At 42.4% G+C, this 115,343-nt stretch carries 73 protein-coding genes and 3 pseudogenes (2 of these 76 only partly in view); 19 read left to right on the top strand and 57 right to left on the bottom strand.

Annotated features, from left to right (window positions below; all coding sequences use genetic code 11):
* From L1271_RS04525 to L1271_RS04495, 7 genes and pseudogenes are all read right to left on the bottom strand, one after another.
* A protein-coding gene (locus L1271_RS04525; protein ID WP_235366922.1) for a non-ribosomal peptide synthetase crosses the window boundary here: on the bottom strand, positions 1-5,204 show its 5' portion. 1,423 nt of this gene lie to the left of the window's left edge; 5,204 of the gene's 6,627 nt are visible here — the first part of the coding sequence; it begins with the start codon at positions 5,202-5,204; its stop codon lies off the left edge, out of view.
* Positions 5,205-15,176 carry a non-ribosomal peptide synthetase gene (locus L1271_RS04520; RefSeq protein ID WP_235366920.1) on the bottom strand — a complete coding sequence of 3,324 codons (9,972 nt, stop codon included), beginning with the start codon at positions 15,174-15,176 and terminating at the stop codon, positions 5,205-5,207.
* 2 nt (positions 15,177-15,178) lie between these two features.
* Positions 15,179-24,841 carry a non-ribosomal peptide synthetase gene (locus L1271_RS04515; protein ID WP_235366916.1) on the bottom strand — a complete coding sequence of 3,221 codons (9,663 nt, stop codon included), beginning with the start codon at positions 24,839-24,841 and terminating at the stop codon, positions 15,179-15,181.
* A gap of 153 nt (positions 24,842-24,994) precedes the next feature.
* Complete coding sequence (locus L1271_RS04510) at positions 24,995-25,846, bottom strand: cupin-like domain-containing protein (protein WP_235366914.1); 852 nt, start codon at positions 25,844-25,846, stop codon at positions 24,995-24,997.
* Positions 25,847-25,885: 39 nt separating this feature from the next.
* Complete coding sequence (gene ectB / locus L1271_RS04505) at positions 25,886-27,172, bottom strand: diaminobutyrate--2-oxoglutarate transaminase (protein WP_235366912.1); 1,287 nt, start codon at positions 27,170-27,172, stop codon at positions 25,886-25,888.
* Between the two features lie 455 nt (positions 27,173-27,627).
* Positions 27,628-28,498: pseudogene (locus L1271_RS04500) on the bottom strand (IS3 family transposase); the annotation flags it as partial.
* Between the two features lie 52 nt (positions 28,499-28,550).
* Positions 28,551-29,650: pseudogene (locus tag L1271_RS04495) on the bottom strand (ISAs1 family transposase).
* Positions 29,651-30,450: 800 nt separating this feature from the next.
* Here L1271_RS04495 and L1271_RS04490 point away from each other — a divergent pair.
* On the top strand, positions 30,451-30,945 hold the full coding sequence (locus L1271_RS04490) for a GNAT family N-acetyltransferase (protein ID WP_235366910.1): 495 nt from the start codon (positions 30,451-30,453) through the stop codon (positions 30,943-30,945).
* Positions 30,946-31,121: 176 nt separating this feature from the next.
* Here L1271_RS04490 and L1271_RS04485 read toward each other — a convergent pair whose 3' ends face one another.
* From L1271_RS04485 to L1271_RS04470, 4 genes are all read right to left on the bottom strand, one after another.
* Positions 31,122-31,682, bottom strand: coding sequence for a hypothetical protein (locus tag L1271_RS04485; RefSeq protein ID WP_235366909.1), 561 nt, complete (start codon positions 31,680-31,682; stop codon positions 31,122-31,124).
* 184 nt (positions 31,683-31,866) lie between these two features.
* Positions 31,867-32,046, bottom strand: a complete 180-nt coding sequence (locus L1271_RS04480; protein WP_235366907.1) for an ATP-binding protein — start codon at positions 32,044-32,046, stop codon at positions 31,867-31,869.
* Positions 32,047-32,418, bottom strand: coding sequence for a hypothetical protein (locus tag L1271_RS04475; RefSeq protein WP_235366905.1), 372 nt, complete (start codon positions 32,416-32,418; stop codon positions 32,047-32,049).
* 276 nt (positions 32,419-32,694) lie between these two features.
* Positions 32,695-32,859 carry a hypothetical protein gene (locus L1271_RS04470; protein ID WP_235366903.1) on the bottom strand — a complete coding sequence of 55 codons (165 nt, stop codon included), beginning with the start codon at positions 32,857-32,859 and terminating at the stop codon, positions 32,695-32,697.
* 99 nt (positions 32,860-32,958) lie between these two features.
* Here L1271_RS04470 and L1271_RS04465 point away from each other — a divergent pair.
* A protein-coding gene (locus L1271_RS04465) for an IS3 family transposase (RefSeq protein ID WP_235366898.1) occupies positions 32,959-34,136 on the top strand; the annotation gives its coding sequence in 2 pieces (ribosomal slippage) (positions 32,959-33,217 and positions 33,217-34,136; 1,179 coding nt in all).
* Positions 34,137-34,298: 162 nt separating this feature from the next.
* On the opposite strand, the gene L1271_RS04460 is transcribed toward L1271_RS04465, so the two are convergent.
* On the bottom strand, positions 34,299-34,481 hold the full coding sequence (locus L1271_RS04460) for an AlpA family transcriptional regulator (protein ID WP_235366896.1): 183 nt from the start codon (positions 34,479-34,481) through the stop codon (positions 34,299-34,301).
* Between the two features lie 145 nt (positions 34,482-34,626).
* On the opposite strand from L1271_RS04460, the gene radC reads away from it, so the two are divergent.
* A complete protein-coding gene (gene radC, locus L1271_RS04455; protein ID WP_235366895.1) occupies positions 34,627-35,112 on the top strand; it encodes a RadC family protein in 486 nt (161 codons plus the stop codon).
* A gap of 246 nt (positions 35,113-35,358) precedes the next feature.
* On the opposite strand, the gene L1271_RS04450 is transcribed toward radC, so the two are convergent.
* Positions 35,359-36,057 carry a YagK/YfjJ domain-containing protein gene (locus L1271_RS04450; protein WP_235366894.1) on the bottom strand — a complete coding sequence of 233 codons (699 nt, stop codon included), beginning with the start codon at positions 36,055-36,057 and terminating at the stop codon, positions 35,359-35,361.
* Between the two features lie 544 nt (positions 36,058-36,601).
* Between L1271_RS04450 and L1271_RS04445 the strand changes: the two genes are divergently transcribed.
* Both L1271_RS04445 and L1271_RS04440 read left to right on the top strand, forming a co-directional pair.
* On the top strand, positions 36,602-37,483 hold the full coding sequence (locus tag L1271_RS04445) for a hypothetical protein (RefSeq protein ID WP_235366892.1): 882 nt from the start codon (positions 36,602-36,604) through the stop codon (positions 37,481-37,483).
* Between the two features lie 285 nt (positions 37,484-37,768).
* Positions 37,769-38,983, top strand: coding sequence for a tyrosine-type recombinase/integrase (locus L1271_RS04440; protein ID WP_442960397.1), 1,215 nt, complete (start codon positions 37,769-37,771; stop codon positions 38,981-38,983).
* Between the two features lie 175 nt (positions 38,984-39,158).
* Here the strand turns inward: L1271_RS04440 and L1271_RS04435 are convergent, their stop codons facing one another.
* Positions 39,159-40,823, bottom strand: coding sequence for a patatin-like phospholipase family protein (locus L1271_RS04435; RefSeq protein WP_235366890.1), 1,665 nt, complete (start codon positions 40,821-40,823; stop codon positions 39,159-39,161).
* 95 nt (positions 40,824-40,918) lie between these two features.
* Positions 40,919-41,140, bottom strand: a complete 222-nt coding sequence (locus L1271_RS04430) for a helix-turn-helix transcriptional regulator (RefSeq protein WP_235366888.1) — start codon at positions 41,138-41,140, stop codon at positions 40,919-40,921.
* A gap of 906 nt (positions 41,141-42,046) precedes the next feature.
* Here L1271_RS04430 and L1271_RS04425 point away from each other — a divergent pair.
* Positions 42,047-42,658: a DUF6933 domain-containing protein gene (locus L1271_RS04425; RefSeq protein WP_206471436.1), complete on the top strand. Its 612-nt coding sequence runs from the start codon at positions 42,047-42,049 to the stop codon at positions 42,656-42,658.
* A gap of 18 nt (positions 42,659-42,676) precedes the next feature.
* Here the strand turns inward: L1271_RS04425 and L1271_RS04420 are convergent.
* Positions 42,677-43,135: pseudogene (locus L1271_RS04420) on the bottom strand (DUF3427 domain-containing protein); the annotation flags it as partial.
* 250 nt (positions 43,136-43,385) lie between these two features.
* On the opposite strand from L1271_RS04420, the gene L1271_RS04415 reads away from it, so the two are divergent.
* A complete protein-coding gene (locus L1271_RS04415; protein WP_235366884.1) occupies positions 43,386-44,699 on the top strand; it encodes an ATP-binding protein in 1,314 nt (437 codons plus the stop codon).
* 471 nt (positions 44,700-45,170) lie between these two features.
* Here the strand turns inward: L1271_RS04415 and L1271_RS04410 are convergent, their stop codons facing one another.
* From L1271_RS04410 to L1271_RS04400, 3 genes are all read right to left on the bottom strand, one after another.
* Positions 45,171-47,054 carry a hypothetical protein gene (locus L1271_RS04410; RefSeq protein WP_235366883.1) on the bottom strand — a complete coding sequence of 628 codons (1,884 nt, stop codon included), beginning with the start codon at positions 47,052-47,054 and terminating at the stop codon, positions 45,171-45,173.
* Positions 47,055-47,191: 137 nt separating this feature from the next.
* On the bottom strand, positions 47,192-49,624 hold the full coding sequence (locus tag L1271_RS04405; RefSeq protein ID WP_235366881.1) for a YbcC family protein: 2,433 nt from the start codon (positions 49,622-49,624) through the stop codon (positions 47,192-47,194).
* Positions 49,624-51,192 carry an NADH-quinone oxidoreductase subunit L gene (locus L1271_RS04400; protein ID WP_235366880.1) on the bottom strand — a complete coding sequence of 523 codons (1,569 nt, stop codon included), beginning with the start codon at positions 51,190-51,192 and terminating at the stop codon, positions 49,624-49,626. Before L1271_RS04400 ends, L1271_RS04405 begins: the two co-directional genes overlap by 1 nt.
* Before the next feature lie 120 nt (positions 51,193-51,312).
* Between L1271_RS04400 and L1271_RS04395 the strand changes: the two genes are divergently transcribed.
* Positions 51,313-52,206 carry a LysR family transcriptional regulator gene (locus L1271_RS04395; RefSeq protein WP_010368484.1) on the top strand — a complete coding sequence of 298 codons (894 nt, stop codon included), beginning with the start codon at positions 51,313-51,315 and terminating at the stop codon, positions 52,204-52,206.
* A gap of 164 nt (positions 52,207-52,370) precedes the next feature.
* The gene (locus L1271_RS04390; RefSeq protein WP_174170369.1) at positions 52,371-53,990 is read left to right on the top strand and encodes a DUF342 domain-containing protein; all 1,620 of its coding nucleotides are present in this window, start codon (positions 52,371-52,373) and stop codon (positions 53,988-53,990) included.
* A 13-nt stretch (positions 53,991-54,003) separates the two neighbouring features.
* Here the strand turns inward: L1271_RS04390 and mutM are convergent, their stop codons facing one another.
* Entirely contained in the window at positions 54,004-54,813 is an 810-nt protein-coding gene (gene mutM / locus L1271_RS04385; RefSeq protein WP_174170370.1) for a bifunctional DNA-formamidopyrimidine glycosylase/DNA-(apurinic or apyrimidinic site) lyase, read from the bottom strand.
* A 24-nt stretch (positions 54,814-54,837) separates the two neighbouring features.
* Positions 54,838-55,323: a hypothetical protein gene (locus L1271_RS04380; RefSeq protein ID WP_235366879.1), complete on the bottom strand. Its 486-nt coding sequence runs from the start codon at positions 55,321-55,323 to the stop codon at positions 54,838-54,840.
* A gap of 207 nt (positions 55,324-55,530) precedes the next feature.
* Between L1271_RS04380 and L1271_RS04375 the strand changes: the two genes are divergently transcribed.
* The 3 genes from L1271_RS04375 (at position 55,531) to L1271_RS04365 (ending at position 57,935) form a co-directional block, all read left to right on the top strand.
* A complete protein-coding gene (locus L1271_RS04375) occupies positions 55,531-56,454 on the top strand; it encodes a manganese-dependent inorganic pyrophosphatase (RefSeq protein ID WP_235366876.1) in 924 nt (307 codons plus the stop codon).
* Between the two features lie 35 nt (positions 56,455-56,489).
* Positions 56,490-57,170, top strand: a complete 681-nt coding sequence (locus L1271_RS04370; protein ID WP_235366874.1) for a helix-turn-helix transcriptional regulator — start codon at positions 56,490-56,492, stop codon at positions 57,168-57,170.
* A 63-nt stretch (positions 57,171-57,233) separates the two neighbouring features.
* Entirely contained in the window at positions 57,234-57,935 is a 702-nt protein-coding gene (locus tag L1271_RS04365; protein ID WP_235366873.1) for a transglutaminase-like domain-containing protein, read from the top strand.
* A 57-nt stretch (positions 57,936-57,992) separates the two neighbouring features.
* Here L1271_RS04365 and L1271_RS04360 read toward each other — a convergent pair whose 3' ends face one another.
* Both L1271_RS04360 and panP read right to left on the bottom strand, forming a co-directional pair.
* Positions 57,993-59,036, bottom strand: coding sequence for a sensor domain-containing diguanylate cyclase (locus tag L1271_RS04360; protein ID WP_102056123.1), 1,044 nt, complete (start codon positions 59,034-59,036; stop codon positions 57,993-57,995).
* 210 nt (positions 59,037-59,246) lie between these two features.
* A complete protein-coding gene (gene panP / locus L1271_RS04355; protein WP_102056122.1) occupies positions 59,247-60,875 on the bottom strand; it encodes a pyridoxal-dependent aspartate 1-decarboxylase PanP in 1,629 nt (542 codons plus the stop codon).
* Between the two features lie 459 nt (positions 60,876-61,334).
* Here panP and L1271_RS04350 point away from each other — a divergent pair, with 459 nt between their 5' ends.
* The gene (locus tag L1271_RS04350; RefSeq protein WP_010605729.1) at positions 61,335-63,257 is read left to right on the top strand and encodes an EAL domain-containing protein; all 1,923 of its coding nucleotides are present in this window, start codon (positions 61,335-61,337) and stop codon (positions 63,255-63,257) included.
* A gap of 42 nt (positions 63,258-63,299) precedes the next feature.
* On the opposite strand, the gene trmB is transcribed toward L1271_RS04350, so the two are convergent.
* The 9 genes from trmB to L1271_RS04305 all read right to left on the bottom strand — a co-directional run bounded on the left by trmB (position 63,300) and on the right by L1271_RS04305 (position 71,241).
* Complete coding sequence (gene trmB / locus L1271_RS04345) at positions 63,300-63,965, bottom strand: tRNA (guanine(46)-N(7))-methyltransferase TrmB (protein ID WP_235366872.1); 666 nt, start codon at positions 63,963-63,965, stop codon at positions 63,300-63,302.
* Positions 63,966-64,059: 94 nt separating this feature from the next.
* On the bottom strand, positions 64,060-64,827 hold the full coding sequence (locus L1271_RS04340) for an ABC transporter permease (protein ID WP_010605731.1): 768 nt from the start codon (positions 64,825-64,827) through the stop codon (positions 64,060-64,062).
* 2 nt (positions 64,828-64,829) lie between these two features.
* Positions 64,830-65,750: an ABC transporter ATP-binding protein gene (locus L1271_RS04335; RefSeq protein WP_235366871.1), complete on the bottom strand. Its 921-nt coding sequence runs from the start codon at positions 65,748-65,750 to the stop codon at positions 64,830-64,832.
* A gap of 6 nt (positions 65,751-65,756) precedes the next feature.
* Positions 65,757-66,380: a flavin prenyltransferase UbiX gene (locus tag L1271_RS04330; protein ID WP_235366869.1), complete on the bottom strand. Its 624-nt coding sequence runs from the start codon at positions 66,378-66,380 to the stop codon at positions 65,757-65,759.
* Positions 66,381-66,385: 5 nt separating this feature from the next.
* A complete protein-coding gene (gene mpl / locus L1271_RS04325) occupies positions 66,386-67,729 on the bottom strand; it encodes a UDP-N-acetylmuramate:L-alanyl-gamma-D-glutamyl-meso-diaminopimelate ligase (protein ID WP_235366867.1) in 1,344 nt (447 codons plus the stop codon).
* Between the two features lie 234 nt (positions 67,730-67,963).
* Positions 67,964-68,749: a CsgG/HfaB family protein gene (locus L1271_RS04320; protein WP_174170378.1), complete on the bottom strand. Its 786-nt coding sequence runs from the start codon at positions 68,747-68,749 to the stop codon at positions 67,964-67,966.
* A complete protein-coding gene (locus L1271_RS04315) occupies positions 68,750-69,199 on the bottom strand; it encodes a curli assembly protein CsgF (RefSeq protein ID WP_010605736.1) in 450 nt (149 codons plus the stop codon).
* A gap of 1 nt (position 69,200) precedes the next feature.
* The gene (locus tag L1271_RS04310) at positions 69,201-69,590 is read right to left on the bottom strand and encodes a CsgE family curli-type amyloid fiber assembly protein (protein WP_029215819.1); all 390 of its coding nucleotides are present in this window, start codon (positions 69,588-69,590) and stop codon (positions 69,201-69,203) included.
* A 127-nt stretch (positions 69,591-69,717) separates the two neighbouring features.
* Positions 69,718-71,241 carry a curlin gene (locus L1271_RS04305; RefSeq protein ID WP_235366864.1) on the bottom strand — a complete coding sequence of 508 codons (1,524 nt, stop codon included), beginning with the start codon at positions 71,239-71,241 and terminating at the stop codon, positions 69,718-69,720.
* A gap of 627 nt (positions 71,242-71,868) precedes the next feature.
* Here L1271_RS04305 and L1271_RS04300 point away from each other — a divergent pair.
* Both L1271_RS04300 and galU read left to right on the top strand, forming a co-directional pair.
* Positions 71,869-74,367 (top strand): S8 family serine peptidase, encoded by a 2,499-nt coding sequence (locus tag L1271_RS04300; protein ID WP_302480154.1) that lies wholly within the window; start codon positions 71,869-71,871, stop codon positions 74,365-74,367.
* A gap of 602 nt (positions 74,368-74,969) precedes the next feature.
* Positions 74,970-75,866, top strand: coding sequence for a UTP--glucose-1-phosphate uridylyltransferase GalU (gene galU / locus L1271_RS04295; protein ID WP_102056114.1), 897 nt, complete (start codon positions 74,970-74,972; stop codon positions 75,864-75,866).
* 619 nt (positions 75,867-76,485) lie between these two features.
* Here the strand turns inward: galU and L1271_RS04290 are convergent.
* Together L1271_RS04290 and L1271_RS04285 are read right to left on the bottom strand one after the other, a co-directional pair.
* A complete protein-coding gene (locus L1271_RS04290; protein ID WP_010605741.1) occupies positions 76,486-76,932 on the bottom strand; it encodes an REP-associated tyrosine transposase in 447 nt (148 codons plus the stop codon).
* 634 nt (positions 76,933-77,566) lie between these two features.
* Positions 77,567-77,959 carry a VOC family protein gene (locus L1271_RS04285; RefSeq protein ID WP_235366862.1) on the bottom strand — a complete coding sequence of 131 codons (393 nt, stop codon included), beginning with the start codon at positions 77,957-77,959 and terminating at the stop codon, positions 77,567-77,569.
* Between the two features lie 21 nt (positions 77,960-77,980).
* On the opposite strand from L1271_RS04285, the gene L1271_RS04280 reads away from it, so the two are divergent.
* Entirely contained in the window at positions 77,981-78,271 is a 291-nt protein-coding gene (locus L1271_RS04280; RefSeq protein ID WP_102056111.1) for a ribbon-helix-helix domain-containing protein, read from the top strand.
* A gap of 10 nt (positions 78,272-78,281) precedes the next feature.
* Here the strand turns inward: L1271_RS04280 and L1271_RS04275 are convergent, their stop codons facing one another.
* The 22 genes from L1271_RS04275 to wecA form a co-directional block, all read right to left on the bottom strand.
* Positions 78,282-78,959 (bottom strand): hypothetical protein, encoded by a 678-nt coding sequence (locus tag L1271_RS04275; RefSeq protein ID WP_174170382.1) that lies wholly within the window; start codon positions 78,957-78,959, stop codon positions 78,282-78,284.
* Between the two features lie 734 nt (positions 78,960-79,693).
* Positions 79,694-81,307 (bottom strand): hypothetical protein, encoded by a 1,614-nt coding sequence (locus tag L1271_RS04270; RefSeq protein WP_235366854.1) that lies wholly within the window; start codon positions 81,305-81,307, stop codon positions 79,694-79,696.
* 322 nt (positions 81,308-81,629) lie between these two features.
* Positions 81,630-83,240, bottom strand: coding sequence for a hypothetical protein (locus tag L1271_RS04265; RefSeq protein WP_235366853.1), 1,611 nt, complete (start codon positions 83,238-83,240; stop codon positions 81,630-81,632).
* Positions 83,241-84,410: 1,170 nt separating this feature from the next.
* Positions 84,411-86,531, bottom strand: a complete 2,121-nt coding sequence (locus L1271_RS04260; RefSeq protein WP_235366849.1) for a YjbH domain-containing protein — start codon at positions 86,529-86,531, stop codon at positions 84,411-84,413.
* 369 nt (positions 86,532-86,900) lie between these two features.
* A complete protein-coding gene (locus L1271_RS04255) occupies positions 86,901-88,862 on the bottom strand; it encodes a polysaccharide biosynthesis protein (RefSeq protein ID WP_235366848.1) in 1,962 nt (653 codons plus the stop codon).
* A gap of 130 nt (positions 88,863-88,992) precedes the next feature.
* A complete protein-coding gene (locus L1271_RS04250) occupies positions 88,993-90,168 on the bottom strand; it encodes a DegT/DnrJ/EryC1/StrS family aminotransferase (protein WP_010605749.1) in 1,176 nt (391 codons plus the stop codon).
* A gap of 1 nt (position 90,169) precedes the next feature.
* Positions 90,170-90,793 carry an acetyltransferase gene (locus tag L1271_RS04245; RefSeq protein WP_235366847.1) on the bottom strand — a complete coding sequence of 208 codons (624 nt, stop codon included), beginning with the start codon at positions 90,791-90,793 and terminating at the stop codon, positions 90,170-90,172.
* On the bottom strand, positions 90,783-91,382 hold the full coding sequence (locus L1271_RS04240; RefSeq protein WP_010605751.1) for a sugar transferase: 600 nt from the start codon (positions 91,380-91,382) through the stop codon (positions 90,783-90,785). The genes L1271_RS04245 and L1271_RS04240 overlap by 11 nt, the downstream gene beginning before the upstream one ends.
* On the bottom strand, positions 91,382-92,491 hold the full coding sequence (locus L1271_RS04235; protein ID WP_235366842.1) for a glycosyltransferase family 4 protein: 1,110 nt from the start codon (positions 92,489-92,491) through the stop codon (positions 91,382-91,384). Before L1271_RS04235 ends, L1271_RS04240 begins: the two co-directional genes overlap by 1 nt.
* Before the next feature lie 91 nt (positions 92,492-92,582).
* Positions 92,583-93,929 carry a hypothetical protein gene (locus L1271_RS04230; RefSeq protein WP_235366840.1) on the bottom strand — a complete coding sequence of 449 codons (1,347 nt, stop codon included), beginning with the start codon at positions 93,927-93,929 and terminating at the stop codon, positions 92,583-92,585.
* A gap of 54 nt (positions 93,930-93,983) precedes the next feature.
* A complete protein-coding gene (locus L1271_RS04225; protein WP_235366839.1) occupies positions 93,984-95,153 on the bottom strand; it encodes a glycosyltransferase in 1,170 nt (389 codons plus the stop codon).
* A gap of 42 nt (positions 95,154-95,195) precedes the next feature.
* The gene (locus L1271_RS04220; RefSeq protein WP_235366838.1) at positions 95,196-96,296 is read right to left on the bottom strand and encodes a glycosyltransferase; all 1,101 of its coding nucleotides are present in this window, start codon (positions 96,294-96,296) and stop codon (positions 95,196-95,198) included.
* 100 nt (positions 96,297-96,396) lie between these two features.
* Complete coding sequence (locus L1271_RS04215; protein ID WP_235366835.1) at positions 96,397-97,800, bottom strand: lipopolysaccharide biosynthesis protein; 1,404 nt, start codon at positions 97,798-97,800, stop codon at positions 96,397-96,399.
* Positions 97,797-98,333: an acyltransferase gene (locus tag L1271_RS04210; protein WP_235366834.1), complete on the bottom strand. Its 537-nt coding sequence runs from the start codon at positions 98,331-98,333 to the stop codon at positions 97,797-97,799. The genes L1271_RS04215 and L1271_RS04210 overlap by 4 nt, the downstream gene beginning before the upstream one ends.
* Before the next feature lie 67 nt (positions 98,334-98,400).
* A complete protein-coding gene (locus L1271_RS04205; RefSeq protein ID WP_235366830.1) occupies positions 98,401-99,336 on the bottom strand; it encodes a hypothetical protein in 936 nt (311 codons plus the stop codon).
* A 79-nt stretch (positions 99,337-99,415) separates the two neighbouring features.
* A complete protein-coding gene (locus L1271_RS04200; RefSeq protein WP_235366828.1) occupies positions 99,416-100,438 on the bottom strand; it encodes an NAD-dependent epimerase/dehydratase family protein in 1,023 nt (340 codons plus the stop codon).
* A gap of 80 nt (positions 100,439-100,518) precedes the next feature.
* Positions 100,519-101,793: a Vi polysaccharide biosynthesis UDP-N-acetylglucosamine C-6 dehydrogenase TviB gene (gene tviB, locus L1271_RS04195; RefSeq protein WP_235366823.1), complete on the bottom strand. Its 1,275-nt coding sequence runs from the start codon at positions 101,791-101,793 to the stop codon at positions 100,519-100,521.
* A 466-nt stretch (positions 101,794-102,259) separates the two neighbouring features.
* Positions 102,260-104,494, bottom strand: coding sequence for a polysaccharide biosynthesis tyrosine autokinase (locus L1271_RS04190; RefSeq protein WP_235366821.1), 2,235 nt, complete (start codon positions 104,492-104,494; stop codon positions 102,260-102,262).
* Positions 104,495-104,508: 14 nt separating this feature from the next.
* Complete coding sequence (locus L1271_RS04185; protein WP_010605767.1) at positions 104,509-104,943, bottom strand: low molecular weight protein-tyrosine-phosphatase; 435 nt, start codon at positions 104,941-104,943, stop codon at positions 104,509-104,511.
* A 12-nt stretch (positions 104,944-104,955) separates the two neighbouring features.
* Positions 104,956-106,071: a polysaccharide export protein gene (locus L1271_RS04180; protein ID WP_010605768.1), complete on the bottom strand. Its 1,116-nt coding sequence runs from the start codon at positions 106,069-106,071 to the stop codon at positions 104,956-104,958.
* A 954-nt stretch (positions 106,072-107,025) separates the two neighbouring features.
* Entirely contained in the window at positions 107,026-107,505 is a 480-nt protein-coding gene (gene rfaH, locus L1271_RS04175; RefSeq protein WP_010605769.1) for a transcription/translation regulatory transformer protein RfaH, read from the bottom strand.
* Positions 107,506-108,343: 838 nt separating this feature from the next.
* On the bottom strand, positions 108,344-109,381 hold the full coding sequence (gene wecA, locus L1271_RS04170; RefSeq protein WP_039841210.1) for a UDP-N-acetylglucosamine--undecaprenyl-phosphate N-acetylglucosaminephosphotransferase: 1,038 nt from the start codon (positions 109,379-109,381) through the stop codon (positions 108,344-108,346).
* A gap of 470 nt (positions 109,382-109,851) precedes the next feature.
* Here wecA and L1271_RS04165 point away from each other — a divergent pair, with 470 nt between their 5' ends.
* The 3 genes from L1271_RS04165 to L1271_RS04155 all read left to right on the top strand — a co-directional run bounded on the left by L1271_RS04165 (position 109,852) and on the right by L1271_RS04155 (position 112,895).
* The gene (locus L1271_RS04165; RefSeq protein WP_010605771.1) at positions 109,852-110,760 is read left to right on the top strand and encodes a Wzz/FepE/Etk N-terminal domain-containing protein; all 909 of its coding nucleotides are present in this window, start codon (positions 109,852-109,854) and stop codon (positions 110,758-110,760) included.
* Positions 110,761-110,924: 164 nt separating this feature from the next.
* Positions 110,925-111,638 carry a WecB/TagA/CpsF family glycosyltransferase gene (locus L1271_RS04160; RefSeq protein ID WP_010605772.1) on the top strand — a complete coding sequence of 238 codons (714 nt, stop codon included), beginning with the start codon at positions 110,925-110,927 and terminating at the stop codon, positions 111,636-111,638.
* Positions 111,639-111,641: 3 nt separating this feature from the next.
* Positions 111,642-112,895 (top strand): O-antigen ligase family protein, encoded by a 1,254-nt coding sequence (locus L1271_RS04155; protein ID WP_102056093.1) that lies wholly within the window; start codon positions 111,642-111,644, stop codon positions 112,893-112,895.
* A gap of 603 nt (positions 112,896-113,498) precedes the next feature.
* Here the strand turns inward: L1271_RS04155 and L1271_RS24820 are convergent.
* On the bottom strand, positions 113,499-115,343 hold the 3' portion of the coding sequence (locus tag L1271_RS24820) for a secretin N-terminal domain-containing protein (RefSeq protein ID WP_010605775.1). It continues 153 nt past the right edge of the window; 1,845 of the gene's 1,998 nt are visible here — the last part of the coding sequence; its start codon lies off the right edge, out of view — the gene reads right to left on this strand; it ends in the stop codon at positions 113,499-113,501.

The following is a 115,343-nucleotide window of genomic DNA, read 5'->3' as shown; positions in this document are numbered from 1 at the left end:
GCTGGCAGTTCAAGGCTGCCTGTTGTGCTCAGGGTGTTTATCAACAGCCATTGTTCGTTGGCGAGTTCTTCTTGTTGAGTCAATACATAACGAGCTTGACTGTCCTGAACCATATAGTCGATACGATCCTGTGGCAGGGCCAGGTCCAATGGAAGAAAAGCTGCACCAGCTTTTGCAACCGCTAACATGCTGATCATGAATTGAATCCCGCTCGGCAATGACAGTCCAATCACATCTCCGGGCTTTACACCTTTATTGACCAGAGCTTGTGCCATGATGTCAGAATGTGTATGAAGTTCGGAATAGCTTATTGAAGCTTCGCCACAGACAATTGCAGTGGACAGGGCGTATTCTTCTCCCCTGACTACCGCTTCATGCCAGCTTTGAGTCTGGTTGATAACTGAAGGATGTGTGCTCAGTAAAGAAGCCACTTGATCGGAGTTAAACAATGTCAGTTCATTGACGGGAACATCTGGCTTGTTGACCAGAGACTGAATGAGGTTTTGCCAGAGAGAAACCCAGTATTCAATGGTGTTGCTGGTGAATAAGGCTTTGTCGTAAGTCCATGTGAATTGAAGTGAATCGTCATTACCTAAGAAAGCGTCCAGTGTTAAATCAAACTGGGCAAACGCAGTGTTCGATTCCAGAGAGCTTAACTCAACGCCATCCAGATCCAGATCAACATCTTCATTGGTATCCATAGAAAACATGATCTGGAATAAAGGGTTATAGGCAGGATTACGAGGGACCTTAAGCGCCTCTATAACTTGCTGAACGGGCGTTTGTTGATGAGACTGTGCATCAACATTCAACGCCATTACCTGTTGGATAAAATCTCGTGCAGATAGATTACTGTCTACTCGTGTTCGTAATGCCAAAGTGTTAACGAAGTAACCGATGAGTGGCTGCAATGCTTTATTACTTCGATTAGCGGTTGGTACGCCAATCACTATGTCCTGAGACTCTCCAATACGCGCCAGTAAAATGCTTAAGCTGGCATGTAGTAATGCAAACAAAGTCACATCCAGTTCCTGTGCTAACGTTTGCAGTCGCTGTGTGATCGTCTTATCCAGCGTAAAATTATGCTGTACGCCCTGATAATCGCGCTGTAATGGCCGAGCATGATCCAGTGGCAGTGAGTGTAGTGTCGGTGTTCCCTGTAGCTGTTGCAGCCAGAATGCCAGACTATTCTCCTCTGTCGTCAGATTTTGTCTGGCTCGTTGAGCGATGGCATAGTCTGCGTACTGGATAGCGAGAGCAGGTAAAGTTGTTTTCTCACCCGCTAGCGCTGCCTGATACAGGGTTTTAAACTCCTGAATCAGAACGGCCATGGACCAACCATCGGAAGCAATATGATGCATATTGAATAACAGTACACCTTGTTCTTTTGCCAGTGCTATGTACATAACTCGTAACATGACATCGCGACTCAGATCGAAGGGTTGTTCAATATCCTGCTGCATCCAACGTTCGACCGCCTGATGTTGCTGGGAAGAATCGAGAGTCGTCAGGTCGACGGACTTCAGATTAAAGTCAAAGTCACTAATGATCTTTTGATAGCCTTGCTCGCCTTCCTGATAATAAACCGTGCGTAATACTTCGTGGCGTTCAATGATCTGGCGCAATACGCTTTCTGCTAAGGTTAAATTAAAATTGCCTTTTAACGATAAAGCCATTGGCATGTTGTATTGCGGACTTCCCTTCTCCATCTGATCGATTAGCCACAATTGTTGTTGTGAAAAAGATAATGGAATATGTTGTGGGCGCTCGACTGCTACCAGCTTGTCATGATCCGATGTGAGGTCGGCATCATCGATGAGTGTTGCAAAAGCACTTAGAGATGGGTATTCGAAAATTGTTTTGAGTGGCAGATCCACATCGAAAGCATCCTGAACATCAGCCAGCATGCGCACGCACAAGAGAGAGTGGCCACCCAGTGCAAAAAAATGACTGTGACGTCCAATCTGTTTTGAATCAATGTTTAACAGTTCTGCCCAGAGCGTTGCGAGCTTTTGCTCTGTTGCGTTGGCTGGTGCGACATATTCGCTCTGGAAGTCCTGTGCGCCTGGTTTAGGCAGCGCACGACGATCAACTTTTCCTGTCACTGTGAGTGGAAACGCGTCTACGGCTATAAACGCAGCAGGAATCATGTAGTGTGGCAGGGACTCAGCCAGTTCATGGCGTAAAGCATCAGGGTTAAAAGACTCCGATGTCTCCAGATAAGCGACCAGTTGCTTTTCTCCTGATACTGTCTCATGAACATTGACGACCACACCTTTGATGGATTCCAGGTGTCGCAGTCCAGCTTCAACTTCCGCCAGCTCAATACGAAAACCACGAATTTTAATTTGTTCATCCTGACGGCCAACAAATTCCAGCTGTCCGTCAGCAAGCAGACGACCTTGATCGCCGGTGCGATAAATTCGTAATGACTTGCCATTACACTCTATTGAAGTGAATTTGCTTGCGGTTAATTCTGGTTTCTGACAATAACCCCGAGCCAAGCCAGGTCCGGCAATAGTGATTTCTCCCACCACGCCCACAGGGACTGGTTGTCCCCATTCGTCAAGCAGTAGCACATGGGTATGTTGCAATGGTATGCCTATGGGAATAATTCTATCGGCAGCCAGATCCTGAGCTGTTGCATCATAAAAACAGGCATCAATAATTGACTCTGTCTGTCCATAAATATTGTAGCAACGAGCTTCGGGGTGTAACGTTTTTTGCAAGCGCTTGAGATCTCGTCCATGCCAGGCTTCAGAGCCAATCAGTAACCAGCGCAAGCTAGTTAATGCACTTTCATTTTTGCTCGCTTCGTCCAGAAGATTGCGCAGTACCGCTGGAACAAAGTCACCAAAATTTACCTGGTGCTGGTTAATTAAAGCCAGTGTGTCAGTGGCTGACAGTAAGGTATCTTTAGGACAGATAACCAGCTTGCCTCCGACACTTAAACTTTTAACCATATCGCCAAGAAAAATATCAACACCTATGCCTGCCATCTGCAAAATACAGAGACGGTCATCAGTAATTCCAAAGGCCTTTTGCCAGCCTTCCCATCGGGCGATCATTCCCCGATGCTCGACCATAACACCTTTCGGTTGTCCGGTCGTACCAGAGGTATAAACAATGTAAGCCAGTTGATCAGAGGACACTTTTACTGGCGACATCGTTTTGTTCGTTGACTGGGCAGCTGCGTCCATAATGTCAATCGTCGTTATACCAAAATCAGGTGTCTGCTTATCATCGCTCAATAAAAGGACTGCACCACTGTCTTCGACCACATACTGGTTGCGACTGGTCGGCAAGGTTTTATCCAGTGGTACATAAGCCGCGCCCGCTTTAAAGACGGCCAGAATAGCAACGACAGCATGAATGGAACGATCCATCCACAGAGCGACACGCTGCTCAGGCTGTATGCCTTTCTCTTGCAGGGTAATTGCTAATGAGTTTGCACGTTGGTCGAGTTGTTGGTAGCTAACTTCTACTTCGCCGTCCACAAGCGCCGTTCGATCCGGTGTTTTTTGTGCTTGCTGCTCAATCAGGTGATGAATGCATCCATCAGTTGTCCATGATAAGTCACACTTATCCAGTGTCGATGTTAAAAACGTATGCTCGCTATCCGGTAACCATGACAGTTCACCAATAGAGACTGACAAATCCTCTGCCGTCGCCAGAGACTCAGCCAGACAGGAAAATCGTGCCGCCAGATTTTTAATGTTCTCAGCATCAAACAAAGTGGCATCATATTCAAAATGCAGTGCCAGATGGTCCTTACTTTCACGTACATCCAGAGTGAGCTCCAGTTGTGCAGAGCTGGTATCAGGTTCAATGGGGGTAAACTCAATATTTTCCAGTTGCAGACTTTCGGAGTCCAGAGTGTGTAGCGCCAGCATAATCTGGATAACCGGTGTGTAAAGCTGGCTACGTTCTGGTTGCAATACTTCGACAACGCGATCAAAGGGAACGTCCTGATGTTTTTGTGCATTCAGGTTAACGTTTCTAACCTGTCTCAGAAACTCTGTAATTGAGGTATTCAGATCGCAGTTAAGACGTAACGCCAGTGTATTAACAAAGAAACCGATGATGGATTCCAGTTGTTCCTGAGTACGACCTGCTACCGGGGTTCCAATGACGATGTCCTGCTGCTGACTCTGACGTGCAACCAACAATGAAAACAGACTGTGAAGCACCATGAACAAAGTTGTGTCGGTTCTTTGGGCTATAGACTTCAATCCTGTTAACACAGACGTTGGCAGATTGAGTTCATAACTACCAGCGGTCTTATCACTGTTTTTCTTGCGCGGATTATCCAAAGGTAGATGATGAACTTCAGGGCAATGGGCCAGCTGTTGCTGCCAGTATTCCAGTTGCTGTTGCAGACGTTGTTGCTGTTTGTCGGTTTGTAACCAGCTTGCGTAGTCCATATATTGAAGGGTTAGCGGAGATACTAACGCTGAAGAGTGTTGAACTTCAGCTTTGTATAAAGTAGCAAACTCATCCACTAGCAGATTAATAGACCAGGCATCCGCAGCAATGTGATGCAGCACAAACACCATGACACCTTCATTGTTGCCAAGGTGAATAAAGTGAGCCCTTAACATGGTATCTGAAGCCAGATCAAAAGGAGCATCAACAATGGCTTGCATCTGTTGAGGCAATGCTTTTTCCTGTTGTTCCTTCTCTAGAGCACTGTGATCGGACACTTGCAATGTCAAGCTTGCAGATTCCTGTAACTTTTGAACGACACTGCCATCGCGTTCAAGAAAACAGGTTCGCAAGGCATGATGACGTTGAAGGATCTGATTCAGGGCTTTCTCGGCAGCGTGAAGGTCAAAGTCCCCTTTCACTTTCATGCAATAAGGCAGGTGATATCCCAGACTACCAGCTTCCATTTTGTCGAGGAACCAGAGCCGTTGCTGGGCGGGGGTCAGAGGCGCTTCAGTCGCATTCAGCGCAGGGATATGCTTATCCTGTTGCTCAATACCAAAGTGTTCCTGTTGCAGAAAATCTATCAGCGCTTCTTTATGCTGCTTAATAAATTCAATCTGTTGAGCTGTTAGTGCGCCCTTTTCCCCGCGAGTTTTTAATTTTCCGTTATCGACATAAACGGCCACGTTTTGAGCTAGTAGTTGCTCAAGAAATGTTTTTAGCTCTGTCATAGAATTCATTGTATTGATATCGTTGTTGATTTTGGTTGTCATCATTTACCACTCCAGCTCTTCAAGACTTTCGTCATCTTGCGCTGCGTGCAGTGCCTGGGTCTGTATTATGAGTTGCTGTTGATCGAGCCAGGCCGCAAGATCAATAAGCCTTGGTAACTCGAAAATCTTGCTGACTGGAATATCCAGTGAGAGCTGCTGGCTTAACTGAGTTTTCACTCGCGTCGCTAACAAAGAATGTCCACCCAGTTCGAAGAAACTGTCATGTCGGCTAATATCACTAACGCTTAATATCCCTTTCCAACAATCTGCCAGAGAAGATTCCATTATTGTTTGAGGGGCTTCAAAGTGAGATTGAACAACGGGATCAGGTAAGGCTGAGCGATCAACCTTGCCATTGACATTAATCGGGAAGCGCTCGAGTATCATGTAACTCTGAGGCACCATGTAATCAGGTAACCACTGTTTGAGGTGTGCCTGAGCCTGGTCTTTATCTAATCCTGACTCAGCTTCAATGTAGGCGACCAGTCTCTGTTGACCTGACTCATCCTGAGGAACTAACACCACTGCACCGCTCACACCTTCGAGTTGCAACAGGCAGGCTTCGATTTCACTCAGCTCGATACGGAATCCTCGGACTTTAACCAGATCATCTTCACGACCTATGTACTCAATGGTGTCGTCCGCAGTTAGTCGTACTTGATCACCCGTGCGATAGTAGCGCTGAGTTGCGTTGTCACTCGTTAAGTGAATAAATTTATTTTGCGTTAACTGTGGCTGATTCAGATAACCTCGGGATACACAGTGAGCACCAAGGTACAGTTCACCGGTAATTCCAGCGGGAACCACTTGTTGATGTTGATCCAGAATACGGCATTCAACGTTGGCCAGTGGATGACCAATGGGAGGAAGCTCCTGCCATTGAGCAACATCTACGGGCATTGTATAAGCCGTGACTACATGAGTTTCTGCCGGGCCATAGTGATTGGTCAGTCGGCAATCAGAATGACGCTCGAAGAATCGACGAATAGCAGGACTGATCTTAAGTCGCTCCGCAGTAGAAAGAATATGACGTAAACAGGGTAAATGAATGTTTTCTGCATTACTGTAATCCGCCATCGCCTGCAGAGCGGCATAAGGCAAGTTCAATGCAGTGAGTTTCTGTTGTGCAACCCATGGCGTTAATAAGCTGATATCCTTGCGCATCTCGATGGAGATCATGTGAATCGATCCGCCACTTTGCAAAGCAAAGAAAATATCTTCGAAACTCATATCAAAACCAATGGACGAAAATTGCAATCGTTTGTCAGGTCCAGCGATGAGTGGCTGATCAAGTACCGCTGCTTGCAACAGATTCAATAGAGGTCCCTGTTGCATAGCTATGGCTTTGGGTTTTCCGGTTGAGCCAGAAGTGTAAAGAACATAGCCCAGGTGCTCTGCGGAAACGGGAATACATAAATCCGCGACAGGCTGTTGTAGCAAAGCGGTTCGCATTTCATCGTTGAGGATTAAAGCCGAGTCGGAATGACTTTTCAGCTTTGGCGATTGTTGTTCGCTGCAAATAATAAAGGCTGCACCGAGATCTTCAATGATCATCTGAAGACGTTGGGTAGGAAGCGCTGTATCCAGAGGGACATAACCTGCACCTGCTTTCAGAATTGCCATAAGAGCAACAATCAATTCACAACCGGGTTCAATAAACAGGCCCACAGCATCATCGGTTTTCACGCCCTGCTCGCGCAGGTAATGAGCCAGCTGATTCGCTCGTTGATTCAGTTGTGTGTAGGACAATTCCTTGTCGCTATCAACAACGGCTATGTGATCCGGTGTCAGTTGTACCTGACGCTCGAAGATCTGTGCCAGATTTTCACTGGATATCGGGGTTGTCACGCCAGACAGTCGCTGTTGTAATGCAGCGCGTTCTTCTGTTGATGTAATAACAACAGTATTAGCGGTCACGTTGTTCTCAGCAGCCAGACCTTGAGTAATCTGAGTCAGACTGTTGATAATATGTTGCAGAACGACTTCGATGTCAGCTTGCTGGTGAATTTGTGCTGTCAGATTAAATACGTCGCCCAGATCATCTATCGATAATGTAAAGGGATAGTTCGTTCGATCATAAATTCCGAGCAGCTCAATGTCCGTTGCTTGCCAACGCTGTGCACTGTGGCTTCCGGCCTGCTCGTCTTCGGAGTGACGGTAATTTATCAGAGCATTAAACAGCGGAGAACCTGCGGGGAGTTCACTGCAACGCTCTGCCACTGATGTTGGAATATGTTCATACGCCATCAGCTCCACCAGTTCCTGTTGAACACGAAGGACCAGTTGCTCCAGTGATTGTTCCTGTAACTGCTCCTGTAAATTCAGGCGTAGGGGTAATGTATTGATAAACAACCCTACCATGCGATCCATCCCTTCTATCGCCTGCATTCGTCCAGATACAACGGTTCCTGTTACCACATCCTGACGTCCACTCCAAAGGGCAAGGTTAAAAGCCCAGGCAAGATGGAAAATGGCCGCTGGACTTACATCGAGTCGACGAGCCTGCATTCGAATGGCTTCGGATAACTCGCTGTCCAGTAGTTGTTGACGTTCTTTTTGCAGACTTGAGTCGGCCTGATTGTCAGCAATGCCATAAGGTGCTGTGACTTCGCTCACGCCTGCCAGTTTTTCTGCAAAAAACTCTTCTGCCGCCTGTGTGTTCTGTTGATGCTGAGTGGCTGTAATAAATGCACCATATTGAGCAGGCTCTGGTAAGGTTGCACCTGAACCATTCAGCAGCTCAATCAGATCATCCTGCAAAATTTCCAGTGACACATGATCCGAAATCAGATGATGTTCCTGAACAATCAGGTAGCATTCTTCTGAAGCAGGCTTGCGCAGTATGGTTAATTTAAGTAAAGGAGCCTGTTGAATGTTAAGCCACTGTTTATCCGCAGACATCCAGTTGGCTAACTGGGCATCGTCACTTTGATCGGATTGCAACCAGTGTTCATTTACTTCCAGTGTTGCCTCTCGACAAACTACCTGAACAGGCTGTGAAAGATTGTTCCATAAAATGGCCGTGCGTAATGCATCGTGTCTTACTACCAGTTGTTTAAACGCCGTGACAAATGTGTCCAGCTTTGCCGGGTGCTTAAATCGGTAAGCCATAGGCGTAACGTAAGTATCAGACCCGTCACTCAGCATATGGTGAAACAGAATTCCTTCCTGTAAGGGTGCTAGTGGGAAGATGTCCTGAATGTTTTCAACTCCACCTGGCACCTGTTCAACGATGACATCAATATCGTCCTGAGTCAGGGACGTCAGTTTAATATCCTCAGGCTTCAGTGATGTTAAACCATAAGGCAATGGTTGATAGATAGAAGCACTTGATTCCTTGGCTTCTGTTTTTATGAGATTTGTTGCCATCGCACTCAACTGAGGCGCGTCAAACACTTTTCGAACGGCCAGCGACCAACCCGCGCTTTGCAGTCGAGCAATCATTTTCATAATGAGCAAAGAGTGGCCACCCAACTGAAAAAAGTGAGCGTGGCGAGACACTTTTTCCTGTTGGAAGATTTCACTCCAGATGTTCGCAAGTAAGATTTCTTGCTGGCTTTCTGGAGCGACATACTCTTCGTCGTGAAGCAGATGTGCATCTGGCAGCGCTTTCGCGTCAATTTTTCCATTTGGAGTTAAAGGGAATGCCTCCAGGAACAAAAATGCATCCGGTATCATGTAACCTGGCAACTGAGTTTCCAGCTCTGTTCGAATCTCCGCGTCTGTTACAGCCTCAGTTTTTTCCGCTGTTGTAGAAGCGTGTAACTGCAAGTAGCCCGCTAAACGCTGATCACCATTTGCGCTTTTAAAGACTTTTACTTTCGCCAGGCGCACCATGGACAAACGATTCAAGCCGGCTTCTACTTCGCTCAGTTCGATACGATAACCTCTTACTTTTACCTGATCGTCGTTACGACCAAGGTAAACAACACTGCCATCATCATTAAAGGCAACCAGATCACCAGTAGCATAGAGTCGTTCGCCGGACACCAGAGGATGAGCAATAAATCGCTCTGCAGTAAGGTCTGGGCGATTCAGGTAACCACGGGCAACCCCTGCTCCACCCACATATAGCTCTCCTACGGCGCCTAAAGGTACTGGCTGATGCTGATTATCCAGTACATAGACCTGATAGTTGGCAATGGGTTTGCCAATGCTGCGATTGTCGTTAAGCATGTCTTCGTCGATACAGACGTTTACCGTGCACTCTGTTGGCCCATAAGCATTCACCAGCCGTGGACGATGTCCGTCACGCTGGAACCATTGAGTCACTTTTTCCGGGCTGAGTGCTTCCCCTCCTACACTGATTTGTCGAATGCAGGAAGGAATGACCTGCTCCGTCTCATCGACCATCTGATGCCAGAAAGCCGTGGGTAAGTTCAGTGCAGTGAGTTGATGTTGTGAACAAAACCTGAAGAAATCATTAACGCTGGCGATGCAATCATCATTACGTAAAACCAGAGTGGCGCCATTACACAAAGCGCCAAATACTTCTTCGACAGACATATCAAAAGACAGCGCTGCAAATTGGAGAACTCTGTCTTCAGTGGAGTACTGATAAGATTTTTCCAGCGCCGCAGAAAGATTAACCAGATTGCGGTGTTCTATCATGACTCCTTTGGGTTTTCCGGTAGAACCAGAAGTAAAAATTACGTAAGCAAGGTGAGTGGCATTCAGGCCTATCTGCTCTGGAGCAAGGTTTTCCGTTGGTTGTGAAGCCAGTAAATCGCGCAATTTATCGAGCAGTAACAGAGATGACTGTGGCAGCGTTGCCGAATCGGAATGCCCGATAATATATTCTGGACTGGCAACCGATAAAATATCTTGCAGGCGTGCAGCTGGTTGTGAAGGATCCAGAGGCAGGTATCCTGCGCCTGCTTTAATAATTCCCCAGAGTGCAATCAATGCATCGATGGAACGAGGTAAATGTAACCCCACCAGCGAATCTGGTTTAACTCCAGCAGCGACAAGATAGTGAGCGAGCTGATTCGCTTTAGTGTTGAGTTCTCGATATGTTAGAGACACATTGCCGTCGATCAATGCCAGAGACTCGGGTTGTTGTAAGGCAAAGTGTTCCAGACGCTGTTGAATACACAAAGTAGAATCTACTGAGAGTTCGGTTTTGTTGAAAGTATTAAACAGAAGCTCCTGCTCATGATGAGGCAGTATATTCAGCTCATGTACAGGACTTTCAGCTTTCTGATTGATTACCTTCGAGCACAGATTTTCCAGTGCGGTAACCACATACTCCATGATACGTTGTGCCGATACTTTGCGATGAATATGAGTGGTTAACTCGAAATGTTCAGCCGACTCATCAATGGACATGGCGAAGGGAAAGCTTGAACGCTCCTGAACTTCAATGGGTCTGAGCGATAAGTGTTTTTCCCATTGATGAAGGCTACTGGTATCTCCCTCCAAACTATGACGGTAATTGAGCATGGCGCTGAATAATGGAGTGCCATTATCCAGTGCACTACTGGCTTGCACATCAGACAGCGATATCAGTTCATGTTGCATTAATTCAATAAGCTGACTGTGAGTATGTTGTGCCGCTTGCTCAAGATTCATTGATGAGTAGTTCAGGCGTAAAGGCAATGTATTGATAAACATACCAAACATGCTCTCGATACCCTCTAGTGCTGCCTGACGACCAGACATAACAGTTCCTATCACAACATCAGAACTACCGCTGCTGCGACCGATGATTAATGCCCAGACCATATGGAACAAAGTGGCGTTGGATACCTTCAGAATGTGTGCTGCTCGTCGAATGTTCGACGCGGCAACACCATCGATGACACTATGTGCGTCAATATGATCAGCGGCATCCGATAAAGTGTCAGCTAAACCAAACGGTGCGGTTACCTCTTCCACATCTTTCAACTGAGTATTAAAGTAATCTTGGTGATGTTGAGAGGCACTTTCGTTCAGTGCATGCGCGACAAAATTACGGAAAGGCGCTGACGCTTCCCGTTCAATCCTTGTCCCTTCTTTGTGCTGCATAAGCAGCGCCATCATATCTTCTTCCAGTTGTTGCAACGACAGGTTATCGTGAATCAGGTGATGAATATGAAGCTTAACAACCGCTTCCGAACGACACTCGAAGATTTGCAGCTGTACAAGAGGCGCGACCTGCAGGTTCATATGGTACAGACCTGTGTCTTTCTGTTGTTCAATCCACTGGTTAAGGTCGGTAGACTCTGGAAGCTGTTGGTACTCGATGGGAAGTTGTGCATCACGCCAGACAACTTGAACCGGTTGAGGCAAGTGTTGCCAATGAATAGAAGTACGTAGCACATCATGACGTAACAGCGCGGACTCTAGCAGATCGCTTAAGAGCGTTAAGGATGACTTATCCGCTAAACGATAGAGCAAGGTTGTAATATAAGGGTCCGCTTCTTCATCCAGTTGATGATGGAATAAAATACCTTCCTGCATCGGTGTTAATGGATAGATATCCTGAATATTACTGACACCACCAGGTATGCTGGCAATTAATAGATCAATATGCTCCTGTGACAAAGCAACCATCGGCAAATCTTCTGGTGTGATGACAGTGCATTCCGGTGTAATACGATTAGCCGGAACATCGATGGTTGCGGGGATAGACTGAGTTTTTATTGTCGCTGCCAGTTCACAAAGCACTGGCGTTGAGAATACCTGTGCTACGTCGGTCGTTAACCCGGCAGCATTTAATTTAAGGATACACTGGGTAATTAGCAGCGAGTGTCCGCCTAGATTAAAGAAGTTGTCATGTCGACTTATCGTTTCGGTTGACAGGAGCTCTACCCATATTTTTGCCAGTAGTTCTTCGACTTCACCTTCAGGGGCAGCATAAACAGAGCGTTCAACGGAGGTATCATCAGGTTCAGGTAGTGCTTTGCGATCGACTTTGCCATTAGCGGTAAGTGGGATCGCATCCAGCTTCATGTAGGCTGCAGGGATCATATATTCTGGCAAGCTTTGCGCGAGCGTTTGCTTGATCGCACTCGGCTCAATTACCTGATCTGAAGTAAAGTAGGCAACTAACCTTTGATCATTCGGGCTGTTTTGTTGCAGAGTCTTTTCATCCAATTTCTTTTCATACAAGACAACAACAGCATCTTTAAGATTTGCGATGTCATTAATGGCTGCTTCTATCTCACCCAGTTCAATTCTTAAGCCGCGCAGTTTTACCTGATGATCACTGCGCCCCATGTATTCCAGTACACCCTGATCAAGGCAGCGTACAATATCGCCAGTGCGATAGAGTGTTTGTTGCGGCTTGAATGGGTGTGGAATAAATTTTTCAGCGGTGAGTTCCGCACGATTGAGATAGCCATAGGCGACCCCCATACCGCCCAGTAACAGTTCACCACTAACGCCAACAGGGACCGGGTTTAGCTGTTCATCCACAATCATCAGTTCAGTATTCTGAATAGCTCGTCCAATGGGAACCAGAGCGTCTTTTGAGTCACGCTCACAGGCCCAGTAAGTCACGTCAATAGCAGCTTCGGTTGGGCCATACAAATTATGTAGTTCAGTATTTTCTGTTTGTGCAAAAAATGCCTGCTGAATATCTGCAGATAAGGCTTCACCACTACAGAACACCTGGCGCAATGAGTTACACTCGCCAATGTTTGCTGACGACAGAAACAACGACAACATGGAGGGCACAAAATGTAAGCTGCTGATCTGATGTTGTTGAATAAGCTGCTGCAGATAAAGTGGGTCTTTGTGCCCTTCTGGTCTGGCAACCACCAAGGTCGCGCCCGTCATGAGTGGCCAGAAAAATTCCCAGACCGAAACATCAAAGGTATAAGGCGTTTTTTGCAATACGACGTCTTTTTGACTCAGCGAGTATTCCCGTTGCATCCAGTCAATTCGATTATGCAATCCGGCATGATGACACAGAACGCCTTTGGGCTTACCCGTAGAGCCTGATGTGTAAATGACATACGCCAGTTGTTCTGGCGCATAGGCAACTTCATTGTCTGCGAGGTTGTGAGTCGCTTTATCCGCAAATGGGCGTTCAGTCTGCAAATCAACACAAGTCACGTTAAGCGTTGAATAGTTTTGTACAAATGCTGATTGAGTAAGAATGGCTTTGGACTCTGCATCTTGCAGAATATCGAGCTGACGTTGTAATGGTTGAGCAGGATCAATGGGCAGGTAAGCCGCACCCGCTTTAACCACGGCGTAAATAGCAACCACCATGTCCAGTGAACGCTCAAGGGCCAGAGCAACTGTAGATCCAGGAGTGACACCTTCGCCGATAAGCCAGCGTGCAAGCTGATTGGCTTGCTCATTCAGTGCCTGATAAGTTAATGAACTTTGTTCAAATACCACCGCCACAGCATCGGGTTGTTGCGCGGCTGTGCGTTCAAAAACCTGATGCACACAGAGTTCACTGTCAAACGCCTGATTGCGTCCGTTCAACCATTGTTGAAGTAAAGCATGTTCGCTGGCAGGCAACAATGGAATCGATGCAATAGGTTGCTCCACTTTCCCATTTAACTCTTGCAGTAGCATTGACCATCGTTGAGCCAGTCGCTCAATGGTTTCTGCTTTAAACAAAGCCGTGTTGTATTCGAATTCGCAATGCAGACCTTTTGAGCTTAGACACATATTAAGCATCAGCTCAAACTGCGCATGCTTATGAGCTGACTGACGCAGCGTCATTGCAACACCGGGCAAGGTAAGTGCGGATTCTTCACCTTTTTCCAGTGTTATTAAAAGCTGGAAAATCGGCGAGTAGCCAGCGCTGCGTTGAGGGTTGAGCTTCTCTACAACACATTCAAAAGGTACATCTGCATGTGCCAGTGCCTGTTGATGAAGTTTTTTATTACGCTCCAGCAACTCTGAAAAAGATTCTTGTGTATTAATCTTTGAACGCAAGACCAGCGTATTCACAAAACAGCCTAAAGTATCATTCAGTTCGCTGTGTGAGCGATTCGCAACGGGCGTGCCCATTACGATATCTTTGTTATCTCCGTGGCGGGCCAACAGGACGGCATATAATGTTTGCAAGACGACAAACAAGGAACATTGATACTGCTGAGCGAGTTGCTGCAGTGGCAAGATTATGTCATTACCCAGCTGGATCGCATGTCGAGCACCTTCATGTCCTGACTGAGCCGGACGAGGATAATCCAGAGGCAGGCCATGAACCGCTGGAATGCCTTCCAGTTGCTGTTGCCAGTAGTCCAGTTGTTGCTCCAGAGCCCCCTCAGCAAACCAGTTGCGTTGCCATTGAGCGTAATCCAGATATTGAATGGAGGGTTCAGGTAATGTGGAGGACTTGCCTTGCAATCGCGTTTTATACTCATCACAGAACCATTGAATAAACAGATTAATGGACCAGCCGTCGCTGGCAATGTGATGCATATTGAACAACAGAACTCCCTGCTGCTCTGATAACTTAAGATAACTGACACGTAATGGAATTTGCTGGCTCAAGTTAAAAGGGCTGACGGCGTCTTCCTGAATTAATCGGTTGGCAATGTTGTCTTTTTCCGACTGGGACAAATGCGTGAGGTCGTGTTCCTGTATCGTCGCTTTAAATTCAGTCAGAACCCGCTGAGCTCCCTGGCCATCACCTTCATGGTAAGTGGTTCGTAAGATTTCATGTTGCTGCACCAGATGATTCAGTACCTGCTGAGCGAGTTGTCTGTCCAGTGAACCCACCACATCCATCGCTAATGGCATATTGTAATGAGCACTGCCACCGGACATCTGATCAATAAACCAGAAGCGTTGCTGAGAAAATGACAGGACATAGTCTTCCTGACTTCGTTCAAGCTTGCGTATTGCAGGACGTTTGGCGGGGCTGATCGTCTCACTAAGGTGCTCGATCAATGCTTGCTTGTTTGCACTGATTTTTTGTTTTAACGCATCAGGAAATGAATCGCCGGTGAGTCGATAGCCGAGCTTCCCATCTTTACAGAATAACAGGACGCCGGATTTCAGAGCTTCTTTAATTAACTCATTCATGGTTACAGCCACCCTTCTTCTGAAGTTTCGTCCATAGCCGCTGCAATTTGCTGTTGCAATCGATGAGTCTCAATAACTTGTGCCAACTCGATGAGCGTGGCGTTTTCAAAAATGGTAATCATGTCCAGTTCAATAGCAAAATGTTCTTTAATAAGAGCTAACAGGCGAATAATTAATAAGGAATGTCCGCCCAGTGAAAAGAAATCGTCTTCTCTTTGAATGTGCGCAATACCCAGTAACGGCTGCCACAAAGCAGCAAGTTCTACTTCGATATCTCCCTGAGGAGCGCAAGTCCCTGACGTAGTCACAACATCCTGTGGCGCGGGTAAAGCCTTTGTATCTACTTTTCTATTGGCCGTTAAAGGGATTTCGGTGAGTTGGCAATATTGCGTGGGCACCATATAGTCCGGTAAAGTTTTCTTGAGTGCCCGTCGTATGGCGTCAACCTCAATGGGATGAGACATCGTGTAGTAAGCTACCAGCGACTGATTTCCGCTGGCATCTGGTCGCGTAATGACGACAGCTTCTTCTATAGCTTCCAGTTGAATCAATTGCGCTTCAATCTCGCCCAGCTCCACGCGATAACCGCGTACTTTCACCTGATTGTCTTTGCGTCCAATGTAGCTAAGCGTGCCATCTTCAAGATAGCGAGCTAAGTCACCTGTGCGATACAAACGACCTGCACCTAATGGGTTTTCAACAAAACGATCCTGTATGAGTTCTTCAAGGTTCAGGTAACCTCTTGCAACACCGCGACCTCCGACGACAATCTCTCCAACACTGCCAAAAGGCGTCAGCGTTAACTGATCAGTCATCAGATAAATCTGGGTATTCGCAACCGGTTCTCCAATACTGTGAAGCGCATGGCGATCGTATTCGGCAATACAGGCATTCACAGTGGCTTCAGTCGGCCCGTAGGCATTGACCAGTTTTACCTGATGTTGATAACGCGCTTGCCACTGTTCAATGCGAGCCTGATTTAACGCCTCTCCTCCGACACTGACCATCTTGATGGATTCGGGTAATTGTTCCGGTGAGTCGTCTACCAATTGATGCCAGAAAGCGGTAGGCAGATTGAGACGAGATACGGCATGTTGCGCGCAGAAACTCCAGAAGCGTTCGCTACTGCTGAGGCAATCATCGTTACGTAACACCAGAGTCGCGCCATTACATAAAGCCCCGAAGATTTCTTCTACGGACATGTCAAAACTGGCAGCGGCAAACTGCAACATTCGTTCTTCAGGTTGCAAGCCATAAACACTTCTTAAGCCATGACACAAGTTCACCAGGCTTCCTTGCTCAATCATGACGCCTTTAGGAGTGCCAGTTGAACCGGATGTGTAAATAACATAGGCCAGTTGATTCTCTCTGGTGTCCACTTCTTGAGTTAAATTGTCGGTCGCCAAAGCATCCAGCTGTGAGAATATGGCGTCGATACATGCCAAGTTGCTGTTGCCCGGTAAGCGTTCACTGAGAGTGGTTTGTGTCAAAGTAAGAACGGGCTGACTGTCCTGCAAAAAAAACTCTAGTCGTTCCGCGGGAGCATCAACGGCCAGAGGTACATAGCCAGCGCCTGCTTTATGCACAGCGAGTATAGCCAGAATCAGATCCAGACTACGAGGCAGGTATAAAGCGACGCGTTGATCAGGTGCAACACCTTGAGCAATCAGGAAACGAGCTAGCTGGTTTGCACGTGCATTAAGTTGCGCAAAGCTCATCTGCTGGTCGCCGTCAATTAAGGCAATAGCTTCCGGTTGTTGTGCGACATGACTCTCAAACAGACTGGAGCTGGTTGTTTGATCTTCTAAATCAAAGGACGTATTAACCGCTGTATCAAGAACCGATTGAGCAAGGGGCGCATCGTCAGGCAACAGGCGTTGACGCTCCTGTTCTGGCAAGAGTTCCAGAGCATGCAAAGGCGCATCCGGTGTTTTCACTATGGACTCAAGTAAAACGAGCAGGCGCTGAGCCAGACGTTCTATCGTCTGCTCCTTAAACAGTGCAGTTAAATATTCAAAGCTGAAGCTTATGGCTTCCTGCTTATCATCGGCGTTTAAGATGAGTTCATATTGCGAGTGAATATGCTCCCGTGCAATGGGCTGGATAGAGAAGTCAGGTAGAGTCAGTTGCCAGTCATCACTGGTATCCATAGCAAACATTATCTGGAATAAAGGCGTATAGCTTAATGAACGTTGAGGGTTTAAGGTTTCCACCAGTAGTTCAAACGGAATGTCTGCGTGAGACTGTGCGTCCAGATTAACCTGACGAACTTGCGCCAGATATTCGACGAAGGTGGCTTCAGGGTAACACTCGGTTCGTAATACCTGAGTATTCACAAAAAAGCCAATGAGTTCTTCCAGTTCTACATGAGGTCGATTCGCTACCGGCGTTCCAATAACAACGTCATTTTGTGAACTGACTCTGGCAATCAAAAGTGCAAATGCCGCGTGCAGAATCATAAACAGAGTTGTCTGTTGCTGCCGGGCAAGTTCTCGTAAGGCTGTGCTGGTTTCTGTTGATAAATGGAAGTTTATCGCAGCACCCGCACTGGTTGTGTAAGTGGGTCGTTCATAGTCCAGTGGCAGGTCATGAACCGGAGGTAAATTAGCCAGTTGTTGCTGCCAGTAGGCTTGCTGTTGTTCCAGTGTGCCTCCTGTTAACCAGTCACGTTGCCAGTGCGCATAATCGGAATATTGAGCGACCTCTTTGACTTTCAGGGAATTTTTCTTTGCTATGCTTGTGTAGGCTTCAACAAAACTCTGCGCCAGAATATTTTCAGACCAACCATCAAAAGCGATATGGTGAGTGGTGAGCAGTAATACTCCCTCCTCATCCTGTTGCTGAATAAAACGAGCTCTTAACAAGAAATCAGAACTTAAGTCAAATGCCTGATTGGCTTCCTGCTCCATGAGCTGGTTGATCAAATTAGCCTGCTCTGCACAAGATAGTTGGCGAAAGTCAAAGTTTTCAATTGAAAACGACTCTAAAGGCTGAACCTGTTGGCGCGGTGTGCCATTCTGATTGCTGTAGATTGTTCGCAACACGGTATGTTGCTGGAGTACAAAAGCGAAGGCTTTATTTGCCCATTCCAGATTAAAGCGCCCCTGTAGCCGCAAAGCGATTGGCATATTGTATTCGACACTTCCATTGCCTAGTTGATCAAGAGTCCACAAACGTTCCTGAGCAAAAGAAAGTGGCAACCACTCGCCTGGTTGCTTAGGCAAACATTGAATGCTGGCAACTGGTGCGTGACTTTGAAGAGCATCAATGACGGCCGCGAGTTTTTGAATGGTATTGTGCTCGAAGATGCTACGTACAGGTAAATCAACACACAACTGTTGTCGGATTGCAGCGACTAATCGCACTGCCGTTAAGGAATGTCCTCCCAGATCAAAGAAACTGCTGCGACAGCTTATCTGTGCCTGTCCCAGAATATTGCTCCAGATATACTGTAACTTTTCTTCTGTGTGAGTCTCTGGCATCACCAGGTTTTCAAGCTGTTGAGCGAAATCTGGCTCAGGCAGGTTGTGCCGATCAATTTTGTCGGCAGCGTTTAAAGGCATGCGTTCGAGTATCTGGAATGACGATGGAATCATATAGTCGGGTAATAACTCAACTAATGCCTGTTTGATACTACTGATTGCTGATGCACTGTCCTCTTGAGGGTCAGAAACAACCAGATATGCGACCAGAACATTTTCACCTTGCAGATTTTTGTGAATCAACACAGCGGCTTCAGCAATGGCGTCAAGTTTGACAAGAGCCGATTCCACTTCGCCCAGTTCAACGCGAAAACCTCTTACCTTAACCTGATTATCAATCCGTCCTACCAGTTCAAGATTTCCTTCTTCAGTCCAGTAACCCAGATCTCCGGTACGGTAGAGTCGGTCTCCGTGGCCGCCTAAATTCTGGAAAGAGTTCTTTTTAAAACTGTGTTCGGTTTTTTCTGGCTTGTTCCAGTAGCCTTTTCCTACACCCACTCCAGATACACACAGCTCACCAACAACATTAACGGGCAGTAGTTGTAAATTTGCATCCAGCACGTACATTGTCAGATTCGGAATAGGCTTACCCAAGGGTACGTTTTTCACAGATTCCGACAGCGGTTTATCCATTACAAAATAAGTAATGTCATCGGATGCTTCACTGGGACCGTAACCATTCATGACCGGAATATCGGGATAGAATTTCAACCATCGATTAACCAGAGGGACTGGGCAAGGTTCTGCGATGATCATCAACCACTTCAACTCCGTTAATGGTACGGCACAGTCCCGTTGAATTAATGCTTCCATTAACAATTTAAGTACTGAAGGTGCTGTCTGAATCAGGTGAATCTGCTCCTGGTGCAGCAGATCAATATAGCGAGCAAGGTCCATTGCATCTTGTAGCACAACGGTTTTTCCACCGCACATGAGAGGTGCCAGGAATTGCCATACAGAGACGTCAGACGATGATGCAGCACTTTGCAGGAAGTTACGGGCTTGCAGACCATCTTTTGTCTGAAAACCCAGCACATCAAACTCTGCATCAATATGATTTAAGGCACCCGCATGATGAACCAGAGCCCCTTTCGGTTGTCCCGTCGAACCTGAGGTGTAGATCATATAGGAGAGATCATCTGGCTGTGAATGAACGACGGGATTACTAACAGGATAGGTGTCCAACAAATGCCAATGTGCATCGAGCAGGAAGCATTGTTGTGTATCGAGCTGAAGTCCAGAGAAACCTTGCTGGCTTAACACGACCTGCACATCTGAGTCTGACAACATGTACTTCAGTCGTTCAGAAGGATTGTTAGGATCAAGGGGCACATAAGCCGCACCCGCTTTCATAATTCCTAATATCGCGGTGACAAATTCAATGGAACGTTCCGCATAAATTGCGACGATGTGATTACGCTGAACACCTTGCTCGATAAGATAATGAGCAAGCTTATTGGCATTAGTATTCAGCTCGCTGTAAGTCACTCGTTGCTCATTACACACAGCGGCAATGGCAGTTGGATGTAAGCTAACCTGTTGCTCAAAACGTTGATGTACCGTTTGAGCACCTTCGTAGTGAACAGAAGTTCCATTGAACTCTTTAACAATACGTTCCTGTTCAGCCAGAGGCGTAATAGATAAGGAGAGTACTGTCTGCGTTTTGTCGGTACATAAGCCTTGAACAATGGCCGCTAGTGCCGTTTTCATGTAACCGAGAACGGCATTCGCGCCAATACGTTTTTCTACATGCACTTCAAGACGAAAATCGTTTTCCAGTTGATCGACACCCATTTCCAGTGGATAGTTGGTGTACTCGATGGCCTCCAGAAGCTTAAAGCCAGTCTGATTATTAACCGCAACTTGTTCATGCTGGTGTCGATAGTTTATTAAGCTGGTAAACAGTGGCGTGCCGGCGGGTAAACTGGCGTGTTGCAGAATATCGGCCAGTGGCAAATGTTCATACTCAGCCAGTTCAATGATATGCTTTTGCATGGCATGCACTGCATCAGACAGACTGGTCTCTGCCAAAGAAGCTCGCAATGGCAACAAGTTGATCAGCAAGCCAAATATTTTTTCAACGCCCACAAGCGACTGTTGCCTGCCTGACATCATGGTTCCAAATACTACATCATCTTTACCGCTGCATTTAGCCACTACAAGCGCCCAGGCGAGATGAAAAATAGCGGCTGGACTGATTCGTTGGTGACCAGCAATGGACAGAATATCTTCACTGAGTGACTGACCCAGAAAGGCGTCTTTAATGTCTATTTGAGAAGCATCATTGTAGACATCCATTAAACCAAAGGGAGCGGTTGATTCAGTCACATCTGACAGGCGTTGACGAAAATATTCGTGGCCTTGTTGAGCTGTGTTTTTGCTCAAAGTATGGGCGACAAACTCACGATATTGAACAGGAGCGGGTAACTCCTTATTAGCATCGTTCATCAGAGTTTTGATTTCGTCAATCTGATGCAACACAGTGATATGATCTGTCAGAAGATGGTGCTGTTTTAATAACAGGTAACAAACATCCTTTTCACTGCTTTTGGCTGCGGTTAATTCCATCATGGGCGCAGACTGCAAACTCAACGCCTGATTGTCCGGTGATGCGAGTGCTTTTAGTGCCGTTAGCGGGTTTTCATTGCCCACTGGAGACAGCCAGTTTACTTCTACTGTTGCGTGACCTTGTACCAATTGTACTGGAGCGGATAAAGACTGCCAGTGTATTGAAGTACGAAAAACATCGTGACGTTGCACCACTCGATTGAGGGCTGTGACGAATGCATCCAGTTGGTCAGAATGGTTAAACTCCATCAAAATAGGAATAACATAAGTGTCTCGATCTTCATTCATCTGGTGATGAAAGAAAATACCTTCCTGCAATGGAGATAACGGATAAATATCCTGAAGGTTTTCTGCACCTCCTTTTACTTTTGAACACAGCAAATCTATATCTTGCTGCGTCAGGTCAAGTAAAGGAAATGCTTGTGGAGTTAATCTTTGAGAAAGAGGTAAATCAGATGTCTTGGTGACTTGCGTATTTGACACCTTTGTCATCTCTGCGGCTAAAGCACTGAGTGATGGAGTTTGATAAATTGCCCGCAAAGGAAGCTCATACCCTGCTTGTAATACCTGTGAGCGCATTGACATGATCAACAGAGAGTGACCACCCAGCTCGAAGAAGTTATCAAAGCGACCCGCTTTCTCGATATTCAGTAGCTCTTGCCATAAATGAGCCAGCAATTCCTCGGCTTCACCTTCTGGTGCCGCATATTCCTGACAGCCAAAGTCCTGTGCACTGGGTTCTGGTAACTGCTTGTGATCGACTTTGCCGTTAGCCGTTAGAGGGAGCTTACTTAAGGTTACGAAGGCTGCAGGAATCATATAGTCCGCCAGCGTAGCGCGCAGAAATTCGCGTAAAGCAGAAACATCAATGTCTTTATCGGTTACGACATAGGCGATTAACCGCTGATGATCTGTGGTGTGTTCTTCAGTAATGAGTATGGCATCATTGATGTCATCGAACTGTTTTAGCTGGTACAGGATTTCATTGGGCTCAATACGAAAGCCATTCAGTTTTATTTGTTGATCTTTGCGACCTACAAATTCCAGTAACCCCTCTTCTGTTACACGGGCTAGGTCCCCTGTACGATAGCAGCGACCTTGTACCAGAGGATGCCCGACAAAGGCATGGCGAGTTTCTTCATCTCGACCAAGATATCCTCGACCAACACTGTTACCAGCAATAAAAATCTCGCCGATCAAAGTGTCGGGCACCGGACGCATACATTCATCGACTAGCAGGAATTGTGCCCCTGGGTTCGGTAAACCGATGGGCATGATGGGACGTATATCTTCTTCGCTACGAATAAAGTAATGTGAAGCCGTCACCGTCGTTTCAGTTGGACCATAAGTATTTACGAGTGGAATCGACGGACCTGATGCGAACCACGATTCAACGCAATGTGTTTTTAAGGCTTCTCCTCCCAGAATAACCAGTCTTAAATCATCATAAGATGTCTTCGTTTTATGCTGGGCCAGCTGGTGCCAGAATGCGGTGGGCAAGCTCACGATAGAGATGTGCTGAATTTGGCAGTAGTTTTGAAAAGCATCGAGATCCAGATGGAGATCTGCTGTTCTTAATATTAAGGTAGCGCCATTGCATAATGTGCCAAAACATTCCTCAACAGAGATGTCAAAGCTCAAAGCGGAGAACTGCAAAAAACGGTCGCTGGCGGTTATCTGATAAGTTTGTGTGCAGTGGCTAACAAAGTCGCTTAACTGGCCATGCTCGATCATGACACCTTTGGGCGTTCCTGTTGAGCCAGAGGTATACATCAGATAGGCAAGCTGCGTTTCTGTTATGTCGACTTCTGCCAGATTTTCAGAGGAGAAATGCGAAACATGGGAAGCGTATTCAGCGTCATCAACCAGTACCAGAGTTGCTACTTTATGGAACTCTCGCTCACTTTGTTGTTGATTGGTAATAAGACAAAGCGCTTGCGAATCTTCCAGCATGTGATTCAGTCGCTGATCAGGGTAGTCCGTGTCCAGAGAAACATAAGCAGCACCGGATTTGAGTACGGCCAGTTTTGCGATGAGGTATCCAATTGAACGCGGTAAGGCAATCGCTATGACGGAATCAGCTTCGGTTGTACAGGATGCCTTCAGGTATCGAGCGAGCTGGTTTGCCTGTTGATTCAGTTCAGCATAAGAGAGCTGTTGTTTGCCATCGGTCACAGCAATATTATCAGGCGATTCTAAAGCGATTTTTTCAATCTGATCAACAACCGTTGTGAATTTTCTCGGTGTCACCGCTTGCATTGACATGGTTGCAGGCAAGGCGTCTATCAATGACAACTGGTTAAGCGCTGTATCCGGTTGTTGGAGCATTTGCTCAACCAGAAAGACCGTCGCTTCGAGTAATGCTTGAGCTTGCTGCGCTGAAAAATAGTCATGGCGATAATCCAGTTGCAGTTGTGTACTTTGCTTTTCACCGTACTCACACAAAGTGATGGTGAGCGGCATTTCTTCTCGGCCATGACTTAAGTAATGAGACTCAACGTCCAGCCCGGTTGCACTAAAATCAAAGTCGATCAGTTGGTAGTTAAACACAACATCGAATAAGCGCTCTCGGTTATGCGCTCGTAGCGAAAGAGCCTGATATAGGGCACTGAGTGGGTAGTGACGATGACGAAATCCGCTTTTAATGGAGCGAGCCGTATCTGCAACGGCTTGAGAAACGGTTGTTGCTGGCTGCGCCTGAACCAGAACCGGCTGCATGGACATAAAGGAGCCAACCATGCCACGCTGTTCTGCGTTGGTCCGATTATGCAGTGGCGTGCCCATAATAAATGCACCAGAGCGGAATGTATGCTGAATCAGGTGGCTGATAGCCGTCATAAACAAAGGCAGCACGGGCAGTGCCGCGTCGCTGGCTAAACTCATCCAGTGTTTGTAACGTTCAACACTGATGTGATGAATCAACTTTGAGCTCGCATGTTGCTCTGTCGCTTGACTAATTGGTTGTAAGGGCACATCTGGTAATGGATTCAGCTGTTGCTCCCAGAAAGCTTGAGCTTTCTGTTGACGGCGCTGGTGCTTTTCTTCGTCGATCTTGTCAGCAGTCAGTGGCAAAGTGATCGTCAATTCTGTGTCAGCGTCTTCGGAGAGCTGTTGGTAGTGACTGAAAATACTTCGAATCCAGTTGGCATACCCTGCCCCATCAATAACGATGTGATGGGATATAAAATACAACCAGAAGCGTTGTTCAGATAACTTGATAAGTGCAACGCGATAAAGGCAGTCGGACTGTAGGTTAAAAGGCTGTATAAAAACGGATTTGATCAGTTGACTAGCTGCTGCTTCAGGATTTTCCTGATGCGAATAATCCGTCACTGACAGATGGAAACTCTGTTCTCTGACAACATATCCAGGTTGGCTATTATCAGCGTGGTTTTTCTCCGAATAATTGTCTATCTGACTACGTAATACAGCATGTTGATAAACACTCCGCTGAATGGCCTTTTCCAGCCGCTTTAAATCGACAGATTGTTTGATATCGACATAACCACCGATGTTAAAAGAAGCAGTATCTTCCTTGTTATTATGATCAAGATAAATCTCTTGTTGGGGAGTATTTAACTCAAAAAACTGTTCTGTTTTGCTGTCTGCTGACATAGGTTTTTCCTGACAAATCCAACTCCATATGAGTTAAATTCGTTAATTTAAGCTCAGCAATCCCTGCTCTCACCTCTTTGAAAGCAAGTCTGGCTGCATTTAGATTTATTCGTTTATACGGAAAGTTAAGCGCGTCTCTGGCTCACACCCTTCTTATGAAATGTAATTAAGATAAGAACGATAGCGTTTGAAAAATGCATCGTGACGCATAAAGCCTGCCAGCCCTAACAGAGAAACCGCATTGTAGTAGAGGTTTTCGCGGGGCATTTTTTCAATGACTCTTGTCAGTGCTGAAAACGCAGTCGCTTTGGTATGGTAGTCGATGTTAAATGAAATGCTGTCGGTCAAAGTGCGTACATGATGCAACATACCTGCGGGCATTATTAAGACATCTCCCCCATCAATCTCGACACGTCGGTGTTCGATAATATCTGAGTCCAGTGCTTGTTCAGGATTGTGATCAAACCAACGCCAACCTCGACGATGGCAGTCACTTCTCTGGTGCCATGGAACCAAAGTAAATCGTTTTTTTCCTGCTACCTGAAAGAACAGATTATTGGTGCGCAGCGTATCAAAATGTAATGGAGTGACAGCGCCGGAAGGCGACATAAAGAACTGTACAAACTTCCACCATTGCTCCCGATAAAAAGACGGTAAAATAGTGGAAGGAAAGGTGCCTATATCCTGTAGTAAGTCCTGTGTCTGTAGAAAAATAGGAATATCATGACAATAAGGAATCTCATGACCTGACTTGCCAGCCTGAAACGCCTTAAGTATATCGACGTACCGCTGCATGGTTGTGTGTTGTGTGCGTATGTTTTGCGCGCCAAAGTACTTAATCGTCACTTCCAGTTGAGGAAACTGATTTTTAAAATACGTTGGCGACCATAAGTTAACAGCTGGCCACTGTTTAATGAGTCCACGCAAAACGACCGCTTTGCCTTCCTTCAGTTGTTGTTGGCACTGTGCGATGTCGAGATGGTTATATTCTGCAACTCCAAACATAAGACTTTACTACTTAATATTTTATCGTTAATAGAGCGTTTAAACGGCTTGTTCATCCGCATGAACTTGCGGCTGCATATTATTTTCAAGATGTTTAAATGCTCGCTTAAGAATTGTCAGCCCTTTTTGTAGCTGTTCTACGGGAATGGTGAGGGCTGGCATTAATTTGACAATCTCATTTTCTGGACCGCATCGTTCCAGTATCAATCCCTGTTCAAAACAATTTTCTACTATAAACTGTGACATGGAGGCATCGTTCATTTCCATACCTTGCATCAATCCCAGTCCTTTCACTTGAATCACTTTTCCGGCGTACTCTTCTGTAAGCCGATGCAAAGTTTCACTGATAATATTGGCTTTTTCGGCGATTTCGAGACCAAACTCAGGCGTTGACCAATAGTGCTCGATCATGGCCTTAGCGGCTACAAATGCCAGATTATTACCGCGGAAAGTTCCGTTGTCTTCTGCAGGTTTCCATATGTCTACTTTGGGCTCAATGAGTAATAAAGCCATGGGTAAGCCAATGCCACCTATTGATTTAGAAAGACAAACCATGTCGGGCTTGATGTCTGCTCTTTCAAAACTGAAAAACTCTCCTGTACGACCACAGCCTGCTTGAATGTCATCAACAATCAACAAGATATTTAACTCACGTGTTAATTCGCGCAGTGCTTTTAACCATTCAATGGATGCAACGTTTAATCCGCCCTCTCCTTGAACGGTTTCTAAAATAATTGCAGCGGGCATATCGACACCGGAACTCGGGTCCGTTAGCAGTTTTCGGAAGTAGCCAATTGAATCGAATGTATCACCAGCATACCCTTCAAACGGAAGACGGGTTACTTGCGAGTAGACGCCGCTTTGTCGATGGTGATCATTTCCCGTCAGATTCAATGACATACCTGTCATACCGTGGAATGCATTGGTAAAGCAGATGATGTTTTCGCGCTGTGTATATTTGCGCGCAAGTTTAATGGCTGATTCTACGACGCTGGTGCCTGTCGGGCTGGTGAATTGCAGACGATAATTGAGAGTTCTGGGTTGCAGAATATGTTTTACAAAGCTGTCAATGAATTCCATTTTCGCTTGTGAATAAAGGTCCAGCCCCATCAGAATACCGTCGGACTCAAGGTAATTAACGACTTCATTTTTAATGGCTGCGTTATTATGTCCGTAGTTTAATGCGCCAGCTCCGGAAAGAAAGTCAATGTAGGATCTACCTTCGTTATCAACAAGAGTAGAGCCTTTTGCCTGCTTAAAAACGACAGAAAACTGTCGACAATATGAACGAGCACTTGACTCGTACTGTTCAAAAATAAAGTTCACAATTCTGCCCCTCACCGTTCTCAAGTACGGTGAATAAAGTAATAAAATTAGAAGACGAATTATTAATAATCTATGTGTAGCTACACAAAAACTGCTTCACAGATTAGAGCAATAATTCTATACAAAATAACGGTCAGGAGATTTAGGAATATTGGAAATATTTTCATAACAGACGAAGTCAATTTCGCATATAAACAACCTAGAATCCCTTATCTAGGTACGAATTATAAACACCTCTTACAAAAAATCAAACCTTTATTAAAAAAATTTATAGCGTTATGACTTTAGTGAGATTTCCAATAAACTGGAGACAATCGGGAGCTCAAAGTAATAATCCTTCATAGAAGGTGGCTTTGAATTTCATGCCCCTCGAGGGGGCTACTCTTCACTCCCCCTATATCTAACAGCATTTGACGTTCTTCGTCTTCTTTAGCTTTTTGTTCTGCGCAACTAAATCAGGACTCTTTTCTTAAGGAACTTTGCTCATATTCAATTGGCGACAGAACACCATTTGCCGTATGAAGTCGTTCTAAGTTGTAATAGCGCATATACGCTGTCACATCATCTCTCATATATTCATGAGTTGGCTGAGGTACTTTCAGCAACCAATCGTGTTTTAAGCTACCGAAGAAGCGTTCAACAACCCCATATCCCAGCACGCTCCGACATCGCCCATACTCGCTCTAATTCCGTAGCTGACGAGCAGTTTACGGTAATGCTTACTGGTATATTGTGAGCCTCTATCTGAGAGAAACACCAAGCCTTTAAGTAGCTGACGTAAGTTATAAGCTTTCATCATCGCTTTGCTGACCAAGTCAGTCATCATTCGCTTATCGATATGCCAGCCAACGATGCGGCGTGAATATAAGTCCATAACAATGGCTAGGTACATCCAGCCTTCACCAGTTCTTAAATACGTCACATCACCAGCCCAAACCTGATTTGGTGCAACAGGATTAAAGCTCTGATTCAGCAGGTTATCAGCAACAGCATCACTGTGCTTACGTTTGGTTGTGACTTTGTAAGCAACTCGCTGAGTTACAACGAAACCAAGCTTAGCCATTAACTTCTTAACGCCATATTCGCTGACTTTAAAGCCCTCCTTGCATAACCGCTTTTTCAGCTCTCGATAACCTAAGCTATTTCGGCTTTGCTCGAAGATATCTTTGGCTCTTCGATACATATGCAAATGCTCCGCTGTAATGATTTTTGCGGGTCGCTCAGCCAAGCATAATAGGCTGAGCGACTGACATTCATTACTTTATAAAGCTTACTCACAGGAAATACCGAAAATAGCTTCTTACCGGTTTTAAACGTTACTTGGTTTATTTTATCAGTGATACCTAAAGGCAGGGTGGGATTCCACTTTGCTCACAGCTTAACCAAAAAGTAACTCGATCCTAAAATCACCGTTCCAAGCTGCTCCTCTTCGTTTCGCTGCTAAACTGTCTTTCTTACCTTGATGTTGCCTGATTATGTTTAAGCATACCCTGTTGAACAAAGCGATGTGTGCCGCCCCGTCGGGGTCTGCTACCTTTAATTTATCTTCTTTGAAAACAACATCTAAGACCCAGTGAAGTCGATTCTCTATGTGCCAATGCTCGCGTATTACTTTTGCCACTAACTCTGGCTCTACCGCCAATGAACTGACATAGAAGTGGGAGGTCTAACTGGTTTTGTCACCTAATTTACAACCTCTTGCAACCTCAATCACCGTTTTGACATGAGGCCATTTCTCTTTGAGTTTCTGTGGTAATTTAATCGGTAGCTGCATAACTAGACGACTTTCACCTCGGCCATGAGCATTACCATTGCTTTGTGCTTCTTCGTGTTGGCCCATGCTGTTATAGTGAGTTTTAAAGTGCTCAGCGATAGCGTCGTGTAAATTACGCTGATTGGCTTTGACTTGGATAATAAAGTCGCCCTTATTCTTTACAATTGACTCCAACGTTTTCGTTTGGCAATGCAGAGCATCAAGCGTCACAATGCAACCTTCACACGCTAATATGTCGATGATATCACGGGCAATTTTACCTTCTTTTCCTTTATTTTTCGCAGCTTGTTGATATAAGGCTAGTCCATTATCAACATCCAAATGCACTAACCACATTTAGCGCATTGTACACATTTTCTTTCCAACAACCTCGAAGCACTTTACCATCAATCGCGATGTGTGGCTTTTGAGCTTCTTCACGACGAGAATTAATCCAATCTAGCAGAGCCTTAAGCAAAAGCATCGGTATTTAAAGCTTTGATTATGTTCGCAATGCAGTGACGTTTGTGTATGCCATGTTCAAAAGGACGATGCTGCCTTAGCCAATCCAATTGCAACTCACCGAACTCTTGAATTGACTTCCATCCGTCGGCGCCACTAAGCACGGCACTCAAAGTTAAAAACAAGACGTCGACAAGATTGTGTTTGATGTTTACATCAGTTCTAGGATCTTCAATCCACTCTAAATGTGTGATAATGCTCATTGTAACGACTTAAAAAGTTGCGATGCGCAATCAGATCATAAAACACCAATACTCGTCAATTTAAAGTTCGATCCCGCCCTGACCTAAAGGCGCCGCTGCTTTTGGTACACTGTAACCTTGCTCGGTTGCCAACGCCACAGCATCTTACTTAAATTCAGCTGTGTAATTTCTGTTTGTTCGTTTTGTCATTTAACACCTCAATAATTGGATTATATTCCATTATTAAAGTGTCCTTTATAATTAAAGCAGTTCAAGCCTGCCGAGGGTATTCGCAACTTACATGCAAAAGTTACTGGGAGCATCTACTTAAACTGAGTCACTATTTCAATAAACCACTCGATTCAATTACCGATGCCGAGCTGAATGTCTTCTTTAACAATCGACTTTAGTACTATAACGCCTTGTTATTAGCTCAACCCTTACAGATTCTATAAATGTAGAATATCCCATAGCTCACCACCACATATAACTGTACACATACACAGCCACATGTAGTATTTCAGTTTTTATCAATTAAATGGCACGTTATGTAAAATTTTTCTTGGCTCGATTATCTAAATTCAAATTGTAATTCACTGATATTATTAACTTAAAACTGTGAAGTAAAAATATATAACGCGCCAATAGAGACTCGATTAAGTCATGGCTCGTTTTTGCTAAAGTACTTTTACATTGCCAGCATCAAAAACTTATGATAACGTACTGAAATTATTAAATAAAAATTTATTAGTCCAGAACTTTATGGATGTGGATAACTTCCTTAAATCGAAATGCGCACAAATAAGCTGTTAGAGATAAAAATGAACATAGCACTCCGAAAATTAACTAAAAAAGATTTGCCTGCATTTTCAATGCTTTGGCAATTTTATCAATACCATCAAAGTAATTTTGATAACGAAGATATCGATAGTTCAGGCAGATTTGATATTGATGAAGAATACCTCAGAGGTGTCGCTGCGGGTGACGAAGACTGCGACGCTTACTTAATTGTTGTTGAGAACAATCTCGCCGGTTTCGTGACTGTGGAGCCCACAGAAATATTAGAGCGTGAAATTCCTGAGCTGTCAGATATTTTTATCCTACCTAAGTACCGTTCAAAAGGGATCGCTGTGCATGCTGTTCGCCAGTTAATGTTAAATAGCTCATCAAATTGGCATGTAGCCGTTTATAAAAAAGACCGCGAAGCATTAAAGTTTTGGGACAGACTTTTTGCGAAATTACCGATTGAGAATGTATTGAAAGTTGAACCACCTGAGACCGAAGGCTTTCATGAATTTGTGATTACAAATAAATAAAATATGCAGGACATGATGAGTATCAGACTAGAAGCAGTAACAAGTTTTGGTGTCATTAAAAATCAAGAAGCATTTCGATTTCAAGAAAGCAAATAGTAATCTTGAAATCAAAAATGAGAGATGGTATCCACTCTGAATAATAATAGAATCAAATAATTACCACGTCTCTGTAGCAGTTATGCTAACTCACAAAGCGGATCAGTACACATGTTCCCTCTCCTCCTGAGTAGAGCTAATGTTTCCTCATGTCCACTCGCTTGCCGGAACAAATCGGGATCTCTAATCCTGTCGGGTAGATTGACAGCGAGAACCAACTCCCGTAATTGAAACTCAAACTCCAGGTGCTGCGGGCGGGTAATATCGGCAATCAATTCCTTAGATATAACGGGTTTCGGCTTTCTGCTAGAAGCACTTTTTGAATGATTTCTACTTGGCAACACAATATCGGCACGCCGCTGTTTGACCTCTTCCGTATTTGAGAACAGACTGCACGCTCTGGCATAGGCCGCCTCCATAACAACGGAGTTAACTCTTTCATCGTCAGAATTCGCCGATATAACAAGGCGCTGTACTTCCCGGTAGATGCGATGAGCCATATCGAGATTGCCAAGAGACAGCTCGTACATTGTGTCGTTCAACTCGGTGGTGAGTTCGTTGTATACGCTCGTCCATTGTATTCCCCAAAGTTCACCGAGAAAGGCATTCCACTCGGCGCTATGCCTTTGTAATGGCTCCATAGTGAAATAGCCTGCACTTTCGGCCCGGCGAGCTGCTTTTAAACTATTCGCAATGTTTCGTCAAAGGGCGGATTGGCGCAAAAAAGCAGCGGCACTCTCAACTTGTTAACTAAGCTGTGAAGAAAGTTCAGCAGATTGTTCTCCCCACCGGTCCGCTTGAATACTAGGCGCTGCATTTCATCGATTACAGGATTCCCAAAAAGCTCGACTTAATCCGCTGTTCAATCTGCCGCATCAAACCGCCGATGGTGTTCGCCGCAGGCTCTTTTTTCTTGTTCATAGCCAAATCTAGGCTCACCAGTATTTCTTCACATAAATCCCGCACGCTGGAATTGTTCGGGCAGTCGACCTTGATCCAGACCACTTACTCGGTAAATTCCATTGGGCGATTCTGGTATGCCTTATGTTCGATAACCGCTGGGAGATAGTTGAGGATCTGCTCCAGCATGCTGGTTTTGCCTACCCCGCTGTCGCCAATCAGGGTGATGGTTTCAGCCTTTGGCTCGAAGTAGCCGGTCTTAGGTTCGATATCGGGTCTGGCGTCGACCGGATAGTATAGGTACTGAGCTGTGGTAGGGCTAAGCGGGTTTTTACTTGCATAACCATTCTTTATAGCCGTTTCAATGGCTCGAAAACACTCATAATAAATAAAGAACGGTTGACGCAGTTGTTTCAGGCGACTTGTGTATTCTTCTCTTACCAGAGGGTTAGTATGCTGCCTGATATGCTCATCCAAATTCGGGTAGTTGGAAAATTTTCTAGCAGCTCAGCCGCTCCTTTCTTCTGCGGCAAAGCTTCTATCAGGGGGTCCCTTTGTGCTCAGGTAGAATGGCCTCATGGTATTCGGCTTCTTCTCTACGCATTTATTTACCCTCCGATTTTCTGTTGCGCCTCGGTAACATGCTTACTACGTTTACCCCTGGTTTGACGGCCGTCGTGTCTGCCTTAGTTTCTTCAGTGTACGTATGGGTTGTTCTCTTTAACTCCTCGCGACGGTTATCTCTAGTCCGCTTTATTTTTTCTCTATATGGCATGAATTATTTTTTGCCCTTTCCTTAGCCTTGCTTTTTGTTTCGCTATGGCGTTTTTTCATTTCTATCGAATCGACGGTTACCGGCGCTTTTTCCTTGTGTATATCAAGCCAATCTAGAATAAACTCAACTTCAATCACCGGCATATCTTTCAATATTCCGTTGCGACTGTAGTGGCATAGTTAATTTGGCCACCCATTAAGAAAGAAATGTTATGCTATTTGCATACAAATTTGGGTGAAAAAATGACGAAATTAAAACGCGCAACGTATTCTGCTGCAATCAAATTAGAAACAGCTCAGCTTGTAGTTGATCAAGGCTACACGCAAGAAGATGCAGCCAAAGCTATGGGGGTTGGTAAATCAACTGTAAGTAAATGGGTAACTCAATTAAAGCAAGAACGGAATGGCCAGTCCCCATTAGCTTCACCAATGACACCCGAACAAATTGAAATCCGCGAACTTAAAAAGCAAATCCAACGTATTGAATTAGAAAAGGATATATTAAAAAAGGCTACCGCTCTCTTGATGTCCGACTCCCTGAACAATTCTCGTTAATTGAGAAATTAAATCAACGAGAGCGTTACCCAATTAGCGTGTTGTGTAGCGTATTCAATGTGCATCGCAGCAGCTATAAATATTGGGCCATACGGGATACAACGCCTACACCAGAGCAAATAAGGCTAGAAGCTGAAGTTAAAGCTATACATGCAATGAGTGGCGGTTCGGCTGGGGCACGGACAATCGCAGCAATTGCAATGAATAACGGTTTTGAATTAAGCCGTTATCGCGCCGCTAAGCTGATGGTTAAACTAAAACTAGAGAGCTGCCAAGTGCCACAACATCAATATAAACGTGGTGGTAATGAGCATCTTGAAATCCCAAATTTGCTAGATAGGCAGTTTGATGTTGTTGAGCCGAATACGGTGTGGTGCGGTGATGTGACGTATATTTGGACAGGCAATCGCTGGGCTTATTTAGCGGTCGTTATTGATTTATTTGCACGCAAAGTCGTTGGTTGGGCAATGTCATTGTCGCCAGATACTAACTTAACGCTAAAAGCGCTTGAACTCGCGTATGAAAGCAGAGGTAAACCAAGTGGATTGATGTTTCACTCAGACCGAGGAAGCCATTATACAAGCTTGAAGTACCGCCAACGTTTATGGCGCTATAAAATTACACAAAGTATGAGCAGGCGCGGAAATTGGGATAATGCGCCAATGGAGCGATTTTTTAGAAGCTTTAAAACGGAGTGGATGCTAAAGGTTGGATACGAAAACTTTAAAGATGCTAAATATGGTGTGAGTGATTATATCAACGGATATTATAACAACGTTAGGCCTCATCATTATAATGCTGGTTTAGCGCCAAATGAATCTGAGGTTAGATACCAAGATTCTAAAACTGTGGCCAAAATTAGTTGACCACTACAGTGCCTATTCAACTAAGGCAAAGAAGTGATTACTCATGTTAAAAGGAGAGAAGTAAAACAATTCCAGTGTTCTACATAGCGTCAAACTAACTGTGCTCTAGTTTCTTTTTAGGAGTTCCGTTGGTAATAACAGTAAAGTGAGTGCTTGGCTGATTTATAGCTGTCTTTCTTTCACTTTTTCTCCGATCCAGTCATCAATTTCAGATTCAACCCATGCAACAGCTCGGGCACCTAAACTAACTGACCTTGGAAATCCTCCTTTATTCATAAAGTCATAAATACTTGAACGGCTAAGACTAGTTTTTTCAATCACTTGAGGAAGTTTGATGAGTTTCATTTTTGTCTCCTATGTGAATAAACTCATCAAATAAGGGAGTTGCGTAAAGTTTTACGCTCAGGTCATCACACCGTTCACACTCAAATCGAACCAAATTGAAATCTATATCACTGCATCGAATCTATTAATTACTGAGGTATCAACGATGCAAATTCAAGAAAATGCTATTTCAAATACTCCTGCGCTCCTTGATGATGAAGAAGTGCTGAACTGGGCCTCTAGGATCCTATTTAGTCGATTAAAAAGGCAGGGGAAAGTTACCAACCCAGCTAGTGCAGTTGATTTTCTGAGATCAAAATTAGGTGCTAGGGAAAGAGAGGTATTTGCCGTAATTTATTTGAGTAACAGCAATGAGATTATTGAATATAAAGAATTGTTCTTTGGAACCATTAACGCTGCTTCTGTCTACCCGCGAGAAGTAGTTAAAGATGTTTTAAAGTCCAATGCAGCCAATGTCATATTGGCACATAACCACCCCTCTGGAAGTTGTGATATATCAGATGCTGATCGATATATCACTAAGAAGCTTATCGATGCCTTGGCACTTATAGATGTTCAAATCTTAGACCACATAGTCATTGGAGACTCTTACGCATCATTTGCCGAAAGGGGAATAATCAACACTCTTTAATGGAGAACTTATGCAACACAACCCACGAACCGTAGAGTTGATCTCTCATGCAATAGCGATACTCATCATTATCAAAGAGTTAATAAAGGAGCACTAAGCATATTGGAGGGGTAGCTCCCCTCCGCACAGACAAAGTTAAACCTGCTGATGGGAGACACATCGAGCCATTTTCAAAGTCAGCTCCGTCAGAGTACAGTACAGCAGTATTTACTTGTATCACCACTATTAGCCGCTATGAAAATACTTCTATGCTCTAACTGGTAGTGACTTTAGTTTAATTGTCGGCGAGCCATGCCCTATGTACCTAGTTTTACTCAAGTCTACAAATTTGGTTTCTGGTTTCGCCATGTACATAAGCCTTTTCATCACGTTTCTATACTCCTCGCTTTGCATTTTCTGATCGTTCAAGTTGATCCAATGTACTTTTGAATCTGAGAATTGCACATTTATTTCGGCCAGCTGAGGTTCAATACTTAGCGCACTTGCCCATGCTTCAACAATGCACTCTTGTACAGACTTTTTTTTAGGCTTCTTATAACTTAGTAAGTAACTGTACCCCTTGGAATAACTCCTTAACATTCCAAAGTGATCTTTATCGAGAAACAGACAAACATGATAGTGTTCATTACCTGACTTTCCTTTCTCTTTAACCCAGACATAACGCAAAATTTGAGTTCTTGACACTGGTTTTCTTAAATAACTGTACTTGAGCTTTGATACCAATGAAGCTATAAATCGCTTCATCAGACTTTCATTTGATGCGAGAGGGTTATCTTCTCCTTTGCACTGCCTAGGAATATGCAAATCAAATCTGACAACAGAAATACGCGAATACTCACTTAATGCTTCTTCGAATTTGCTCTCTATAATTTCTTTGTGATTTACGATGACTTTGTAGCGCTTATCGAAGGGATTGGTCTGAACTCTTTGTGATAGTTTTTTCATTTTGAAACTCTTAATGTTTATTTACCCACACTAAGAGACTGCAATGTAAAAAAATACTTTTTATGGCTTTGTAATCAATGCTATTCCTCTAACCTGTTTAGTATTTATTAGTCTAGGTTGAAGTATATTAACTATACGGATTTCGCTACAGAGAAAAGATCAAGCAGCATAGGCAATTTGATGTTCCGACTCCTATAAATCTTTACTTTTTTTGATTGCTGTCACTCTGAAGTTACTCACCACTTAATGATTGGATATTGAAACTAAATCCAGAGTGTCCCCATAATTCGCATGCTAAAGCCCCCATCTTTACGCTCTTTGTCGAACCCAATGAACCAGTACCCCACCACTTTTTCAACCAATTGAGCGTTACAAACACATTCGTAGCTACAAATACTCACAAAACCTAGTCCTTTCTAGGCTCTAGGCTTATAAAACACTAGGAACCATGTAATTTTCATTATTCTTAATTAGCTTTTAAAGCACTTTTAAAAATGCTTAAAATACCGTATAAATAACTTTTAAATGACTTAGTAATAAAGCAATGGCATCCTTACTTGTATCTCATAGACTCGACGAATATAAACAACTAATCAAAGATGATCTAAAGACTTCTTTTGCTTACACCTACCTAGCTGACAAGTTTAGTCTCCGTAATTTTGCTAAGTGTATTGAGGAACAAAGAGCATTTGTGATTAGGGAAGTTTTTGTAGATGATAAGCTTAATAAAGCACTGCTAGAGGAAGTATTAGAATGCTGGCACAAGCAACATGAATCAGAACATATACTTCCAAAAGACGTATCTCCAAATAACATTAGGCTTAATAACTTTCTCATGATTTTTTACAACAAAAATCGTCGTATATTGCCGGGTATGACAAGGGTTGATTCTGACAACGCCTACATAAAATTGTATCTTATGCAGTTAATTTACCCCATTAATTTTCCTATTAAAGGGATGAATTTTGTGTGTTCTTGGAGCAAGGTCATTGAATTACATACTTTATGTGTAAATAAATTAAACTGGCTCAAATCAGACGAAGAATCTATTAACTGGGCTATTCAGTATATTGCTAAGAAAGAGAACGAGGCTCCTATACTTGATCCGACTAAGCGTTCAGTGAAAGAAATCTATCCGCATGTGCCTACGAATTTATGTGAAAAAGAGCTGTATGTGTGGTGTTATTTAGAAGCTTTGGCAATTATTAAAAATATAGATGCTTTCGAGAACACTATAAGAAAAATGAAAGCTTCTTATGCATCAAGAAAGCACAGAAAAAGCAAAAATGATAAAGTAGCTAGACAGTTTTACATCGAAAAAAGTACTGCTAGTAAGTTAAAGAATATGGCTAAGTCTTGCGGACTTTCTCAAGAAGAATTCATTGAGCATTTGATACTGCAAGCAAGTGCAAACCCCAAAAAGTAGCTTTCTTCTCAACCCACAAGGGGAGTGAAACGGGGACCATACAAAACATAAAAATACAAACCCAATAAAAATCAATGAGATGAAAACATAAAAACATTCAGATCCAGAATATCGAATAAAGCTCACTAATATTCAAAAACACTCATAACCAACTGAATAACCTCGCTTTATAGCGAGGTTTTGTTTTTTATCGTTCCGTATTTTTTCATTCTGTTTCATCCAATTGGTGAGTATTGTGGTGAGTATTTTTCACTGCTAGTCTCAAACTACTGGTGAGTACAAGAGATGAAAAAAATGCCAAATTTAACAGTTAAACAAGTCAACATACTTGCTAAAGGCGAACCTAAAAAAACGTCTGATGGAAACGGTTTGTTATTTGTCGTTCCCAAGCGTGGCGAACCTTATTGGTCCCTGAGATATACCTTTAACGAAAAGAGGAGGGAAAAGTCTCTAGGTAAATTCGGGCAATTGACACTGGCTGAAGCACGCGGTGAAGCAGAGAAAATTCGGGCATTAATTCGAGATGGAATCGACCCCCTTTCTATTCCCTCAATTGAAAGTTATGTCGGAATGACATTTGACCTATTATTCAAGGATATGTATCAACACAAGATATTAAAGCGTAATAAACACCCTGATATACCAAAAAGTAAGTATGAGAATAACGTTTCGTCCCATATCGGCCACTTAAAAGTTGAACAAGTAACTGCGATCCATGTTCGAAATATCTTGGACAACATTACAAAAAGTGGTCGTCGAACAGTTTCAAATGATGTGTTGGGCCTCCTCAATCAACTTTTTAAGCATGCGATTCAACTTGGTATTACATCAAATAATCCTGCTTCAGCTTTTTCCTGTAAAGATGCCGGAGGAGTTGAAAAGCCAAGGAGAAGGGTTCTGAGCATTGAAGAGGTTGAACATGCCTTTTCGGTATTCAGAAAACATTCGGATTCATTCACACGCGATAATTACTTAGTTTGCTGCCTGCTTATTACGCTAGGCGTTAGAAAATCAGAGTTAATCCAAGCGCCTTGGAAGGAATTTGATCTAGATAACGCAGTGTGGCACTTACCAAAAGCAAGAACAAAAACAGAGAGCGATATCAGCATACCACTTCCACCACAGGTTATGTCTTGGCTAGAAGAGCTGAAAATTCGCTCTTATGGCTCTGAGTATGTACTCCCTGCAAGACGTAAAAGCAAAGTGCCCTATATGGGAAAAGACACAGTAAATAGTGCAGTGAACAGCCTATTTGGAATAGATAAAAGTAAAAAGATTCCGCCTCCGAATCGTATGGGGAAATTAGAGCACTTTACTATTCATGATTTCAGGAGAACGTTTCGAACCATTGCTGGCCAGCTAGGTTTCCACTCCAACGTTTGTGAGCGTTGTTTAAATCACAAGGTTGGTAATATGCCAAAAGTTTATGATCAAGGTGACTATTTTGATAAAAGGCTAGAAGTTCATTTGGCTGTATCAAATTTGTTGGAAACACTATAAGCTCTTATAAACAGAAAAGGGAGCTCATAGACTCCCTTAGCTTTAAAGTATTAACCACCAACCTTTATAGGCATATGCATAGGACAACTCTCCTTTAATGGCTTTTCATAACCTTAGTAGTTATATAGGACCCATATCATCTCATGTAAAGCTACAAGAGGCAAGTTTAGATGAATTAGTTTCTGTTGATACGAACACAGCAAGATTCATTAAACCTTAGATTTTGACACCTCCAGGCCAATACCTCAGAGATACCTTCATCCAGAGGAACCGGCGACGCTAAATCTTCACTAGTAATAAGTTGACCGGTTACAGCTTTTAGGCCTCGCTCTACATCCCACAAATCACTCGCATGTGACATAGAAAGCATATTTTCGAGATTCGGAGGGCAAAAGAATACCATAGTAGCCTCTTCATAACATGCATCTTGACGACGGTCATTCATACATGTCATCAGCTCAATTCCAGCTGCTTCATTTAACAATTTCATAGTATTGAATATACTGTAATTAACTGTAATTTTATATTCTTGTTCTGGCGGCAAATATTCATCAAAAAAGATAAATAAGGTTGTCAGGAACCCTCCTTCTATAACAGCGGTGTTTGTTCGCTCTACTTCAAAAACCTTATGGCTGATAACCTTATCTTCCTTAACATTTTCAACAACCACTCTATAGCGTTTAATTTCATCAACATCTGCCGCAAGTTGAAAGTGATAACATCTCAATGGTTCAAGAGGCTTTATGACTTCAATTTGCTTTACTTTGTCAGGATTAATACTTCTTTCATCATCAGCTGGAAACAAACAATATGGTACTACGCTAATTTCTTTTTTTAAGTATTTAACTCTATGGTGCTCTAATATTGAAAAAGCCTCATAAAGATCCTCTCTTGTTTTATCAAGCTTTGTTTTTTGAGCTTCTTCTCTTTTTTTAAACGTATTTTCATCCTCACGACGCTTATTTAAGTTAAGAAGAGCTTTAACCAAAGCCAATTCACATTCTGAACGCCATACCCCTTCATTAAGCTTATCGATAGCATTTTTAAAGTCTAGTGTACCAACAGAGGGAGATAAACGAATAATTGCATGACACTTTACCGAGTTCTCCGATCGTCTAACACCATGATTAATTGAGCTAGATATAACTCTTTCCAAGTAATCCTTAACACCATCAAACCCATCAAACGTTTCAATTAGTTCGTCATCAAAACCAATCGCTACGTTGTATATTCCATCACAAATATCGAACTCTTCTACAGGTAAATTCTCACATAACCCACCATCAACATAATAGGTGCTAGAACTATGAGCATGAAAAATCAAAGGTAAAAAGCACGAGTAAACAACCGATTCCAACACTTTCTCATTAGGTGTCAACTGAGACGAAAATGTTTTCTTAGACCTTGTTGATAGATCTGTAACAACAACACTTAATGGCAGCTCCAACTCGCTAAATACTGTTGAACCATCAATATATTCAGAAAATAACCCATCGACAAAATTTTTCAGCGCTTTAGGCTTATATAAAGTTTCACCGTTATAGACATTTTTTACGGCACCGAAAGTTTTACTAAAAAACTTTCGCTCAACTAATAGGTCTGATTCAAGCGTTGCAAATAAGTTTGAAATTCTCTCTTTTGCAATACTAAAATTAAAGTCACAAGCTACTAGAGCTGCAACTATTGACCCCGCTGAAGTACCAGCAAGAGAAACAATCTCTACTTTACCAGCTCTCTGTAACTCTTGTATCTGAGCAGCACACTCTACAAGAGCGGCTAATTTAGCTCCTCCGCCTTGAAACGCTAATTTCAACTTTATTGGTTGGTCTATTCCTGACAACACAACACATCCCCGCTCATTAAGTAGTAATTGTTATATTTAGGCGATAATATTAATTCTTTTAAATATTTAAAACAAAGTTTTGAGCTGTCATTTCAATCTTCATTAATCCAAAGCAAAATATCAGACAGTAACCAGCGGGCTTTCCCCTTACCAACGCTGGAAGCTGGCGGGGTTTCTCCCGCCTTTTGCATACGCCACCAGGTAGTGCGGCTTATGCCGGTTCTGCGACAGCGCTCAGTCTCGCTTATCAGTCGCTCTTCTTCGCCATAAAGCTTTAAAATGCCCGCTCGTTTTTCAAATAGCTCGTTATTCATGTTCGCCTCCTAATTCCACGCGATTCTGTAGTACCCAAGCATCAACTTCCGTTCTCTTGAAAAAGGTTCGCCGCCCCCCAAGCTTGTAGCTGGGCAACCCGCTCCGTACTTGTTGCCGCAAGAAATTTGGGCTTAGTGCTGTGTACTGAACACACTCATCAAATGTCAGAAACTCTTTGCTATTGAGCGCTACTTTGCAAAGTTGGCTTTCAATCACGCATTTTATTTCGTCAAATAGCTGGTCTGTAAGCATTAGTAATTCTCGCTCTGGGAAACTGGGAAAGTGGGATTAGCATTACTACTCAATGAGTTATCATTTTTTGGGGGAGTTACAGTTGGCCATGAGGTATGGCGCGCCTTTAGGCGGCAAGCGCCTAAAACTTACCAACCTCATAGCGAAAGGGGCTTCTATGAAATCGATGGACTTTATAAATAGGGCTAAAAAAGTAGAATTTGCTGATATAGCAAGGTCGGCAAAACCTATTGAGCGCACAACTCTCAAACACGTTCGGTCTACCGATAAATGTTACCTGGTTAAAGCAGGCAGTAAGTTACAATTCTGGATTATTCGTAACGATTGCTTGTTGTCTGTGAATGTCTCTCTGCACTCCCCATTTTGTGTTTGTACTGATGCAGATTGTTAGATATGTTTCCCATATCCCAACTTTCCCAGTTAGAAATTGAGTATTTTTTAATTTTTTTTATAAATTTTTTTCGATTTCTTTATGGTGAGTACACTGGTGAGTAAGAGAGGGTTTAAACGAGCAAAAAACACCTTATAGGCATTGATATAGGTGAATTTATGAAATTTAAAGCGATAAACAAATTCAGAATATTGAATAACACGCCGATATTCTATCAGCTTTGAAAAACCGCCTCTCGGCGGTTTTTTATTGGGTTCATTTTATGGAGTATATTAACCTTCATAGTTTCGCTAAACTTCAACTGTTATTAGAACAAAAAGGCAACCGCATGATTAACCTGTTCTGTACACAAAAACTCATTGCAAAGCTCCCTGTCAATGAAGGAGTTATACCCGCTTGTTCCGATGCAAAACTGACTGATTTAAGCACGCCAGACACTCACCCTTTGTCAGATTGGCATGCTAATTTGCTCACAATACAACGCAGAAACTGTATGCTCCTGATGCATAATCAAACCCGCTTTCCGGTATTTATTATTGGCCTCACCAAACCAGATTTTGCAAAGTTAGATTTTCTATTTGCTGATAGCTTTATGAATACCTTGCTAAAAGTGGGTGCAAGTAACCAGCAATTACAAAAAGCAGCTTCATTACTCGGCCCGCTAACAATCGCCAAAGCCAATAACCGTAGTGTGCAAGGGACGATGAATCAAATGAAAGGCGATATAGAACATCAACTTTGGTTCGACCAAATTAACATCATGGATTGTTCGCCTTATAGAACTGCCGCCTGGTTAGCTGAACGCCCTTGTATGGTTAAAGGACAAAAAGACTGTATTTGGCCAATTAAGGAAATGCTCGCTTTATTAAGCTAACGCTCCAATATCAAGCTGCTAAGCCATTGCTAACTTAGCCGCGTGTTTCCACATAAACGTCGGCATGGTATTTCGCAACTGCCAAGTAATGTTCATGGGCTGCCTACCAATGTGCGATACATAGTCAACTTCGCCAAAGTTAACAAATCCTATGGTTTTGCCAAATTCGTCTTTTGCTTGCTCTCTAACAAACAGAAAAAGTCGCTTACCCTTTGCTTTGTGAGTGATATAGTCTAGACCTCTACCATAATCAGGCCTTGCTGAGTTTTGGCTTTGCCAATGGAAAAGCTGTTCATTTATCGCGTAGTCGTGATACATAGTAGTGGGCGAAAACTGCTTTTCGTTTTTATTCAACGTAACGAATAGCAGCTCAATATTTTGCTCTCGAATGCTAAAAACACCTTCTCGAGAATTAGCCTGCTTTTCAAAAGTAGACACACCAAAGCCAACCAATATTTGCTCTCTGGCATAACCAGCCCCAGAATTTACATAATGCCCCAAGTGATAAATACCGTGTGGGCAGAGTTGGTGTGTGACTAAGTGTCGTGAATTAAGACTTTGCCCATACTGCCCCCTTGTCAAAAAGAGAAAGTCTTTCTCAACTAGAACGAACACCACAACACTTTTATGCGCGTAAAAATGTAAAAAACCACACTTTTATGCGCATAAAAGTGTGGTTTGAGTTATAGTATAGGTCGTTAACAATCTTAATTGGCGGGAAATAACAGTGCAGCGTAACTTACTTAGCGCCTTAATGGCATGGAAAAACCAATCTGTACGCAAGCCATTATTAATCGATGGCGCAAGACAAACAGGTAAAACCTATCTGCTGCAAGAGTTGTTTGGTAACACCTTTGCCAACATCCTTCGTATCGACTTTCTTGAAAATCCCGCCTACAAAGAAGCGTTCGATGGCTCACTCTCACCTGACGAGCTAATAATGAACATTGAGCTTTTGACCAATCAGGTGTTCAACCCAGAAACCGATCTGCTGATATTAGATGAAATTGGCGAATGTGAGCGTGCCGTTACCTCACTTAAGTACTTTGCCGAGAAAGCCCCCTCCTATTTTGTCGCTGCCAGCGGTTCAAATATTGGGTTGCTCAACACCTTCCCTGTGGGCAAGGTAGAACAATACAATTTACGACCACTGACCTTCCAAGAATTTATTTATGCATCAAACGAGCAAGCGCTGATCAAAGCGTTTGACAGTCAAGCAAGCACACCTGCGGTGCACACTAAATTGATGGATAAACTAACAGATTACTTTTTTACCGGTGGTATGCCGGAAGCCGTTTCTGCTTGGTATCAGTATAAGGATTCAAGCATTCTAGAGCGTGTTGAAAAAGTCACAAAAATTCATGCCGATTTAGTTGCAGGTTATCGCCGCGATTTTGGTAAGTACGCAGGCAAGGTCGATGCTACACTGATTGAATCTGTGTTTAATAGCATTCCAGCGCAGCTATCACTTGTCAGCGATGAGTCCGTTAAACGCTTTAAATTTAAACATGTGCATGAGCGTAAATCTCGTTATAGCGATTTTGAAACCGCGATCCATTGGCTTCATTGCTGCCGTTTAGCTTTGCCAAACTACCCTGTTGAAGGATTGCCAAAATCGCCACTAGCGGCCTATAAAAAAGAAAATATGGTTAAATTGTTTCTATTTGATGTGGGGCTGCTTAATCATATGCTAGGCAGCAGTTATAAAGAGATTAAGCAACAAAGCTATGAATACAAAGGTTACGTGGCTGAAAACTTCGTGCAGCAAGAGCTCACAGCCATCGGCGTTGACCCAAGTTACTCATGGAATGACGCCCGCGCCGAAATCGAATTTATTTTGGCAACCGATGAAGGCGATATCATCCCTGTTGAAGTCAAAAGTGGTAACCGTACAAGGGCAAAATCGTTGGCATCTTATGTTGAAAAATGTGCACCAAGTAAAACTTTTAAGTTAACTGGTACACAAGGCTCATCAGCGTTAGAACAAACCAAAATCGTAATGCCTTTGTATTTCACGCAGTATTTACCTCAGAGATGGTAAAAGCGCGTTGCTTAGCCCCCGAGGTCTACATAAAGTTACTTCAAAGGTAACAATCTGTAGACCTTGATACCTGATATTCGGACACTCAGTCTTACCTCTATTGGATACCATAGTATCCACATTGAGCTTATTTCTATTGAAATGGACACCATAATGTCCACTTCAGGTTAAGTGAGTTTCTGCTGACTTATCACTATCACGTAGAACCAGCAAAAAATGGCCAAATTATGTTGACAGAAATCGTGCTCGATAAAGCCCTTCAAAACCTCTATTTTTAAGTCCTAACAGCAGCATAAAAACGGCACTGTTTTTCCGTAGTCATAGCCAAGGAGCACCACTAAGATTTAGTAAAAGCCATAGACAATTAGTGGGCAGTTTGGTGGGAAAATAGGCATTTTTGAGCGATTTCTTTTCAGTAAGTTTTTGAGTTTTTAAATGTTTAGATTGCCACCCGAGGGTGGCATTTTCATTTTACTCTTCTTTATTTTCGAGTGCTTCTTCTCGGCGCAGATAGGCGCCGGCTTCATCACTAGTTGCACGCAGTTGGTGGTTTTGATCCACCGCTCTCGTTTGCTGATTGAGTTGGTACACTTGTGAGGCATTGCCTAAATCACGCTCGCTGGTAATTGCGGCGATGGATTCTCGGTCTTTTAAGAAGCTAATCACATCTTTACGGATGTCGCTTAGCTGTGCATCGTCTTTATGCATTTCTAAAATATGTCTTGGGTGCTCTAGGTTTTTCATGCCCGTTGCAGCGAAGGTCGTTGATACTATTCTCGACACCACTACCCAAGGGGTAATACTGCTGCGTACTAGCGTATTTTCAGAGCGTGTGGAATCGTGAATGCCAGTACCTGTTGATATTTTAGACTCAGTAAATGTCCCTTCACATTTAAAATAAACCAGCAGAGATTCAAACTGCATCTCGGCATAGAATACGTGTGCAGCATTGGTTAGCATTGATGCAAACGATTTAATCAATAGACCACTTAGCAGTAAATGTACGGCTACCATCACAACGGCGCTGAATGACGCGATGTTTTCTTCGCTGAAGGCACTAGAAAAATTACTGATATTGGCGCTCGTTACATAGTGGTAAATATCTACTACGGCATAAGCAAAAAAGACGCTTAATCCAAGGGTTACTAGCAGCAGTAAGTTACCACCAAGCAAGGATAAAAACCTAAAGCGTTCAAACGATTTACCTAAATCTAGGGGCAGAACTTTAGGTTGTACTTCTTGGATCATTTCGCCTTTAAAGCCACCTTTACCATCAACTTGTTCTTGCAAGCTGGGATCTAGCTCACGATAAACTCGGTTTGGTACTTCTTTATATCGGCGATTAGCCATCACCAAGTTGTCGAGGTTAATAAATATCTCATTTGGATGTACTGATTCTTGCCAGTTTTCTCTTAACTCAGACACTTCAACCACTGGGTTTACTTTGTCTAAACGCGCTTTAAGCATAACAGCAATAATGGCGCTACAGCCAAGTGCAAGCACGATAACGCCCGTGAGATAAGCCCAAGTATGAAGACTAGGTAACGGCGCAAAAAAGAGCTCAATATCGGCTTTACTTAACTTTCCTTCATCCATGATGTAAGACAAAGTTAGACCTATCAAGATTGGTAGCACAAAAGAGAGCGAAATCACTTTAGTGAGGGTCGCACTCCCCAAAGATTCAATAGCATGTTCCGCTTTGCGTGAAATCGGTTTAGCCGCGCTATACCAGCATGACAAAATATATATCATCAGTAAGGTGCTATAGATTGGAAAAGTCAGCTCCCCAGCATCACCGGCAAAGCCCGACAGCGATACAAACGCCACCACGCCATAAAGCACAAGTGCGGTTAATGTACTCACCCATGCACCAAATAAGCGTTGGCTCATATTTCTGATAGGATAAGGGAGAAAGAGTAATTTAGGTGCAATGCTGTGAAGTAAACGCGATAAGAATCCCTTAGGCTCTACAAAAGTGCTATTCTTTCGGCCAATCAACATTTCTTCTAGCGTTTTCGCCGCATAAGCTACATCAGCCTTTTCTTGCTTGGCAGTTGAAGTTTCTGATTTACTGAAGTTATAAGCTAAAGAGGTGGGATGGTTACGACCCACAAAAAAACGCAGCGTTGCATATATTCCTTTTGCAAAAGACGTGATCCCAAGACCTAAAATCAACATGCCAAATAGCATGATGATCCAACCCATACCCGCATCGCTCTTAACTGAGCTGGCGGCAATCACCAGTAATGCAATTCCAGCAATAGTTTGTATTGCACCACGAATAGCTGTGATTTTACCTTCCGTTTTAAATGGGTTTTTAAGCCCTAAATCAATAGAGCCATAATCAAAAGCCACTAGCAGCCTCCTTGTATAAACAGTCCAATGTCGGTGGCTAGGAGGTCGTCTAGTTTAGGCAGCGTCCAGCCACACCTTTCAATTTCTGCAATACTCTGCACAATAACTTGTTAAGTTGCAACGAGTTTCGTTTGAATTCAAAGAAGTTCCCACTTCCTATTATCAAATCGTCTAACTTCATTACAATTAGGCGAAATAGACAGAAGACAAAGCCACTCGTTTTCTACCAATTGTTTTACAACTGGGTGTGCTGCCATGATTTGCTCTAGTGCTTCGGTTGGTGCTTGTACAATTACGCTCAAACGTTGTGGGGTATGCATCCATTTTTCACCGTTATGAACGGACTGCATTGGCAGGCCAATTCGCAAATCTCCGCCATTGCCTTCAAACACTCCTATTCTCCCCCCCACTACATTATGCAACACCTTGTTACCACTGCCGTATTTGTGGATATCGGTTACCGAAGCATTATATTGCATATTGATCCAGTTAGTGACGAGCATAGGGGCGGTTAAAATAGCTGTTAACTGACTAAAGTCTTGGTCTTGCTCCGCGCTGTATTCATGCAAAAAGACTCGACCTTGCAGGTCAATCCCCTGCGTAACTTGTCTCGGCGCGACCACAAATGCTGCATTGTTGGCAAGGCCCCATTCCGGCCTGACTTGAGACCAATCTTTAGTACGGGCTATAAATAGCTGCTCTAATTGCTGCTCGGATAACTCTTTACCAGTTATCGCAAGCGTATGAGCGCGCTCTACTCTAGCCAGACGCGATGCCTGCTTTAACCAGCGGGTCATCTCTGTATCTATTTCGCCATAGGGGGTAATTGTTTCAGTGGTGGTATTATGTAGCGCTGCAACAAAACGGGTTTGCGACGGAATAGCGATGCCTAGCGCGATTAATTCTGCGCGTACCGCTTGGTCATTAAGAAGTTGCGCGAGTACTTTAACATTCACTTCTCCCGATTGGCCGCCACATGCACCACATTGCAGTCCGGCTTCATGTAAATTATTGGTGGTATGTGCTCCGTGGCCAACCAATAGGACTGTATCAGCAAATTCAGTCAGTCCCATCCCTTTTAATATGCCAGCTGCGAGTTTAGCTTGCTCCAAAACAGTAACTTCGTGTTCGCCCTGTTTTAATTGCCACTTTCTTGAATCAATATGACTATCGACGGGATGATGAGTTTTTTGCAGTGAAAACACTTTGCTAAATAGCTGATAAAAGTAACTCATCCCCATCGACTCCACCATCGAAAATGAAGCAGCCGCAGAGTGAGACCAGCTATGCCAACGGCCAGCTTGCTGGCGTTTTGTGGCAAGATGCTGGGGTGCTGGCGTTTGTATCGCGGTGATTGGTGCTTTTAATAATCCGGGTAACTGTGGCCGACTAAAACGACAGTTAGTCGCATGATAATCAATCGGTAGGCCAAAGAAACCAGCATAGCCTATGGTTTGAATGCCTGCGTTTTGAGTTTCTAACGCACGGCGGATCACCTCTGAGCGTACATCAATACAAAAAGCCGCTTGTAAGGTTGGTGTAGCTTGCTCACGAGCTCCCTCAGATTTTACCTGCTGAGTCTTTAGCTGCCCCACTAAAGTGACTTGATAACTGAGCTCGAGTGCCCGCTGAAATACCAGGCGCGGCAACAATGCCTTTTTATGTTCAATCACAATCTCAGCAAGTTGCTGCTTTTGCTTGTTCCAATGGTATTGAATACGGGTAAAGGTCGTTGGATGGCGCTCACTCACATAACGCCAAATCACCAGCTCCCACGCCATTCGAATTGCCAGTAGCGCACGCATATCGGAAGCCGGATGCTGGGCAAGATCTGCTTGCCAGCGTTCATAAGCCGCCCAAGATGCCCAACCATTAATATCTAACAGTAGCATGTGTGCATAATCACTCAGCTCATTAAAACCAATCTCTAAGGTGTCGACAGCGAGTGCAATTAAAGACTCAGGAGACGTTGGCAAAGCCTTAAAGTAATCCACTAAGCCCGACTCCCCCATGACGATGCTTATCCCCAAGTCTCGCGATACGGTTTCATACCAGTGGCGATACAAACAGAGTTTATCCTCACCTTGGGTTTGTTTGAGAATAGGCTGCACCTGCTGATAATGCGCGGCGCAAAATTGGCTAATTTGGTGGCTGATTTCCTCTTGCCATGGCATCTTATGCTCTGAGCGATAACGGTCAAGTAAGTCCGCTAATGTATGCCAATGTGGCAACTCGCCGCAGTGACTTTTTTTGAGCCAATTAAGTAGCGCATTGGTGCTGCGATCCACCGCATAATGTGCCGCAGATTGCTGCAATGCTTGCTCTGAAATCGCCTCTTGCTGCCATTTTTCAAGATAAAATGCCACGGGCATCAGCATTCTAACCTGTGCCAACGCACTCATTTTATTGACCACCGCATCAAAGGGCAGATCGCGCATTCCCCAAAATGGATTCACTGCGATCAATTGATCGAGTGGCCAAGTTGGCGCAATGCGTGTTTCAGCACTCAGGAGTTGTTGCTGTTGCGGCTTAGATAGCTGAGTCTGTTTGTTGTCTTGTGTCTCTATCATTACTTCTGCTCCTCGTGCCCCGCAGCATAGCGATGAATGGCTAGGTGTTTCTGCTTTTTAATACTTGGCAAATGGACGGGCCAAAGTAATATGGTTAATCGCGTCATCCACTCGTCTAAGTACAGGCCGGCATACAACACTCGAGAGAGTTTTTGCACTGTTACCAAATGTGCGCGGTAATAGAGCAGATAATTTACTACGATAAGTACCACTACTAAGCTGAGCAACCAAATATCAGCTCCATCGAGTGCTTGCGCCCTGAGATCATTTGGTAGCGCGACCACCAAGTGCAATAGCCACTTTTGCGCACTATAGGCTGCCAACAACACAACAGCTGCGGTGATAATTCTAAAATAGCTGCTAGGGGCTTGCGCCTCAAAACGCAGCGCTAACCACACCGTTAATGCGCCAACCATTAATCCCCAAATACTGATAGGACCTTGATATTCAATGACAACTGCAGCTGCTGTAGTGAGGCCAGTTGCCACGGCAAGTGCAATGAGCCATTGCCACAAGGGCGGTTCAAGCTGGTCGCTCAAGCGACGAGTCAAATCTTCATGGATCCACTGGCTTGAGTTTAAAAATGCGTGGGCTTTGTAAGCTGAATGCGCCAATAAGTGTAGTAGCGCTAATTCATATAGCCCCAAAGCACACTCCACTAGCATCAACCCCATTTGTGCACAGGTTGACCAAGCCAAGCGCACTTTTAAACTGATCCGCGTTGTCATGATAAGCGCGGCTAATAATGTCGTTATTCCTGCCACGATCAAGATCAGCCATTTCGCAGCTTCTACGCGTAAAATCAAAGGGCCAAACACCATCACCAAAAAACCGCCCAAATTAATGATCCCTGCATGCAGCAGCGCACTTACCGGTGTGGGTGATTCAACCACTTGCATCAACCAGCCATGCACTGGCAGTTGCGCGCATTTTATCAGCGCCACAATTGCGAGTAAGCCAGCTGCTGATTGCTCTAGCACAGTCAGTGTCGTTGAGTGAGTTAAGTAATAGTCGGTGATGTCATTAAGCCGGAGCATGCCAGTGCTGAGGTAGATACAAATAAAAGCCCCCAGCAATGCACTTTCTGCCAAGCGCGCCAAAATAAACTTTTTGTGTGCGGCCAATGCCGCTCTCGGGCGGTTAGGATAAAACAGCAGTAGACGGTGTAGGCTCAAACTAATGCCAACCCAAGCCAACCAAAATAGGATTAAGTGATTACTGAGCACCACAATAGTCACGCTCAGTAATGTCGTGAGTAGATAGCGAAAATAGCGGCCCCGGTGTTTTTCACCATGTAAATAGTGAATGGAGTAACGCAGTAAAATAAAGCTCATAAAGCCAATCAATGACACCACGCTAAGCCGTAAAAAGTTTATTTCAAACAGGCTACTGGCAATATCACCTTGTGTTGCCCAACTCCCCCAGCCAAGAGCGATACAAATTGCCACACCGATAGCAAAACCGTTCGCGATACGAAATAACCCAGCGTTACTGCGAGACGCTTTGCTCATGAAAGACGCAGCAATCAAAAAGTGTAATAGCAACAGCACCACTAAGATATTAATCATCACTTTCTATGCTTCTCACCTAAGTCTTGAATCAGGTCATTATTTCAACCTTTTTAATTTAATAAAAATAGATATAATTTAACTATTCGTTCTGTTTTACTTATATATAGATGAGCCTAGATGAGCCGACTTAATTATCACCACCTTTACTACTTTTGGCAGGTTGCTAAGCTCGGAAACCTGACTCAAGCCGCTAAAGAATTACATGTTTCGCAATCTGCGCTCTCTGCGCAAATCAAACAGTTGGAACATAATGTCGGAGTATCACTATTTGAGCGCGTAGGCCGCAGCCTAATGCTCACCGATCAGGGTAAAAAGGTGCTGAGCTATGCCGATGATATTTTTACCACGGGGCAAGAACTCGAAGCCTTGCTAAGCAAAGGCGTGCAGTCAACCACCCATGTAACTATTGGGGTGTTGACCACTCTGTCACGTAACTTTGTAGAAGCTTTTATTAGCCCTTTGATGCGGCGCAGCGATGTGCAATTTAAATTAAAGTCAGGCAGTATTTCTGAGCTGCTCAACGGCTTAACCAATTATGAGCTGGACTTAGTACTTACCAACCGCACAATAAACCTAGATACTTCAGATCCCTATTGGCAGTGCCAACTAGTTGCCAAGCAACCGCTGGCGATCATTGGTCCGCCTGCCCTCAAGCCAAGCACGCCATTTCCGCAAGGCTTTGAAAAAACACGCTGGATCTTGCCACCTGCCAACTCAGATTTACGCACCGCATTTAATGCGCTGTGCGCTCAGTATCAGTATTTCCCCAACATTTTGGCAGAGGTCGACGATATGGCGATGATGCGACTACTGGCACGAGATAGTGGCGCGGTAGCCGTTTTACCTGCCGTAGTAGTAAAAGACGAAATAGCCCAAGGGGTGCTACAGCAATATCAGGAACTACCTAATATTTATGAGTATTTTTATGCGATTTCAACACAGAAAAAGGTTGTTCCTGAAGCAATTAAAATCCTGCTGCAAGAAGCGCGTGATAAGCCCGCACATTTTTAAGCACGCTGACTTTTATTCACCTGAAAGTATTAGAAAATCACGATTTATTTCTGTTTTTTAACTTAACCCATATTAACGTAAGAAAATTGGCCTAAGCACTTGACCAATTGATGTTTATTTAGCAAGCTGAAACTATAGGATAAAAATTCGACGAGGCAGTTATCGTGTTCAAGCTTGCGCACAATGGCAATATCTTAATGGATGTGAAGTCTGCTTCACCGCCAAGTGCTGCGTTTGTGATTGAAGCCCTTGAAAAATCACAATTTGCCGACTGCGAAATTGATCACGACTCGATTAATGCCTTTTTCCAAAGCGACTTTCCAGAGAGCCAAATCGTCGTTGCTAAACAACATGATGCCGAATTTGAAGTCACCTTAAGTGACGATAAAATGCAGGCCTTTGGGCAACTTAAAACGGCTCGAGGTGGTAAAGCCGTATCATTAGAAGAGGCAAAAAAAGCCATTGTTAAAGCGGGCGTCAGCCGTGGTTATAAGCAAGCTTACCTAGAAAATATCCTGCGCAAACAGTTTGAACTTCCACCTGGCGAAGAAGCATCTGGATTAATCGCCCAAGGCCGACCACCACAAGACGGCCAGTCAGCAAAATTACTGCCGCACGTACAAACTTTAAAAGAGAGACTCAAACAACCTAGAATGCGTGAAGATGGCACCGTTGACATGCGTGATTTTGGCAAGCTTGCAAGCGTTGCACCGGGCGATTTACTGGTCACTCAAAAGCCCGCAACACCAGGTAAAGAAGGCTTTACGGTTAGTGGTGAAAGTATTGAAGCAAAGCCCGGCGAATCATTCCAGCTTATGGCGGGTGAAGGCACCGAGATCAACCCCAACAACCCACTAGAGCTTATCGCAACCATTGCAGGTTGCCCCTCTGATATCGCCAACGGTATGCGCGTGGATGATGTATTTACGATTGCCGATGTCACAGTAAAAAGTGGTCATGTCGACTTTAATGGCAGCGTTATAGTTACCCATAATGTGGAGCCGGGTATGCACGTGACTGCACAAGGCGATATCACAGTGCTCGGCACGGTGGAATCTGGAGAACTTATTGCAGGTGGTCATATTGAGGTACGAGGTGGCGTGATCGGCCATGTCGACCATCAAAATAATGAGCAAGGCTTAACCTGCAAGCTTATCGCCAAAGGCAATATTGAGATTGCCCATGGACAATATACTTACCTTGAAGGCGATAACATTATTATCAATAAGCAAAGTAACCACTGCGATATTAAAGCGCAAAAGCTGATACAAGTTGGCACTGGCGATCATCCAAGTGGCAAGTTAATAGGTGGTTCAATCATAGATGCGCAAATGGTGGTAGCGGGAGAGATTGGCAGTGAGTCTGGCGCTAAGATGATGATTTATCTTGCACGCAAAGGCCTTAAAATCACCCAAGAAACCGACACCCTGTTCAAAGAAGTCGCCGCCACCAATGATTCTTTAGATCAACTACAGCAAGCGATTGAAAAAGCAGAGTTAGTAAAAGACGCAGCTAAAAAGCAACAACTCAAAACTAAAATTGGCGCAACACAGATGCACTACTGCCAGCAAGCCGAGCACCTTGAGCAAAAGCTCAGCCAGCTTGATCACGACTTACACGATTTGCTCGACAACACGAAACTTGCGGCAAACAAAGCGCTTCATTCAGGGGTTGAAATTCATATCTTTGATCGCGTGTATAAAACAACCCGCAGTTACCCCCCTTGCTCAGCAACGCTACAAGAAAACCAAGTCAAGATAGACTTTAAAACCGCGGGCTCCTAACCTGCACTTTACTTTAGCGCTGACACTTAGCGCAATACACTGTGCTGCGCTGCCCTAGACGTATTTCTTTTAATGGCGTTTCGCAGCTTACGCAAGGCTCACCTTTGCGACCATACACAAGTAACTCTTGAGCAAAGTAACCCGGCTTACCATCACTTTGAGCAAAGTCTTTAAGTGTCGTTCCCCCTTGTTTGATAGCTGCACTTAAGGTTTCCTTGATGATCGGTGTCAGTAATTGGTAGCGTTTAAGTGAAATTTTGCCTGCTTCTTTTTTGGGATGGATCCCTGCTTTAAACAAAGATTCATTGGCATAAATATTACCCACACCAACCACCACATGATTATCCATAACAAATTGTTTAATCGGCTGCTTTTTGCCTCTGCTTTTTTCAAATAAGTACTCTGCTGTAAAAAGCTCGGTCAACGGCTCAGGACCCAGCTTTTCAAAAACGCTATGATCTTCGCCTGCACCTTGCCATAAGAAGGCACCAAAGCGACGCGGGTCGTTCAATCTGAGCGACTTACCTGAGGCCAGAATGATCTCCACATGATCATGCTTTTTTAGTGGCTCTTTGCTATCGACAACACGTAAGTTTCCTGACATCCCCAAGTGCAAAATCGCAGTGCCATGCTTGGATTCGATAAGCAAATATTTTGCCCGTCGCTTAACCGCAAGCACCCTCTCACCTTCGAGCAATTGTACTTCCTCTGGTACAGGCCATCTCAGCTTACCATTGTGCACTTTTACGCTTTGGATAATATGTTGCTCTAAATATGGTTGAATGCCTAAACGGCTCACTTCGACTTCTGGTAACTCAGGCATAATTCACTCTATTACTGTGTGGTATTACAATTCTATCGGTAGAAATAATGCTTTGGCTTGCACACTATCAAGCTCAAACCAACGCTGTTGTTGTTTATCAAATAATACAAAGCCATTATCGCTAGGATACAGCTGGTAGCTAAGCGGAAGCTCTTGAGTTGCCAGCCAAAACTGCGCAGCGCTCAACGCGGGCTCCAACTGCTTTGGCGTCTCAACAACCAATAGCTGTAAACTTTGCCACTTGGCGACAAGCGCACCTAAGGCATCTTCGCTAAAGGCCTGGTTTGAGCCTTGCGGTAACTCTATACGCCAGCTTGTACCAATGCGTTCAATTTTATAGCCAGGAAATGCCACGGTTAAGACAAAGCTTTGCTCTGGTAGCACAGCTTGAATCTTTGCTTTATCGTCGCTGGGATTCAATTTATAGTGGAGACCGTTGAGAAAAAAGATCATCAGTAACATGGAAAAGATCACCACGTTATTCCAGCCCTTACGGCTCATTTGAATCATACCTATCTCCTAAGCGTTTGAACGGTTAGTGTATAATACTAATTTACATTTATACATGCTCAATTAGCCCTTGCTCACCGAGGCTATTTCGCCTAATTCAACAATCTGTCGTTACCGTCCCCTATCTACGCCAAATTGCGCATTTACACTATTTAAATGACAAGTTATTTTGCTAGAATGTGGGCAAAATTTTAAGGAGTTCCGTCAATGGCAATGTATGTAGTGGGTCATAAGATCCCTGATTCAGATTCAATCTGCGGTGCAATCGCACTTGCTTATTTAAAAAACCAAATTGGTGAAGAAGCAATCCCAACGCGTTTGGGTGAAGTCTCACCGGAGACTCAGTTTATTCTTGACCGTTTTGGTTTTGAAGCACCAGAGCTTAAGATGAGCTATGCTGGCGAAGATGTGTATATCGTTGACCACACTGAAAAAACGCAAGCACCAGACGACATCGATAAAGCAACTGTGGTTGGCGTAGTTGATCACCACAAACTAGGCGACCTTACAACTTCAACACCACTTGAGTGTTGGATCCGCCCTGTTGGCTGTAGTAACACGATCATTAAAATGATGTACGACTTCTACGATGTAGAGATCCCAGCAAATATTGCTGGCATCATGATGTGTGCAATCCTAAGCGACACAGTCATCTTCAAATCACCAACTTGTACCACTGCGGATATCAAATGTGTTGAAGCGCTTGCAAAAATCGCGGGTGTTGAAGATGCTAAAGAGCTTGGCATGGAAATGTTCAAGGTGAAATCAGCAGTTGAAGGCACACCAATTCGTGACCTGGTCATGCGTGATTTCAAAGACTTTAATATGAATGGCAACCTTGTTGGTATTGGCCAGCTTGAAGTGGTTGATCTTGCTGTATTTGACAAGATCAAAGATGAGCTACATGCCGATATCGCAAAATTAAAAGAAGAAGGTAATCGCCACAGTGTAATGCTGCTACTTACTGATATCATGAAAGAAGGCTCACAAATGCTGATCGCTTCTGATGATGAAGCGATCATCGCAAAAGCATACGACGTTGAGCCTGAAGCAAGCAAAGTATGGTTGGACGGCGTACTGAGCCGTAAAAAGCAAGTTGTACCACCATTGCAAGACGCATTCGCTGGTTAATACTGCTCGCCGAGACGAAAGTCTCGGCTGTTTTTATGCTGCACCTCACTCCGGGTATATTCGCCTCCTTTGTCAAAGACTTGAATGCCGCGCGCCATTCACATCACCTTATTCAAATCAACCTGCCCGTGAGCGACTGTATCGCGCAAGTCGGTGACAAAACGCTATTTGGCCCAAGCGTAATTGCTAGTGGCGTAGGACATAGCTTAAAAATGACCTCAGGCTGGGTGATATTAGTCGAGCCAAAAAGCGTGTATGGCGGGCAACTCCAGAGCAACAGCTGCGCAGCAATCGAGATAAATACCGCACCAAAGAGCAATGCCAAGCTTGCCGAGTTAATACGCACAGTAGGACTTACCGAGCTACCAACGACGGATTTAGATCCACGAATTGACCGTCTATTGGCGCAATTAGATGCTTGTTTTAACGCACAAACTTGCCTTAAACCCAGTCACTTCAGCGCAAATACGATTGCCGAGTCACTTTATCTCTCACCAAGTCGCTTTTTACACCTGTTTACCGAGCAAGTGGGGATAGCATGGCGACCTTATGTGCTGTGGCGCAGGCTGATCTGCTCAGTTGTCGCCATACAACAAGGCAACAACCTTACACAAGCAGCCATGCTCGCGGGGTTTGCAGATAGCGCTCATTTGAGCCGTACATTTAAACGGCAGTTTGGCATTACACCGACTGAGGCATTAAAAACACAAACTTAGCCAGTTTATTCAAGCTTAGTTACCTAAGTTGCATCACACTGCTACCAAAATAGGAGCATAACCATGAAGCAATTTTTAGTAACTACCCCTTTAGTTGATTATCAACATTCAGAGATCCAAGGCTTAATAGAAGCAAAAGGTTGGCGGCAGCTTGATGAAATCACAGCAGCGGAGCAAATCTATAACTTCGTCAAAGACGACATTGAGTTTGGTTATAGTGAGACAGATACACTAACTGCAAGCCAAGTGCTTAAGCAAGGCTATGGACAATGTAATACCAAAGGAACATTACTGGTCGCATTGCTACGGGCTTTTGATATTCCCACCCGAGTTCATGGGTTTGAGATAGCCAACAGTCTTAAACAAGGGTTAATTCCTACCCTACTGGCGTGGTTTGCTCCAAAAAGTATTATCCATAGTTGGGTTGAAGTTTATCTAGAGGAGCGCTGGGTAGAGCTTGAAGGTTACATAATTGATGACGGCTACCTACAACAGGTTCAGCAGCACTTCCCGAAGGCAAAAGGCTTTACTGGATTTGGTATTTCCACTCCCTGTTTACAGCAACCCGATAATCGCTTTTCGTTAAATGGTGCATATATTCAAAAGCAAAGTATCACACGCGATTTAGGGCTTTATACGAGTCCAGATGCGCTGTATCAGCAACACAAAAATCTAACTGGCATCAAGCAATGGCTCTATGCACACTGCTTTAGACACTGGATAAACCAAAGGGTAAAGCGCGTCAGAGCCGGACGCTTCAACTAACTTGAGCGTGCAATAGCAAATTGGCTGCGATTGTGGTTAGTGTATTCAACGCCACCTCTATTGCGCGGGGATCACGCAGTTGCGGCCTGCAGCTTTGGCTTGATATACCGCGTGATCAACGGCTTTTAATGAATGACCAAAAGGCAAATTGGTATTAACTGCTGCGACCCCAAAGCTTGATGTAATGGTGATCTCCCCTGATGGCGTAGAGATAACCGATTGCTCTATTTCTTGTCGCAGGCGCTCGGCGATCACCATCGCTGAATTTACCGGCGTGTTAGGTAACAGCACAATAAACTCTTCCCCCCCTAAACGACACATACAGTCTTCTAACCTTAAGGTATTTACACAGATCTCAGCAAAGCTTTTTAACACTAAATCACCGGTTTCATGGCCGTGATTATCGTTGATTTTTTTAAAGTGATCTATGTCTAGCATCATCATACTAAATGGATGATCAAAGCGTGCATGACGACTGATCTCACGTTTCGCGTTATCCATTAAAAAACGTCGATTACTCAATCCAGTGAGTGGATCTTTAAACGCCATGTCAGTAAGTTGCAGCTGTAACTGCCATAACTCTTTAACCAGTAATCGGCGACTGCAGCAGTCCGCAATCATCTCCGCAAAAGCAATTTCATCTTTGTGCCACGTACGTACGCCATTATTCCCTTCACAGCACACCACTCCGTGAGGAATACCATTTTTAAAGATCACCGTATCTAACATGGTCACTATGTGGTTTGGGGTTAAATAACACTCTTGAAATTCAGACGTTCTGGGATCGGCGGCAGCGTCATTCGCATCTATCGATTGACCACTGTTGATTGCTGAAAAATAAGCGGGGAAGTTTTCATATGTTAAGGCTGGCAATTGCACCGGTAACTCGTCACCCTGCCAATCTGTATTAGCAACATTGATAAGCTCAGAAGGTTTGTCAAGATCATCAAACAACCAAACGGAAACCCGAGTGACGTCTAAGATAAGCTTACCTTCATCTAGTAAATCAATCAGGAAGCTTTGAAATGTTCCCGATACATCAAGCTCTTGCGAGCTGAGCCGCCTAAGCCTCTGAGTGACATTGCTAAAGTTCTTCAACATAATACGAAGATTTTATTCTTTTCTGCTAGCATAACGCGCCATAATTTTTAAGCATAGTCTTAAATACTAGAATTAACCTATGTTTTGGAATATTTTCACACGATTATGTAAGAAATAAGAATATAAGTAGAGTAATCCGTAAAGGAGGTAATGCTAAAAGGTAATAAGCCTGAGATTATTAAAGTGGCGCGAGGCCACTTTATTCGTTGATTATTTAATATATTTTGCGAGGTATTTTTTAAATACCGGATCTGACATTGCCAATTGGCGTTGCTCATCCATGATTTCTTTAAGCAAAGACTCTGATGTCAGAGGGTTGGCCAAAACCACTCGAAATACCACCGTGGGTTGGCGGTCATATTGCTCTGGTGTTAAGCGTGTTCGAGAAACAAAAGAGCGGCCCGCTTCACGCTGACGCTTTTGCATACTCGCAGTAAAACGGTTAAGTGCAGCATAAATCTCTATCTTTTCTTGCTCATCCGCTTGTGCGATTGCCGCTTTTATTTGCTCAGGCACATAGCGGTAAGTCAGCAAACATAGCTCAGGTTCAGAGATCAGCTCAAAATCAGGGGTTTGTTTAATTAGTTCAGCAAAATACCGCGCCTTTTCAATCCCTTTATCAATAAGCATCTCATAGCCTTGACGACCAATGACACGCAGACATGCGTGCACTAACATCGCCATACCAGGACGACTCCCCTCTAAAGTATGACTTCCCAGATCTTTAGAGCCTTTCCGTAAGATGTATTCGGCGTGATGTTCAATTGCATCAGATGCCGCCGGGTCTTTAAATAACACCATACCCGCTCCCATAGGCACGTACATTTGCTTGTGCGCATCTATGGTTATTGAATCTGCTCGCTCCACCCCTTTCAGAAGGTAGCGATTGTTATTCGATAGTAGTGTTGCCCCACCCCAAGCGGCGTCGACATGAAAGTGACAATTGAGTTCTTCAGCTAAATCAGCCATCTCTTCTAGAGGGTCAATATTACCCGTTTCGGTCGTCCCAGCAACACCAACCAAAGCCAGTACTTTTATCCCTTGCGCTTCAAGCTCATTAGCTTTAGCTCGCATGGCGTCAACATCAACCTTATTGTTGCCAGCCGTTTTGATTGAAATGAAGTTATCGCGGCCAATACCTAGCACATCTGCGGCCTTACCCAACGAATAATGGCCTCTTTCAGAAACCAATACCGCTAAGCCTCGGTAACCATAATGTAGCATTGCAGCCACAATACCCGATGCACCAATACCTTTAAATTCACCATCCGCTTTTAATAAGCGGTTTCTTGCAATCCAAAGCGCGGTTATATTCGCAATTGTGCCACCCGAACAAAAAGCACCTAGTGACGTTTTTGCGCTGTGCATCCACTTATCGTAGAAAGCATCATCGCTGCCGTAAACCAAGTGATGCATCATTCCCAATACTTGACGTTCAAGCGGAGTAAAGGCTTTTGACGTTTCAATTTTGACTAGGTTCTGATTGAGTCCCACCATCAACTTCGACAGTGGCAACACAAAATGCGGTAACGCTGAGGTCATATGCCCAATAAAGCTTGGGGCTGCGGTATGCACTGAGTGGGCAACTAATTGCTCCATGATATCTTGCGCATAGTCGGAGACAAACATCGGCACTTCGGGGATCACCGCCGACTGAAAGTCTTTTTCAACTTCGTGCAGTGGCTTTTCAACTGCCGCAATATTCTCATTTAAAAAGCCAGCCAAATTGCTCGAGATTTCTTGCTCGATTCTGCTTAAAGTTGAATCAGGCGCCTCAGGCACGGTAAATATACGCATTAAGCTTTCTTCAGACGCAACGGCGCAACGCTTTGGACCCATCAATACTACCTAAACATCAAACGGTGCAGTAGCTTACCTACCCATTTTAGAGATTGAGTAGATACAAATTGCACAAGAGATTGTGATACATGAAATGGCTAACTTTACTGTAAAGAAAGGGAATTGTCTTCTATTGTCTAGTTAAAATTCATGAAACATTGACAATTTTATGAAAACCCAACGAAAGTTCAGTGAAAAATACCTTAGTTTCTATTTTACATTCTCGTCAAAAATAAGGTATAAAATGGGGACATAAACCCAACAAAACGGTATATTACCGACTTGCTCGCAACAATGCATTTTATTGATCATTGGTGAGGAAATTTTTTGCTTTATTTCTTCTCAAGTCATCAATTTATGTTGTATTGTTTATATTATGTAACAAAGCAGCTGCCACGCTTACGCTAGTTAGGCATTTTGATCGTCGTTAAATCGCGATATTGTGGATAAAGGATTATCATGAATACTCGGAGTATAGCTCAACCCCTCAAAGCTAAATCTAAGCAGCCTACGACAAAAGCAACGCCGCTTTTAGGGCTCACAGGTTATACTTCCCGACTCCCCGTTGCTTGGCTCGTTTTAGCCTCTTTTATCTTTTTAGCTGCCCTATCGATTTATGTTATCGCCAACTATTATGATACGCGTCGCGATATCATGGCGAGGATCGACGCCCAGCTAATCAATGCAGCCACCAGCGCCAACGTCATTGTAGGCAAAAAGTATCACGAGTCACCAGAGCAAATAACCCCAGCCGAGTTTAAACAAAAAAGCCATGCCCTCACCGAGCTTGCCCGTGCTTTAAATGTTGAATACGTCTATACCATGGTGCTTAAACCACCTTACGTGCACTTTACCGCGTCCAGTTACACCCGAGAAGATCTTAAACTCAACCGACTAACACGTTATCAAGATGTTTATTCCGAGGCTTCGATTACCCTAAAAAGCGCCTTTCACTCTACCGAACCTGTGTTTGAAATAGCCAAAGACAAATGGGGCCACTTTAAAAGTGTGTTTATTCCTTTTGTGCTACCCGATGGCACTACTTATATAGCAGGTGCAGACTTAACCATTCACGATTTAGAAAGTCAGTTACAAGAAAGTGTAATGGATGCAGCCATTGACGCTAGCTTCTTCTTTGTGATGTTTTTGGTTGTCGTGAGCTTGTACTTTATGTACTACAAGAAGACCTTAACAACAGATAGCCGCACCGGATTTGGCAACCGTATCGCCCTTGAGCAAGCACTTAAATATTCTAAATCGCAACACCTATGCTTAAGCGTAGTATGGGTGAAGGAGCTTGAGGATATCATTAGCTTCTATGGCACGGAAGTCGGCGATAACGTTATGGCAAAAGTCATGAGCTACTTTAGCGAGTTTACCCATCCGTTTGAGGTTTACCGCCTTACCACCTCTAAAATTGCGCTAGTTACCAGCATCGAAAATGGTGAGCATTATTTGGCGAACTTAACCGAGTCATTCCCTTGTGCAAAACCCATATACGACGCGCCGCATTTATACGTTAATTTGTGTGCGGGTGTTGCTAAAGGCAATTGCGCGTTGTTACTTGAAAATGCCTTTCTCGCGCTACGTCAGGCCCAACAGCAAAATACCCAAGTGTGTTATTTTGATTCTCAGCTGCAAATAAACCCCCAGCAACAATCAAAAAATCTCCACCTCACCCGTTTACTGCAAAGCGCGTGTGAATCAGACCGCATCATTCCTTTTTTTACGCCGCGTAAAGCTTGTCACGACCATGCTGACATTCAGTACCACTGCACGGCACGCGTCCTTAACGAGCGCGGCGCTATCATCGATGCCGAACATTTTTATCCAGTGATGAAGCAACCAAAACTCCGCGCACAAATTAGCATGAAGCTACTTGAGTTATGCATCACCCGTTTTCGTAAATCAAACCATGCTTGGAGCATGCAATTGAGCCACAGTGAAATCGCGGATGCAGAATATTTTGAATATATCAGCCAGATCCTACGCCGTTACCCGCAGCCACAACTCATCACATTTGAGTTTAATGAAACGGATGTGCTAAAAAACTTCAGCGATATGAGCTTAATGATGCAGTCGTTAAAAGCAAAAGGTGCAAATGTTGCGGTAACGGGTGTGAATAGTGGTTTTCTTACCATCAATCGGATCTTAAAACTCCCACTTGATGCCATTTGTTTAGAAGCCAGTATTTGTGAAAACTTGGATGAAGATGAGATGCTGCTGAGCTCCATTGAATATCTTGCAAGCCATTGCAATGCCAAGCGGATCGACTTGATTGTACCCTGTGTTGCCACCAGCAAACAGGCAAAACAATTGGAAGCTGCAGGCGTTGCAAGATTAGAAGGTAGCTGGATAGGCAAAGCAAGCGGCCATCTTTAAGCCGCTTTTATCAATCTGAAGTCAGACTTGTAATGGGTTAGCTCAAAGCGTTACGACGAGGCGGGTACTAGATTGACCACTTGCCCAATACTTACGCTCAAAGGGTGTAATAGCTTCATCACTTTCATAGGCTTCCACTTCAACATCAACGCCGCTAAGCGCCAAAGCTCTGGCAAACTCTTTTACATAGATATCCCAATTACTGCGCAGCTCCAACTTACCGCCTAGCTTAACGATAAAAGGAAACACCGCGCTACCATGCCAGCGCCTTTGAATGTGTTTAGCTTTCGGCCACGGATTAGGATACAGCAAATAATGGTGAGTTGGCTGCCAATTGGCTTCCAGCGCTAATCGCCAAAAGTCATTGAGATCGGCTTGCACCAAAATATATTGGCCTTGTTCCGTTTGTTTATATTCAACATCGTGTTTATCTAGTCGATGCGCAGACTTGTCGATGCCAATTACCAATGCATCAGGGTGTCGCTTCGCTAAATTTGCCGTACTTTCACCAACACCACAACATGAGTCCAAAATAATCGGTCCATTAAAGGCCTGTACTCGCACATTAACCTCATCGAAAGCGCTTTGTGTATGTGCCGCAATGGGTTTTTTAAACTCAGCGGTTAGATGCTTAGTAACGATTTCATCGAGCTTTTCGTGTAGCCCTTGTTGATTAGTGGTGATACTACGAGAGTTTGCTTCTGTCATAACCAGTCATTATTAAGGGGGAATGGTAAGGATTTTACCTGAAATAACGCAAGAGCGCTGCAATTGATAGCAGCGCTCATTCTTTATCCTGCGGTTAGTGTCTTAGCCCAACACCGCGTTTAATTAAGTGCAGTGACAACCAAAATAGACCACATATAAATACACCTAATACCGTAAAGGCAACGCCAATATCAACGTCCGAAACACCTAAAAAGCCAAAACGGAAGGCATTTACCATATAGATGATTGGATTTACCTGTGACACACCTTGCCAAAACTCCGGCAGCAATGTGATTGAGTAAAATACGCCGCCTAGGTAAGTCAGGGGTGTAAGCACAAAAGTCGGAATAATGCTAATATCGTCAAAGCTGTTGGCAAACACCGCATTGATCAAACCACCTAATGCAAACACAGCTGACGTTAAAATAACCGTAATAACGATAACCGCTAGATTGTGAATTTGAATATCCACAAAAAACAGACTGACGATAGTAACAATAAGCCCAACGAGCATGCCTCGCGCCATACCACCGCCCATATAGCCAAGTACAATAATATAGTTAGGCACAGGTGCAACGAGTAGTTCTTCAATGCTCTTTTGAAACTTGGTGGAATAAAAACTCGAGGCAACATTAGAATAGGAGTTGGTGATCACCGACATCATGATTAAGCCAGGTACAATAAACTCCATGTAACTAAAGCCACCCATATCACCAATGCGCGAGCCGATTAAACTGCCAAATATCACAAAATAAAGTGTCATGGTGATCGCTGGCGGTACTAAGGTTTGCACCCAAATACGTAAAAACCGAATACACTCTTTTATCCAAATACTTTTTAACGCGACGCCATATTTCAACACGATTATGCCCCTCTCCCCTGCTCCAGTAAGCCAACAAACAACTCTTCTAAACGGTTAGCTTTGTTACGCATACTTAATACTTGATTACCTTGCTCTGTGAGCTGTGTGAACACCCCATTGAGCCCTTGCGACTTAGCTACTTCTACCTCAATCGTATGGTCATCTACGGTGGTAAATTGGTAACCATCGAGTGCCACAGGCTGCATGGGCGGCTTAAGATCAAGTACAAACGTTTCTTTATCCAACTTTGAGAGTAATGTCTTGATGGTCGTGTGCTCAACAATCGTGCCTTTATCAATAATCGCAATATTACGGCACAACAGCTCTGCTTCTTCTAAGTAATGCGTTGTGAGTATAATCGTTACGCCTTGCTTATTAATTTCACGCAAAAAATCCCACATAGAACGGCGTAGTTCTATATCCACACCAGCCGTAGGTTCATCTAAAATAAGGAGCTTAGGCTCATGCATCAATGCTCTTGCAATCATCAAGCGACGTTTCATACCGCCAGATAACGTGCGAGCTTGCTTATCTTTTTTATCAAATAATCCCAGCTGCTTGAGATACTTCTCGGCTCGCTGATGGGCAACGTCTCTTGGCACACCATAATAGCCCGCCTGAGTCACTAGAATTTGGTTTAGCGTCTCGAATTGGCTAAAGTTGAACTCCTGTGGTACTAAACCTAAGTTCGACTTAGCGTCTTCCAAATGAGTATCAATACTATGACCAAAAACCTCTACGCTGCCTTGGCTTTTATTCACCAGTGAGGCAATAACCCCTATTGTGGTAGATTTACCAGCCCCGTTTGGACCAAGTAGCGCAAAGAAGTCCCCTTCTTGAACTTCGAGATCAATGCCTTTAACGGCTTCGACGCCGTTACTATAAACTTTTTTTAACCCTTTGATGTTCAGTGCTATTGTCATATTTTATTATTCTCCATAACCCCAGCGCTTAGCTAAGGTATGCTCGATGTGTAGATGATCTAAAATGCGGGCCACCATAAAGTCGACCAAATCGTCGATACTTTGTGGCTGATGATAAAAACCAGGTGCTGCAGGCATGATAGTCACCCCCAAGCGGCTAAGCTTGAGCATGTTTTCAAGATGAATTGGACTAAAGGGCGTCTCACGCGGCACTAATATTAATTGGCCACGTTCTTTGATCACCACATCTGCTGCGCGCTCAAGCAAATTGTCAGATGCCCCAAGTGCAATGGCTGACACGCTTCCTGCGCTACACGGACACACCACCATCTGCTTTGGTGCGGCCGAGCCAGATGCCATAGGGCTAAACCAGTTATCTTTACCAAATACCTGAATTTGCTTATCTTTAGCACAGAAAAGCGTCTGTAGTTGCTCTGTTGCTTTTTGTTCATTTCCTGAGAGCTTTAAATTGGACTCAGTATCCAGCACCACTCTGGCTGCGCTCGAGATTAGCACGTAAACTTGATAGTTTAACGACACCAATACCTCGAGTAATCTCAGTCCGTAAGGGGCGCCCGACGCACCACTAAAGGCCAGCGTAATTGGCCCATTAAATGTTTGTTCTGACATAATGATTACTTTTTCAATGCAGTTAAAAGTTTGTCGTGGATGCCACCAAAACCACCATTACTCATGATCAACACATGCTGGTTTGGTGCTTGATTTGTCACAACCTGTGCGACAATCTCATCCACACTTGCAAAACACTGACGACCCGCGGCTTCGGCTTGTGCTTTAAGAGACCAAGATAGGCCATCTGGTTCGAATAGATACACTTCATCTGCCACATCAAGGGATTGCAATAAGGTTTCTTGATGAATGCCAAGCTTCATCGTATTTGAGCGAGGCTCTAAAATAGCAATGATAGGTGCATCTCCAACTTTTGCTCTAAGACCTGCGAGGGTCGTTGCTATTGCCGTGGGGTGATGTGCAAAGTCATCATAGACAGTAACGCCATTGACCTCCCCTTTAATTTCCATACGGCGTTTAGGAGAAATAAATTGCCCCAGCGCTTCGATACTCACCTCGATTGGAATGCCCACATGTCTTGCCGCCGCAATCGCCATCATGGCATTTTTCACATTATGCACACCAATCGCTTGCCAATTTACTTCGCCTTTTTCTTCGCCCTCAAATAATACCGTAAAGCGAGAGCCGTCAGCCTTGAGCAAGTTATACGACCATTCTTTACCAAGGGATTCCTGCTCGCTCCAAAAACCACGTTCAATGACGTTTTGTAGCGCAGTATCATCCGCTGGATATACGGCTTTACCTTGGCTGGGTAGCGTGCGAATTAAATGATGAAACTGGGTTTGAATGGCATTTAAATCTGGAAAAATATCAGCGTGATCATATTCAAGATTGTTGAGTATTAACGTGCGAGGTAAGTAATGGACAAACTTGCTGCGTTTATCGAAAAACGCCGTATCGTATTCGTCGGCTTCGATAACAAAGAATGGCGTATCTGATGTGCGCGCCGACACACCAAAGTTTTGCACTATGCCACCAATCAAAAAGCCCGGGCGTAATCCTGCGTATTCGAGTAACCAAGCTAACATACTTGCAGTGGTCGTTTTGCCATGCGTACCGGCCACAGCCAACACCCATGACTGGCGTAATACATGTTCTTTTAACCATTCAGGGCCTGAAGTATAACGCATACCCTTTTCTAAAACATATTCAACGCACGGATTACCACGGCTCATGGCATTGCCGATGATCACCACATCAGGCTCAACATCGATGAGTTGCTTAGGGTCGTACCCTTGAGTTAGTTCAATTCCGAGTGATTCAAGTTGTGTACTCATCGGCGGGTAAACATTGAGATCTGAACCTGTGACTTTGTGCCCCAATGATTGAGCGATGGCTGCGATCCCGCCCATAAAGGTACCGCAAATCCCTAAAATATGTACGTGCATGATGTTAGCGTTCTTTATTATTTCATTGCCATTTAGATTAACATACTCAGCTTATTGGTGGCTGACTTTATTGTTGAATCTCATGCACCAGTATTATTCTTTATTTTAAAGTGGGTAGTGTGAGAACGTGCTCAAGGTTGTATCGTTCTTAAAATTTTTGTCGCGCTAAAGCACGACCTACGGTTAGTGGTGCGTGCCACGCAAAAGGGAGCGTTGTGGTAAAGGTTTGTCGCGCTAAAGCGCGACCTGCGATGCGGTAGCTGCCGACCACACGCCTTTTTCGATACCCTGTTGTACCATCAAAGTCAGCGCTTTTTCTATCGCTTGAGTTACACAAATGTGCATCGGTTCGTTATCGCTAAAACCCGCTTCGGCTTCAGCCAATCGTTTATAACTCACATAGCGGAAAAACCCTGCCCGAACCTCCATGGATAGCACTTTTTTACTACTCGCGACAGAAAGCAGCACTTGCCCGGTACGAACATCAACTGCGCGCATATAAATAGAGATAACATCCTCACGATAAAGCTCAGATGCACCTATGCCAAAATATTCCATCCCCAAACCGCCTGTGCGGATATTAGAGTCATAGCTGATGATCCCGCCTTCTAAAATAATCTTTGCGGTCATTAATGGTGGCAAAGCGCTTGTATCATTATCATCACTTGCTGCACGAATAATTTTGCGCTCAGTCAGCAAGTTTTGCAGCCCTTCACGTTCTACCGGAATAAACCAATCCGTTTCGTGTAGTGCCTGCATTAAAATCGAGTTAGCGCCTTGAGTCACCGCTGTTGAAAATGAACTCACATTATCTTGTGGTTTATATTGCCCTGTTTGGTCGCGAAATGAATAAACCGAGACAGGAATTCGCCCCTTAGGTGTGGGTAAATTTTTTAGTTCTGCAAAGGTTTCGGTATCGGTCAGCTCAATAGCCACACTTTGCGCCGGTGGCAACACACGTGACATACTAGAACAACCACTAAGTAGTAACAACAATACCAATAAAGTTACGCGGAGCATTTAGTATCCTCCACCAGCCGAAGCGGCAAACCTGGGTACTTCAAGAATGGTTTCTTCACCCGATGCTGTATTTGTTATTCTAACCGTAATGGTGTCGGGTGTACTGGTGATCACTTGGATTTGATAGTCGCCACTCATAAACGTCGCGTCTTGATCAAAAATACTGTCTTTGATGTCATCACCAAACGCTACATCCGTAATTTCTCTTACCAAACGGTTGAGATACGTACGCTCGAGTGATTCTTGAAACTTTTCATCATAGGTCTTTTCTATAATTGGCGCTCTGTGTTTATTTTGAGATTGCGCTTTACTCAATAACATATTGGCGTTTAACGGGTTACCACCAAATGCGGGGTTAATTGGTTTATATACCAGCTCCGTTGCTGCCACATGAGCACCGCTAAGTAGCATTAAACCAGCACACACGATTGTTGTTTTTATTGTTGCCATGTTACCACCCACTTGCTGCTAAATCTTCTGAGCCATTCTGTTGATATTGTTCTCTCGCCATCGCATCCATAATAGTAAAGATGGCAGTCTCAACTCGCTCATCAACAGAGCCACCTCTCCTTCCCATCGCTGTTGCGTAGACTGCGCGATTATTCATTAAAACTTCTAACCGAGTGCCTGCTCTTGGTAAAACCGTTTCTTTAACCGTGATATTAATTCCCGAGGTGTTAGGAACATCTCTCCAAAGCTGTGAAAATTGAAAGTAAAACTGATGACCAAATCGGCTAATACTCTGATCCATCACTAAACCATCAATTTCTACATCTTCTTGTGCACTCAGTGAAAATGTAGAAACGAGCATGGCGCTCAAGAATGTTATTATTCTTATCATTATTTGTTTACTCACGGCATAGAATATCTTTACTGACGAGATTCACATTGATATTTTGGTTAGCTGAATAGTACAAAATACGGGGGCTGGTGTTGCCCCCTGTCTAAATTGCTTAGCTATTACTTAGTTATTGCTGAGTGATAGTCGCAACGTTGTTGTCACCAACCTGAGTTACGGTAATGTTTTGACCACTACCTGTAATTCCACCTTGAACTAAGTTGCCATCACCAATTTGGCTTACTGTAAATGCATTATCATCACCGTTGATAATGAATGCTTCTGAGCCCATACCCATCACAAAGTTGTTGCTACCATTTTGTGTGATGTCTAACATATTACGGCTGCCTTCAAGCATTAAATCTATCGCGTTAAATTCGCCTGATTGCGCAATATCTACTTGGTTTGAACTGCTATCGAACACACTGCTCATCGTCACAACAACACCATTGCCAGTGCCACTTTGTGAGATATCAACGGCGTTGTCATTGCTTGCAAGGCTAACGTCTGGGTAAGATGATTGCACTACCACCTCGTTTTCATCACCCGTTTGGGTAACATCAACATCATTATCACTACCATTGAAATTCGCAACATGTGCGATGTTCGCATTACCTACTTGAGTCGCTGAAAACTCATTGTTTTCACCAGCAACGCCAAGGTACATCTCGTTGCCATTGCCAATTTGCATCGCGGTAAATTCGTTATTATCACCAACAACGTCAGCTTGAACTTTGTTCTCATCACCACGCTGTTCAGCCGTCACTTCATTATCACTACCAACTAATAAATCTGACGCAAAGGTGTTAGTTGAGCCTTCCTGATCGATACTAAGCTCGTTATTGTCTCCAGTAATTTCAAATACGTTAACCGTATTGCTATCACCTTCCGACTGCTCAATCTCAATTTGGTTGTCATCTCCAATCACTGTCTCTACGGCGATAACATTGAAATTGCCGCTTTGGCTCGATTCAATTTCGTTTTCATTACCCTGTAGACTAACCACTTTATATTGGTTATACACACCATCTTGGTCCAAAGTAATTTGGTTCATATCACCTTGTACAGACTCAAGTGTGGCTTCGTTCCACATACCTGATTGTGTCGCTGATACCTCGTTTTGGCTACCTTGCATATTTAGGTTGTAGAACCATTGACCGCCAGAACCTTGAGATACCGTAATAGTATTTTGATCGCCATTAATGATATTGATGGCTTCGTTGTTAATCCCAAGGATCCCGCTACCTGACTGCTGAATGTCAATCGCGTTATCGTCGCCAGTAACTTCCGTTAATGCGCCGTTAGATTCACCATCTTGGCTATATACTTGGTTATTGTTGTTACCAGTTGTTGTTATAATAGCGACGTTACCAGTACCATTTTGATCGGCTTCTGTAATGTTGTTGTCGCCAACCGTAGTCACATCTGTCAGATTAGATGTTCCCAGTTGCACAGAAGCTAACTCGTTGCCACCTTGACTACCTGAAGTTTGTGAAAGCTTAAGCTCATTACTTGTTCCACTTACACGTTCTACTTGTGAAAGTGCAGAAGTTGAAAGTGGTTTATTATCTGATTTTGCCTCAGCATGTGCTGTAATAGAATGTGTTAGCGCAAGTGCGATAGCGCAACTCACGATTGATTTTGAAAACTTCACACTGTTCTCCTTAGAGATTTATTATATTATTTTTCAATTAAGTGCTTAGTGCAGGCTTTGAGCTGTTGCCGAACTCAGCCAACTGCAACCTTTCACTTAACTAACGTCCTGTTATGACTCATTACTCTTGAGTCGCTCCCACCTGTGCCAGTTACCAGAGTGTTACATTTTTAATGAAAAACGTAATCTATATCAAAGTCAGCAAATCAATATGATGAAATAATATATTTTATTACGTCTAGTCATCTTTAACTCTAAGATGGGAACAACCGAAGATAAATAAGAAGATTTTATGAAAAAAATATCCTTTAACTTTCATTACGATACAAAGCTAAACTTACACAAAATTACGAACAAAAAATGGAGATACAAAAAAAGTATGATTAAAGTTCAAACGCACCCATTTACATACATCCCATAAAAAAGAACCAAATAATTCATTCCGAAACCTCCTACCCAGTAAAAAATCCTGATTTTATTAATTAACGCTTTTTTTACATTGCACTGCTGAATATCTGCGTCTAGGTTTTAAGGCGTTGCCAAAAAGACCACAGCCACTACCAGAAAAATTACCAACTCAAAAATCGTGTATCGATGGATACGCTTGAAATTAAAAAGGTTATTAATATGAGATCTAAACTTTCTGCATTGTCTTTGGCTTTGCTACCAGCACTTGCTTTCACGGCTCAAGCGGCAGTTCAAATTGAAACAACAACCGCGACTGCAGACGACAGCATCCTAGTTGTATTTAAAGAAAATACCTCTGCAGCACTTCGTGCAAATGCAAGAAACCTAGTAAAAGCAAAAATGGCAGATTTAAATGCTGACGGTGTTGATGATAAATACCGTCATGTTTTGAAAGGTCGTTTAGCAAACTTTAAGCTAGATAGCATTACAGCAAAACAAGCGATTGAAAAACTGGCTAATCATCCAGCGGTTGCATATGTTGAGCCTGACTATCAAGTAAAAGCACTTGGCATTCCCGATGACAGTCGTTTTGACGAATTGTGGGGTATGCACAACACAGGTCAAACTGGTGGTACAGCAGATGCCGACATTGACGCTCCTGAAGCGTGGGATATTACGGTTGGCTCACGTGATGTTATCGTCGGTGTGATCGATACCGGTGTTGATTATACTCACCCAGATCTAGCCGCAAATGCATGGTACAACCCGGGTGAAATAGCTGGGGATGGTATTGATAACGACGGTAACGGTTATATTGATGACGTTCACGGTATTAACGCGATTACTGGTAGTGGCGATCCGATGGATGACCAAGGCCACGGTACGCACGTTTCGGGTACTATCGGTGCTTCAGGCAACGATGCAACGGGCGTTGCTGGTGTAAACCATGAGGTGTCTATCGTAGGCTGTAAATTCCTCGATGCATCAGGCTCAGGCTCAACCTCAGATGCGATTGAGTGTATTGACTATATGGTTGCGCTTAAAAACGCGGGTCATAACGTTCGTGTTACTAATAATAGTTGGGGTGGCGGCGGCTTCAGCCAAGCACTTTCTGATGCAATCACAGCCAGTGAAAATGCGGATATCTTATTTGTTGCCGCAGCTGGTAACAGTGCGGTAGATAACGACGTAAACCCTCACTATCCTTCAAGCTATGAACACGACAGCGTATTCTCTATTGCAAGTACAACACATACCGATGCGATGTCTTCATTTTCTCAATGGGGTTTAACGTCTGTTGACATGGGCGCACCAGGTAGCGCAATTTTATCTACCGTTCCAGGTGGTGGTTATTCAAGTTACTCAGGTACTTCAATGGCGACACCTCACGTTGCAGGTGCTGCTGCTCTGGTACTTTCTATCAATCCTACACTAAGTGCTATCGAGCTTAAAAACCTACTGATGCAAAGTGGTGATGTTAATGCTGACCTTACAGATAAAACAGTATCTGGTAAGCGCTTAAATGTGAATCAAGCAGTAATCGATGCAGACCCAGAGCCTGGCTTTAGAGTGTCAGCTCGTCCTGCTAATCAGGAAATCACGGCGGGCGATACTGCAACATACGAATTTACTTTTGCTTCGGTCGCTGACTGGCAGGGTACCATAGACTTGTCTGTTACCTCACCAATTGCTGGTGCGACATTGTCCGCGACTACCGCAATGCCTGGCGATACTGTAACACTTTCAGTACCAACTACGGCTTCGACTCAATGGGGCGAATATAGCTTTACACTCAATGCAACATCAGGTGAACTTGCAGATCAAGAGCAGGTAGGACTATATGTATTACCTCAAGGGTTAAGCGATTTCAGCTATGAAAATACTACCGCGGTAGACATCCCTGATAACGATGCTTCTGGTATTACTTCTGTGATCACTGTAGCTGATACGGTTACTGTGTTTGATAGTAATACCCTAGTGGATATTACACACACCTACATTGGCGACTTAATTGTTACACTTACCTCTCCAGCTGGAACAGTAGCAACACTGCATAACCGTCAAGGTGGTGCCGCAGACGACATTAACCAAACCTTTAACTCAGCTGCATTTAATGGTGAAGTTGCAACAGGTGATTGGACATTGTCTGTCTCAGATAATGCAGGTATCGATACTGGAACATTGAACAGTTGGACTCTGAACCTAACAGGCCTTGGTGAAACATCTCCTCAACCTCCAGTTGCGGGCTTCAGTTTTGCAGCTTCAGGCTTAGCCGTGACATTCACTGATGAGAGCCGCGACCCGAACGATGACATCGTTAGTTGGGCATGGGACTTTGGTGATGGCAGCATCAGTACTGACGCAAGCCCGATCCATGAGTTTGCAGCATCTGGTGAGTACAGCGTTTCTCTGACTGTTACTGATAGTGAAGGCAACAGCCACACAACAACCCAATCTGTTATTGTTAGTACTGATGAAATTGAGCTATCGCTAGTTCGCGCAAATAAGTCTCGCTTAGGCTTTATCCGCGTAGAACTTTCATGGCAAGGCAGCAGTGCAGATGAAGTAACGATTTACCGTGATGGACAAGCGATTGAATCTGTCTCAAATACTGGTAAATTCAGAGACTTCTCTCGTGATTTAGAAGCTACCAGCTACACGTATAAAGTGTGTCAATCTAGTGAAATCTGTTCAAATGAAATCACAGTGAACTTTTAATCACTCTATCCCCAAAAAATAATCTAAGCCCCGGAAGGGGCTTTTTTGGGCCATAAGATATTGCCACATAGGCTTATTTTAATACCTAGAAACCCAATAACACGTCATACAACACCTGACTACCCAACCGTTATAACCACTTCAACTCGAAGTACTAACCACATAAGTCCTTTAAATAAGCGGATAAATATGGATTTATACCAATTCTCTTAATTAAATTATCTATTTTGAGGCGAGAAAATATTGTCGATAATACCGCTACCGCGTCCTGCTATCGCCAAGGTACCTACATCCATGTAAACAAGAGAAAAGCTTGCTATTCAGTTGTTCTAAATAAGAAATTTTTAACGCAGACAGCGTCAGTTTTGCTCCGTCAAATTGAACAAGTATTAAGATTAATTGGTATTATATACTTGCAACAGAAAGAACTAATAATCATTCGTTATTACATCGCGATGGAATATCATTCGCTAGAGTTAAAAACCAAACTTCAATTACCAACCGTACATATTGCAACATAAATTTGTTTGCAACTTAGCTTATAATGGTTAAAATTGCGGGCTATGTCGAAAAAAGGCAGCAAGAATTAAACCGGAGATGATATGAAAGCAGTGATTCCTGTGGCAGGTTTGGGAACTAGGATGCTACCAATGACCAAAGCAATTCCAAAAGAAATGCTGCCTTTGGTAGATAAACCTCTGATTCAGTACATAGTCAAAGAGTGCGTTGCAGCAGGTATCAAAGAAATCGTATTAGTGACTCACTCGTCCAAAAATGCAATTGAAAACCATTTTGATACTAGCTTTGAGCTGGAAGCTACATTGGAAAAGCGCGTAAAACGCAAGCTATTGGATGAAGTACGCTCAATTTGTCCTGACGACGTCACTATTATGCATGTTCGTCAGGGTGAAGCTAAGGGCCTTGGACATGCTGTGTTATGTGCGCAGCCCATTGTTGGTGACAATGACTTTGTTGTTGTATTACCTGACGTAGTTTTAGACGAATATTCTGCGGATCAAAGTAAAGAAAACCTTGCTGCAATGCTTTCTCGTTTTAACCAAACCAAAACTAGCCAAATTATGCTAGAACCGGTTCCACAGCAGGACGTATGTAAGTACGGTATCGCTGATGTTAATGGCATTCAACTTAGCGCTGGCGAGAGTAGCGCGATAAAGCATATGATCGAAAAGCCAAGCATTGAAGAGGCTCCTTCTAACCTAGCAGTGGTTGGTCGCTATGTACTTTCTAAAAATATTTGGCCCCTATTAAGGAAAACACCTGTCGGTGCCGGTGGCGAGATCCAGTTAACAGATGCAATCGATATGTTGATGGAAAAAGAAACCGTTGAAGCTTTTCATATGAGTGGACGCTCACATGACTGCGGAGATAAGCTGGGTTATCTTAAAGCTATCGTTGAATATGCTATTCGTGACGAGCAGTTAGGTGAAGAATTTTCACAATTCTTAAAACGCTTTCATCAATTAAGCCTAGCTTCTTAGTTTGTCGCGGGATAAACCCGCTGCTACCGGTTTGCACATTCGTCGCAGCGACTTCAGGTCGCGACTCTTTTATGGCTTTAGGTCGCGACGCTTTTAAGATTTAATATCACGACTCACACCAACCTTGGTCGCGGGATAAACCCGCTGCTACCGGTTTGCACATTCGTCGCAGCGACTTTAAGTCGCGACTCTCTTATGGCTTTAGGTCGCGACGCTTGTAAGATTTGATATCACGACTTACACCAACCTTAGTCGCGGGATAAACCCGCTGCTACCGGTTTGCACATTCGTCGCAGCGACTTTAGGTCGCGACTCTTTTATGGCTTTAGGTCGCGACGCTTGTAAGATTTGATATCACGACTTACACCAACCTTGGTCGCGGGATAAACCCGCTGCTACCGGTTTTTGCACATTCGTCGCAGCGACTTTAGGTCGCGACTCTTTTTATGACTTCACGTCGCGACGCTTTTAAGATTTAATATCACGACTCACACCAACCCTGGTCGCGGGATAAACCCGCTGCTACCGGTTTGCACATTCGTAGCAGCGACTTTAGGTCGCGACTCTTTTATGACTTTAAGTCGCGACACTTGTAATGACTTTCAATCACCTTAATAAATCACACCCATATACAAAACCAATATGGATATTCACATACCCGCGTAACAAGGTTAGCCCTTATTGGGTTCTGAATTATATACCTCGCTTGCTCTTTTAAATCATCTTCGCTTCGAATCAAGTGTTCATAATAACCTTTTTGCCATAAGCTAAAGACACCAAATGAGCGTAAACGAGTCGTAATTCGACCCTTTACGGCGCGAATTGCATCTGACAAGCTAAGGGAGCCATTTAGCTGTATGATTAAGTGCAGATGATCAGGCATTAAAACGAAAGCAATAACTTTAAAAAGGCGTTCCTTTTCGCAAGCCATGATTGTCTTAGCGGCCTCAGCACAAATCGAAAAGGAGTTAAAGTACGACTTTCTATCTTTGCACGTGACGGTAATTGCATAGAACTGATTTACGAGTGAGACCCGCTTATTCCTCAAGTTTTGACTTTTGTACATGTTATATCCTTATAGCTCTACGTACATAAAGAATAGAGCAGATTTGAAAGAGAGCAAACTTGAAAAGTATATTGGAATCAACCTTGGTCGCGGGATAAACCCGCTGCTACCGGTTTGCACATTCGTCGCAGCGACTTTAGGTCGCGACTCTTTTTATGACTTCACGTCGCGACGCTTTTAAGATTTAATATCACGACTCACACCAACCTTGGTCGCGGGATAAACCCGCTGCTACCGGTTTGCACATTCGTAGCAGCGACTTTAAGTCGCGACTCTTCTATAGCTTAGGGTCGCGGGATAAACCCGCTGCTACCGGTTTGCACATTCGTAGCAACGACTTTAGGTCGCGACTCTTTTATGACTTTAGGTCGCGACTCTTGTAAGATTTGATATCACGACTCACACCAACCTTGGTCGCGGGATAAACCCGCTGCTACCGGTTTTTGCACATTCGTAGCAGCGACTTTAAGTCGCGACTCTTCTATAGCTTAGGGTCGCGGGATAAACCCGCTGCTACCGGTTTGCACATGCGTAGCAGCGACTTTAGGTCGCGACGCTTTTATGGCTTTAGGTCTCGACTTCTTTAACGATTTTATGCTGAGATTTACAACCTTTGACGCGGAGTACCCCGTTTCTACCGATACACCTCACTTTTTTCAATCACTTCAATATCATACCCATCAGGATCTTTGATAAAAAAGAACCTTGCTACCAATACATCGTGATTATAAAAGTCCTTGACTGCTTGAGGATTGTAGTTACTTTTTTGGGCTTTATCGTAAATTACTTCCAAATTATCTACAGCAAATGCAAGATGCCCATAGCCATTACCGATGGTATAATCCGTAGCCTCATGATTCCAAGTCAGCTCTAATTCAAAGGACGTTTCTTCATTGCCAAGATAGATAAGAGAAAAGCCACTAAAATCTAGTCGTCGCTTCACTGTCAATGCAAATACATCATGATAAAATTTAGTTGAACGATCAGCATCTTTCACTCTGATCATTGAATGGATCATTTTTGCCATTACTTTACCTATGGAATTTATATGTGTGAGCTCTACGCATCAACCCCCCCTCACTGCTACGAAGTAGATAAGCGATCTATCCGAATTCAAGGTGCTGTTACTAGCCTTGCTTTAGAGAACGAAATTTGGCACCTGCTAGAAAACATAGCTAAGAATGAACAGCTTACTTTAGCTGAGTTTATTTCAACTCTTTATCAAGAAGTAATTGAACGCCATGGTGAGATTAAAAACTTGGCGTCAATGTTGCGTATTACCTGCTTAACTTACCTTGCAAATAATAAAGCAAACGATCTACACAGTGGTAGTAGCTGAATACTACACTTTACTGTCGCTCTAAAAAGCGTTGCCATGTAATATTCGGATTGATAACTCGGATTGGTGAAATGACCTGCTTCAGTAAGCAAAGAGGAGGACGTTTCACTTCATGGCCATCTTGCTTGAGACCCAGCAAGTATTGGAAGCTGCTTTTTGTACCGAGCTGTATAGCTGAAATTCTAACTTGCTGCTCAAAATTCAAACGCAGGCTGCTGATCGCAGTTTTCATGCCTTGCTGGTCAACATTAGGTAGACCACACTTCTGCAAGTACCCTTGCCTTTCCCCTTCACCAGAAAACCAAATTCTGACTTTCTCACTGTAGCGCCCAGTCTTAGCTGGTAAATCAAATAGTATGCGATGATGAGCTTGTTGTTTGACTAGTGCTAAATACTGCTCTAACCCGCTTTGCCATAAAGCAGAATGGATGGGCACAATACGTGGTTGAATTTTACCGTGAGTATTAAAATGAAACACATGAACATGATCTTCATAATGAATATCATCAAGTGTAAGAGAACCAATTTCATCACTGTAAGCCCCCGTATAATAGCTCAGCAAAGGTAACCAAAAATGCCAATGCTTGGGTTGCTCACGCTTCAACTTTTCATCCGAGTATATATAGCCATTGAACAAAGTATGAAGTTCCATAGAGGAAAACGCTCTTCGGCCTAAATGAGATTTCATACTGTAGTCAACGTATTGAGTATACTAAAGATCTCAAGTTTAACGGTTTTTAGTCTTTTTCGGAAGTTTGATAGTTACCTTCTCCTCAAAGCAGCCTGTTTATCCCGCGACAAGCGCGTAAAGAAAAGACTCGTGGCATAAAATAATAAAAAAGACTCGCGACCTAAAGCCATAAAAGAGTCGCGACCTAAAGCCATAAAAGAGTCGCGACCTAAAGTCGCTGCTACGCCAAGTTTGTAGCAGCGGGTTTATCCCGCGACAAGCGCGTAAAGAAAAGAGCTGTGGCATAAAATAATAAAAAAGAGTCGTGACCTAAAGCCATAAAAGAGTCGCGGCCTAAAGTCGCTGCTACGCCAAGTTTGTAGCTTCGGGTTTATCCTGCGATAAGCGCGTAAGGAAAAGAGTTGTGGCATAAAATAATAAAAAAGACTCGCGACCTAAAGCCATAAAAGAGTCGCGACCTAAAGTCGCTGCTACGCCAAGTTTGTAGCAGCGGGTTTATCCCGCGACAAGCGCGTAAAGAGAAGAATTGTGGCATAAAGTCATAATAAAGAGTCGCGACCTAAAGCCATAAAAGAGTCGCGACCTAAAGTCGCTGCTACGCCAAGTTTGTAGCAGCGGGTTTATCCCGCGAAAAAAGTGATAACGAGTAATACCTACATGTATATATTTAATTGAGAAAAGAAAAAAGCCGCGTCTCCGCGGCTTAACTGATTGGACTAATCATTCTTTTCTTAGCTACCCGTTACTGTGTCACAAGCAACTGAAACATCGATGGTCTCATCTGTTCCATCAGGCGTAATAGACGTTGTGAATGGTGCCGAAATTCGAGGATCTACGCTAACAGCATATGATGCGATATCACCATTAAGTGCAGAAAGTGCAAAAGTACCGTCGCCATTATTCGCTGCTGTGCGGAATGGCTTAGTAGTACTAGCTCTATACTTTACAATCGCACCTGGAATAACTTCTGTTACCGTTGTATCGTTAGAACAAACTGCTCTAACAGTTACATTTTCATTAACTGTGGTTTGAATTGGATTTGCTAGCGCGATCGAAATTGGGCCATCACATACCGGAACTTCAGCATTCGTTGCAGAAGCATTCCCCCACACGTTACCTGCTGCGTCACGAATGACTACACGTGCTGATGCCGTTGAACTAATACCGTAACGAGCTGAAGTGCTTGCAGAAACGACTGTTTTTGACGTACTACCACCTCGTAAATAACTTGATACGCTTGCATCTGCTGAAGTCATACTCACATATAGACCTGAGCTCGGAACAGTATCACCAGTCACATTAACAGTAATACCTTGCGTACAGATTGGAACTGAACGAGACAATGTAAAGAACGTAAGGTGGTCGGTTTTGAAAGATGCTTTATAAGCAGTACCTTCAGCATTTAACGCACCAACAGTTGCTTTATTCGTTTCTGACTGCCATTTACCTGTATCTTCATTATTCGAAGAAACATCAAACAGGTCTCCCGTTTGAATTGTTCTATCACCAGATGGTGCTAAGGTTGCGACAGGAAGTGAAACAGAAACATCAATCTCTTGACTAAATTGCTTGATCTTAGTTCCATTGTTATCTTGCATAACGATATTGCTTACACCAACTGGCTTTTTAACGCTGGTTGTACTACCTGCACTCAATCCCGCTGGCAAAACAGCGGAGATCTTGCTGGATGTAGGATCCGCAGAGCCAACAGTTAATGAAACAGAAGTACCTGTAACTGCATTACCGTTTGCATCTCTTAATTGCACGCCGGCTGGAATAGTGACATCAGAGCCCGCATTACCTTTTGCTGCCGCAGCAGTAACAGCAGATGCAGTTGTTGCGTTAGCCACACTTTCAGAAACGCTTGCTTCAACAACTTCATCACCGCTTTTTGACACAAGCGCCAATTCAGCTTCTAAAGTTGCCTCTGAGTCTTCGTTACTTAAATCAATTTCAAAGCTTTTTGAAAAATAGCCGTCAGCAGTTACAACCGCAGTTACGATCCCAACGTCTGCACCTTCTTTTACAGTAAAGGTGTAGCTACCATCTTCTGTTGCAATCTGTGTTATTGCATCACCATTGACATTAACCAAGTTTGAGGCAGGCTCTCCATCCTCAAAAAAGGCAATTGTTGCCGGTGCAACGATATCAACAGTATCAATATCAACTACGTTACCGCTTACAGCAAATGCTAGAGCGGCTGGCGTTTCTGGCGCCACAATCACAGGATCTGTTGGTTCTGGCGGCTTAACAACTACATTATCATCATCATCGCTAAAACAGCCAGATAATGCTAGAGCTGAAGCTACAGACAAAGCGAGTAAAGATTTTTTGTTCGAAATCATGATTGGTCCTTGTTCCCTTTTTTGAAAGCGCCAGGCGGCACCGTCGCGCGTTTTAATACATCGAAGTTTAAATATAGAGAAGGTTTTAAGATTGTCCAGCTTGATAGTATAAGTTTTTAATAATTTTTAAAGATTTTCGTATACAAAGTTACTTCAAGTCCCTTTAATAGAAGCAAGTGTATAACAACCGTAATATTACTTTAATAATATTTATGACGTCCAAACTTTGCTAAGTGTACTTATGTTAGGATGTTTGTAACTTTTTTGACAACAAAAAAAGCCGCTATTCAGCGGCTTTTTTAAGGCTTAATAACAGACGTTATTAAGAACCAGTTACTGTCTCACAAGCCATTTTTAGCTCTTGGTCTGCAACTTCAGCACCCGCTTCAAAAGTAAACGATGTAGCTTGGCCTTCTGCAACTTCTAGTGATAATGGATCAATGCTCACAGTGTACGTCTCGCCAACAACTAGGTTATTTAACGAATATGTACCTTCAGCATTTGCAGCAAGGTATGTTGCTTTGTCAGCACGACGGTAAGTAATCACTGAGTTTTGTACTGGAACAGAAACCGACTCATCATTAGAACAAACACCCGTTAAGTCAAATGATGCTGTTGTGTACTCAACCGCTGGCGCTTCTAACGTTGCTGCAACAGCTTCACCACATACAGCTACTTCATTTTCAGTATCAAACCAAACTGTACCTTCAGCATCACGAAGTACAATACGCGCTGTCGCGTCTGCACTTACGTTATTTTTACCCGCGTTTTCCGCAGTGTAAATAACTTTAGAAGTTGCTCCTGAAGCAATGAACTTAGTTGCATTGATATCAGATGATTGCACATCAACAAATAAGCCGCCTGCAGGTACATCACCAGTGATGTTTACAGAAACATCATTATTACATACAGCAACTTCATCAGTTGCGGTGAAGAATGTAAGGTGATCGGTCATAAACGAAGCTTTGTACGCAGTTCCAGCTTCGTTTAAAGCGCCAACAGTAACTTCATTATTAGTCTCTTTAGTCCAAACGCCTGTATCTTCGTTATGAGATGAAAGACCTAATACATCACCAGTTTCAACAGCGCGGCCTTCAGATGCTAGTACAGTATCTTTTGGAATAGAGATTGAGATAGAGATTGGGTCGCTGAACTTTTTGATCTTAACGCCATTCTCATCAGTCATTGTTACGTTAGCAACACCAACTGGAGCTGCTAAAGTCGCAGCGCTATCTGCATTCAGCCCTTCAGGAAGCACTGCACCGGCAGCTGAAGATGTAGGATCTGCAGAACCAACGTTTAGTGATACTTTTGTACCAGTGATAGCTTCACCATTTGCGTCACGAAGTACAACGCCAGCAGGAATTACCACGTTAGCACCAGCTTTGCCTTTAGCTGCTGTTGCTGTGATTGCAGCGTCTACAACACCGCCTTCAACTTCAGTTTCTACAACTTCTTCAACAGTTGAATCTGTATTTTTAGAAACAAGTGCTAGTTGAACTGCAACTTCAGCAACATCTTCTTCCGTAGTTAGATCAATGTTGAAGCTCTTTGAGAAGTAACCGTTCGCTGTAACAACGGCTGTTACTTGAGAAAGCTCAGCACCTTCTTTAACAGTAAATACAAAATTACCAGCATCACCAGTTTCAACTGTTGCAGTTACTTCGCCTTTGGTATTTACGATGTTTTCAGAAGCTTCACCATTTTCTAGGAATGCGATTGTTGCAGGAACAACGTTAGTGCTGTTTTTATCAACAACGCTACCATTCACAACTAGAGAAAGAGCATTAGGAGCATCAGGTGCTACTACTACAGGATCTGTAGGCTCTGGTGGTGGAGTTGTTGTGTTATTGTCATCGTCGCTGAAACAGCCTGAAAGCGTCAACGCAGATGCGACTGACAGCGCAAGAAGAGATTTTTTGTTTGCAATCATGATTAGTCCTTGTTTTCTTTTTTATTAACAACGCCACGTTAGCGTGTTAACACACAAAAAAAGCTTCATTGCTAGCAATGAAAGCTTTAAATTAAAAATTTGTATGGTAGACAGGGACTAAGTCACTCCCTGACCCGATTCAACGCGAGCTTTGTAGTCAAAACTATGACCAAGATAGAAACAGCCCACGATGACCCCGCTAATTTATCACAGTAAAGCGTTAGATCCAACCGCTTGATTTAGTTTGAAAGTAGGATACCGTTGGTACACTAAATACACAATGAATGAAGTTAAATTTATCGTAAATAATTGCAACATAATGGTTGTTTATTAACGAGGTATAAATTGTAAATGTGTAGCGATAGCTTCAGTGCAGCTATCGTCACGAGATAAAATAAAAAAGAGAATCGCGATCCGTAACCGGGATTTATCCCGTAATAAGAGCGTCGCGACATAAAGTCGCTGCTACGAATACATAACCCCGCGACAAGGTTCCAAACTCCAACCTCGTGGCAGCGGGTTTATCCCGCGACAGCAGCACCAAAACACCGACCCCATAGCAGCGGATTTACCCCGCGACAGCAGCAACGAAACGCCACACCCGTAGCAGCGGGTTTATCCCGCGACAGCAGCACCGAAACGCCACACCCGTAGCAGCGGGCTTATCCCGCGACAGCAGCAACGAAACGCCACACCCGTAGCAGCGGGTTTATCCCGCGACCGCAGCACCGAAACACCACACCTAAAGCTGCGGATTTACCCCGAGATAACAGCATCGCGACATAAAGTCGCTGCTACGAATACATAACCCCGCGACAAGCACTCCAACCTCGTTGCTGCGGGTTTATCCCGCAACAGCAGCACCGAAACACCACACCTAAAGCTGCGGATTTACCCCGAGATAACAGCATCGCGACATAAAGTCGCTGCTACGAATACATAGCCTCGCGACAAGCACTCCAACCTCGTGGCAGCGGGTTTATCCCGCGACAGCAGCACCAAAACACCACACCCGTAGCAGCGGGTTTATCCCGCGACAGCAGCAACGAAACGCCACACCTAAAGCTGCGGGTTAACCCCGAACATAAAGTCTCTGCTACGAATACATAACCCCACGACAGCAGCACCGAAACACCGACCCCATAGCAGCAGGCTTACCGTGACCATCTCTTATTTATAGGTCAAATACACTTCTCTTAGTCGAGCCAAGTTACTATATACATAGCTGCTCGATAAACGACCTTGATTGAGGAATGTTTTATCAATATTAACCGGCGTATTAACTAAATGGCCTCGACCAATCGCAATGGCATTTGTTGATTCACCAATTCGCGTACTTGCAGCATGACGCCACGACTCATTTCCTTTAATTTGACCATAACGTGTTGGTGCCATGTCTTTTCTAGGTGTAAGTGGAATGCTAAAAGATATACCAGCGATTTGCACATCTGTATCTTGCGCAAATATGGACACGTAACTATCACCAAACCAAAAGCGCGTTTCTAGCTTAACGCCACTATCCTCATAAAAGAACTTACCTGCTGTAGCATGAAAACTAACATCTTGCTCAACCCAGTTATAACGATAAGACAAGGTTTGATAATCCTTATCTAAGTCATAATCATCGTACTCAAAGTATCCAAGCTCTGCTGAAAATTGATGACGACCATTGCCACTCAACCAAGTTGTTTCGTTCTTAATACCTGTGTAATCATTAAACTCTTTAAAAAAGCCGATATGTGTTTGGTTATAAATACCATAAGGCAGTGCAAATGTTTGATAGATAGTCGCTTGTGTTAAGCCACTTTGTTTAGCCAAACGACCAAATGCTTTTCCATCATCGTAGTCACTCGTATTCGCAACTTCGGTTTCGGCACTTAAATTAATACCACCGCCATACCACATTGGTACATCAACATCAGCTTTTAAGGCGAGTGAAAAATCATAAACTCCCAGCTCCGTTGCCAACCTTGAGTCCAGTGCAGGACCAACGGTTAATCTTGGTTTAAAGTACGCGCTATTTGCCTTTGGCATACCAACCCAAGACACACTACCAATTGGGTCCATTTCGCCTCGACGAATATCCATATCAGGTGTAGTGCCAGTATTTACGAACTCTCTATAATTATTAATGTGGCCTCGCAATGCTAACATTGGAATACCACGATTTAGCAATTGAACAGTAAACTGCGCGTTCGGCTCGTTCACATGTTCAGCAATACGACCTAATACTAAACCAATTGCATCTATGTCGTTGCGATTAAAAACATAGTTTTCAAAACTCACGACAACATGAGGGTCTCGATTGAAGCCAACACTTACCGACTCAAAGCCGTCTTCCAAGAGCGCCGCTTTTAAAGCGCGCGTTTGCATTGTTAGAGATTTTTTATATTCATCACGCTCTGTGACTTCTTTTTTCGCTTCAGGAAGAGGTTTACGGGCGAGACGGCGCTGCTCCTCATAATGAGCTTTAAATGCCGCTTCTCGCTTGGCGTCTGCGTCAAGCGTTGGCGCTGGAGCTGCTTCTAGTGGGTCATTTAATGTTGCCTGCTCAAACAAAGGCATGGAGAAGTTTACACCCCAAAAGGTGTCTTTTTCAGCGTGATCAGTATTACTGTAAAACTTACTGGTAAGCGTTAAAGTACCCACATCATAAATCCATGCTTTTGGTACTGTTAGACGCAAACCGGCATTAACCGCATCAGCATCATGTTCCACTTGCACAGCTAGCCAGTCTAGTGGCTGCCACTCAATACCCGCAAATGCGCCATCCATTTGCCCGGTTGCGCGATCGCTTACCGCAAAACCCGCTGAAAATCTAAAGTCGTTCCATTCACGAGAACCTGCCAAATAATAGGTTTCATAATTATTAGCGGCACCGCCAAGGTCTTTACCACCTACAGCTAAGTTAAACCACTCTTTAGGCACAAAAGGGAGTTGGTATTTTAAGTTAAATGAAAGGTCGCGAGTTTGATTTTCACCATTAGCTTTAGCAGTAAAAAGATTGTCGTGCATTGTATTAGAAGCAATCATACCGCTTACCTCTAAACCGTCAAACACACCCGCTGAGAAAATATAGTTGTGACCATCGAAGTAGCCATTGCCACTGTGATCAAGTTGGTTATTGTAACCAATATCTATACTTCCCTTTTCAAGTACCTCAGCAGTAGGGGTATTAAAAATACCAGTGTACCCCGCAAATGCAGTGTAGTTATTTATTTGGGTATCAGCTAAAACAGGTATGCTTGCAAGTGCAATGCTACCTGCAAGAATCGTATTTATTTTTGACATGTGCGCAGACCGATTTTTATTTTCAATTCTTGAATTAAATGTGGCAGAGCAAATTAACCAGCTCAGCCACCGTTATAAGTATTATGTAGACATCGTACAATGAAGTATAGAAAAACCCAACCTCGTAACAGCGGGTTTACCCCGAGATAAGCGCATCGCGACAACAGCACCGAAACACCACACCCGTAGCAGCGGGTTTACCCCGAGATAAAAGCGTCGCGACAGCAGCATCGAAACACCACCCGTAGCAGCGGGTTTATCCCGCGACAACAGCACCAAAACACCACCCGTAGCAACGGGTTTACCCCGAGATAAGAGCATCGCGACATAAAGTCGCTGCTACGAATACATAACTCCGCGATAAGATCGTTACACGTTTCTTAAATTAACCACTTTCTGCTCGGACTCACGTTGCGCTTCAAGCACTTGGCGTTTTTCATTCCACACCAAATCACAAATACCGTCTGTAGGATTAAAGCCTGTAGGCGCCTCTAGCAACAATTTACGAATAAGCTCATGATCAAAATTATGACAAGCCGTGTCCATTGCACTCATAAAAGACTCTAGCTCTGCCATTGGTAGTTTTACCTCATTGGCCGTCATGATCCGTGGATGAGAGGTTTCTTCTACATTGTCACCAATCAATAACTCTTCATATAACTTTTCACCTGGGCGCAATCCAGTGCATTCAATTTCAATATCGCCATGAGGGTTTGACTCTGATTTAACTTCTAAGCCAGAAAGATGCACCATTTTGGTCGCTAAGTCTTTGATCTTAACAGATTCACCCATATCTAACACAAATACGTCCCCCCCCTTCCCCATAGCACCCGCTTGAATAACTAACTGCGCAGCTTCTGGTATGGTCATAAAAAACCGGGTGATATCTTTATGCGTTAAGGTAATTGGTCCACCTTCTTTAATCTGCTTACGGAATAGAGGCACAACTGAACCACTAGAACCAAGCACATTACCAAAACGTACCATGCAAAAACGGGTATTTTTAGACGTTACTTTACTTTCAGCCAAGGCTTGTAACACTAACTCTGCCATACGCTTGGTTGCACCCATCACATTGGTAGGGCGCACCGCTTTATCTGTAGAGATTAATACAAAGGTCTCTACTCCTGCGTTAATAGCGGCTTTAGCCGTGTAATAAGTACCAAATACATTATTACGAACACCCTCAACAACATTTTGCTCTACAAGCGGTACATGCTTGTAGGCTGCGGCATGGTAGACAGTTTGCACCCCAAAGGCTTTCATGCAAGTTTCAATACGATTGATACGTTGCACTGACCCCATCACTGGTACTATTTCCAATGATACGCCTTTATTCAATGCAAGCTGATTCAGCTCCTTTTCAATGCTATATAAACCAAACTCAGACACCTCAAAAAGCACCAGCTTTTTAGGTCCATTTAATATAATTTGCCTGCATAGTTCAGAACCTATAGAACCGCCTGCACCGGTTACCATAATGACTTTATCTTTTATATTTGCAGCCATCAGCTCTGCTTGTGGCGCTACTGGGTCTCTGCCCAATAAGTCTTCAATTTCGACTTCTTTTATCTCATTAAGCTGCGCTTTACCGTCAATAACGTCTGCCATACCTGGCACCGTCATCACCTCGAGCGGCAGTTTTTCTAACTTCGTGAGTATTTCTTTACGGCGTGAGCGCGATACGCTTGGTAATGCAAGCAAAACCTTATTTACTCGCTTTTTATCTATCAAATTATAGATTTCGTCAAAGGCAACAACGGGGATCCCTTGGATAATAGCATTATGTTTGGTAGCGTCATCGTCTAAGTACGCCGTAACATAATAGTCAGGCCCTGTTGCTAGCGCAGTAGCTAACTGCCGGCCTGCATCTCCAGCGCCATAAATAACCACTGGGGTTTTAGTAAATGAGGTTAATCGCCAAATAAGTGCTCTTACCAAAATACGCGATCCCCCCACTGAAAGTATCATCAACCACGCATAAATAAAGGGCATAGTACGAGGAATGGCGGTTTGCGTAAAAAATGAAGACAACACTAAAATCACGGTACTAATAACTGTACCAAGTACAACAGCACCTACGGCATTTGCCCCAACGTAACGGAGCACAGCGCGATACAAACCAAGTTTTACAAATATCACCAAGCTAATGGGGAGTAATAACGCGAGGATTAACCAGTTATTAAAATTAGCCAGTGGTGCTAGGCTATCAAGGCGAACAATAAGCGCTAACCAAAAGGCTGAGACTATAAAAACTGAATCTAATACGAGCGTGAGAAGTCGTTTTTGGCTACGAGAAGCGCCAAGTAAGGCGCGAAACCAACTATCCATTGTGTTCCCTTTTTATTCCAATCCGAATTAAAACCGCAGACGAACTAAAGCATAGTACATGTTGCAGTATACACAAAAGTAGCAAAAATGTATGAGGAAAATATGGAGGATGCGTGCGCACCCTTCCTATTTATAGTGATGCTTTGTGAAGTACTTGCTTTACTACCTCACAAGTTTTGCTGATTTCTTCAGTGGTAAGCGTTGGGTGTACCAAAAACATTAAAGATGTTTCACCTAACTCTACTGCATTCGTTAAACGCTCTTTTGGTCGCCAAGGCGTACTATCAAAGGCTTTTTCTAGGTAAACTTCTGAGCAGCTACCTTGAAAACAAGGCACGCCAAGCGTGTTGATTTCGTCGACTATGCGATCTCTTGTCCAACCTTCCCTAAGCGCCGCAGAGTTTACAAACAAATAATGTTTATACTCTGCATGCTCAATATAATCCGGCACGCGCACTGTACGTACCACATTAAATGCTTTTGCAACTTGATCTATTGCCTGAGCATTGCTTTGCCTTTTAGCCGTCCAGTCTGACATACGAGTAAGTTGAATACGCCCAATCACTGCTTGCATTTCTGTCATACGCCAATTAGTGCCAAAACTCTCATGCAACCAGCGAAATCCAGGAGGGTGTTCACGATTGTAAATGGCATCAAAGCTTTTACCGTGGTCTTTATAACTCCACATTTTTGACCATAGGTCTTTGGAGTTTGTAGTAACCATTCCACCTTCACCACCAGTGGTCATAATTTTATCTTGGCAAAATGACCAAGCACCTATATGACCTATAGTACCAACCGAACGCCCCTTATACTTAGCACCATGTGCCTGAGCACAGTCTTCTATAACATAGAAGCCATGCTCTTTACTGAGGGCCATGATTGCATCCATTTCAGCAGGCATCCCAGCTAAATGCACCACAATAACTGCTTTTGTTTGCGGTGTTAAAACCGCTTTAATAGACTCTGCAGTAATAGCTTGGCTATTTAAGTCAACGTCGGCAAATACAGGTGCAGCTCCCGCTGTAACAATACTACTTGCAGAAGCTAAGAAAGTACGAGGAGTAGTGATAACCTCGTCTCCTTCGCCAACGTTCAATGCTTTCAATGCAATATCTAACGCTAATGTGCCATTACCAAGTGCAATCGCATATTCAGCACCAGTCCAAGCTGCAAACTCTTTTTCAAATTCACGCCCTTCTGTACCTGTCCAGTAATTCACTTTGTTAGAAAGTACAACTTTACTTACTGCGTCTGCTTCTTGCTGAGTAAAGCTAGGCCAAGGGGAAAACGGGGAATTTAACATTTTAATCCTTCACAACTTTAGCAGGGTTACCATATGCTGTAACACCTGCTGGAACATTTTGTACAACAACAGAACCGGCACCAATAATCGCTAGTTCTCCAACTTCAATCAACTGTTTAAAAGAGCTCCCAATACCTACCCACACTCCACTGGCAATTTTACAGCCGCCGGCAATGGCTGAACTTGGGCATATATGAACATAGTCCTGTATAAAACAGTCGTGCTCAACTGTCGCATTCGTGTTGATAATAGAGCCCCGACCGATTTGAGCAAAAGCGTTGATCGCTGCACCAGCCATAACGACTGTACCTTCACCAATGTTAGCTAATTTACTTACCGTAGCACTCGGGTGGAGCAATGCAGGCGTTCTAGCTCCAAGAGCTAACAGTTTCTCTAGCTTCTCTTTTCTAATTTGATTATTACCAATAGCAACTATTACGCCTTCATAATTATCGAGTCTTTGAGCTAACGCTTCAGAATCTCCAACTACAGACCAGTGCTCAAGCTTGCTCTTAACTTCAAATGCATCATCAAAGAACTCGACGTGATAACCGTTTAATTCAGCGATTTCCGCTATTACTTTTCCGTGACCACTTGCGCCTAAAATAGCCAGCTTAGCCATCATTTTGATTTCCTTTGAACGGCTCCATAGTCACGTGTCCATCACCACTTATTCCTTCGCGTACAAAGACTTTTTTTACGGTCAAAAAGAGTATTTTTATATCGAGTAAAAAGCTTTGATTTTCTACATACCAAACATCAAGCTTAAATTTGTCTTCCCAGCTAATTGCATTACGGCCATTCACTTGTGCCCAACCAGTAATCCCAGGACGGACATTATGGCGACGCGCTTGCTCAGGACTATAAAGAGGTAAGTACTGAACGAGTAAAGGTCTAGGTCCAACTAAGCTCATATCCCCTTTAATCACATTTAGCAACCCAGGTAGCTCGTCTAAGCTAGTTGAACGTAAAAAACCACCAAACTTGGTCATACGCTGGTCATCTGGCAATAAGTTCCCCTGCTTATCTTTAGCATCTAGCATGGTTCTGAACTTCATCATTTTAAAAATTTTACCATTCAAACCTGGGCGGTCTTGAGTAAATAATATAGGTGAACCCAGTTTTAAGCGTATAAGCAAAGCAACTAAAATTATTACAGGCAGTAAAGTCAGTATTGCGCACAGGGCAACTAAAAAATCAAAGATACGTTTCATTAATTTAATTCCATTATCTTCAAAAGTTCCGCATTAACCTTATGAACATCAAACTTATCTTCAACCATTGCTCTACTTGCATTTGCCATTCTTTGCCATTCACTTTGATTTTCTATAAACCAAATCATTTTTTCGGCAAGCTGTTCAGCATCGCCTTTTTTAACTAACCAACCATTCTCACCATTTGTAACAGTTTCTCGACAACCTGGAACATCTGTTGTCAATATTGGTCGACCAGTAGCCATCGCTTCTAAAACAGTTCGTGGTAATCCTTCATGATATGAGGGCAGTACGAAAATACTGCAACTTTCTATATAAGGCCTTACATCGTCTGTTTCACCTAAATAGCTAACGGCATTTTGTCGGTTTAATTCCTCTAATTTATTAAGTGAAATACCATCTGGCGAGGGGTCTTCTGGTCCTACCAACTGAAATATAGCCTCTGGATATTTTTGCTTCACTATATTGGCAGCTTTTATATATTCACGAATCCCTTTATCACCTAGTAAGCGGGCGATTAGTAAAAATTTTGGGGAAGAAGGTAAAGGTTTAACTTGAAAATAGCTAACATCAACACCTGAACCGTTAACTAAAGCCGTTTTGCATTCAGGTACAATCCCTAAATCGATGAATGCCCGCCTATTGTCCGGGTTTTGAAAAATCACCTTATCCGCATTTTTTAGGGCTGTTTTATATAAAAAAATAACTAGTTTCATCAAAAGGTTTTTTTTCCAATTTCCTCTTTGAAAAGCAAACCCCAAACCAGTTACCAATGCGTAAAAGCGACAACTAGGAATACAACGCACGGCAAAAGCTCCCCAGATAATCGGCTTTATTGTGTAAGCCAAAATCACATTAGGTTGTTGCTCTTTAAAAGCTCTACGTAATGCTATAAATGTTTTTAAGTCTTCAGTGGGGCTTAACCCACTTCGGCTTATAGGGTAATCAATATAATCTGCACCGAAATGTTCAACAGCCTCCACATCAGAGGTTGAAGCTTCTGAAGCCAACGCTTTAACTTGTATATTTACACGTTTAAGACATTGAAGTAACTGTCCTCTGAAATTATATAAAGATGAAGGCAATGCACCTATAACCATTATTTTCATATATCACTTACATTCACGCTAGTTTAGTAACAACAGATAAAGTCACTAAATATATAAATCACCATAAATTTGTAAATTAGCAACCATACAACTAACAATTTAACTCAATATTGTTTTTAACAATTCTAAATTTCCCACTTTTCTCTTTTTCAATACAATCAACAACATTTATATTTATAACCATATTAGACCCAAGTCTTTCTTGAAGTGCTTCTGTAAACTTAGATTGCTGTTTACTATCAAAAAAATCAGTTCCAACGACATATACGCCCACTTCTTCTAAAGAGTCTTGGATTATTTGAAAACATATAATTCCTAAAACATCTTTAGTTGAATTACTAATATTACCTAAATTCACTTTCACTTTATCTTGAGAATACAAAAAGTCCGAATCCCTTCCTTGAATATTATCGACAATAGGATAAGGAGATAAGCAACCGCATTTTTTTGAGTTAGCCGCTAATTTTATTTTATCACCAATACGATACCTAATAAGAGGGGTACCGTGAGTTGTAAATGAAGTAACCAATATCTCACCTTCATCTGCTGGTTCTAACTGTTCATTAACGACTTCAAATATGCCACTATATGGATAAAGATGCTTACTCCCATGTTCGCATTCAAGTATGAAAGGAGCGCCTTCAGAAGATGCATATTGATCTTTAATGTTACAGCCTAAAACTTTAGATATAACTTCTCGGTAATGAGGTAAAACTGTTTCTGCTGTTGGAAAGAAACATTTCACATTGCCCTTGTAGACATAACCTTTAGCTAAGGCAATAGAACACAGCTCATAAACACTAGAGGGAAAACCAACAATAAACTCAGGGCCAAATTTATTAAATGCTGCCCAATACACTTCGAAGTTTTTTTCACAAATATGGAAAGTGGAAAAGAAACGAATCTGATTTATCCAATCATCTCTATAACACAGTCCTTTCATTATATCATTTTCTGTAGCAAAGTTTTTTCCACTAAACCAAGCTGTTCTCTTTCCTAGCTTATAACCAAACTTCGCTCTATAAGCATCTAATATTGCGAATCGTTCTTGCATATCAGACTTCGTATATATAACTTTCATAGAAGCTCCGGTCGTACCTCCAGTTAAGCTAACAATACCGTCTCTTTCTTCTAAAGTTTTGATCTTTGTTAAGTTTTCAATTAAGTCTGATTTAGTAAGAACAGGAAAATCCTGTAGGCTTATAAAATTACTACATGATTTATACCAGCTCGATTTTTTAACGGCAAGCATTAAGAAACCTTTTAGTTTGGTCTCGACATCACTACCACAGAAACTTTTGGAATTTAACTTTTCACTGTGGAAATTAAAAAAATATTTATATTTACCACCATGCCTAACTTTATATTGATATGTATTATATAAACTAATCAAAAGATTTTGAAAAGACACAGGTAAAAAACCAATTAATTTATTCATTGCATTCCGTAATAATAGTAAGTTTCGACAACCCCCTGACCAACCTTAACTAATCTATTGGGCGACTGACTTATGGATTTCTTCCCAAAAACAAGCTCTTTTTAAGTCAAGCTCTCTAGAGTCAAACATACGGGCTTTCTCATAGTTCACCTCTGCTTCATTTTTATATTCTTGTATATCCATATTAATTACACTTTCCATTTTAGCGCTCAAACTTTTCCAGTTCTTACTTTCAAAAATATAATCTTCAGCTAACAATTCAGGTATTCCCCCCACATTTGAACCTATACACACTTTTTTTCTTGACATTGCTTCTATTAATGCACGTGGTAGGCCTTCAGTTTTACTTGGCTGTATATAAAAATCTAAATCATCAATCCAACGATATACCTCATCTTTTGATTTACCGCCGCCATCAAAAAAAACCAACTCTTCCACATCATATTTCTTAGACATAGCTTGATAGTTTTTTTTATATTTTCCTTCACCTATTATTCTAAGCTGACAAATTACACCTCTATTTTTAAGTAAGGAAATAGCCTTAATAACTACATCAACACCTTTATAGGCTACCTCAAGAGTTCCTATGAGACCGAATACATTCCCTTTCCGTGGATTCCACTCTATTACATTACTAACATCCAACTCTACATTTGAAGCAACTCCTGTAATACCTAAGCATGGATACCTTCTTTGTAAATAATAATTTGTAACATATATAGCACCAGCTGCTCCCATAATAGCTTGTTTATTCCTATAACTAAAAATGAATGAGTAACATTTATAAAACAAACTATTTAAATGAAATAGAGCTTCGAATGCATCCCCTACCACTTCGACTACATAAGGCTTATTTAACTTTTTAGCAACACTAATAGCCACTAATCCTATTTCAGAAGGTAACCTGGCAACCAACAAGTCAGAGTGTTTCAATTCATCCTCAATGGATTGTCTACATTTATTGCGCTTAGTTAAAGCCCCCTTAATACTAGACAAGTTAGGTAGCTCTTTAAACGATACATTTTCATGATTAGAGATTACACCACTAGCTCGATTATCTGCACCATTAAAGATTCTAGCCTGAACTATTAGCTCCTCAGATATAGATAAATATCTTTCCCATACCTCGCTTGGAAAACCGCCCTTTGAAACGATATTTTTATTAGGCAATTTAATAAAGTGACCATCATATGCAAATACAAGTTTATTTAATTTAACTTCCAACTTTCCTCCCTATTTAAATTCACTTATTGTTATATATGCTCACTATTCTTTATTTAAAATCTGAAAAAATTCATTGAATCGCTTCCTATGATCGAATTTTTCTCTTGTTTGTTGTTGTAAATTAACGTCTCGTTTGACTTTCTGTTTGTAAAACTCATCAAGTGTTTCAGAAAAAGATAGTACATCTAAAGGCTCATTGAGTTTAGAGTCAGTTATTACTGTTTCCGCAATAGAAGGGATATTTGATGCAACAAAAGGTAAACCCATTACCATAGCTTCAATTAATGCATTAGGCTGTCCTTCCGTTAATGAAGGAAAGAAATAACAATCCATTGTGTTGAGGAATTTAGGGATATCATCACGGTTATCATAAGCAAGGATTCTATTAGGAAGCTTCCGTTCGGCGAAATAACTCTCAACTCCACACTTTACACCATTACCACAAAGTATAAAATATACGTCATCATATTTACTAATTATCTTATCAGCAACTTGTAAGATTGTTTGGTGATTTTTAGCTTCATTAAACCGACCGGTATGACCAATAACAAAAGCATCGTCAGGAATAAGCATCTCCTCCCTTAAGTTGGAGGTTTCTTCTAAAAATAATGCTGTGTTTATTCCATTATAAATAACAGCAAACCTGTTATCGTTTTTCCATTGATACGGAAAAAAATAGTCAAATGCAGCCTTAGAATTAGACAGTATGTCACTAGAATTTTTGTAAACTAAACTTTTAACCCAAGAGTTATATAAGTTCTTCAATAGGGATCGTTTGAAATGATCTTTAGAACCGCGGTAAAAAGCAATACGCTTACTAATTCCAATGCTCTTTGCTATATATAAAACTCTCCCAGAAAAATTACCTGTAAAGTCACAAACAGCGTCAACATTATGCTTAATGAGGAACCTTTTTAATGCTTTATATTGATCTTTACCAATAAAAGGCAATGCTTCTTTGATAACAGTAACATTGTAAAGCTCTAGATAGCGGCCTTCAAGCTGCCCACCTTTACCGCTTTTACAATAAACATAAATATTATTAAACGCTTTATGCTTGTACTGAAGAAAACGTAGGAGATAATTTTCAATTCCTCCACTATCAAGTCCAGAAACGAAAAAGGCTATATTTTTATTACTCATAATTTTTCATGCCTTAGGCACCACTTCGAACACAACACTTCAAACAACTAAGAAAAACAATAGAAATCTGAAACCACCCTGAAAAAAATTGATATTAAATTTACTTAATAAACCTTTTAATCTTAACTTCACTCAACACTCCAAAAAAAAATGCCAATAAGAGATAAATGGAGCAGGGAATAAAAAAAGTAACAAATGCTAGCAATACAGGCTCAGTTATGAAAAATCCCTTCAAAAAAAACATTGTAATATAAATAAAGAAACAAGATAAAAGAGGCTTCATAATATCACGAACCTGCATTAGAAACTTGTACTTAGTTGCCTTAGAAACCTCCATCATGTTTAATAATGAAGAAATCAAAGTAGTAAAAACATAAGCCAATAGCATCCATTGAAGACTAAAAAAACTTGACATTAAAATAACAAAAACCCCTATAGCTCTTTTTTTAAATTCCAACTTTAAAATAACATCAGCCAACCCATGAGATTTTAAAAAGCATCTAGTTGTCGCTTCTACAATCATACCAAAACCTGCCAAGCTGATAATAGCCAACATCCAAGCTGAATCAAGCCACTGTTCACCAAACATTATAAGTATAATATTCTCTGCATTGAGGGATAATAAAATGCAAATCAAAAAGGTTAACCAACACACATTAGTTAGTAATATTTTCATTTTACTTTTCATTAACTTAGGAGTGTCACTAAAATCAACCAATATAGGAAATGCAGCTTTATTGATCACACTAGTAGTTGTACTAAGGAATATATCATTTATTTTACTAGCCTGGTAATAAAACCCTAACAATTGCGGACCAAAAACTTTACCCACTACTATATTTAATGAATTCTCATAAAATGTTCTGATCAAGGAAGCTGCAGATAATTTAATACCAAATGGATATAGCTCCTTAAAGGAAGTAATATCAAAGGAGAAACTAGGTTTGTATCTTGAAAAAACGTACATTAAAACACAATAAAACAATGCGTCAAACAAAGAAATATAAACCAGAGCCAATACACCATAATTTTGACGCGCCATATAATAACCTATTGAAAGAGCTAAAATATATGAAATCAACGCCATCTGCGTTTGTATTTTAAATTGTAAAGACTTTGTCATTTTCGTTACAGGTATTAAAGTTAGAGCTCTAATAATTAAAACGATTGACAATAGTGGGATAACTTCTTTTAATTTTTCTTCATTGTAAAAATCTGCAATAAGACCAGATGAAAAGTAAAAGCAACAGCACAAAGCAATACTTACGATTAGGTTAAACGTAAATACTGTACTATAGTCAACATTTTTTACGTCTCTTTTTTTTATTAAAGCTCCCCCCAACCCGCTATCAATAAGTACCATACCGAAAGCACTTAGCACAAAAACCATGCCAAAAAGACCAAAATCAGTAGGAGTTAAAACTCGAGCTAAAAGCATCATCCCTAATACTTTTAATAACACTCCTCCAAATTTTTCTACAATGACCCAAATATAACTATTCATTTAACAATCATTTCTTTCTTGACTATAAACTTTGGGTCATTAATATTAGAAAGTAAGAAATCTTTTTTCTCCTGGATAGACAAACTCTTTGTCATAAAGTCAATTGACTTCGCTCTTTCTATAAAAGCATCTGTAGAAGATATTATAGTTGCAGGATTGCCCCCAACTACACAGCCATCAGGTACACTTTTAGTTACCACTGAACCAGCTCCTATTATACAATTACTGCCAACAGTCACTCCAGCCATTATATATGCGCCTTGCCCTATATGTACTTTATTCCCAATGATAATTTTACCAAAAATATCTAAGTCACTTCCCGGCGCTCTAAAAGGGATCAAGCCTCCATGGGTAAAAAAACATACATTTTTGGCAACTCTAACATTATCACCTAGTGTTATTAGATAAGGTTCAGATGACCACCCTCTAGAGCTTATTTTACAGTTTTTTCCAATATTAACACCGATATATTTTGCATACTCAGTATCAGTCATTAAACTTACTTTAATTTTTCTTATAATTCTTCTTATCATAATTTTTCCTTTGTAAAAATCTTAAAACCAAGCATTAAGTAAATCAACATGACACATTACATCACTATTAAATTTTCAACCAAATATATAAAAGCAGTAATTGATGCATAGACAACAAAAAAACTAGATATGTGTTTTTAGGTACGTACCTTAATGCGATATAAAAATATGGTAAACCAATAGCCAGGTATCGACTCCCGTAAAAGTCAAACACGCTAACCCAAAAAAACACCATTAAATATATTGCAGAAATAACAGGAATAGTTGGCGCCTCTGCACATTCTGATTTCCATAGAACAATTAATGAATATACTAGCCATGGTAATGCATATAAAATAGAGTTACCTATTGCTTCATAATCACCAGCTCTTCTATCATTAAAGTAACCTAACAATACTGCTCGACCATAAACAGTTAAAAACGCAATAAAAAAAGAAAAAAACAAAGCAAACACTATCTTTTTCAATTCACTTTCAGAAATGAAATTATATACACGCTCAACCACCTCATTAATAAAAATCAAAACAGCGCTTAAAGTATGTATTAAAACAGCAGGGATATAACCAAAATACTTAAATGGCTTCTTCAATGGTATTAAACATATTAACACAGCCAGTGCAACACAACTCCTCTGTTGTGAAAGAATAAAATCCAACATTATTGGGTTTATAAGTAAAAGACAATAAGCTATACGTGATGTTTTTATGTATATAAAACAGCTAAATACAAAAAAACAAAATATCGCAACCAAAGAGTAAAAACTCTCTCCACTTACTATTGTATGGGATAATGAATGGGTAATATATCTCCACAATGGTTCTGACGTAACTAATGAAAAGTCAACATTTTTATACAAATATGTATATTGCTTGTATCTTTCTATATTCCTTTCTAAGTCAACAAACTTATAATTCCTAACACTTTCCCAGGGAATATAAGCAACAACAATAGAAAATAAGAATAATAAAAATACATTAACACTATTTTTTACTTTTAGTTGCAAGTAAATATCCTCTAATATTTGTATATTTTACTTTTGGAAAAAGTCTGTTTTTTCTACAGGCATCATTAAATTCTGCTTTCTATTTAATTATCCCTACATACCACTCCATAGCCTTAGCAACACCTTCTAAAATTCGATATTCAGGTTTGTAACCTAAATTATTCACTGCTTTATCGACATTAGCTTGAGAATGGCGAACATCCCCAGCTCTAAAATCACGGTAAATTGGCTCTTGGGTATGCTCTACATCACACTCTTTAAGTGCAGACTGTATTGATTTATATAAATCATTAAGCGTTGTTCTATCTCCAACAGCTACATTATAAACATTATCTTTAGCTTCATCAGATGCAGTAGCTGCGAGAATATTCATTTGCACTGTGTTTTCTATAAAGCAAAAGTCACGACTAGTTTCACCATCGCCATTAATGTAAACATCTTCCCCTTTTATCATGGCCGCTGTCCATTTAGGAATAACCGCTGCATAAGCGCCATTGGGATCCTGTCGTTGACCAAATACATTAAAATAACGTAAGCCAATTGATTTAAAGCCATAGGTTCTAGCGTAAACACCTGCGTAAAGTTCGTTTACATATTTAGTTACAGCATAAGGCGATAGTGGATTACCTATGTTCTCTTCCACTTTAGGTAAAGCTGGATGATCACCGTAAGTCGAGCTGCTTGCTGCATAGGTAAAGCTTTCCACGTTGGCTTCTTTCGCAGCTTGGAGCATATTCAAAAAGCCCGTGATATTGGCAGCGTTGCTGGTAATTGGATCTGCGATTGATCTGGGTACTGAGCCCAGTGCGGCTTGGTGTAAAACGTAATCAACGTTACTTACAGCAGTTTCACAAGTGGCGTAATCTCTAATGTCACCTTCAATAAAAGTAAACCGCTGCCACTGCTCTGCAGTCACTAGGCTTTGTACTTCATCTAAATTATGTTGGTGGCCCGTGGCAAAGTTATCTAGTCCTATTACTTTTTGGCCTAGCTTTAATAGCGTTTCAAGTAGATTGGAGCCTATAAATCCAGCCACACCAGTGACTAGCCAGACTTTTGGATTGTTTTGTAGTTCAGCTTTAACTTCTTCGTAACGAGACATGAGAAACTCTTCGGGTTTTTTAGTTCAAAAAATTAAAAAGGGTTATTAACAAACCCTTTTCCTCGGCTAAGGTTCGCTTTTTATAGGCGGATATCCACGGCTTGTTTTGGTAGCACATATTTTAAGTCGTACAATACATGCTCTTTTTTGCCTAGTTTTTTGATTTCCTCAGCACCAAGCTCTTTAAACTCATTGTGACCAACAGCTAGAATAATCGCATCGTAGTGGCCATGCTTGTGTTCAGAAGTCAATGAGAGACCATATTCATGTTGTGCTTCTTCATTTGAACACCAAGGGTCTACAATATCTACGTTGATATTGTATTCACTAAGCTCTGTAATAATATCCACTACTTTGGTATTTCTAAGATCTGGGCAGTTTTCCTTAAAGGTTAATCCCATCACCAAAACATTTGCACCTTCTACCTGAATGCGTCTTTTCAGCATTTTTTTAACTAGCTCAGATACCACATGTTTACCCATACCATCATTTAGACGACGACCGGCCAAGATCATCTCAGGATGATAACCAACACTTTGTGCTTTATGGGTTAAATAATATGGGTCAACGCCAATGCAGTGTCCACCCACTAAACCTGGGCGGAATGGTAAAAAGTTCCACTTAGTACCTGCCGCTTCAAGTACTTCAAGAGTGTCGATATTGAGTTTATTAAAAATAATAGAGAGCTCGTTTATCAAGGCAATGTTTACATCACGTTGAGTGTTTTCTATAACCTTGGCCGCCTCTGCAACTTTAATTGAGCTCGCTTTATGTGTACCTGCTGTAATAATTGACTTGTACAACTGATCTACAAACTCGGCAACGTCAGGTGTTGAACCACTAGTTACTTTTAAAATATTGGTTACTCGGTGCTCTTTATCACCTGGGTTAATTCGCTCAGGTGAGTACCCAGCAAAAAAGTCTTGATTAAACTTAAGACCAGAAACTTGCTCTACAATAGGTAAGCATGCTTCTTCTGTTGCACCAGGATATACAGTGGACTCATAAACAATGATATCGCCCTTGTCGACGACCTTTCCTAGCATTTCACTGGCTTTAATTAGTGGTGTTAAGTCAGGCTGTTTGTGCTTATCTATTGGAGTAGGTACAGTTACGATGTATAGATTACACGCTTTAAGATCACCTACGTTATAAGAGTATTGCAAGTGTGGTGCTTCTTTTAGCTCTTCATCACTGACTTCTAGCGTTGAGTCATGCCCTGCAAGTAATTCATTTACTCGGTTTTGGTTAATATCAAAACCAAGTGTTGCATATTTTTTTCCAAATTCTACCGCTAGAGGAAGGCCGACGTAGCCTAACCCTATAACACCAATTTTTACTTTATTTAAATCCATATACATCTCGCTTGGTGAATGTTTAATTTTGATTTCTTTAGAAGAAAGTTAAGGAATATGTCCGACCGCTCTTGTCGTTTTATTTGGCCGCAATTTTAATTTTTTGCTACGAGTCGCGACGTAAAGTCGCTGCTACGGGTCGTAACATAAAGTCGCTGCTACGAGTCGCGACATAAAGTCGCTGCTACGGGTCGTAACGTAAAGCAGTTCTACGAGTCGCGACATAAAGTCGCTGCTACGGGTCGCGACGTAAAGTCGTTGCTACGAGTCGTAACGTAAAGCCGTTCTACGAGTCGTAACGTAAAGTCGTTGCTACGAGTCGTAACGTAAAGTCGTTGCTACGAGTCGTAACGTAAAGTCGTTGCTACGAGTCGTAACGTAAAGCCGTTCTACGAGTCGCGACGTAAAGTCGCTGCTACGAGTCGCGACGTAAAGTCGCTGCTACGGGTTGCAGCGACATAACCTGCTATGCTTTATCTGATTTGTACTCGTAGTTGTAGTAGCCATAGTAACCATAGGCATTAGTTGATTTACGAACAACACCGTTGAATACCACCCCTTTTACATCAATACCATTTTGCTCAAAACGATTTCGTGTAATTTCTAGCTCTTTTGCATGGTTTTGACCAAAACGGGTTACTAGTAATGTTGTGCCTGCATGCGCACTCACAATAGCAGGGTCTGTCACCGCTAAGATTGGAGGAGTATCAACAATAACTAAGTCGTACATTTTGCTCACTTCACCAATCAACTTGCTAAAGTTTTCATGCATTAGTAGCTCTGAAGGGTTCGGCGGTATTTGGCCTCGGGTCATTACTTGCAAACCTTCAACTTGGCTTGGCTTAATCACCTGCGCTAAATTCAATCGGCCAGAGAGGTAATCACTTAAACCGTCATCCCATTTCATGCCAAACTGAGTTTGCAGGTAGCCTTTACGCATATCAGCGTCAATAACAAGAATGCGTTTGCCACTTTGTGCCAGCACAGTGGCAAGGTTTACGGTAATAAAAGATTTACCCACGCCAGGACTTGGGCCTGAGATAGCAATAACATTGTTTTTTGCTTCTAGCATAGCAAAGTGCAAGCTAGTACGGAGGCTACGTAGCGCCTCAACGGAAAGGTCTGCAGGGTTATCCATGGCGAGTATCGATTTTGCCTTTGCCACTTTGCCCTTGCGTGCCTTTGCAAAACCTGTGAGTTTTACCTGGTACTCTGAGAATGGCACGCTTGCGTATACAGGCAAACCTAACGCTTCTATTTCCGCAGGGTCTTCAATACCTTTGTGCAGCGCTTTTTGCACCAGTACAATCGCAACGGCTAACATTCCGCCCAACATGGTTGCCATCACAACGATTAGTGCTTTTTGAGGTTTGACTGGCTGAGTAGTATTTACCTCTGCGTAGTCCACTATGCGAACGTTACCTACTGTACCCGCACGCACAATATCTAACTCTTGCGTTTTACCCAAAAGCAGCGTGTAAATTTCGTTATTTACTTCTACATCACGCTTTAAGCGTAGCAGCTCGCGCTGAGTCTCTGGTAAGCCTTGTACTTCACCAGCTAATTCGTTGCGTTGGCGCTTTACGGTATCAATTTGCTCTACCACACCGCGGTAAGAGGGGTGTTCACGCTTAAATTTACGGCCAAGCTCTAAACGCTTTAGCTCTAACTCTTGCAGTTTAGTTTCTAGTTTTACAATTTGTTCTAAAACGCCTTGTGTTTCTAGGCTAATATCAATGGATTCTTGGCGAATTTGGTAGTCATTAAAGGCTTTTTCTGCACGTTCTAGGTTACGTTTAACTTCTGGAAGCTGCACCTCTAAAAACTCAAGAGACTGCTGCGCCTCCGCACTATTACGCTCCACATTACGGCGAACATAAATACCAGCTACTTTGTCCAGCACTTTCTCGGCATATTCAGGGCTTTCATCTTGCAGCGCAAGATTAATAATACCTGAGTCTTTCCCCTTCTCAGACGCTGATATTGCACTTTGTAGATCTAAAATCGTCTGAAGACGGTTACGTTTAACGATAGAAAACTCAGTCTCTGGACGTGCTATCAAAGTTTTAATGGTCAGCTCAAATTGACCTTGCTTTACTTCTTCGCCCACTTTACCTGCAAGTACTTCGTCACCATCACTTGTTAATAATGCAAATGACTCTTCCGCTCTTGCTTGTAAAACGAATTCTTCACCGATTGCACTACTTGGCACTTTAAATCGGTGTATTTCAACTTGCTCACCACCCCACGCATAAGAGCTTGCGCCAAGGCTTGACTCTGCTACTTCGCCTTCACTTTGTGCAACAAATTTACGGAAGCTGCGGCCACCAAATAGTGGAAATAGTTTTGGCTCAACAACGGTATCTAAATTTAATGTGTCGACTGCTTCACCAATGACGCTTCTAGATTTTAGTAGCTCAATTTCGGTTACTGCGGCAGAGGTACTTTCAAACATACCAGACATATCATCAAAACCGGGAACAGAACCGCCCTTCTCCTCTACCTGTACCATTGCAGTTGCTTGGTAGATTGGCGTGCTAAATATTGCGTAGGCTATGCCTAACAACATAAATAGTGCTGTAATGCCTGCGATAAAAAACTTAGCATCTAATAATGCGCCAACTAGCGCCATTAAATCGATTTCTTGCGTCTCTTCTTTTGATGACTTTTGATTAGAGATAAGATTTGGCTGAGCATTCATATACTCACGGATCCTTATAAATACTGTTGCCAAGCGCCACAGGCGCTATCGATAAGCTCATAAACATGCTCAAACGCTTCACGTGATTGGCGATACGGATCTGGAATTTCTTTATCGCCAATCCATTTACCAAGTAAAAAGGTTTTGCCACGAGCTTGAGGGTAACGGCTGCAAAGGTCAGTTAAATGCCTTTGCTCCATTACGAGGATGAGACTATTTTGTGCGACCAAGGTACCAGTTAACTGGCGACCTTGGTGCTCACTCATGTCGATTCCTTGTTCTTTCGCCAACTCCTGCGCTAATGCATCAGCGGCTTTTCCTTCTAGGGCGGTTAATCCAGCTGACGAAACAGCTACATTTTTGCCACTTAGTTTGTTTTTTAGCAGATACTCTGCCGTAGGACTGCGGCAGATGTTACCTGCACAAACCATTAAAACACTATCAAACATGAGTACTCACAATTACTGATTTTCTATATCTTGAATCGCATCCACTGTAGACAGTGAAGGCAATAATAAACTGATAACTTTGTTCCAACGAGCAAGTGGCGCGCTAGTCACATACACAATATCTTGTGGCTCAAGTTCAAACTGTTCAGCAAGTACTAGAGAGGCTACGTTTTTAGCATGTAGCTGATATACATCTGCAAGCACACCATCTTTTTGCAGGTCGCGCTTACGCAAGACAAAAACACCGTTTGCGTCTGCTGTACGCTCGTTAAAGCCACCAACATCCGTTAGTGCTTCAGCTAGGCTTAAACCATAGCGGTTTACGTCTACTTTGCCCGCTTTAATCACATCACCCAACACATACACGTTGCGTTTATCATTACGACTTACGTGTACAATATCACCGTGTCTAAGTAAGCGGTTTTGTGAAATATCACCTTCGGCATAAAAATCATCGAGTTGAATAACTTCAGTTTTGTCACCACGAGTAAAGGTTACCGTTTCCCAATCGGCGCTTTCTGTTAAACCGCCTGCTTGGTTTATCGCATCAATGAGTGTCACTGGAGTTTCTGTGATTGGGTACACACCAGGTTTTGTGACTTCACCGGTTACATACGCTTTTTGGCTTTTAAAACCAACCACTTTCACGTCGATTTGCGGTTCTTCAATAACACGACTTAGTCTTTTTGCAAGGTCAGTTCTAAGCTCGGTTACTGTGCGACCAGCAGCAGGAACCTTTGGCGCATAAGCAAAGTTGATTGTACCATCGGCTTGAACACGGAAACCGTCAAACTCTGCTGTTCGTTGTACAGCTGCTGGAATGGTGAGTTCAGGATGATCCCACACACCAATGGTGATTACATCACCTACGCCAAGACGATATTCATAATTTGAAACATCAATACCCGCAAGCGACGAGTGATCAATTTGTTTCGCTCGTTTGATTTTATGTTCTTGCACCAATTGCGAGTCGATAATATGAATATTTACTTTTTCAAGATCTCGCTCAAGGTTTGCAGTTTGTTCACCAGAACCTATTCCTTCGAAATGGCCACCTGGAACGAGTGTACAGCCACTCATTGCAAGTAATACAGTTGAAGCAATGATAGTTTTACAGCGTAGCGCCATTGTATCTTCCCAAAAGTGTTTATAGTCTTTTCTTTTAATTACTTTTATTGCCTTTTACTTAATAACGTAAAGACAACAGAAATTTCGTGGGCTAATTAAAGCATGCACGATTGTTAATCGCAAGTGAGTACTAGGTTTTGCAGCTGTTCTCACTCTTAGTTCCGTGTTTTATCTGCTATGTGATAAGAATTTGTGTCTTAATCCCGCAAATTTTCACCTGAGCCCTTTATTTAGCACAACCCGTTTTATTCACCATTTCGCAACTAACACACTAAATATAGAACGAAGAGCTAATTAATACAGTTTCACTAAGATAGAACGTCTATTCATCTACCATCTAGGGACACAACTGCCTGACTCAACCCTTCTCAATATATTTAGGCACGCTTCCGCCCTTAGGTTGCAGCTCCTAAATGCTGTTCTAGTTTTTATTTGTTGTGCTTCGGCCGCAAATATATCTCAAGGTGATGTATCTACACTTAACTTAACGCACCCAAATAAAGTGCCGGTCAGCTAACAGCCATAGCTTTGTGCTTTTACAGTAGTTTGCTGCTGTGTTATCCAGCTAATTTAACCTGAGCTGCGGATAATTAATGCCTTTCTAGCAGCCAGTTTTAGCGCTAACTGCGTTGAATTCACTTCCAATAGCCAGCTATTGGTGCGTAAATTCGCCTTGTTTTCCCTAAAACTCTCTGGCTAGACAAGGAGAAAACTAAGTTGTGCTTTAGCAACAATGAGTTGGAACATTCCTTATCCAAACCTCAGGTTAATTTACTATTCTTAGTAGAATCAAAGTTGCAGAGTAAATCCAGCCTACAGGGGCCAAATCCACTCACACCGTTCTGTTTTTGCTCTTTTGAGTAGAGAAGGTTTAAATTTCAACTTCAGATAACTTAACCGACAACACAGTACACCTTTAATATTACAAATAAATAAGAATAAAGGATTGATTTTTCATTGTACCTTTTTGATTGTACTGTTATCAACAACTATTCTCGTATACTGATTAAGCAATTTAATTAATAAAATGCTTCGAACTTCTCCGTCAGGTTGTTGAAATATTGCGTGAATATCCTTATAGCAACCGTCTGTCAACTGAACCAGATCGCCCTCTTTCAAGTCACATTGCACCTCAACATTGCAAGATTGCATGAGCTCATTAACTAGTTCATCCGGTACTATTTGCAGATCCATTCCATATCGAATGAAATTAGCAACACCTCGAGTGTTTTTTACCGCAGAAAAGTGTGAAGAATGTGGATCAAGACGAACAAATAAATACCGTGGAAAAAGAGGTTGTGTTACCGCTTTCGCACTTGAGTTTTTTTGTTTTATGAAAGTCGGGAAGCAAGATACGATCCCTTGACTTTGAAGATTTGACTGTGCTCTGAATTCCTGTTTTGGTTTACAGTAGAGCAAATACCAGCATTCCATGCGTTGCGTTCCTATAAATAAGCCTGACGGTTTAGGCTCACTATTATACGTATATTCTCAATTGCGTCCACCCTAAAACAGTGCCAATAAAACGCAAACAGCAGCTTTTTTAGCAACGCTTTGTAACGCCAAGCTATTTAGTTAAGTACGATTACACAACATTAATTTTAAGCACATAAATGAATACTCCCTACAAACTAAAGTGAGGTAGAACCTCATGATCTCTTATGTTCTAATAAAGATAGATAACACTTTCTACTCGTTCTCTTCGCCCAAAAACTGTTATTTCAGATATGGCTTTTCAAAAATACTGTTGGAAGCCAGTGGCTCAAAACGATAAAGACCTAGCACACTTACAGTTGCATAGTTGTTAATAATAAGAACAAAATTTCAACCTTACTTCCTATATGGAGTATTACTCACCCACTAGGAATAACTTAGTTGAGGATCTCTCAAATGTTAGAGTGCGCGTTAAAAGCGTATTTTACAGTAAAGAAAAGAGCGGACTGATTAATTTGCTTGCAATAGACCAGCTATTGGCGCACAAATTTGCCTTGTATTAAGAAATAACTTCTGGCTAGCGTGATATTGCGCTTTTGAACTTAGGTATTTTAATAGCTTAACTAACTTCTTATCCCGAGTTCCGGTTATATAGCGAAATTTTAGCAGGATTTTGAAACTTAATAACACTGACCGAGAATGGTTTTTGAAACATGAAGAACTTTAAGTGCATTCACACTATTTACTTGTATTTTTGAACTACTAATCATCTAGATTGAAGAATTAGCGCAACCCTAAGTTTGCTCAGATCTGCGCTAACTGTTCAGCAAAGAGAACCCTATGCGCGGTGCTTTCTGTACCATTTTAGGATTCGCCATACATGCAAAATTGCGTAGTTATAAACTAAGAAAATTCCGATAAAAGCGACAAACATCACGGATTCTGGAATCTCAAATAGCTCTCCCGCAACGCCTATCGACGCAAATAAAGCACCAATCAGGGAGATTACTAATAAGGCTTGTCGTGAGTTAAAGCCGGCGCGTAAAAATATGTGATGCAGGTGGTCCCGATCAGGGCTAAATGGTGATTTCCCTTTTCGTATACGACGAATAATAATAGCCGCCATGTCCATCAAAGGAACAGCAACTATCCAAAGTGCTGTTACGGGCCTAAAAGAACTTGTCGCACCTTGAGTGTTGATGGCAAGTAACCACACCACGGTAAAACCAATGAACATACTGCCAGCATCGCCCATAAAAATTTTCTTATACTGAGTTCCAAAAGCACCCAAGTTGAAAATCAAATAAGGAACTAGAGCGACTACCAACAAAACTGACAGTAAATTTTCTTGTCCACTCAAAAACAACAGAATAGATATCGCGCTCAGCGTAATGATAGCCATCGTTCCCAAAAGTCCATCAATACCGTCAACCATGTTAAAAGCATTGATGATTCCGATCACTGCGACGTAGGTAAATAACACGCCAAACCAGCCGAGATTAATGTCTCCAAATGAGAAAAGATCCCCTAGATTTTGAATATAACTATCTATCGAGAATATCATTAGGGAAGCAACAACAATTTGAAAAAATATTCTAAAGCGCACACTCAAATCGTGCTTGTCATCCATCACTCCTATCAGCACCATGAGGCCTGATGCTAAAAGGTAACAACCTAATTCGATACTAAAAGGAAAAAAGAGGCTAGATGTAATGAAAATACTACTAAAAACGGCAATTCCACCGATTAGGGGGATATGTCCTTCATGCTTCTTTCTCTCGTTCGGCTTATCAACCAAATTAAAACGGATCGCCATGGGCCGCACGACACCAATTGCGGCTAAAGACATTGCGAACGAAAACAATAAGGCTAACATGAGCTCCACTATAGATTCTCCATTAATGAATTCACCTGAATAGTCGAGTTTGAAGTACAAAATCTGTGAATGTAAAAATATAAAACCACTCTATGACCTCTTTGTCGTTTACAACCTCTTCAGTGAGCGCATGCAGGTGTGTTCTTTAAAACTGGAGCATTATAGCCGATTGATACCACCAATGCACTACCCAAACAACCGCTTCAATAGATGTTTTACATAAATTTGAAACGAATAAAAACGTTCTTGTTGTGATCTTTTGTTATTTAACGTTAACCCGTGAATTGCTCTTGTCGTAAACAAAAGCAGCCCCGCTGTCCAAACTAATGATAATCACATGTTTTATCAGTAAAAATATCCAAGCTTAGCCATACTTTACATGCCTATTAAGATTACATAGCAACCTGTTTATTGATCTTTCAAATCCTGTATAATGCATCTTTTTTTAAGCATCATGGAATAATTGCCTAATGTCCGAGTCGACACTAATCACGCGGAATGAACCACCTGAATTTTCAGAATTAGCTAAGTTTTTATGGTCAGCAAAACTAATGATATTAGGCATCAGTTTTATATTTGCTATCGCCGGAGTAATGTTAGCGCTCAGCTTACCAAACACATATCGTTCGAGCGTAGTATTAGCACCAACACAAAGCTTGAAAAATGCATCAGCTGACTTAGGTAGTTCTTTAGGAGGACTTGCTGCATTAGCTGGAATTTCACCAGCCCAAAACGGTGGATTTAAAACTGAAGTTGCACTGGCAAAACTTCAAAGCAAAGAATTTTTATACCGATTATTTGATGAACAGAACTTAATCATTCCACTCATCGCATCCAAATCATGGGATGTTGAAACTAATACGCTCACGCTTGACGAGGCAATAATAGACCCTAAGACGACTCAGTTCCTTGAGTTGGATGAACGAGCACAACTGTGGGAAACCTACAAAGCTTTTTCCAAAATGCTTAGTGTAGAAGAGCAAAGAAATGGGATGTTTACCATTTCGTTTGAACACCTTTCGCCGTACTTTGCCCAGAAGATATTGGACACATTGATAAGCGAAATTAATCAAACAATGCAAACTTACGACATCAAGCAAGCTGAAAAAAGTATTGAGTATTTAAATAGAAAGTTAGAACAAACAACTATTGCAGATATGCAAGTGGTCTTTTATCGTTTGATTGAAGAGCAAACGAAGCAAAAAATGCTCACTGAAATTGAAGACGAATATATCTTTACCACAATTGATCCACCAAGCTTCGAAGAAGAGAAGTATGCACCAAAGCGCGCTTTTATCGTAATCATCTTAACGATTTTAGGTGGTTTATTTGCAACTTTTATCTATCTCGTCCGCTTTTACTCACAAAGAAATAGATAAACACATAGACGTTGGTAATACATCAAAGTGTTGTTACCAACGAATACAAATTACAACTTTGGTAATTTACTCTTTTTGATAGCAATGTTGTTATTTGTGAGCTGAATACAAAAAGGCTATTAAAAAGCCAATAAACTAATCTACGGTAATAAAATTCACTTTTTATGAAAGACCTTCTCAATAAAAAAATTTACTCAGGCGACCAGTTTGATGCAATACGAGCAAATGCCTTAAAGGCAGACAAGCCTGTTGCGATTTCATTCGTTAACCCATTTTCTTACCATGAAGTACAAAAACGGCCTGAGCTGGTAGAAAATATTGATTACTTTTTTTCAGATGGTGCGCTACTTTGTAAGCTAAATAACTTGTTTCTACCTAAAATAACGCGTGCAAGTTTTGACTATAGCTCAATTGCAGCACCGTTTCTTCAGCATATTAGTGACGAACATTTAAATTTAGCTGTTATTGGTGCAACTGCAGACGAAAATGAAAAAGCAGTAAAGGTCCTCAAGCAACAATATCCAAATATTCATATTGTTTATGCTCGAGACGGGTATATTGATGATACAGCCCCCGTGTTGAAAGAGTTGGAAGAACGCAACGTAGATGTAGTATTAGTTGGTATGGGTACTCCATATCAAGAGCAATTCTGCGTAACCGCTAAAAACAAAATTCACTTACCTATGCTGTTCATTACTTGTGGTGGATTTCTAACACAGACTTCAATAAAACCAGATTATTACCACCCTATAATAAAGAAATTAGGACTACGGTGGCTACAACGTATGGTTAAACACAAACATGTTCGGGATCGCGTTATCCGCCAATATCCGAAGTTTATTGTTAGCTACCTATATCACATGCTAAAAAAGAAGTAGTCAATGCAACGAGCTAGCTTTCCTCAATTTGTAACTTTTGCGGCCATATTTCTTCTTTTCTATTGGCCTACGTACTTCATACCGTCAATTGCGCCAACGGTTATGCAAAAGTCTTACTTTATTGTAATGCTTGGAATGTTGACTATCAGCATTTTAGCAACGAGGACAAAGTTCGCTTTACCTAGCTTGGCATATGTCTACTTATTACCTACAGTAGCAATGCTGATTACATTTCCATTTCAGTGGCAACACTTTTCAAGCTTCCACTTTGGCGTATTAATTAAGCCATTTTTTCTGTTTTTTTATACTGCAGCATTCTTTTCTTTGTTACGCACACACTTTCAACTACAAGATTTACCAAAACTTACTAAAGTGCTGCTTGGAATGATGATTCTGCAGCTAGTTTTTATCGCATTGCAGATCATTTTAGGTGATATACCAGCATTAAAAATCATCAACTCAAGGCAAGTTTATGCTGGCTTCGGATTTAGAGCTCCAGGAACCTTTGAATGGGTATACATCACCTGCTATGTCCTCAGTTTTTTCCTTGTCTACTGCATTATGGAGTTTTTCCTAGGAAAAAGGAAAGTAGCAGCTGGCATTAGCATTACTTTTATCTTCTTAGCCATTTTTCTTTCTCAATCTAAGACGGGATATCTAGCCACCGCAATAATTGCCATTTACTTCTCAGCTTTATCCGTTGCATTGAATTTAGGAATAGCAAAAAAGCTGCTTATTTTAAAAGGCTGTTTTATAGGCCTAGCTATACTTGCCATCCTCCAGCTAGATATCAATTTACAGTATATTGTCCAATTTATTGAGTTGATGAGTTCAGGTGAATTGGATGGCTCAACGTCAACTAGAAAAGCCCAAACAATTACCGCTTTGAGCCAAGGTCTTGAATACTGGTATTCAGGTTCCCCTCTCGCCTATGACGGAGTGATCATAGAGAATACCTATTTAGATTACTTATTTAGATATGGTCTATTTGGTCTTATTGCAATTACATCTGTATTGATTATTTTTTATTTTTATTCATTAAAGGTATGTTTTACTTCAAGAAGGCATATTGCTACTTTAGGTTTTACACACCTTAAACTGTCCGTATCAGCTCACTTGTCTGTTACCGCAGCTATTCTTTATGCTTTTACGGGCACTCCCTTAGATGCCTACCGCTCTGCGCTTTGGTCTGCGTTTGTCGCCGCACTGATGGTTTATCTTGATTATCTGAGTAAGGACCATATCAAAAGCACATAATCTCCTCCATAAAATGAAACATTAACTGCTGACGATGTATATCGTAACACGGCATAAGCTATGGCGTATTTTTACCACAGGAAGTCGACTGTCGATTCTGAATATTGGCGCTTTGATGCTCAGACTGGCTGCACTAAATCAATCCAAACTGAGCATTATCTTTGTCAACAGCACTTCTGTCACTGCCATTGCACAGTGCTTTGCACTTTTAATAGCTAAACATAAAAAAGCTGTAAGCGTCGCCTAAACCTCACCTAGCAACTGAATCTGCTCGACTTAGAAAGCACTACCAATCAATGAGCTTTACCTGCTTCACTAGCCCATAACGCGGTGAAACAATATCAATCAGCTTGATTTAAAACAGGTGCTTTTGTGGAGTGTGCATGGTTGATTTTGGTTTCATTTTTTACACTTGAATTGCAATTTTTTTGCTTGTGTGATTCAAAAAGCAGAAATTTGAGGATAGTAAGATCGTTTAGATCTTCAAGTAATTCAATAAATCAAATTAGTTTCAGGATGAGCCAATTAGTACTAGGCTGTTACAAAACTCTGAACCAACTCAAAAGCGCTGTTCACCTTTAGTGAGCAGCGCTTCAACCCGACCTAATTAATCGTTATAGGTGTACTGTAAAGCTCTGACAGTGCATTTGTGAAGTCATCCACTTCGGTAGACTCTTTTACAATCTTGGTTGTTATCAACATGATTAACTCTGTTTTGGTTACAGAGTCAGACTTACTTTTAAATAGATTACCTAGTAATGGCAATTCTGAAAGTAAGGGGACGCTATTGTCCTGATCATTTTTCGACTCTTGGATAAGACCCCCTAATGCAACCGTCTGCCCATCACTCGATAATATTTCGGTGCTAATTGAACGGTTTGTAATCACCGGTGAATTTGAACCACCTAACTCATTCGATTCTGCGTTACTATTTGACATAGAAACGGATAACGAGATAACTCCTTGTGAGTTAATCGTTGGCGATATGCTTACACTAATCCCTGTAGAACGATACTGTACGGAATTTGATACCGAGTTATTATTACCTATATCTTCTACCGTTTGGGTAATAATTGGTACCTGCAGCCCAGAGTTGATTGTTGCAGATTCGCCATCTCTGACAATAAAATATGGTCTCGATAATACTCGAATATCTTCGCTTTTATCTTTCCATTGAGGTTCAGCTTTCCAGTTGCCTGATATTACCGTACCAGCAATAGCACCTTCAGCACTACTCAGGGTAAAACTACTTCCAGGTTTCTTCATCCCCTTGCTGTTATACGCCCATTCAACTCCAGTGGCTGCTGAGTCTGTCAATGTGACTTCTAAAATAGTGACATCAAGGATTACCTGGCCCGGTAAAGAATCCATCTTTTCAAGTAGAGATTCGACCAAGCGGTACTCATCTTTTGTCGCATAGAATATCAATGAGTTTTGTTGTTTATTCAAAGAGAAGCTTAGCTTTCCATCAGGGGTTGATCCGCCTTGAGCTGAGCTGCTCTCACCGTTTTTATCTGATTGGAAATTCTGCAATAATGGGGCTAATGCCGTTTTCATATCTTCTGCTTTTGCATATAGCGGCTTAAACACAAAATATTGGCGCTCATCTCCAGCTATTGGCACATCTATTTTTTGTGCCCAGAAGCTCATTCTATCCACAATTTCCGCACTGCTGGCATAAACAACAACAGAGTTGATACGTGGAATGGTAACAAAGGATACATCGCCGCTAGAGCCCATAGCTAATCCATCTTCAGTTAACAGCTCTCTAATTTTCTTAACACCATCGTCAGGTGCAATGTGGGCAAACTCAAATAATCTGATTTCTCTTCCGTATGCTCTTGGGACATCAAGCATATTAATCAGGTTAACCGCTCTAATTATTTCACTCTTCTCGCCCTCTAATATAAGTAACTTTTGAGCTCCATAAACGGTTACCGTCGCTGTCGATAACTTATCTAAAATGCTAGTTAAATTTCTACTGCTGCTATATACAAATGGAACTATTTGAGTGATAGCTCCTCCAACATCAGGAACATCTTCTACAGCTTTACCTATACCAACAGAAATTGTGTTTTTCTTGTCCCTACCCTGCGCTAAAGTAAGGTAGATAATTTTGTCTTTGTAGTACGCGCTAATTCCACTTTCTTGCATTGTTTTAATAACAGCCTGGTAAAACTCAGGACGTGGAATTTCTTCAGAGAAATTTAATGTCAGCTTTTTACTAGATGCTGCTAATTCAGCAGATAGTACATAATTGATACCCAAAATTTCTTGAAATGCACGATTAGAAAACTCTTTTATTGGCAGTTCATCCGCGGCAAATGATACACTTGGCCCTTCTAACGCAGGCACATCAATAGAATCTTGATTTACTGCCGATACACCGCCCCAGTCACTAATGTCAGTTTCACTGTAAACGCGTTCGGATTTACTCCCGCTTTCTTC

The organism is Pseudoalteromonas sp. OF5H-5 (assembly GCF_021530695.1).
GTDB lineage: Bacteria > Pseudomonadota > Gammaproteobacteria > Enterobacterales > Alteromonadaceae > Pseudoalteromonas.
The sequence above is the reverse complement of the archived record's forward strand: the minus strand, read 5'-3'. Positions and strand labels throughout refer to the sequence as shown.

Bases quoted from the DNA above. Each gene is read 5' to 3' on its own strand.
- L1271_RS04400 (WP_235366880.1), bottom strand. From the start codon at position 51,192: ATGATTAATATCTTAGTGGTGCTGTTGCTATTACACTTTTTGATTGCT.
- panP (WP_102056122.1), bottom strand. From the start codon at position 60,875: ATGGGTCCAAAGCGTTGCGCCGTTGCGTCTGAAGAAAGCTTAATGCGT.
- L1271_RS04315 (WP_010605736.1), bottom strand. From the start codon at position 69,199: ATGGCAACAATAAAAACAACAATCGTGTGTGCTGGTTTAATGCTACTT.
- L1271_RS04220 (WP_235366838.1), bottom strand. From the start codon at position 96,296: ATGAGTAATAAAAATATAGCCTTTTTCGTTTCTGGACTTGATAGTGGA.
- L1271_RS04240 (WP_010605751.1), bottom strand. From the start codon at position 91,382: ATGAAACGTATCTTTGATTTTTTAGTTGCCCTGTGCGCAATACTGACT.
- L1271_RS04165 (WP_010605771.1), top strand. From the start codon at position 109,852: ATGTCCGAGTCGACACTAATCACGCGGAATGAACCACCTGAATTTTCA.
- L1271_RS04155 (WP_102056093.1), top strand. From the start codon at position 111,642: ATGCAACGAGCTAGCTTTCCTCAATTTGTAACTTTTGCGGCCATATTT.
- L1271_RS04350 (WP_010605729.1), top strand. From the start codon at position 61,335: ATGAATACTCGGAGTATAGCTCAACCCCTCAAAGCTAAATCTAAGCAG.
- L1271_RS04215 (WP_235366835.1), bottom strand. From the start codon at position 97,800: ATGAATAGTTATATTTGGGTCATTGTAGAAAAATTTGGAGGAGTGTTA.
- L1271_RS04285 (WP_235366862.1), bottom strand. From the start codon at position 77,959: ATGGCAAAAATGATCCATTCAATGATCAGAGTGAAAGATGCTGATCGT.
- L1271_RS04365 (WP_235366873.1), top strand. From the start codon at position 57,234: ATGAAGCAATTTTTAGTAACTACCCCTTTAGTTGATTATCAACATTCA.
- L1271_RS04210 (WP_235366834.1), bottom strand. From the start codon at position 98,333: ATGATAAGAAGAATTATAAGAAAAATTAAAGTAAGTTTAATGACTGAT.
- L1271_RS04430 (WP_235366888.1), bottom strand. From the start codon at position 41,140: ATGAATAACGAGCTATTTGAAAAACGAGCGGGCATTTTAAAGCTTTAT.
- wecA (WP_039841210.1), bottom strand. From the start codon at position 109,381: ATGTTAGCCTTATTGTTTTCGTTCGCAATGTCTTTAGCCGCAATTGGT.
- L1271_RS04280 (WP_102056111.1), top strand. From the start codon at position 77,981: ATGTGTGAGCTCTACGCATCAACCCCCCCTCACTGCTACGAAGTAGAT.
- L1271_RS04425 (WP_206471436.1), top strand. From the start codon at position 42,047: ATGGAGTATATTAACCTTCATAGTTTCGCTAAACTTCAACTGTTATTA.
- L1271_RS04450 (WP_235366894.1), bottom strand. From the start codon at position 36,057: ATGAAAAAACTATCACAAAGAGTTCAGACCAATCCCTTCGATAAGCGC.
- L1271_RS04445 (WP_235366892.1), top strand. From the start codon at position 36,602: ATGGCATCCTTACTTGTATCTCATAGACTCGACGAATATAAACAACTA.
- L1271_RS04380 (WP_235366879.1), bottom strand. From the start codon at position 55,323: ATGATTCAAATGAGCCGTAAGGGCTGGAATAACGTGGTGATCTTTTCC.
- radC (WP_235366895.1), top strand. From the start codon at position 34,627: ATGCAAATTCAAGAAAATGCTATTTCAAATACTCCTGCGCTCCTTGAT.
- L1271_RS04260 (WP_235366849.1), bottom strand. From the start codon at position 86,531: ATGTCAAAAATAAATACGATTCTTGCAGGTAGCATTGCACTTGCAAGC.
- rfaH (WP_010605769.1), bottom strand. From the start codon at position 107,505: ATGGAATGCTGGTATTTGCTCTACTGTAAACCAAAACAGGAATTCAGA.
- tviB (WP_235366823.1), bottom strand. From the start codon at position 101,793: ATGGATTTAAATAAAGTAAAAATTGGTGTTATAGGGTTAGGCTACGTC.
- trmB (WP_235366872.1), bottom strand. From the start codon at position 63,965: ATGACAGAAGCAAACTCTCGTAGTATCACCACTAATCAACAAGGGCTA.
- galU (WP_102056114.1), top strand. From the start codon at position 74,970: ATGAAAGCAGTGATTCCTGTGGCAGGTTTGGGAACTAGGATGCTACCA.
- L1271_RS04360 (WP_102056123.1), bottom strand. From the start codon at position 59,036: ATGTTGAAGAACTTTAGCAATGTCACTCAGAGGCTTAGGCGGCTCAGC.
- L1271_RS04335 (WP_235366871.1), bottom strand. From the start codon at position 65,750: ATGACAATAGCACTGAACATCAAAGGGTTAAAAAAAGTTTATAGTAAC.
- L1271_RS04405 (WP_235366881.1), bottom strand. From the start codon at position 49,624: ATGATAGAGACACAAGACAACAAACAGACTCAGCTATCTAAGCCGCAA.
- L1271_RS04485 (WP_235366909.1), bottom strand. From the start codon at position 31,682: ATGGAGCCATTACAAAGGCATAGCGCCGAGTGGAATGCCTTTCTCGGT.
- L1271_RS04395 (WP_010368484.1), top strand. From the start codon at position 51,313: ATGAGCCGACTTAATTATCACCACCTTTACTACTTTTGGCAGGTTGCT.
- L1271_RS04330 (WP_235366869.1), bottom strand. From the start codon at position 66,380: ATGTCAGAACAAACATTTAATGGGCCAATTACGCTGGCCTTTAGTGGT.
- L1271_RS04190 (WP_235366821.1), bottom strand. From the start codon at position 104,494: ATGAATGCTCAGCCAAATCTTATCTCTAATCAAAAGTCATCAAAAGAA.
- L1271_RS04375 (WP_235366876.1), top strand. From the start codon at position 55,531: ATGGCAATGTATGTAGTGGGTCATAAGATCCCTGATTCAGATTCAATC.
- L1271_RS04235 (WP_235366842.1), bottom strand. From the start codon at position 92,491: ATGAAAATAATGGTTATAGGTGCATTGCCTTCATCTTTATATAATTTC.
- L1271_RS04320 (WP_174170378.1), bottom strand. From the start codon at position 68,749: ATGCTCCGCGTAACTTTATTGGTATTGTTGTTACTACTTAGTGGTTGT.
- L1271_RS04230 (WP_235366840.1), bottom strand. From the start codon at position 93,929: ATGAATAAATTAATTGGTTTTTTACCTGTGTCTTTTCAAAATCTTTTG.
- L1271_RS04370 (WP_235366874.1), top strand. From the start codon at position 56,490: ATGCTGCACCTCACTCCGGGTATATTCGCCTCCTTTGTCAAAGACTTG.
- L1271_RS04440 (WP_442960397.1), top strand. From the start codon at position 37,769: ATGAAAAAAATGCCAAATTTAACAGTTAAACAAGTCAACATACTTGCT.
- L1271_RS04515 (WP_235366916.1), bottom strand. From the start codon at position 24,841: ATGTCAGCAGACAGCAAAACAGAACAGTTTTTTGAGTTAAATACTCCC.
- L1271_RS04270 (WP_235366854.1), bottom strand. From the start codon at position 81,307: ATGATTTCGAACAAAAAATCTTTACTCGCTTTGTCTGTAGCTTCAGCT.
- L1271_RS04185 (WP_010605767.1), bottom strand. From the start codon at position 104,943: ATGTTTGATAGTGTTTTAATGGTTTGTGCAGGTAACATCTGCCGCAGT.
- L1271_RS04470 (WP_235366903.1), bottom strand. From the start codon at position 32,859: ATGCCGGTGATTGAAGTTGAGTTTATTCTAGATTGGCTTGATATACAC.
- L1271_RS04255 (WP_235366848.1), bottom strand. From the start codon at position 88,862: ATGGATAGTTGGTTTCGCGCCTTACTTGGCGCTTCTCGTAGCCAAAAA.
- L1271_RS04520 (WP_235366920.1), bottom strand. From the start codon at position 15,176: ATGAATGAGTTAATTAAAGAAGCTCTGAAATCCGGCGTCCTGTTATTC.
- L1271_RS04180 (WP_010605768.1), bottom strand. From the start codon at position 106,071: ATGGCGCTACGCTGTAAAACTATCATTGCTTCAACTGTATTACTTGCA.
- L1271_RS04510 (WP_235366914.1), bottom strand. From the start codon at position 25,846: ATGTTTGGAGTTGCAGAATATAACCATCTCGACATCGCACAGTGCCAA.
- mpl (WP_235366867.1), bottom strand. From the start codon at position 67,729: ATGCACGTACATATTTTAGGGATTTGCGGTACCTTTATGGGCGGGATC.
- L1271_RS04460 (WP_235366896.1), bottom strand. From the start codon at position 34,481: ATGAAACTCATCAAACTTCCTCAAGTGATTGAAAAAACTAGTCTTAGC.
- L1271_RS04200 (WP_235366828.1), bottom strand. From the start codon at position 100,438: ATGTCTCGTTACGAAGAAGTTAAAGCTGAACTACAAAACAATCCAAAA.
- L1271_RS04160 (WP_010605772.1), top strand. From the start codon at position 110,925: ATGAAAGACCTTCTCAATAAAAAAATTTACTCAGGCGACCAGTTTGAT.
- L1271_RS04490 (WP_235366910.1), top strand. From the start codon at position 30,451: ATGAACATAGCACTCCGAAAATTAACTAAAAAAGATTTGCCTGCATTT.
- L1271_RS04275 (WP_174170382.1), bottom strand. From the start codon at position 78,959: ATGAAATCTCATTTAGGCCGAAGAGCGTTTTCCTCTATGGAACTTCAT.
- L1271_RS04310 (WP_029215819.1), bottom strand. From the start codon at position 69,590: ATGATAAGAATAATAACATTCTTGAGCGCCATGCTCGTTTCTACATTT.
- L1271_RS04250 (WP_010605749.1), bottom strand. From the start codon at position 90,168: ATGTTAAATTCCCCGTTTTCCCCTTGGCCTAGCTTTACTCAGCAAGAA.
- L1271_RS04300 (WP_302480154.1), top strand. From the start codon at position 71,869: ATGAGATCTAAACTTTCTGCATTGTCTTTGGCTTTGCTACCAGCACTT.
- L1271_RS04290 (WP_010605741.1), bottom strand. From the start codon at position 76,932: ATGTACAAAAGTCAAAACTTGAGGAATAAGCGGGTCTCACTCGTAAAT.
- mutM (WP_174170370.1), bottom strand. From the start codon at position 54,813: ATGCCTGAGTTACCAGAAGTCGAAGTGAGCCGTTTAGGCATTCAACCA.
- L1271_RS04245 (WP_235366847.1), bottom strand. From the start codon at position 90,793: ATGATGGCTAAGCTGGCTATTTTAGGCGCAAGTGGTCACGGAAAAGTA.
- L1271_RS04265 (WP_235366853.1), bottom strand. From the start codon at position 83,240: ATGATTGCAAACAAAAAATCTCTTCTTGCGCTGTCAGTCGCATCTGCG.